At 52.0% G+C, this 115343-nt stretch carries 81 protein-coding genes, 1 tRNA gene and 1 pseudogene (1 of these 83 running past the window's edge); 56 read left to right on the top strand and 27 right to left on the bottom strand.

The features are described from left to right. A protein-coding gene (locus tag ACS5NO_RS19405; RefSeq protein WP_439416679.1) for a Pvc16 family protein crosses the window boundary here: on the bottom strand, positions 1-315 show its 5' portion. The gene continues 285 nt to the left of window position 1, outside the view; only the first 315 of its 600 coding nucleotides appear in the window; it begins with the start codon at positions 313-315; its stop codon lies beyond the left edge, outside the window. A 369-nt stretch (positions 316-684) separates the two neighbouring features. On the opposite strand from ACS5NO_RS19405, the gene ACS5NO_RS19400 reads away from it, so the two are divergent. From ACS5NO_RS19400 to ACS5NO_RS19390, 3 genes are all read left to right on the top strand, one after another. Continuing rightward, a complete protein-coding gene (locus ACS5NO_RS19400; RefSeq protein WP_439416678.1) occupies positions 685-4008 on the top strand; it encodes a SusC/RagA family TonB-linked outer membrane protein in 3324 nt (1107 codons plus the stop codon). Positions 4009-4150: 142 nt separating this feature from the next. Beyond that, positions 4151-5632: a SusD/RagB family nutrient-binding outer membrane lipoprotein gene (locus tag ACS5NO_RS19395; RefSeq protein WP_439416677.1), complete on the top strand. Its 1482-nt coding sequence runs from the start codon at positions 4151-4153 to the stop codon at positions 5630-5632. A 101-nt stretch (positions 5633-5733) separates the two neighbouring features. Further along, on the top strand, positions 5734-6297 hold the full coding sequence (locus ACS5NO_RS19390) for a phosphonate degradation HD-domain oxygenase (protein ID WP_439416676.1): 564 nt from the start codon (positions 5734-5736) through the stop codon (positions 6295-6297). A gap of 103 nt (positions 6298-6400) precedes the next feature. On the opposite strand, the gene ACS5NO_RS19385 is transcribed toward ACS5NO_RS19390, so the two are convergent. Continuing rightward, positions 6401-7453, bottom strand: a complete 1053-nt coding sequence (locus tag ACS5NO_RS19385; RefSeq protein ID WP_225309627.1) for a hypothetical protein — start codon at positions 7451-7453, stop codon at positions 6401-6403. A 309-nt stretch (positions 7454-7762) separates the two neighbouring features. Here ACS5NO_RS19385 and ACS5NO_RS19380 point away from each other — a divergent pair, with 309 nt between their 5' ends. Both ACS5NO_RS19380 and ACS5NO_RS19375 read left to right on the top strand, forming a co-directional pair. Continuing rightward, positions 7763-8149, top strand: a complete 387-nt coding sequence (locus ACS5NO_RS19380) for a BlaI/MecI/CopY family transcriptional regulator (protein WP_439416675.1) — start codon at positions 7763-7765, stop codon at positions 8147-8149. Then, a complete protein-coding gene (locus tag ACS5NO_RS19375; protein WP_439416674.1) occupies positions 8139-9575 on the top strand; it encodes a POTRA domain-containing protein in 1437 nt (478 codons plus the stop codon). The genes ACS5NO_RS19380 and ACS5NO_RS19375 overlap by 11 nt, the downstream gene beginning before the upstream one ends. Positions 9576-9609: 34 nt before the next feature. Here the strand turns inward: ACS5NO_RS19375 and ACS5NO_RS19370 are convergent, their stop codons facing one another. The 6 genes from ACS5NO_RS19370 to ACS5NO_RS19345 all read right to left on the bottom strand — a co-directional run bounded on the left by ACS5NO_RS19370 (position 9610) and on the right by ACS5NO_RS19345 (position 16861). Next, the gene (locus tag ACS5NO_RS19370) at positions 9610-10476 is read right to left on the bottom strand and encodes a DMT family transporter (RefSeq protein ID WP_439416673.1); all 867 of its coding nucleotides are present in this window, start codon (positions 10474-10476) and stop codon (positions 9610-9612) included. An 82-nt stretch (positions 10477-10558) separates the two neighbouring features. Next, positions 10559-11557: an L-histidine N(alpha)-methyltransferase gene (gene egtD / locus ACS5NO_RS19365; protein WP_439416672.1), complete on the bottom strand. Its 999-nt coding sequence runs from the start codon at positions 11555-11557 to the stop codon at positions 10559-10561. Between the two features lie 14 nt (positions 11558-11571). Further along, complete coding sequence (gene egtB, locus ACS5NO_RS19360; RefSeq protein ID WP_439416671.1) at positions 11572-12774, bottom strand: ergothioneine biosynthesis protein EgtB; 1203 nt, start codon at positions 12772-12774, stop codon at positions 11572-11574. A gap of 3 nt (positions 12775-12777) precedes the next feature. After that, entirely contained in the window at positions 12778-14175 is a 1398-nt protein-coding gene (locus ACS5NO_RS19355) for a mercuric reductase (RefSeq protein ID WP_439416670.1), read from the bottom strand. A gap of 175 nt (positions 14176-14350) precedes the next feature. Continuing rightward, positions 14351-16375 carry an NAD(+) synthase gene (nadE, locus tag ACS5NO_RS19350; RefSeq protein WP_439416669.1) on the bottom strand — a complete coding sequence of 675 codons (2025 nt, stop codon included), beginning with the start codon at positions 16373-16375 and terminating at the stop codon, positions 14351-14353. A 318-nt stretch (positions 16376-16693) separates the two neighbouring features. Next, positions 16694-16861 carry a hypothetical protein gene (locus ACS5NO_RS19345; RefSeq protein WP_439416668.1) on the bottom strand — a complete coding sequence of 56 codons (168 nt, stop codon included), beginning with the start codon at positions 16859-16861 and terminating at the stop codon, positions 16694-16696. Positions 16862-17298: 437 nt separating this feature from the next. On the opposite strand from ACS5NO_RS19345, the gene ACS5NO_RS19340 reads away from it, so the two are divergent. After that, the gene (locus ACS5NO_RS19340; RefSeq protein ID WP_439416667.1) at positions 17299-19749 is read left to right on the top strand and encodes a TonB-dependent receptor; all 2451 of its coding nucleotides are present in this window, start codon (positions 17299-17301) and stop codon (positions 19747-19749) included. Positions 19750-20054: 305 nt separating this feature from the next. Here the strand turns inward: ACS5NO_RS19340 and ACS5NO_RS19335 are convergent, their stop codons facing one another. Beyond that, positions 20055-21242 (bottom strand): phosphoglycerate kinase, encoded by a 1188-nt coding sequence (locus ACS5NO_RS19335; RefSeq protein ID WP_439416666.1) that lies wholly within the window; start codon positions 21240-21242, stop codon positions 20055-20057. A gap of 451 nt (positions 21243-21693) precedes the next feature. Then, positions 21694-23694, bottom strand: a complete 2001-nt coding sequence (locus ACS5NO_RS19330; protein ID WP_439416665.1) for a S9 family peptidase — start codon at positions 23692-23694, stop codon at positions 21694-21696. Between the two features lie 111 nt (positions 23695-23805). On the opposite strand from ACS5NO_RS19330, the gene ACS5NO_RS19325 reads away from it, so the two are divergent. Continuing rightward, positions 23806-24630: an alpha/beta hydrolase gene (locus tag ACS5NO_RS19325; protein ID WP_439416664.1), complete on the top strand. Its 825-nt coding sequence runs from the start codon at positions 23806-23808 to the stop codon at positions 24628-24630. A gap of 156 nt (positions 24631-24786) precedes the next feature. Here the strand turns inward: ACS5NO_RS19325 and ACS5NO_RS19320 are convergent, their stop codons facing one another. Further along, a complete protein-coding gene (locus tag ACS5NO_RS19320; protein ID WP_439416663.1) occupies positions 24787-25554 on the bottom strand; it encodes a MerR family transcriptional regulator in 768 nt (255 codons plus the stop codon). Between the two features lie 115 nt (positions 25555-25669). On the opposite strand from ACS5NO_RS19320, the gene ACS5NO_RS19315 reads away from it, so the two are divergent. Next, complete coding sequence (locus tag ACS5NO_RS19315) at positions 25670-26143, top strand: GNAT family N-acetyltransferase (protein ID WP_439416662.1); 474 nt, start codon at positions 25670-25672, stop codon at positions 26141-26143. 104 nt (positions 26144-26247) lie between these two features. Then, positions 26248-26568 carry a hypothetical protein gene (locus ACS5NO_RS19310; RefSeq protein ID WP_439416661.1) on the top strand — a complete coding sequence of 107 codons (321 nt, stop codon included), beginning with the start codon at positions 26248-26250 and terminating at the stop codon, positions 26566-26568. A 41-nt stretch (positions 26569-26609) separates the two neighbouring features. On the opposite strand, the gene ACS5NO_RS19305 is transcribed toward ACS5NO_RS19310, so the two are convergent. Beyond that, positions 26610-27329, bottom strand: coding sequence for a hypothetical protein (locus ACS5NO_RS19305; RefSeq protein WP_439416660.1), 720 nt, complete (start codon positions 27327-27329; stop codon positions 26610-26612). Positions 27330-27587: 258 nt separating this feature from the next. Here ACS5NO_RS19305 and ACS5NO_RS19300 point away from each other — a divergent pair, with 258 nt between their 5' ends. The 3 genes from ACS5NO_RS19300 (at position 27588) to ACS5NO_RS19290 (ending at position 32903) form a co-directional block, all read left to right on the top strand. Continuing rightward, complete coding sequence (locus ACS5NO_RS19300) at positions 27588-27944, top strand: hypothetical protein (protein ID WP_439416659.1); 357 nt, start codon at positions 27588-27590, stop codon at positions 27942-27944. 181 nt (positions 27945-28125) lie between these two features. Then, the gene (locus ACS5NO_RS19295; protein WP_439416658.1) at positions 28126-29325 is read left to right on the top strand and encodes an MFS transporter; all 1200 of its coding nucleotides are present in this window, start codon (positions 28126-28128) and stop codon (positions 29323-29325) included. A gap of 26 nt (positions 29326-29351) precedes the next feature. Continuing rightward, positions 29352-32903 carry a carboxypeptidase regulatory-like domain-containing protein gene (locus tag ACS5NO_RS19290; protein WP_439416657.1) on the top strand — a complete coding sequence of 1184 codons (3552 nt, stop codon included), beginning with the start codon at positions 29352-29354 and terminating at the stop codon, positions 32901-32903. Between the two features lie 84 nt (positions 32904-32987). Here ACS5NO_RS19290 and ACS5NO_RS19285 read toward each other — a convergent pair whose 3' ends face one another. From ACS5NO_RS19285 to ACS5NO_RS19270, 4 genes are all read right to left on the bottom strand, one after another. Further along, positions 32988-33983: a hypothetical protein gene (locus ACS5NO_RS19285; RefSeq protein WP_439416656.1), complete on the bottom strand. Its 996-nt coding sequence runs from the start codon at positions 33981-33983 to the stop codon at positions 32988-32990. 14 nt (positions 33984-33997) lie between these two features. Next, positions 33998-35893 carry a hypothetical protein gene (locus ACS5NO_RS19280; protein WP_439416655.1) on the bottom strand — a complete coding sequence of 632 codons (1896 nt, stop codon included), beginning with the start codon at positions 35891-35893 and terminating at the stop codon, positions 33998-34000. Positions 35894-36516: 623 nt separating this feature from the next. After that, positions 36517-37380, bottom strand: a complete 864-nt coding sequence (locus ACS5NO_RS19275; RefSeq protein WP_439416654.1) for a leishmanolysin-related zinc metalloendopeptidase — start codon at positions 37378-37380, stop codon at positions 36517-36519. 53 nt (positions 37381-37433) lie between these two features. Then, entirely contained in the window at positions 37434-39377 is a 1944-nt protein-coding gene (locus ACS5NO_RS19270) for a S41 family peptidase (RefSeq protein ID WP_439416653.1), read from the bottom strand. Positions 39378-39592: 215 nt separating this feature from the next. Between ACS5NO_RS19270 and ACS5NO_RS19265 the strand changes: the two genes are divergently transcribed. Next, complete coding sequence (locus ACS5NO_RS19265) at positions 39593-40045, top strand: hypothetical protein (RefSeq protein ID WP_439416652.1); 453 nt, start codon at positions 39593-39595, stop codon at positions 40043-40045. A 126-nt stretch (positions 40046-40171) separates the two neighbouring features. On the opposite strand, the gene ACS5NO_RS19260 is transcribed toward ACS5NO_RS19265, so the two are convergent. Next, a tRNA-Arg gene (locus ACS5NO_RS19260) sits at positions 40172-40243 on the bottom strand. Positions 40244-40370: 127 nt separating this feature from the next. Beyond that, positions 40371-41045: an NUDIX hydrolase gene (locus ACS5NO_RS19255; RefSeq protein ID WP_439416651.1), complete on the bottom strand. Its 675-nt coding sequence runs from the start codon at positions 41043-41045 to the stop codon at positions 40371-40373. A 252-nt stretch (positions 41046-41297) separates the two neighbouring features. Between ACS5NO_RS19255 and ACS5NO_RS19250 the strand changes: the two genes are divergently transcribed. The 5 genes from ACS5NO_RS19250 (at position 41298) to ACS5NO_RS19230 (ending at position 46864) form a co-directional block, all read left to right on the top strand. Next, positions 41298-42023 carry a proteasome-type protease gene (locus ACS5NO_RS19250; protein ID WP_114406081.1) on the top strand — a complete coding sequence of 242 codons (726 nt, stop codon included), beginning with the start codon at positions 41298-41300 and terminating at the stop codon, positions 42021-42023. Positions 42024-42059: 36 nt separating this feature from the next. Further along, positions 42060-42902 (top strand): transglutaminase family protein, encoded by an 843-nt coding sequence (locus ACS5NO_RS19245; RefSeq protein WP_439416650.1) that lies wholly within the window; start codon positions 42060-42062, stop codon positions 42900-42902. Positions 42903-43079: 177 nt separating this feature from the next. Beyond that, positions 43080-44489: a phosphoglucosamine mutase gene (gene glmM / locus ACS5NO_RS19240; protein WP_439416649.1), complete on the top strand. Its 1410-nt coding sequence runs from the start codon at positions 43080-43082 to the stop codon at positions 44487-44489. A 159-nt stretch (positions 44490-44648) separates the two neighbouring features. Then, positions 44649-45818 carry a cysteine desulfurase family protein gene (locus tag ACS5NO_RS19235; RefSeq protein ID WP_439416648.1) on the top strand — a complete coding sequence of 390 codons (1170 nt, stop codon included), beginning with the start codon at positions 44649-44651 and terminating at the stop codon, positions 45816-45818. A gap of 185 nt (positions 45819-46003) precedes the next feature. Next, the gene (locus ACS5NO_RS19230; protein ID WP_439416647.1) at positions 46004-46864 is read left to right on the top strand and encodes an SDR family oxidoreductase; all 861 of its coding nucleotides are present in this window, start codon (positions 46004-46006) and stop codon (positions 46862-46864) included. On the opposite strand, the gene ACS5NO_RS19225 is transcribed toward ACS5NO_RS19230, so the two are convergent. Further along, positions 46861-47988 carry a trans-sulfuration enzyme family protein gene (locus tag ACS5NO_RS19225; protein ID WP_439416646.1) on the bottom strand — a complete coding sequence of 376 codons (1128 nt, stop codon included), beginning with the start codon at positions 47986-47988 and terminating at the stop codon, positions 46861-46863. The genes ACS5NO_RS19230 and ACS5NO_RS19225 overlap by 4 nt on opposite strands. Before the next feature lie 132 nt (positions 47989-48120). Here ACS5NO_RS19225 and ACS5NO_RS19220 point away from each other — a divergent pair, with 132 nt between their 5' ends. After that, complete coding sequence (locus ACS5NO_RS19220) at positions 48121-49005, top strand: SDR family oxidoreductase (protein WP_439416645.1); 885 nt, start codon at positions 48121-48123, stop codon at positions 49003-49005. A 58-nt stretch (positions 49006-49063) separates the two neighbouring features. On the opposite strand, the gene ACS5NO_RS19215 is transcribed toward ACS5NO_RS19220, so the two are convergent. Next, complete coding sequence (locus tag ACS5NO_RS19215) at positions 49064-49831, bottom strand: class I SAM-dependent methyltransferase (RefSeq protein ID WP_439416644.1); 768 nt, start codon at positions 49829-49831, stop codon at positions 49064-49066. A gap of 209 nt (positions 49832-50040) precedes the next feature. On the opposite strand from ACS5NO_RS19215, the gene ACS5NO_RS19210 reads away from it, so the two are divergent. Both ACS5NO_RS19210 and rlmB read left to right on the top strand, forming a co-directional pair. Then, positions 50041-51381: a GWxTD domain-containing protein gene (locus ACS5NO_RS19210; protein ID WP_439416643.1), complete on the top strand. Its 1341-nt coding sequence runs from the start codon at positions 50041-50043 to the stop codon at positions 51379-51381. Then, positions 51354-52172: a 23S rRNA (guanosine(2251)-2'-O)-methyltransferase RlmB gene (gene rlmB / locus ACS5NO_RS19205; RefSeq protein WP_150880353.1), complete on the top strand. Its 819-nt coding sequence runs from the start codon at positions 51354-51356 to the stop codon at positions 52170-52172. The genes ACS5NO_RS19210 and rlmB overlap by 28 nt, the downstream gene beginning before the upstream one ends. 104 nt (positions 52173-52276) lie before the next feature. Here the strand turns inward: rlmB and ACS5NO_RS19200 are convergent, their stop codons facing one another. Continuing rightward, positions 52277-52657 (bottom strand): c-type cytochrome, encoded by a 381-nt coding sequence (locus tag ACS5NO_RS19200; RefSeq protein WP_114406071.1) that lies wholly within the window; start codon positions 52655-52657, stop codon positions 52277-52279. Between the two features lie 216 nt (positions 52658-52873). Here ACS5NO_RS19200 and ACS5NO_RS19195 point away from each other — a divergent pair, with 216 nt between their 5' ends. Continuing rightward, a complete protein-coding gene (locus ACS5NO_RS19195) occupies positions 52874-53611 on the top strand; it encodes a class I SAM-dependent methyltransferase (RefSeq protein ID WP_439416642.1) in 738 nt (245 codons plus the stop codon). A 123-nt stretch (positions 53612-53734) separates the two neighbouring features. On the opposite strand, the gene ACS5NO_RS19190 is transcribed toward ACS5NO_RS19195, so the two are convergent. Beyond that, positions 53735-55426, bottom strand: a complete 1692-nt coding sequence (locus ACS5NO_RS19190) for a VRR-NUC domain-containing protein (RefSeq protein WP_439416641.1) — start codon at positions 55424-55426, stop codon at positions 53735-53737. 59 nt (positions 55427-55485) lie between these two features. Between ACS5NO_RS19190 and ACS5NO_RS19185 the strand changes: the two genes are divergently transcribed. Both ACS5NO_RS19185 and ACS5NO_RS19180 read left to right on the top strand, forming a co-directional pair. After that, positions 55486-56436 (top strand): DUF2157 domain-containing protein, encoded by a 951-nt coding sequence (locus ACS5NO_RS19185; RefSeq protein ID WP_439416640.1) that lies wholly within the window; start codon positions 55486-55488, stop codon positions 56434-56436. 40 nt (positions 56437-56476) lie between these two features. After that, positions 56477-57646, top strand: coding sequence for a hypothetical protein (locus ACS5NO_RS19180; RefSeq protein WP_439416639.1), 1170 nt, complete (start codon positions 56477-56479; stop codon positions 57644-57646). 4 nt (positions 57647-57650) lie between these two features. Here ACS5NO_RS19180 and ACS5NO_RS19175 read toward each other — a convergent pair whose 3' ends face one another. The 3 genes from ACS5NO_RS19175 to ade all read right to left on the bottom strand — a co-directional run bounded on the left by ACS5NO_RS19175 (position 57651) and on the right by ade (position 61424). After that, positions 57651-58922 carry a replication-associated recombination protein A gene (locus ACS5NO_RS19175; RefSeq protein WP_439416638.1) on the bottom strand — a complete coding sequence of 424 codons (1272 nt, stop codon included), beginning with the start codon at positions 58920-58922 and terminating at the stop codon, positions 57651-57653. A 113-nt stretch (positions 58923-59035) separates the two neighbouring features. After that, positions 59036-59626, bottom strand: a complete 591-nt coding sequence (locus ACS5NO_RS19170; protein ID WP_124873068.1) for an RNA polymerase sigma factor — start codon at positions 59624-59626, stop codon at positions 59036-59038. Between the two features lie 151 nt (positions 59627-59777). Further along, positions 59778-61424: an adenine deaminase gene (gene ade / locus ACS5NO_RS19165; protein WP_439416637.1), complete on the bottom strand. Its 1647-nt coding sequence runs from the start codon at positions 61422-61424 to the stop codon at positions 59778-59780. Positions 61425-61546: 122 nt separating this feature from the next. On the opposite strand from ade, the gene ACS5NO_RS19160 reads away from it, so the two are divergent. From ACS5NO_RS19160 to ACS5NO_RS19145, 4 genes are all read left to right on the top strand, one after another. Next, the gene (locus ACS5NO_RS19160) at positions 61547-63214 is read left to right on the top strand and encodes a UxaA family hydrolase (protein ID WP_439416636.1); all 1668 of its coding nucleotides are present in this window, start codon (positions 61547-61549) and stop codon (positions 63212-63214) included. Between the two features lie 97 nt (positions 63215-63311). After that, entirely contained in the window at positions 63312-64085 is a 774-nt protein-coding gene (locus tag ACS5NO_RS19155; protein ID WP_138992047.1) for an SDR family NAD(P)-dependent oxidoreductase, read from the top strand. Positions 64086-64429: 344 nt separating this feature from the next. After that, positions 64430-67753 (top strand): SusC/RagA family TonB-linked outer membrane protein, encoded by a 3324-nt coding sequence (locus ACS5NO_RS19150; protein ID WP_439416635.1) that lies wholly within the window; start codon positions 64430-64432, stop codon positions 67751-67753. Positions 67754-67773: 20 nt separating this feature from the next. Further along, on the top strand, positions 67774-69372 hold the full coding sequence (locus tag ACS5NO_RS19145; RefSeq protein WP_439416634.1) for a SusD/RagB family nutrient-binding outer membrane lipoprotein: 1599 nt from the start codon (positions 67774-67776) through the stop codon (positions 69370-69372). A gap of 81 nt (positions 69373-69453) precedes the next feature. Here ACS5NO_RS19145 and ACS5NO_RS19140 read toward each other — a convergent pair whose 3' ends face one another. Next, complete coding sequence (locus ACS5NO_RS19140) at positions 69454-71028, bottom strand: FG-GAP repeat domain-containing protein (RefSeq protein ID WP_439416633.1); 1575 nt, start codon at positions 71026-71028, stop codon at positions 69454-69456. A 579-nt stretch (positions 71029-71607) separates the two neighbouring features. On the opposite strand from ACS5NO_RS19140, the gene ACS5NO_RS19135 reads away from it, so the two are divergent. The 11 genes from ACS5NO_RS19135 (at position 71608) to ACS5NO_RS19085 (ending at position 97301) form a co-directional block, all read left to right on the top strand. Beyond that, positions 71608-74712 (top strand): SusC/RagA family TonB-linked outer membrane protein, encoded by a 3105-nt coding sequence (locus tag ACS5NO_RS19135; RefSeq protein ID WP_439416632.1) that lies wholly within the window; start codon positions 71608-71610, stop codon positions 74710-74712. A gap of 10 nt (positions 74713-74722) precedes the next feature. Then, complete coding sequence (locus ACS5NO_RS19130; RefSeq protein WP_439416631.1) at positions 74723-76309, top strand: SusD/RagB family nutrient-binding outer membrane lipoprotein; 1587 nt, start codon at positions 74723-74725, stop codon at positions 76307-76309. Between the two features lie 108 nt (positions 76310-76417). After that, positions 76418-79762: a VCBS repeat-containing protein gene (locus ACS5NO_RS19125; RefSeq protein WP_439416630.1), complete on the top strand. Its 3345-nt coding sequence runs from the start codon at positions 76418-76420 to the stop codon at positions 79760-79762. A gap of 5 nt (positions 79763-79767) precedes the next feature. Next, the gene (locus tag ACS5NO_RS19120) at positions 79768-81084 is read left to right on the top strand and encodes a vanadium-dependent haloperoxidase (RefSeq protein ID WP_439416629.1); all 1317 of its coding nucleotides are present in this window, start codon (positions 79768-79770) and stop codon (positions 81082-81084) included. Positions 81085-81561: 477 nt separating this feature from the next. Next, entirely contained in the window at positions 81562-84651 is a 3090-nt protein-coding gene (locus ACS5NO_RS19115; RefSeq protein ID WP_439416628.1) for a SusC/RagA family TonB-linked outer membrane protein, read from the top strand. A gap of 28 nt (positions 84652-84679) precedes the next feature. Further along, positions 84680-86263, top strand: a complete 1584-nt coding sequence (locus tag ACS5NO_RS19110) for a SusD/RagB family nutrient-binding outer membrane lipoprotein (RefSeq protein WP_439416627.1) — start codon at positions 84680-84682, stop codon at positions 86261-86263. A 76-nt stretch (positions 86264-86339) separates the two neighbouring features. Further along, positions 86340-89669 (top strand): VCBS repeat-containing protein, encoded by a 3330-nt coding sequence (locus ACS5NO_RS19105; protein WP_439416626.1) that lies wholly within the window; start codon positions 86340-86342, stop codon positions 89667-89669. 2 nt (positions 89670-89671) lie between these two features. Further along, complete coding sequence (locus tag ACS5NO_RS19100) at positions 89672-90988, top strand: vanadium-dependent haloperoxidase (protein ID WP_439416625.1); 1317 nt, start codon at positions 89672-89674, stop codon at positions 90986-90988. A 61-nt stretch (positions 90989-91049) separates the two neighbouring features. Next, positions 91050-93332, top strand: a complete 2283-nt coding sequence (locus ACS5NO_RS19095; protein WP_439416624.1) for a family 20 glycosylhydrolase — start codon at positions 91050-91052, stop codon at positions 93330-93332. A 54-nt stretch (positions 93333-93386) separates the two neighbouring features. Then, positions 93387-94826, top strand: coding sequence for an alpha-L-fucosidase (locus tag ACS5NO_RS19090; protein WP_439416623.1), 1440 nt, complete (start codon positions 93387-93389; stop codon positions 94824-94826). A gap of 18 nt (positions 94827-94844) precedes the next feature. After that, the gene (locus tag ACS5NO_RS19085) at positions 94845-97301 is read left to right on the top strand and encodes a carboxylesterase family protein (RefSeq protein WP_439416622.1); all 2457 of its coding nucleotides are present in this window, start codon (positions 94845-94847) and stop codon (positions 97299-97301) included. 3 nt (positions 97302-97304) lie between these two features. Here the strand turns inward: ACS5NO_RS19085 and ACS5NO_RS19080 are convergent. Beyond that, positions 97305-97805 (bottom strand): annotated as a pseudogene (locus ACS5NO_RS19080) (Uma2 family endonuclease). 241 nt (positions 97806-98046) lie between these two features. Here ACS5NO_RS19080 and ACS5NO_RS19075 point away from each other — a divergent pair. The 17 genes from ACS5NO_RS19075 to ACS5NO_RS18995 all read left to right on the top strand — a co-directional run. After that, the gene (locus ACS5NO_RS19075; protein WP_138992033.1) at positions 98047-98901 is read left to right on the top strand and encodes a fumarylacetoacetate hydrolase family protein; all 855 of its coding nucleotides are present in this window, start codon (positions 98047-98049) and stop codon (positions 98899-98901) included. Between the two features lie 28 nt (positions 98902-98929). Further along, a complete protein-coding gene (locus ACS5NO_RS19070) occupies positions 98930-99334 on the top strand; it encodes a four helix bundle protein (RefSeq protein WP_439416621.1) in 405 nt (134 codons plus the stop codon). 19 nt (positions 99335-99353) lie between these two features. Next, entirely contained in the window at positions 99354-100178 is an 825-nt protein-coding gene (locus ACS5NO_RS19065) for an amidohydrolase family protein (protein ID WP_439416620.1), read from the top strand. A 67-nt stretch (positions 100179-100245) separates the two neighbouring features. Further along, a complete protein-coding gene (locus ACS5NO_RS19060; RefSeq protein ID WP_439416619.1) occupies positions 100246-101028 on the top strand; it encodes an L-fucose dehydrogenase in 783 nt (260 codons plus the stop codon). 85 nt (positions 101029-101113) lie between these two features. Further along, complete coding sequence (gene fucP, locus ACS5NO_RS19055) at positions 101114-102406, top strand: L-fucose:H+ symporter permease (protein ID WP_439416618.1); 1293 nt, start codon at positions 101114-101116, stop codon at positions 102404-102406. Positions 102407-102464: 58 nt separating this feature from the next. Then, entirely contained in the window at positions 102465-102791 is a 327-nt protein-coding gene (locus ACS5NO_RS19050) for an L-rhamnose mutarotase (RefSeq protein ID WP_150880326.1), read from the top strand. 75 nt (positions 102792-102866) lie between these two features. Then, complete coding sequence (locus ACS5NO_RS19045) at positions 102867-103640, top strand: endonuclease/exonuclease/phosphatase family protein (RefSeq protein ID WP_439416617.1); 774 nt, start codon at positions 102867-102869, stop codon at positions 103638-103640. 72 nt (positions 103641-103712) lie between these two features. Further along, a complete protein-coding gene (locus ACS5NO_RS19040) occupies positions 103713-104450 on the top strand; it encodes a (Fe-S)-binding protein (protein WP_439416616.1) in 738 nt (245 codons plus the stop codon). Positions 104451-104470: 20 nt separating this feature from the next. Next, positions 104471-104746: an ATPase gene (locus tag ACS5NO_RS19035; RefSeq protein WP_439416615.1), complete on the top strand. Its 276-nt coding sequence runs from the start codon at positions 104471-104473 to the stop codon at positions 104744-104746. A 286-nt stretch (positions 104747-105032) separates the two neighbouring features. Then, on the top strand, positions 105033-105188 hold the full coding sequence (locus ACS5NO_RS19030) for a DUF8506 family protein (RefSeq protein WP_171062843.1): 156 nt from the start codon (positions 105033-105035) through the stop codon (positions 105186-105188). A 4-nt stretch (positions 105189-105192) separates the two neighbouring features. Continuing rightward, positions 105193-106554 (top strand): lactate utilization protein B, encoded by a 1362-nt coding sequence (locus tag ACS5NO_RS19025; protein ID WP_439416614.1) that lies wholly within the window; start codon positions 105193-105195, stop codon positions 106552-106554. Beyond that, positions 106554-107144 carry a LutC/YkgG family protein gene (locus ACS5NO_RS19020; RefSeq protein WP_439416613.1) on the top strand — a complete coding sequence of 197 codons (591 nt, stop codon included), beginning with the start codon at positions 106554-106556 and terminating at the stop codon, positions 107142-107144. The genes ACS5NO_RS19025 and ACS5NO_RS19020 overlap by 1 nt, the downstream gene beginning before the upstream one ends. 58 nt (positions 107145-107202) lie before the next feature. Further along, positions 107203-107766: a GNAT family N-acetyltransferase gene (locus ACS5NO_RS19015; protein ID WP_150880320.1), complete on the top strand. Its 564-nt coding sequence runs from the start codon at positions 107203-107205 to the stop codon at positions 107764-107766. A 30-nt stretch (positions 107767-107796) separates the two neighbouring features. Further along, complete coding sequence (gene cmk / locus ACS5NO_RS19010) at positions 107797-108513, top strand: (d)CMP kinase (protein WP_439416612.1); 717 nt, start codon at positions 107797-107799, stop codon at positions 108511-108513. Beyond that, complete coding sequence (locus tag ACS5NO_RS19005) at positions 108510-109586, top strand: NAD(P)/FAD-dependent oxidoreductase (protein ID WP_439416611.1); 1077 nt, start codon at positions 108510-108512, stop codon at positions 109584-109586. The genes cmk and ACS5NO_RS19005 overlap by 4 nt, the downstream gene beginning before the upstream one ends. 68 nt (positions 109587-109654) lie before the next feature. Continuing rightward, positions 109655-112867 (top strand): hypothetical protein, encoded by a 3213-nt coding sequence (locus ACS5NO_RS19000; protein ID WP_439416610.1) that lies wholly within the window; start codon positions 109655-109657, stop codon positions 112865-112867. 505 nt (positions 112868-113372) lie between these two features. Then, the coding region (locus ACS5NO_RS18995) for a DUF11 domain-containing protein (protein WP_500684149.1) at positions 113373-115343 on the top strand (1971 nt) is incomplete at its 3' end.

The following is a 115343-nucleotide window of genomic DNA, read 5'->3' as shown; positions in this document are numbered from 1 at the left end:
CGTTCGCGAGAGCAGTTTCAGGGCGGTTTCGTAGTCACCAATTCCCGAATAATTGGCACTGATCAACACGTAGAGATTCAGGAAAACGGGCGGGTTCCGGACGTCGAAACCGCCGGTGGTGCTGTTGCGCTGGTAGGGGCTGGTATTTTTGAGCGTTGCTTCTTCTTCGAGATGGACCAAACCAATCAGAATTGTGTTGGCCTGCGTGCCGGCAACCGCGGCAATGCTGCCCAGATTGACCGTTATGCCATCCGCGAGCGGTTTTACATACGTCTCCAGTTCGGAGCGGATCAGTTCCAGCGCTTCATAGATCATAGCACGACAGAGGTTTAGGACCGGGCAGAAAGGTATTCATCCTGCCGCTCAGAACCCATGAAGCATTTATTTAACGGCAAACCGTTAATTAAGCGGTCATTTTGTGCCAAAGGCTATTCCGAATTATTCAAATATTTTTTTAAGTAATTCGATATACTATTTTTAATTTTAAAACAGAACTACTTATTTATGCTGCTAATCAGGGTATAAGGCAAATTTTGTATTATTCTTTCTCCTGGTAGTATAAAGTTCATAATTCGGTAATAATTCCGACACAAGTGCCGGGTACTTTTGCGGTTTCGTAAAAGCATCCATCGTTTCGTATCCATCGTTCAACTTTCCGTAAAACCGGAACATCCAAACTACACTATGACACAAAAGCTACCTTCTTCGATTCGGTCAGGAAGGGTCAGTTATCGTCGGGCTGTCCTGACTCTGGCTATTTTATTGATGGGCTTGCCTTTGCTGGCCCAGACCATCACTGGCAAGGTTGTATCGTCGGAAGGCGGGCAGGCGCTGCCGGGCGTTTCGATTCTGGTGAAAGGCACCACGTCCGGTACGACCACCCGCACCGACGGAACGTATACACTGAACGTTCCGAATCCGTCATCGGTTTTAATTTATTCTTTTATCGGTTTTGAAGCGCAGGAAGTGCCGGTCGGTTCCAAAACGACGATCAATGTTACGCTGACGGTTTCCACACAAGCCCTGAACGAAGTGGTTGTGACGGCCCTGGGGATTTCCAAACAGCAACGCAACCTCGGCTACGTGACCCAGAAAATCGACAATTCGGCGCTTTCACAAGCCCGCGAAACCAACCTGGTCAGCCAGTTGGCGGGAAAGATTGCGGGGGTGACCGTCGTCAATAGCCCATCCGGGATCGGCGGCTCGTCACGGATCACGATCCGGGGCGAAAAGTCGCTGAACATCAACGCCAACCAGCCGCTATTTGTGATTGACGGTTTGCCGATCAACAACAACTTTGTCGGTTCATCGGGGCGTAATAACCAGGATGCCGATTACGGAAACGGGGCCGGTTTTATCAATCCGGACGACGTCGAAACGATGACGGTTTTAAAAGGAGCCAGCGCCACGGCGCTCTACGGTTCGCGGGCGGCCAACGGTGTGGTGGTGATCACGACCAAAACCGGCAAGGGAACCAAGGGCATTGGCGTCAGTGTCAACTCCAACGTGACGTTTGAATCTGTGCTACGACTACCTGATTATCAGAACGTTTACGGTCAGGGGTTAAATGGCGAATTTTCGTTCAAAGACGGTTCCGGTGGTGGTTTGCGCGATGGCGTCGACGAAAGCTGGGGGCCCAAAATGGACGGTCGGCTGATCGTTCAGCACGATTCGCCCACCGACAAAGGCTATCGCGCCGGTGATACCAAAGTGCCGGGTGGCCCCGGTGTGGCAACACCTACGCCGTTCATTGCCCACCCGAACAGCATCCGCGATTTCTTCGAAACCGGTCGCATCGTAACGAATAACGTTGCCGTAACGGGCAGCAATGACAAGGGCGATTTCCGGATGTCGTTTACCAACCTGGATCAGAAAGGCTTTGTTCCGAATACGGATTTGACGCGGAACACCTTCAACGTCAATGCCGGTTACAAACTCACCGACCGCTTTACGGCGCGGACGAATGTGAGTTACATCCGCAACCACAGCGACAACCGCCCGAACCTGAGCTACGGAACGGAAAACATCATGTATCTGCTCAACTGCTGGTGGGGCCGTCACATCGACATGGCTTCGATGCGGAATTACTGGCAACCGGGTCTGGAAGGTATTCAGCAGTTCAACTTCAACTACAACTACCACGATAACCCGTACTTTAACATGTACGAAAATACCAACGGTCAGGACATCAACCGGGTGATTGGGAACGTCACGCTGTCGTATCAACTGACGGACTGGTTGTCGGTGCAGGGCCGGACGCAGGTCGATTATCAGGATGAACTGCGGGTGCGGCAGCGGGCATTCAGCACGCAGCGGTATCCGTATGGTTCGTACCGGCGCGAAGCCGTGAAAACGATGGAGCGCAACACCGACCTGTTGTTTCTGGTAGACAAACGACTCAACGATGCCTTTACGCTCAGCGGCACATTGGGGGGGAATCAACGGCTGAACAAGTACGATTACATCGACAATTTTGCGCCCCAGTTGACGGTTCCGGGCGTGTATAGCCTGAACAACAGCCGGGTTCCGCTCGAATACTCGCAAAACCGCTCCGATCGCCGGATCAACAGTATGTTTGCGTCGGCGCAATTGACGTACCTCGATAAATTAACGCTGGAAATGACGGGCCGGAACGACTGGTCGAGCACGCTGACGCTGCCGCAGGGCGTGGTCGGTATGGCCGATAATTCGTATTTCTACTGGTCGGGAACGCTCAGTGCGGTGGTGAGCGACTGGGTGAAAATGCCGGAATGGGTATCGTTCGCCAAAGTTCGGGCGGGCTATGCGCAGGTTGGAAATGACACCGAACCGTACCAGTTTTCGCAGCCCTTCAATCCGGGAACACCCTGGGGAACGACGCCGACCTTCAGCGAATCGACGCGGATTCCGAACCTGAGCCTGAAACCGGAAATCAGCAGTTCACAGGAATACGGTTTTGATCTGCGGTTCCTGAAAAACCGGGTGGGTCTGGACTTCACGTATTACAACACGATCAGTAAAAACCAGATCATCTTCCTGCCGCTTTCGGGCACCACGGGCTACAGCCAGATTGTGCAGAACGCGGGCCGGATTCAGAACAACGGGATTGAGGTGATGCTGAACCTGACGCCGATCCGGATGGACAACATTGGTTTCCGCTGGGATATGAACGTCAATTTCTCGCGAAACCGCAGCAAAGTCCTCGAACTGGCCAACGGCGTTTCGACCTATGAACTGGCCAGCCGGTATTTCTCGGTGCAGGCCCGCGTCAACGAGCGCATGGGCGACATGTACGGATACGCCTACGAGCGCGTCAGCAGCGATCCGAAGAGCCCGTATTACGACCCAACCGGCCAGAATGTAGGCCAGATGGTGATCACCGCCGACGGTCGGCCGATTTCGACAACCTCATTGCAAAAACTGGGCAATTACAACCCGGACTGGCTGGCGGGGATCAACAACTCGTTCAAATACAAAGGCTTCAACCTGAGCTTCCTGTTCGACATTCGCAAAGGCGGAGAGGTCTATTCCCACACGTACGTGGTAGGGCGTGAAGCGGGTCAGTTGGTCGAAACCTTGCAGGGACGCGAAAATGGTTATTACGACAACTCGGTTGACAAGACGTTTACCAATGCGCCGGCCGGGACGTATTATGTGGTGCCGGGTGTGGTGAAAACCGGTGAAGGTCAGTTTGCCGCCAATGCCCGCCGGATTTCGGCCCGCGAGTGGCATTCGGCTTTTACACTGGGTCGCCGGGTGCTGGAAGACGCCATTTTCGATGCGTCGTTCACCAAGTTGCGTGAAGTGAAACTGGGCTATTCGCTGCCGAACTCGATTATGGGCAAAAAACTGCCGTTCCGGAACGTGACGGTTTCGCTGGTGGGCCGCAACCTGTTTTTGTGGACCAAAGTACCGCACATCGATCCGGAGACCGCTTCGGTATCGGGCGGAACCATCATTCCGGGTTCGGAATCGGTCGCCATTCCGTCGGCGCGTAACTACGGTGTAAACTTATCTTTCAATCTGTAAGCTGTTCAAGGTTAAATGGTTAAGATGGTTATTATGGCTGGATGGTTAAATGGTTACCGGAATACCAAGCCATCCAACCATTTTTAACCATTAAAACCATCTTAGCCATCTAACCCTCCAGCCATTCAACCATAACATTCTTATGAAAAAAACATATCTAAAATTAGTCGCCTGCCTGACGCTGCTGATTGCTGTCGGCACGTCCTGCGACAACGAGTTTGAAGAGATCAATACCAACCCCAACGTTCCGAATACCGTCACGGCGGATCTGCTCCTGCCGAACATCATCCGGTCGACGGTCAACGAGAACATGGGAACCGCCTGGGGCATCGGCAACAGCGTGATGCAGTATACGGCCAAAATTCAGTTTGTAAACGAAGACCGGTATCTGTGGGGTGAACAGAATGGGATCTGGAACACGACATACTCGACGCTTCGGGAAGTTCAGAATATGTACAACATCGCGTCCAGTACGACGCCGGTTCAGAAAAACTACCAGGGCATTGCGCTGGTGATGAAGTCGTGGATGATGTCACTGGTGACGGATGCCTACGGAGATGCGCCCTATACGGAAGCCACCAAAGGCAAAGACGCAGCTTATTTCCCGAAATACGACACCCAGGAAACGATTTACAACGGGATTCTGAAAGACCTGGCCGATGCCAGTGCGTTGCTGGCCCCGGAAAATGGCGTTGTCAACGGGGATATTCTGTTTGGGGGTGATGTGACGAAATGGAAAAAAATGGCCAACTCGCTCCGGGTGCGGTATCTGATGCGGATTTCAAACAAACGCGACATCAAGGCGGATTTGCAGGCGATTGTGAGCAACCCGACGACGACGCCGGTTTTTACGAGCAACACGGACAATGCGGCTTTGCGGTATCTGCCGACGGTTCCAAACCAGTTTCCGCTTTACACCGCGCGGGTGGGTTCGTTCGATGAGTTTCGGCTGAGCAAAACGCTGGGTGACAGACTGACCCAGTTGAATGACTCGCGTCTGGCGGTTTTTGCCCGCCCGACGGTGGCGTCGGTAGCCGCCGGAAAGCCAGCCTATGTCGGTGTGCCGAATGGTCTGGACGATAACTCGGCGCTGACCTATAATGGTGGTGCTCAGAACGTTTCGCGGGTTGGCGCCACGTATTACATCGACGGTTTTGGTACGCCGACTGAGGCTAACCTGAACATTGCCAAAGGGATTATCATGACCTACGCGGAATTGCAGTTTATTCTGGCGGAGGCTGCCCAGAAAAAACTGATTACCGGCGATGCCAAAAGCTATTACGAAAAAGGCATTGCAGCGTCCTTCGGCTATTATGGTCTTGACGTTCCGGCGGGTTATCTGGCTCAGACGGGTGTGGCTTTCACCGACGCAAAAGCCCTCGAATTGATTGGAACTCAGAAATGGATTGCGTTATTTTACAGCGGTCTGGAAGGATGGTTCGACTGGCGCCGGACGGGTTATCCCGCCATTACGCCGGGTCCATCGAATCTGAACGGCAATAAGGTTCCGGTTCGGTTTCCGTATCCGAGTTCGGAACTGAACCTGAACAAAACCTCCGTCGAAGAAGCCATCGCCCGCCAGGGAGTCAATGATATCAACACCGCCGTGTGGTGGGACAAATAACCAATTTTGAATGAGTGATTGGGCGATTGAGTGAATAACCTGCCGGATTCCTGGCACCCTATTCACTCAATCGCTCAATCACTCATTCACTCATTCAAAAAATGAACACCGAGCAGACGATTACTGAAATCACCGAACTGTTTGATCAGCATGGGTCGGATGATTATTACGGGGAGCCCGTTTCGCAACTGGAACACATGCTGCAATCGGCGATGCTGGCCGAGCGGGCCGGTGCCGATGATGAAACGATCATTGCGGCTTTTCTGCATGATATCGGTCATCTGCTGCCGTCGGATCTGGCGGAAGATCATATGGATGATTACGGTCGCGTCGATCATGAAAAGCTGGGTGCGGACTGGCTGCGGGAACGCGGTTTTTCGGAAAAAGTCGCCCAACTGATTGAGCACCACGTCAATGCGAAGCGGTATCTGACGTATAAAAATCCTGCCTACTTCAACAAACTCTCGGAAGCCAGCCTGAAAACGCTGGAATTTCAGGGCGGGCCGATGTCGGCAGAAGAAGCCCAGGCGTTTGAAGCCAATCCGTATTTCCGGGGCATTTTGCAGGTTCGCGGCTGGGATGAACTGGCCAAGGAAACGGAAGTGGAAATGCCGCCCGTTGGTCAGTATCTGGAGAAATGCCGATTGTATCTGGAAGGGAAATAAAAGAAAGCAATCATAAATGTAAAATGATGAATGATAAATGTAAAAGTATTCCCAAATCGGGCACTTTTACATTTATCATTCATCATTTTACATTTATAATTGCTTACGCTGCAATGCGCAGTTCCTGCTGTTCAGGGCGCAGCATCGGTTCGATAACCGTGTTCAGCCGATCGCGCAGGAATCCTTCCTGAAGGTAGGAGGGCAGTTTGGCAATCAGGTTTTTATACCCCTGAATACCGAGTGCTTTGGCAATGTAGGCTTCGTGAACGGCATTGATATGCGACACGATGTTGACCAGGCTTTCGTGAAACAACCGAACATCGATTTCCGATTCGACAAACCGCTCGATTTCGCGGTTGCTCGACGAAATCCGCAGCCGGCTCAATGCATCGAAATAGGTCGTGTAGCCAATCTGTTTTCCCAACTGCTTGTATTGGTCAACGCCAAATTTTTGCAGAACCTTGCCCGTCCGCGCACTCCGCAGCGCGGTTTTGGGATTGTTTTGAATCGCCTGCCGCAGGGCTTTGATGCGCCGGTCGCGGGAGGTTTTCAGAAACTGGGCAATCTCGATCTGGGCGGCCGACTCGCGCGAAGGCAGGGTCAGGTCCGGTTTCGCAATGTCGAATTTTGCCAATGGCAACCGCATCGTCCGGTAACCATTCAAGGGACCGGATGCGTAGAAACCCACCGAAGCCGGATAATAACCCCGTACAACCATGTTTCCGATGCGTCGGCGAATGATCTCCTCATTGCTGACCGGTTCTCCCATCGTGTGCAGGAAAGCCCTTACGCTGAACAAAACGCTGTAATAGGCCTGCGGGAACGTCCAGTGCAGCGAGCTTTGCAGATACTGGTTGTCATTAACCACCGGCGTAATCCGGAGGGCATATTCGGCACTCCAGCTATTGAGTAGCAACTTTTCCAAAGCCTTGCGCTGTTCGTCGGAAACGGCGGGTGCAAAGTCCTGAAAGAGCGGAAAACGACGCAGATCGAATAGATCGTTTTGTCGTTGAATGTGAAAATCAATCGCGAAGAAGTGGTTTAGAAACACCTGCGCCGGAATGGATTTCCGCCAGGTTTCGTCCACGGGCTGGGCTGGCACAAACGACACCAGTTTGCCCTCTTGAGTTGTCAATTTTTCTGTGTTCTCGTTCATACAATAAGAACATAAAATCTGCTGGCAATGTTCACAAAAGCAGAATTATTTTATGGATTCAAGTATTTGACAATCAGGTATTTGTAATATATTTTTTGGCTCCTAGAACGAGCGTTGAATAGCGGCCCGAAAAGTCGGTTTTCGCTGGCAAAAAACACTTCTTAGCGATCCTTTTTTCGGGGCTGTCCGCCCCGGTTTTCCTTTGTTTTCCACCCTGTAACGCCCGGTTTTGAGGCTGTTAACGTATTTTGACGTTATATAACTGAAAAATACGTTGTATAACTGAAAAATACGTTTTAGTTTTGGTGCATGGAACAACTGACCAAAACGGAAGAAAAGGTGATGCAGATTCTGTGGGCCATCAAAAAAGGATTTGTCAAGGATGTCATCGATGGCATGCCCGACCCCAAACCGCCTTACAACACCATCTCTTCGCTCATCCGCATTCTGGAGAAAAAAGGCTTTGTGGGCCACAAAGCTTACGGCAAAACCCACGAATATTTTCCGACGGTGTCGAAACTCGCGTACCGGAAATTTACCTTCCGGAATTTCCTGATGAATTATTTTGAAGGCTCGCCGGAGAAAGTCGTGTCGTTTATGGTAAACGAAGAAAAGCTGAGTTCGGAAGAGGTTCAGCGTATTGTGGAAATGCTTGATAAAGAAACCGACCCAACCCAACCGGATCATGGCAACTGATGTATGGAGTTATCTGTCTCGGGGATCGGTTTCGCTGGCAGTTTTTGCGTTGGGTTACCGATTTTTTTTCAGCCGCCTGACCTACTTTCAGTGGAACCGGGTCTATTTGCTCGGTTGCGCGGGGCTGAGCCTCCTGATTCCGCTCTTGCCACTACCGGGGCAGTTCGGGATCAATACCGTCACTGAAGCGGTTTTTCGGCTTCAGTTGCCATCGATCCGTTCATCGGGCGGAGCGTTTCATCCGGCAGAAGTCCCAAGGTCGGCGTTTTTTTCGGCTGCGTTGATCGAGAGGATTCTGCTGACGGTGTATCTCGCGGGCTGTTTGTATAAAACCATTTGTTTTTATCGAAACCTGCACGCCATTTTCCGGTTAAGGCAATCGGCCGAAAAGGTAGAATTGGGGCGTTATTGCACCATTTATCGGCAATCGGCGTTGCCTACGTTCTCATTTTTGACCTGCATCTTTCTCAATTCCGATGATCATTCGCTAACCGAAGACGAACGGGCTCAGGTGTTGCAACATGAACAACTGCATGTCACACAGTGGCATACAATTGATCTGCTGCTGTTTGAAATCGTTGGCATCGTATTCTGGTTCAATCCCGTTGTCATTTATTTCAATCATTCAATCCGGCAGATTCACGAATATTTCGTCGATTCGCAGGTGACCCGTGCCATCGGAAATGTCCGGTCTTACGGGTATTTATTGCTGAAACTGACAACGCAGCCTTCTTCCAACGCATTAGTAAATTCGTTTTCAACCAAGCCGGTTTTTCTTCGTATTCAAATGCTCACCCAATCTCCATCCAAACCCATGCAAAAGCTAAAATTCCTCCTTATTGTACCTATCCTGGCACTCACGACGGTTTTGTGTTCTTTTTTACAACCCGCCGAAAACCGGCTAACCGTTCAACCCCAGTCGGAAAAGCCGGGAAAAGGGACGCCCATTGGTCGCATTAGCTGGAAAGGCAATACAGTTTATTCGACGGCAGAATTGACGAAAACGCTGGATTTAAAGCCGGGCGACCGGTATGATAAAGCCGATTTTAACAATCGTCTTTTTAACCTCGTCGGGACGGATGTTTCATCGCTGTATATGGACAAAGGCTATTTGTATTTCGGCGTCGATGTTCAGGAAAACCGGGTGGGCAACGTGGTAAATCTGGTTCTGACGGTTTTTGAAGGTTCCCCGACAACGATTGGGAAAATCATCATCAAAGGGAATAAGGACATCACGGATGCACAGATTCGTGATTGGATTGCGATCCAGCCGGGCGAGTTGTTTAATCGTTCAAAACTGATAAAATCGCAGCAAAAACTGGCGAAATCGGGCTATTTTAATCCGAAAAAGATCGATATCAATCCCATTCCTAATCCTGAAATGAAAACCGTTGATCTGGCGTATGTGCTTGATCGGAAACCCTGACCGGGGCCTGCGGCCGTACGACGGCCCGGCGCTGTCAGGGCCGCTTGAATTTGTCGCGCTGCCCCAGATACAAGCCTACTAATACCAGCACCGTGCCAATTAAGGTGTAAATCGAGAGGGGTTCGTCCAGCAGAACGGCGGCATAACCGAAACCGAAAATCGGGCAAAGGAACAGCCAGAGCGATGCCTGAACGGCATCCTGCCGGACCAGATAGAACCAGAGTTGCAGGGCAACGACGGAAACCGGAATGATCAGCCAGAAAATGGACCACCAAAACCGGGCGTCGAAATGCGACTGGCCGAAATCGGCAAAAAGAAGCGTAAAAGGCAGCAGTAATAGACCGCCAATCAGCACCTGCCAGCCATTGATGACCAGACTCGGGAGCGTCCACCTAAAGCGGGCATAATAGACGGTTGCCGCCGACACCGAAACCATACCCCCCAGCAGAATCAATAAACCCGGAATGGTGGCAAAACTGTTCTGGAGAAGCGGGTAAGTGACCACCCAGACTCCTGCCATGCCGAACACAATGCCCGCGGCTTCGTACCAGCGAATGGGGCGCCGGAGCCAGGCCGCAGAAAGCAGCGTGATGAACAGCGGGCTGGTGGCCGTCGACAGGCTCCCAATGCCGGCAGAAACCTGTTTGATGGCCAAAACGAATGCGCCAAGGTAGATTGTGGTGTTCATCAGAGCAAAGATCGTCAAACGCCCGAATTCGGTGCGGTTGGGGAGCGATTTGCGTTGAAAACCGTGGGCTACGAGTAACATCAGCGGTCCGGCAATCAGGAATCGGACGTTGGCCAGAATGAGCGGGTCGGCCGACAGGACACCAAATTTAGTGGCCGCAGAAGCGGAGGCCCACAAAGCGGCAAACAGCAGGCCGGGCAGGAGAAATTTCATGCCGCAAAGGTAAGGCGAAGCATTCGCTTGTGCCAGCTAACGTTGGAAAACCCCCGAAGGTTTCGTTGATTCCGGGAGTGTATTATTTCCTGAAAATGACATCGGCAAAGTAGTGTTTGCAATCCGTAAACCAGTTGGTCAGTTCAAAACCGCTTTGTTCGGCCAGTTGCGCAATGCCCTCCCGGGTAAATTTGCGTGAAATTTCGGTGTGAATGATCTCGCCGTATCCAAACGGCACGGTCAGGTTCAGATCCCGAATCGCTACGGTTTGTTCTTTCTGGCTGACGAGATAGCTCCGGGCCTCACCGGTTTCGGGATGATACATTTCGTAGTGATCGAAGGCGGAGAGGTCGAAATTGGCGTTCAGTTCGCGGTTGATTCGCCGAAGCAGATTCAGGTTGAAGGCCCTCGTTAAACCCTGCCGGTCGTTGTAAGCTGCATGAATGACCGCCGGATGTTTTTGCAGATCAAACCCCGTCAGCACCAGATCACCCGGTTGCAGCGACTGGCTGATTTGCCGGAAAAAATCGCGGGCTTCGGTGGGAGAGAAGTTGCCGATGTTCGATCCCAGAAAGAGCACCACCAGCCGGGGACGGTTCTGGACAGTTTCTGAGCGGTTCGATAACTGTTCGATGGCGTTAAAATAATCGTCGTGCCGGGGCTTAATCGGCATTTGAGGCCACTTTTTCCGAATATCCGCCGTCAGGTTATCGATGGCAGCCTGGGAAATGTCGACGGGAACGTACGTGAAATCCGCCTGTTCTGACCAGAAATGATTCAACAGGATTTTGGTTTTCAGGCCATCGCCAGCTCCCAGTTCAATCAACTCGAAAGGCCGACCGTCGGCGGCAAAGAGCCGGAGCAGTTCCGCCTGGTTCGTATCCAGAATCTCGTATTCGGAGCGGGTCAGGTAGTATTCGGGCAGGTGCATGATTTCCGCAAACAGGCGGCTTCCTTCGTCATCGTAAAAGAAACGTGACGGCAACCGTTTCGGCGTTTTGGTCAGGCCGGTGCCCACTTCATTCGCAAGGTCACTTTGCAGCACCAGCGAGTCATTCAACGATGAATCTATCTTTGTCATGGAGTGGTCAGCATTCAGAGGGCTCCCAGCCGAATGCCGGTGAATTGCCATCGTTTGTCGGGTTGGAAAAAATTTCGGTACGTGGGGCGGCTGTGTCCTTCCGGCGTAGCAATGGACCCTCCGCGCAAGACCATCTGGCCGCTCATGAATTTGCCATTGTACTCACCCACAGCGCCTTTGGCGGTTTTAAAACCAGGATAAGGTAGGTAGGCCGATCCCGTCCATTCCCAGCGCAGGCCCCAGGCCAGGCGGTGATCGGCAGGCAAAAGGGCGGCAGTTTCCCATTCCGCTTCGGTCGGCAAACGCCGACCGCGCCAGCGGGCGTACGCATCGGCTTCGTAATAACTGACGTGGCAAACCGGCAAAGTCAGATCGACGGGTTGAAGGCCGGAAAACGTGTAGGTATTCCATTGGTCTTCAACTCGGTGCCAATACAGAGGTGCTTCGATCCCGTTGGCCTTCACCCAGGCCCAGCCATCCGACAACCAGTGCTGAAACTGACGGTAGCCGCCCGCTTCGATAAATTCCAGGTAGTCGGCGTTGGTAACCAATTGGCCGTCGAGGGTGGTTTCATGCAGGTAAACCCGGTGAGACCCTAGCTCATTATCAAAACAAAAACCGCCCGATTCCGGCTGAAAACCAATGGGATAGATTCCTTTCGGTAGGTTCACCGCCGGAATTGGCAAATCTGCAAGCTGCTCATTGACCGGCATGTCGATGGCCGGGAAGAGCGGATTGTGTCCCAGAATGTATTTGATGTCGGTGATCAACAATTCCTGGTGTTGCTGCTCATGGTTCAGTCCCAGTTCGATCAGTTTTTCGAGTTCAGCGCTTGCAGAACGCTCAGCTAAAAACCGGGTCATGGCTTCATCGACGTAGGCCCGGTAGCGATAAACTTCGGCCACCGTTGGGCGACTCAGGTTCCCGCGCTGGGTCCGCAGCACCCGCCGACCCACCGATTCGTAGTAGCTATTGAAAACAAAGCTAAAATCATCGTGAAAAATGCGGTAACCGGGGGCGTGTGGTGTCAGGATGAAATGCTCCCAAAACCAGGTGGTATGGCCCAGATGCCACTTGGGCGGACTGACATCGGCCGTGGGCTGCACGACATAATCCTCCGTTTCCAGCGAAGCGCAGATCTGCTCTGTCCAGCTTCGGACGCGCTGGTAGGCTTCAGTCAGGGTAACGGTTTGGGGTAAAACAGGTTCCTGTAACATCATTTAGTCCATCCTCGTGAATAACGTATTGAGTCCTTCGGCCAGCGTTGGGTGGGCAAAAATGGCATCCCGAAGTTGTTGATAGGGTAGGTGACCCATCATGGCAACCTGGAGAATGGTCATGATTTCACCGCCTTCCGAACCTAGAATGGCCGCACCGAGGATCTGGCCGGTGGGAGCGTCGATGACAACTTTCATCAGACCTTCACTCTGGCTCATTTGCTGGGCGCGGGCCACCAGAGACATCGGGATTTTGGCAACTTTAATCGTTTTTCCCTGCCGCCGGGCTTCTTTTTCGCTCAAACCGATGCGTCCCAGTTGCGGGTCGGTAAAAACCGTATACGGAACCGGGCGGTCGGCCTTGCTGGCGTTGCCTTTCTCCAGCAAATTTTGTTTCACGATCCGGTAATCGTCATACGAAATGTGGGTGAATTCCGGCCCGCCTTTGATGTCGCCCAGCGCATAAATACCGGGTTGGCTGGTTTCCAGCCGGTCATTTACCCGGATAAACCCTTTTTCGTCCGTTTCAATTCCAGCCACCTCCAGTTGGAGTGCTTTGGTATTGGGCGTTCGGCCGACGGCCACCAGCAGGTGCGTGCCCCGGAGTCGGCTGGCCAGTTTATTGGTCGATACCTGCAATTCGATGGTGCTGCCCTCCGCCCGACTTACCTGGTGAACTTCCGTGTCCAGAAAAACTGTAATGCCTTCTTTTCCCAGCATTTTGGCCATTTCGTCGGACACATCGGCGTCTTCGCGGCTCAGCAGTTGCGGGCCATGTTCGATGATCGTGACCTCACTGCCAAACCGCCGGAACATCTGCCCAAATTCCAGACTGATGTAACCACCACCGAGGATCAGCAGGTGTTCAGGCACCTCCTCCAATTCCATGATCGAAGTCGAGGTCAGCCACGAAACCGTATCCAGACCCGCCAGATCCGGTTTTGTTGGGCTGCAACCGGCATTGATAAAAATAGTGTCGGCCGTCAGGGTCTGTTGAGTTCCGTCGGGCCGCAGAACGTCAATCTGTTTCTTACCGCCAAACCGGGCCTCTCCAAACAGCAGCGTCAGGTTTTCCGTCTCCTCAAAATTCGTTTCGATGTTTTTGCGGGAAGTTTCCACCATGCGGTTTTTGCGCGCCATCACCTTTTTCAGATCAACCCGAACGTCGTCGGTTTCGATCCCGAATTCGGCCGAACGTCGGGCTTGGTAGGCCACCTGGGCGGAAGCAATCAGGGTTTTGGTGGGTGTGCAACCGTCGTTGACGCAGGTGCCGCCCACGTGTTTCCGTTCAATGACAGCGGTTTTCCAGCCTTTTTCGGCCAGGGCCGTAGCCAGCGGGTTTCCGGCTTGGCCTACACCAATCACAATCGCATCAAAATGCTCAATTGTATCTGAATTCATACCAACGTCTTAAATGAAGCGCTCCTGTGCGGACCGTGACCGATCCTTACCGCTGAACAAGTAACACGGTTGATCCAGCTATTTGTTTTACATTCTGTTTAAATGGATTGTTTGTGGGGTTGGCATCGATAAAAAAGATCGGTTTAAACTCATGATGGACTCCAGATAGTGGCTCCTAAAACCCAATTTTCCCCTTCCGTCCCCGGCCTTCGTTGCCCTCTACGTATTCCTTCAACTCGGCCAGTTCTTTCTCGAAACCGCTGCTCAGGATCGGGAAGCGGCACCAAGTTTTGGGGTCTACGTTTTCGTCGTCGACGTGGAACGAGGGGGCATACCGTTCGCGTTTCCACTGGTTGCGGCTCCAGAGCCGGAAAAACCGGTCGACGGAGGTGTAGAGTTTGTCGCGGTCATACTGGCCTTCGAACACCACTTCCACCTGCTGCATCACTTCTTTCGGCGACAATTTATCCCGAATTCCGAATTTCTCGATGGCGTTCAGCACGTCGTACGGCATCAAATCTTCCTCGTCGGTTTGCTTCTTGTCCAGCGGGCGAAGTTCGGCCGTAGGTTGCAGGTTGTTCACTTTCTGCAAGCCTTCTACCTTGATTTTGCCGCCCACACCGGTGGTTTCGAGCCAGCGCAGCCAGCCGCGGAGGTAATGTTTGTCGATGCCGGCGATGGGGGAGATGCTCCCCGCCGTGTCGCCGTCCATCGTGGCGTAACCCACCGACGCTTCCGAGCGGTTGGAAGTCGAGAGCAGCAGCGCGTTCTGGATGTTGGCGAGCAGCCACGCACTCGGAGCGCGCACCCGTGCCTGAATGTTTTGCAGGGCCACATCGTCGGTTTCCCAGGTCAGCGGACGGCCCAACTGGTCTTCAATCAGCTTCGTATACGTTTCGACCAGCCCGTTGATGTTGATGTTGTAGAACGTGGCACCCACCGATTTTGCCAGCGATTCCGCCGACTCATAGGTATCTGTCGAGCTGTTTTGGGTTCCCTGATATATGGTCGTCAGCAAGGCTCCGCAGATTTCCTCGACGGTTTTTAGCTTCTGGATGCTTTTGATGTAACCCAGTTTCTTTTTAAAAGCGTCCAAACCGATGCTTTCGTCGGCCATCCGGATCATGAGCGACACCAGGGCCGCAATGGCCGACGAATCGGCCCCTCCGCTGAGCGACAGCACAAAACCGTGGGAGCGGCTTTTGCGCAAATAATCAAACAGCGCCAGTGCCACGGCCCGCGCAAATTCTTCTTCTTTCAAATGATTGCCGTGCTCCCAGTATTCCAGTTCGGCTTTCTGAACCACCGGTTTTACGAACGGAAAATCGAACTGAGCCGCCACCCGCAGGTTGGGAAACAGATAAGCCAGGTTGACCTTGTTCTGGGCCTGGCTCAGCCGCGTGTCGTCCACGTCGATGACGGCGGTAACGATCAGGTGGTCGGCATAGCTGAAACGCGTTCCCGACACCAGCAACTGGCCGTTGGAGGCAATCATGGAGTCGCCGTCGAAAATGGCGCGGCCCGATTCGTTGCCCACCAGATTGCAGTAAATATAACTGACGCCAAACGCCCGTGATCCGTCGATTACAAACCGTTCACGGACGTGTGATTTGTAGAAGGCAAAGTGGCTCGCGCTGGGATTCAGGATGATATCGACGCCCCGTTCGTGGAGGCTGCGGCCCGGCCGGTTCGAAATCCAGGCATCTTCGCAAATTTCAAAGCCGATTTTTACGCCCGAAACGTCGAATAGCAGGTCGCCCACCGGATACGAAAATTCGCCGATCTGAATTTCGTCGCGTACGCCGGGCGTCCAGGGCTGAAACCAGCGGGTTTCGTAGTGAATGCCGTTGTTGGCCAGCACCTGCTTGCAGACGAAGCCCAAAATACGCTTGTTGGCGATCAGGCAGGCCGTGTTGTAGGTGCGGTTATTGGGCAGACGCAATGGTAGACTGACGGCCACGATGATCCCGTCGGTATGCGGCACAATTTCCAGCAAACTTTGTTTGGCCTGTTCGAGCAGTTCGTGGGAAAAGAACATGTCTTCACAGCCATAGCCCGTGATGCACAACTCAGGGAGGCATAAAATGCTTACTTTCTGAATTTTCGCTTCTTCGATGGCGTCAATGATGTTCCGGCGGTTGTGTTCCCAAGCCATTGGGATCTGGTTGACAACACCAGCAGCAACTTTTATCAGTTTCATGAATGGGGCTTTCTGTTGAACGAATCGGATGGTATACGGTAACCCACGACTTTTAGCTTCTTGTTACGGGCTACTGAATGAACACGTTGCGGTGTACTTAAGTTGTCGTGATTTTAGCGTAGAACCGCAAAGTAAAGGGAATGGCGCAATTCAACAAAGCAGGGTGAGCGCTTTCCGGATCGGATGAGGGTAACCATACTCGGTAATCCGGCTGCTCTGGGCCGATGAAGCACTTCGGTCGGCCAGTTTGGGAAGAAATAAGGCACTGAAAGGGGCGCAACCACCGGTGTGATCGCCCTGAGACGGAGGAAAGGGGTTTTACCGCCGTAGAGAATCCGCTTCTAATTTCGGTCGGTTCAGCTCTTTTTGAACCTGCGCTTTCTGCTGGACATAATTGAAGAACATCGAACCAACGAAGGCAAGAAAGGCTACGACTGCCGATACGCCCAGGGGGTGCATTTTGTTTTGGGAACTGTTAAGTGCCATATCAATAGGCGCCGGTAGGACGCATGTAACCATTTGTTCCATTTTGACGCAGAACCCGTCGTCAGGTCACTCTCAGTCTTTGATTTTTAAGAACGTTTGCATGACAGGACAAAACCACACCCTGATCTGGATTGGAGGAACGGGCTAAGCCCAGACCGGAGTGGCGGAATACACCCGTTTAAACCATAATACCGCCCGTTGACACCTTTTTGATTGGGGAATGCAACCTTCCGGCTCATCTTTGCATCAGTCAATCATAGCCGGTAACATACAAGGACTCTCTTAACCAGTCATCATCAAAAAATAACCATCTATGTAAGATAAGGTTCTATGTAATACCTACTACTTAACTTTGCCACGTACCCCGGATCTGATCCGAACAGTAAACAACACTTTTGAAGCGTACTACGTAAACAACAACCTACTAATACATCACTATGAAAACGTTTATCACCGCTGTGTGTGCGTGGCTGGTTATGACGGCGGCAATCGCCCAGACTCCGACGAAAGGCAAAGTTCGCGGGCTCGTTATTGACCCCACTCAAAAACCGTCCGAATTCGTCACCATCCTGCTGGTAAAGGCCAAAGACTCGACGCTGGTGAAAGGCGTGATTACCAACGACAAAGGTCAATACGATTTCGACAATGTGGCCGATGGCGGCTACCGGGTGGCCACGTCACTGGTCGGTTTCAAGAAAGTATATTCAGAACCGTTCGTGATCGATGCCGCCAATCCGGAGGTGCAGGTGAAGACGCTGACGATGGTGGAAGAAGCCAAAAGCCTGAACGAAGTGAAGGTTGTAGCCAAGAAACCGTTCATCGAGCAGGAGATCGACCGGACGGTGGTCAATGTGGAAAACAGCATTGTGGCCAGTGGCAGCACGGCCCTGGAAGTGTTGGAAAAAGCACCGGGTGTCACCATCGACCGCCAGAATGACAACATCCAGTTAAAAGGCAAAGCAGGCGTTATCGTCATGATCGACGGCAAACAGACGTATTTGTCGGGCCAGGAAGTGGCCAATTTGCTGAAAAATACGCCGAGCGATAACATCGAAAAAATCGAGATCATTACCAATCCTTCTTCCAAATACGATGCCGCCGGCAACGTGGGGATCATCAACATCCGGATGAAGAAAAACAAGAATTTCGGCACCAACGGAACGGCTACCGCCGGGCTGGGCTACGGTCGGTATGAGAAGGCCAACGCCAGCCTGAACCTAAATCACCGAGTCGGCAAAATCAACGCCTTTGGCAATTACAGCTACTTTCACAACCGGCGGTTTCAGGAAAACAGCCTGGACCGGGTTATTCCTTACAACGGCAAAATTACCTATTTCGACCAGTCTTCCTTCCGCCCCAACCGTTTCGACGGGCATACATTCCGGACGGGCGTCGATTATTTCATCAATAAGAAAAGTACGATTGGCGTGCTGGCGACCGGTTTTATCAACGACTGGCGGCAGGACAACGGGATCAATAACTCGATTATTCGGAATGAACTGGGTCAGATCACGCTGAAACCGACTACCGATGTTTCGGTAAAAAACAAGTGGTCGAACCTGACGGGCAACCTGAACTACAAGTACGATTTCGACGGCAAAGGCCGCGAATTGACGACCGACCTCGACTATTCGCGTTTCAACGGTGATTCGTATAACAACCTCAGCACGACCTACACCAACGCCAGCGACAGCATTGTTCAGCCCACGGCCAAGGTTCGCAACGACATGCCGTCGACCATCGAAATCTGGGCGTTCAAGTCGGATTACGTGCATCCTTCCAAAATCGGAAAGTGGGAAACCGGGGTGAAAACCAGCTTTGTCAACTCGGACAACAACCTGACGTACGAAGATTATGTCGACGGTCGCTGGGTGTTCAATCCCAATCAAAGCAACCAGTTCAAATACACCGAAAACATCAACGCGGCTTACGTCAATTTCGCGGGTAAACTGAATAGCAAAACCAGCATTCAGGCGGGTTTACGGCTGGAAAACACACACTCCCGGGGCAATTCCGTTACACTGAATAAAATTGTCGACCGGAATTACACGAATTTGTTTCCAACGATGTTTATTTCCCGACAGATCGATACCAACAACGTGCTGAATCTTTCGTTCAGCCGCCGGATCGACCGTCCGAATTACCAGAATCTGAACCCGTTCCGGTTCTACCTGGACCCGTACACGTACCAGCAGGGGAATCCGTATCTGAAACCACAGTTCACGAATTCGTTCCAGTTGACGCACGTTTACAAGGGCAAGTTTTCGACGACGCTGGGCTATAGCCGGACAACGGACGTGATTGTCAATGAAGTACCGGGTCAGATTGCCGAAGAAAACATTACGTACGTGACGACCGACAACCTGGCCACGCAGAACAACGTCAACCTGACGGCGAGCTTCCCGGTGGCGGTGACCAAGTGGTGGAACATGCAGAACAACATTGGCGTGATTTACAACCAGTATGATTCACCTTACCTGGGAGCGCAGTACAACGTGAGTTTTGTGTCGTATAACCTCTACACGTCCCAGAACTTTGTGATGCCGAAGGGGTTCAGCGCCGAAATTGCCGGCTGGTATAACTCGAAAAATCTGTACGGTTTTTACGAGGCTAAACAAATGGGAGCCTTCAGCATCGGGGTGCAGAAAACGATGATGAACCGGAAGGCCACGCTGAAACTGAACGTGAACGACCCGTTCTGGCTGAATAAATTTGAAGGGAGAGCGGTTTATCAGGATATCAATTTCCGGGTGCGGGCCCGTTGGGAAAGCCGTATTGCCCGTCTGACGTTTACGTACCGGTTTGGCAACCAGAATGTGAAAGCGGCCCGCCAGCGCAGCACCAGCACGGAGGCCGAACGCAACCGGGCCGGTGGGGGAAATAATTAAATAAAAGTTAAATAAAGCAAACGGCGGACGGTATTTGGTCCGTCCGCCGTTACTTTAATAGATAATTAGTTTAGGTTAAGAAAGCAGAAAGCCACTCCCACCTTGAGGAGTGGCTTTTTTGATTTTTAAAAGTACGGTAACCTTCGCCCATTTCAAAATATCATTTGGTCACATGATGTATATACATTTAATAAATTTGCATCAAATTCGGTTTTGTGGTTTGAAAGTCATAAAAAAAGGTCACTTTCGATGACCTTTTTTGTGATTTTCTAAATGATAATTACTATTCAATTAATTGCGCTTTCTCAGTCCAGAGCGGCCACACCCGGCAATACTTTGCCTTCCATATACTCCAGCAAGGCTCCCCCGCCCGTAGAAACGTAGCTCACCCGGTCGCCATACCCGGCGTTGTTGACGGCTGAAGCCGAGTCACCACCGCCGATGAGCGAGAACGCGCCGTTGTCTTCCGTGGCTTTTACGACCACATCCGCAATGGCGTTGGTGCCGATGGCGAAGTTGGGGAATTCGAACACGCCCATCGGGCCGTTCCAAAGGATGGTTTTTGACTTGGACAAGATATCGCTGAAGAGGGCAATGGTGTCAGGGCCGATGTCCAAACCTTCCCAATCATCCGGGATTTCGCCGGTTGCAACGATTTGGCGGTTGGCATCGTTCGAAAAACCGTCGGCAATGACATTATCGACGGGTAAATACACCTGAACACCTTTTGCTTTTGCTTTTTCAAGCAGTTCCAGCGCCAGTTCCTGCTTATCAGCTTCGAGCAGTGATTTACCGATTTTGCCACCCTGGGCTTTGGTAAAGGTGTAAGACATGCCACCCCCGATGATCAGGTTGTCGACACTGTCGAGAAGTTTCTCGATGATCAGGATTTTATCCGAAATCTTGGCTCCTCCCATGATGGCCGTGAAGGGCCGTTCGGCGTTGTCGAGCACCCGCTGGGCATTGTCGAGTTCGGCCTGCATGACATAACCGCAGACTTTGTCCGTGAAAAACTGGGCAATTACCGCCGTGGAAGCGTGGGCGCGGTGGGCCGTTCCGAAGGCATCGTTTACATACACATCCCCCAGTTTCGATAGTTTCTCGGCAAAAGCGACGTCTCCTTTTTCTTCTTCCTTGTAAAACCGCAGATTTTCCAGCAGCAGCACCTCACCGGGTTGCAGCGAATCCGCCATTTCTTTGGCCGAATCACCGATGCAATCGTCGGCAAATTTTACGGAAACGCCCAGCATGATGGACAGAGGTCCCACGAGGTGTTTCAGCGAATATTTATCTTCAGGACCGCCTTTGGGCCGGCCTAAGTGCGACATCAGCACGCACGAACCGCCGTCTTTCAGGATTTTAGAGATGGTCGGCAACGTAGCCTTCATCCGGGTATCGTCCGTAATTTCAAATTTACTGTTCAGCGGAACGTTAAAATCAACCCGAATCAGGGCGCGTTTACCGGAAAAATTGTAAGAGTCTAAAGTTTTCATACGACAGATTTCCTGTTAGTTGGCAAAATCCGCCCGAACTTAGGGGTTTTTGCTTAAACGTAGCAATTTGGAGAGTAGCTTATTTGATTTGTTCTAATTTTAAAGGTTAAGTTGCAATTGCAAGTGTGAACTTTTGGATTTTGCGGGTAATATTCTTTGGTAATTTTTAGTGCAGGTTGACACAGAAATGACCCATTTTCTGCCCCGTCAGGGGCAATACAGCGCAGCGTCGGTAGCCCAGCCGAGCTCTTTTCCAGCAGCGTGCCGTCAGGCACGCGACGATTCCCCGCACTGTTGCGTACCGAAAGGCACGCAACAGTGCGGGGAATGATTATTTTTGGCTACCGTCGCTACGCTGTGATGTCCCTAACGGGGCAAAAACAACACTTATACAAATTACTTGACGTGCTTATAAATCGAATTCGGGGTAAAGGAACAACACCTGTACCCATCATTTGCCGGTTCCTAAAACCGCTACCGACGTCTTCAGATACTGGTCGAACCACTTCAAATACCGGTCGAAACGGTCAGTTTGGTAGCTCGGAACCGAGAGGCCGTGGAACTGGCCGGGATAAATAATGAGCTGTGTCGGTACGCCCAACGACTTGAGGGCCTGGTACATCTGCTCGCTGCCGGCAATCGGCACGTTGAAATCTTTTTCACCCCCCATAAACTGCGTCGGCGTTTTGATGCGGTCGGCTTTCAGGAACGGGTAGGAGACTTTTAGCCACTTGTCGGTATTTTTCCAGGGCGTTCCCAATTCGTTTTCGTACTGGTTGACGTACTGGTCGGAACCGTACATCGTCATCTGCAACGAACTCCCGGCTCCGCTGGCGGCTGCCTTGAACCGTTGGTCGGTGGCGATGGTGTAGTTGGTCAGAATACCACCGTAGCTCCAACCGCCAATGCCCAGTTTAGCCGGATCGGCGATGCCTTTGGCAACGAGGTAATCGGTGGCGCCCAGAATATCTGCTACTTCTTTGTTGCCCCAGTCGCCGTAAATGGCTTTGCAAAACGCCAGTCCGCGTCCGCTGCTGCCCCGGTAATTGACCCCCGCGACCACGTAACCGCCCCCCGCCAGAATTTGACGCGAAAGGTCGAAACCGAAATTGTCCTGACCCACCGGGCCGCCGTGAATGAAGAGAATCGTCGGCATTTTCTGACCCGCCGACGCGTTGGTGGGCTTGAAAAGCATGTTTTCGACCTGGGTTCCGTCTTTGCTGCGCGATGTAAATCCCTCAACCGTAGCCAGTTGGAGCGGAGCAACAAACGCATCCTGGATGGTGGTGAGCCGCCGGACGTTTCCGTTCTCAACGGCGTAGAGTTCGGCTGGCAATTGCGGTTTGCTCATCAGTGTTGCCCAGCCGCCTTTCGGATTTTGCTCCAGATCGGCGTAGGCGCAATCGTCGTGGGCCACGCGGCTGAGTTTGCCGGACGCCAGTTCATAGGCGCCGACGTAGGTTCGGCGGTCGTCGTCTACCAAAACAGCGATGGATTTGCCATCGACCGACCAGCGCGGATTGCGAACCGGGCGATCCAGGGCCGCAGAAATCAGTTTGGGTTCTCCGCCGTCGGCCGAAATGACCGCTAAAACCGGCTGATCATACATGATAAAATTGGTCGAAGCCGTCGAGCGCAGGTACGCAATTTGCCCCCCGTCGGGGCTCCAGACCGGGCTGTTGTCTACTCCGGGCCAGTTCGTCAGTTGCTTCATCGGGGCTTTGGTCCGGGCTTCGATTACGAACAGGTCGGTATTTTCGTTTTTGTCAGGATCGGCGGTCCGGTTGCTGACGAAGGCGATCTGCTTGCTGTCGGGCGACCAAACCGGGGCGGTTTCGTCGTAGGTGCCTGCCGTCAACGTATCGAGTTTTTTGGATTCGACATCAAACAAAAAGAGATGAGCGGCACGGCGGTCGAGGTAACCCTTCCGATCTTCTTTGAAATGATGGCGGTCGATGACGTATGGGGTACGGATTTTGGTCTTCGCCGAATCCGAATAGTCCTTGTCGCGAATGACCAGCGCAACGGTTTTGCCGTTGGGAGCCCATTCGTATTCTTCCAGTTCTCCTTTCAGGTCGGTGAGTTTTTTGCCTTCACCACCCCGGCGGTCGAGGAGCCACAACTGGCTGTCTTTGTCGCCGTTGCGGGTAGCGACAAACGAAAGAAACCGCCCGTCGGGGCTCCAGCGGGGAGACGATTCGCCGTCGGGGCTGCTCGTCAGTTGGACCGACTGTTTGCCGTCCCAGCTAATCATCCAGATGTCCGAATTGCGTTTGTCTTTATCCTTGTCCACCGACGACAGGGAATAAGCCACCCACTGGCCGTCGGGCGAAACCTGCGGGTCGGTGATGTTCTGCAATCTCAGAATGTCGGAAGGAACAATGGGACGTTTGGCGGGCGACTGCGCCAGAACCGTGCCGGTTAGCAGGCAAAGAAAGAAAATGGACTTCATGCGTTTGTTTTGAAGAGGAATCAGCCCATGAAGATACAAAAAGTTTGGAAATGGTTTTATTTTGCAGCCTTTTAACAAATGAAACTACTCCCATATTGAACCAGCTACAACATGACCGTTTCCCGTTTTTTGTTCTTTCTGACCAGTTTACTTTGTCTCCAACAATCGGCTTGGGCAACCAAAATCGATACCGTCGAAACCTACAGCCCTTCCATGAAGAAAACCATCAAAGCGGTGGTGCTTACGCCGGATTCGTACGCGGCTGGCAAGGAATTTCCGGTGGTGTATCTGCTGCATGGACACGGCGGTTTTTACGGCGATTGGGTCAAAAAAGCACCGGCCACCCGCAATCTGGCCGACACTTATCAGGCTATTATCGTTTGCCCCGATGGCAACGCATCCAGTTGGTATTTTGACAGCCCGGTCGATCCTTCTTCCAAATACGAAACCTACGTTGCCAAAGAATTGGTGGCCTGGGTAGACAGTCATTACAAAACCATCAAAAACCGCACGGGCCGGGCCATCACGGGGCTGAGCATGGGCGGACACGGCGCTTTATACCTCGCGTTCAAACACCAGGATGTGTTTGGCGCTGCGGGCAGCATGAGCGGTGGTGTGGACATCCGGCCGTTTCCGAACAACTGGGATATGGCGAAGTGGCTGGGAACCTACGCCCAAAACCCGGAACGCTGGGAGCAACATACCGTCATCAACCTGCTCCATCTACTCACCCCCGGCTCGCAGGCTTTGATTATCGACTGCGGAACCGACGACTTTTTCTTTCGGGTCAATACCAACCTGCACCAGAAAATGCTGGACATGAACATCGCCCACGACTACATCACCCGCCCCGGCGCACACAACTGGAATTACTGGAACAACGCCGTTCATTACCAGTTTCTGTTCATGCGGATGTATTTTGATCGGAAGGGATAGTTTACGGTTTACGGTATACAGTTTACGGTATACGGTTTACGGTATTCGGTTTACGGTAGCTGACGCATTATCCTTCGCAAGCTAGCTAATACGTCGGCCACTGAAAACCAAATACCGTAAACTGTATACCGTAAACTGTATACTGAAAACTGTTAACTACCTCCCGTCTACAAAATGCGTCATCGCTTTGCTTATAAACTGGGCGTAGTCGGGGTTGGAGACGCCGTTGTGGCTGGTGTAACGGAGGTCATCGACATACAATTGGGCGAGACCGCGGTAAGCCGCCAGCCTGTCGCCGTTGCAAACCGAATCGCCCCACATCCGTTGGATGAAGGCATAATGGCGGGCGACTTGTTGCTGAACCTCCGCATCCGCCGGGTCTTTGTGCATGAGCTCGCCCAACTTTCGGGCAATTTCCTCGCCCTCGGCTTTGGCAGTGGCCCATTCGGCTTTGCTGAGTTGACGGATTTTGTTCTCCGATTCGTCCACGACTTTGGCACCGTAGGTGTCGACGGCTTCCTGTCGGTAGGCTTCCGCTTTTTCTTTCGGAAAGCCTTCGTATAATTCTTTGTCTGTTAGCATGATGGATTCTCCTTTTAGTTTAGAAATGGTTTTGTCAATCGTACTCAGCAAGGTCGTGAGTCGGTCACGTCGGTCTTTCAGCGCGTTTTGGTGACTTTTTAACGCGGTGACGAGATCGAAGTCGGGGTCTTCCAGCACCTGCCGGATTTCCAGCAACGGAAAATCCAGCTCCTTGTAAAAGAGAATCTGCTGCAGCCGGATGAGCTCTTTTTCGCCGTAAAGCCGGTACCGGGCTTCCGTGCGAACGGACGGTTTGAGAAGGCCCAGGCGATCGTAATGGTGGAGCGTGCGCACGCTGACCCCCGCCAGATTCGCCAGTTTTTTGACCGAATACGTTTTCATTTTCAGGACGTTGCCGATGTTGACGTTGTAAAGGTAGGCTATGACGCAAGGGGAGAGTCAAGAAAAAAATGAAGTATTTTTAAACTTTACCGTATTTTACCGAAGTTATCGACCCTTGGAAACCCATACGCACATTCCCGACCTGATCCGAATCGCCCGAACACCCGCCGACGCCGATGCCGTTCTGCGGATGATGGAAACGTTTTGCGGGCTTTTCAATTACCCGTTCGACCGGGCGCTTCGCCAGACGCTCATCCGCCAAGTCCTGGAAAATCCATCACTGGGCTCGCTCTGGCTGGTTGAGTTGGAGAGTAAACCGGTGGGCTACGCGGCCCTGACCTACGGTTTTGCTTACGAATTTGGCGGAAAAACCGCCCTGATCGACGAACTGTTTATTGAAGAAGGCCACCGGGGTGTGGGGCTGGGCCGACGGGTTTTACTAAGCCTGCAAAAAGCCGCCGACGAATTCGGCGTGTCAGTCATTCATTTACAAACCGAGAAATACAATCCCCGCGCCAAGCAGTTGTACGAATCCGCCGGTTTTGTTGACCAGGAGCGCAGTACGCTGATGTGGAAGAAACCTGATTAAGGTTTACGGTTTTCAGTATACGGTTTTCGGTGGCTGACGCGTTAGCCCTCGTGCGCCAGCCTACCGAAAACCGTATACTGAAAACCGTAAACTTATTTCAAACAATGAAATTTTTTGTTCCCGCTACCAAGAATACCGAAGAAGCTGAGAAAGTGCATGGCATTTTGCGGAAAGCCATGCTGAAACACCGCTACGAAACCACCGATTTACGCATCTACTCCATCACCTTCGATGATAATGGGATGCGAATTACGGAAACCGTGGGCAAACCGTCCGAGACTTCCGGCGAAACGATCGTGGCCATTTTTCAATCCGGTGATCTCTATCTAATCTGTACGAATAACCGGGGGGTTCTGCGCGGAATGCCCATGATTGCGGGCGAATGGGCGGTGAACAAGGTAGAGTTGTTTGAAGAAGCGGAGTGAAATCAATCTCCGGCTTTTATGCCTCGTCTCACCTCTTTTATCTATTCCTGAAACCCGTCATAATACGCGACTGCATTGACGAGTTGTAAGACATCCAGTTTCCGTTGGGTGAGGTACTGATCGAGCCGACTGGTCGGATCGTCCAGCACACTCAGAACGGATTTTCGGGACAAGCTCACCGTCCGGGGCCTGTCATTACTCCGTTGAATAAAATAGGTTTTCTGGCGCCGGAACGTCCCATCGAACGGATCATCGAGGGTATACGCTTCTTTTTTCGGCACAATCAGGTTGCAGCGAAGCTGTTTCAGCACCCGGGTTTTACCCGCGTACAAAACCTTATAGTAGACCCGGCTGGTCTGGCCGCCCTTCTCGCTGACCTGGCTGATAAACTTCATGCCATTGACCGTAAACGCATCCGGCTGAACCTCGTATTCCTGCTCATCGCCCTCAAACCGGCACTTGACCACGTTGTTGGCGATGTTAAAGGCGATCAGGCAGGGGATGGGCTTTTTCGAATCACCGGTTTCCAGCGTACCGGGTTGCCAGACGGGAAAGGTCAAATACTCGCTGCCCAGGTAGGTTACCTGCGTCATGCTCTGACTGCGATCCGGCCGGTTCATGAGCAATCCGCCTTTGGAGTCGTAATACCGGCAGGTGGTGATTACCCGCTTTTGCGCGTCCAGCGTAACGATACACTGGCTATGGACACAATCCGACAGCATGCCCAGCAAGCCAATCAGGAACAGAGAACGATACAGCATAATCACAGCCGAAAAGGAACACAGGAATAATCGGAGCGGTTTTAATTCCAGCCTTAAGATACTCAAAATGCGGGAAAAATTTTCAGTGAAGAGGGCGGATTCGTTGAAGTAGAAAGGAAGGAAACCGATTTAGTGGGCTTATCCATTTTATTTGTTACAAGCTAAGTTACCGTATTTAGTAATTTATATATAAAAATAAGTACTTTAGTGGCTAATCCCCGGTTTGAATTATACAACTAAACTCCCCCTTCTTTACAGATGAAAAAAACATTTACGCGTGTCGCCTGTGCCAGCCTCAGTGTTGTATTTTTGACTGGTTTGTTTGGAAGCTGTTCGCGACCCGACCACCGGCCGGATAATTGCCTGGCGGTAAGTTCGCTGATCGAAGGATGTCCGAACGGCTTTACTCTATTTGCCGAAATTGTTAAATCCACCGGCAATGCCACTCCCGCTACGGGTACTCCGCTGGTGATTGCGCCGGGTGATATCATGAGTGGAGAAGACGGTTGTTATTACAAGGGAAACCTGATCGAACCCTTTGAAAATAACAGCAGTTTGCGGATTACGACGGCAATCCACTGGCAACAGTATAAATGTGCTGATACGTCCCGATAGAAAGGGGCAACGGTCTTGGTAGTGAAACCGCTTCGAAAATGGTCAACATTTTTGGAGCGGTTTTTTGCTGTATTTTCTTCCCGGCCGGCCTTCCATCCGTGTTCTGAGTAAAAATCTGCTCAAAATGACTTTATAATTCGATTGAACAATAACCGATGAAGTCCTTATTTCCCGTTGTTCCATGAATGTAGCCCTACCATCAGGGCAGGTGTTGAAAGCCCGTCTGGCCACTCAATTGATTTTTCTGGTTTGCGGTTTGGGCATGTCCAGTTGGGCTCCGATGGTTCCCTTTGCCAAAGATCGCTTGGCTTTGAATGACGCCAACCTGGGCTTTTTACTGCTGATGTTGGGCGGTGGGTCTATGCTGATGATGCCCATATCCGGCTGGCTGGTGGGACGCTTTGGCAGCCGCATCGTTATGGCCGTTTCAGCGCTGGTTATGGCACTGGCTTTGCCGCTGCTGGTCATTCTGCCCTCCACATCGGCGATGGCCATAACGCTATTTATATTCGGGGCCAGCATTGGCACCATTGACGTTGCGATGAATGCGCATGGTGTTCAGGTGCAGAACCTCTACGGAAGGCCCATCATGTCGTCCCTACACGGCCTTTTCAGCGTGGGGGGCCTGCTGGGGTCACTCGGCCTGGGCTTTTTGATCAAACTGGGACTCAACCCCGTTTATGCCGCCATCAGTATTGCCACTTTGATGATCCTGATCACGGTCACTCAATTCCAATCCTTATTTCCTTTAGCGGTAGAGCAACAGGCGATCGCCCACTTTTCGGCGACCGATGAGAAACCAACGGCGGTTAACCAGCGGTTTAGTTGGTTAGACGGTAGGGTCATTTTTCTGGGGCTGATGTGCTTCGCTATTTTTCTGGCCGAAGGGGCCGTTCTGGATTGGAGTGCCATCTTTCTGCGGGATGACAAAGGAATTGAAGCGGAGTTTGCGGGTGTAGGGTATTCGGCGTTTTCGATTGCCATGGCGACGATGCGGTTGGTGGGGGATAAGCTCGTGGCCCGTTTGAACGAAAAAACAGTCGTGGTGGGAGGCAGCTTGCTCGGGGCCGTGGGTCTGGGCATCGCCGTCCTGAGTCCCTGGGTCATGGGGGCGCTAATCGGCTTCGTCCTGTTAGGCCTGGGAGCCGCCAATATTGTACCCGTGTTTTTCAGCCAGGCGGGAAGGCTGCCGGGCATTTCGCCGACGGTGAGCTTACCGGCCATCACGACCATGGGCTATACCGGCATGCTGGCTGGTCCGGCTTTATTGGGTTTTATCGCGCAACATTCTTCGTTGCGTGTTGCTTTGGGCTGCCTGGCCGTGCTGTTGTTGGTAGTGGCAGTGAGTTATGGTATGAAACGAAAAACCGCAGGGCTATAATTGATAGACAGGATAATTTAGTAACTATGCGTAGCTCTTTCTTCATTGGCTGGATCACTGCCGTTCTGCTTCTGGGATCGACCCGGCTGGCTCATGGACAAACGACGGCTGTACTGACCGGCTATGTAACGGATGCTACATCGGGAAAACCCATGCCGTTAGCCAACGTCTACGTCAATGGATCAATGCGGGGGGTAGTCACCGACGAAAAGGGCTTTTACACGTTGGCTGGTGTTCCGCTGGGTACGGTTGAAATAGCCGTTTCCTTCGTTGGTTACCAGCCTGTTGCCCAAAAAATCCGATTTGATAATGCATCCCCACAAAAAGCCAGTTTTCGGTTGGAACCCAGTGTGCAAATGCTGGATGCCGTCACCATACGGGGTAATCCAAAGGGCTGGGAGCGGCACCTGCGTCAGTTTAAAAAGCTACTCTTCGGCGAACCGTTTGGCGGACAGTGTGTGCTGGTAAACGGCGAGGTTCTCGATTTTAAAGAAGATAAAGGTCATTTGCATGCAACAGCGAATGAACCGTTGATTGTTGAAAATCAGGCGTTAGGATATCGGTTGATTTACGCATTGCAACATTTCGATGCCACTCCGTCAGGAAATGTTTTTTCGGCGGGTACGGCCCGTTTTGAAGAAGTAAAACCTGAGAACGAACGGCAGGCCAACCGGTTTCGGCGGAACCGGCTGATTGCTTACCAGGGGTCGATCAGGCACTTGATGGCCAGCCTGATTGATAATACGTTCGAGCAGGCCGGCTTTAAGGTTTATCAGGAAGATGTCACCCGGCTGATCCCCCCCGAACGCCGGACCATTACACTGGCCGCTGCGGTTGGCGACTACAAGCGTCTGATTCCCGTTCAGGTTTCTGCGTTGATTCAACCCGGCCGATTAGCGAACGAACGCCGGTTGGTTTCTCCCATGAAACTGATCGTATTCTATACAAATGCGGTTTCGAATTTCTCGCCCTATCCCGATGCCCGTTACGCTTATACGGAAATGAAACTACCGGGCGGTCAACTGCAAATGACCGTCAATGGGGTGATTACGATGCCGGAAGGGATGGAAGCGAAAGGATCGATGGGGAATGACCGGTTATCGACTATGTTGCCCGCCGACTGGAAACCCGAAGAGAATGAGAAGGAGTCTCTTCCAAACGGGCCCTTGGCTATGCAGGGGAAACTGGCCCCACCCGACTCCTGTCTGGGAGGAATCACGGCGGCTTTCAACGAGCGATTCAAGCTATTGGCTCCCAGCGTATTTGTACACATCGATAAACCCTTTTACGCTACGGGCGATCGGCTCTGGATGAGTACGTACTTACTCGACGCGGCTAGTCACCAGCGAGCCGGTGGCGAAACGGCCCTACAGGTCGACCTGCTTACGTCAACCGGCCAACTCGTGCAGCACCAGTGGGTACGGATCGTGGACGGTCGTGGCCAGGGGAATTTTCGCCTGTCGGATACACTCACGACGGGAACGTATCACCTGCGCGCCTATACCGATGAAGATGGTGCCCAGCGACGCCCCGCTTTCGAGCGATCTGTGGCTGTCTATAATCTGGTTCGGAACGGGGAATCTATCCGTAGTGATTCGGTTCCTCAGTCATTAGACGTTCAGATTTTGCCGGAAGGGGGGCGCTGGATTGCGGGATTGCCAGCGCGTCTGGGCGTAAAAATGGTTCAGCCCAATGGGCACGGTTCGTCCATCGTGGGACGGATTGTGGATGATTTGGGCGTAGAAGTCGTTCGTTTCAAGACCAACCAGCAGGGCATGACCAGTGTGTCGATGGAGCCAAAACCGCATCGGACGTATTACGCCGAAGTAGTGTATAACCACCAGCCGCAACGCGTGCCCCTGTCCAAACCTGAAACGGAAGGGCTGTTGCTTTCGGCCGATGCCGTTAGCGATACCACCCAACTGGCGTTGACCATCAGGAATTCTAACCGGGCCGTTAGCGACTCCGCGTATGTGCTGATTCAGCAGCATGGCCGGGTGGTCGATCAGCGAAAAATTCTCTTGCAAAATGGGGTGGCGAAGGTAAATTTACCCATGATGACCTGGTTGCCGGGCCTGGCGCAAATCACCCTTTACGATGCCAAGGCCAGGCCGCAAGCCGAGCGATTGGTTTTTGTGCCTGAGGTTATTGCGCCGGTTCGGGTGCGGATGGGTTTCAACAAAAACCGGTATCAACCCCGCGAACCGGTTACCCTGAGCATTACGCTGAACGATAATGGATCACCGGCCTCAGGTGCTTTGTCGGCGTCGATTACCGATGCCGGCCAGGTGCCTGATGATACCGCCGACGCAACGTTGCAGGCACACTTGTTGCTAACGGGAGAGCTTCGGGGACGGATCGAAAATCCCAATCGCTACGTTGAGAATCACTCGGCCGAAACCCGCCAGGCGCTGGACGACCTGCTGCTGACACAGGGCTGGCGCCGGGTGAGTGGCACGCCCGCTACGGATTCGCTGGGCGGAGTATCGCTCAGGGGCCGCATTTTGAATGCGAAAAATCAGCCCATTTCCGGCGCGCAGATTACTGTAGCGACGACAGGAACCGGGAAATCGTTCGTAAAATCGACGGGTGCTGACGAACAGGGGCGGTTTCGATTGGCAGAGCTGGCCATTACGGATACCATTCAGTTGATGACGCAACTCGCTGATCGTAAGAGAAATATTCTTTCTTCCAAGGAAGCTTTTCTGGTTCAGGAAAGGCCCGGCCAACAATGGGAAGCCAGTCAACTAACGAGTGCGCCCAACGGGTCGATGTTGCGCACACACCTCGAAGCAGTTCGAATCCGGCAGGGAGCAAATGCCGCTTTTTACCGGGATAAAACGACGAAAGTGCTGGAAGAAGTAACGGTTCGGGCGCGAAAAAACGAGGAGAGACCCGAGGACATTCAACGGCGTAGTTTGCACAACGAGGCTGATGCTGTTCTGGTGTTCGACGATAAATCGCCAACCTATTCGAATCTGTACGAAATGATTCAGGGTCGGTTGGCAGGTGTGACGATTACCCGGGAGGGAGCCGCGCAAGCGCATAGCTACAAGGTCTTTATCCGGGGTGTAAATAGTTTCAAAAGTGGAATGCAGCCCTTGTATTTGATCGATGGTATTCCCATTCAGGACCCTGATGGAACCGCTTTGATGCAATTCAATCCCGGCGATATTGAACGGGTCGAATTGCTGAAAAATGGGGGTATAGCCGGTATCTACGGGGTTCGGGGCGGGAATGGCGTGATTGCTTTTTACTCCAAAAGCAAACGTTCGATGCAGGGAAAAGCCAAACCCCAGGCGGGCATGACACCGATTCAATTCATTGGGTATCCGTCGGTGCAGCGCGAATTTTATGTTCCCCGCTATGATGCGGACGCAGCGACCGGCACTGTTTCTGGCCCCGCCGATTACCGGGACGTCTTGTACTGGAAACCCATGATGCAAACCGACGGTCAGGGGCAGAGCCAGCTCCGGTTTCCGTTATCGGATGTCGTCCGAACGGTACGCGTGGTGATACAAGGCGTTACGGCTGATGGTCGTCCGGTTTTGGGTGTTCAGTTGGTTCGGGTGCAATGAGGTGGCCGCTTGCTTGACCAGGCAGGAATGGGTTGATTGGTTTAATCGGGTAAAGCCTACTTTATCGTAAGCTACCGTTCATCTTCACAACGTAAGCGATACGGGCTGAGAGCGGGTTGCAGAGACAGGGCCGGTACTGTTGGTTCGTTCCTGAGCCGTATTATTGACCGTAAATGTCGCTTTGGCATCAATGTAATACGTTGTACCGGCGGTTAGTCCACTGATCTTTGCCTCTCCCTTTTTATCGGTGATTTTGCTCCCAATGGCAGCGGGCGAAGTGGTTGTGATGGAAGCTGCCTGCGTACGGCTGCTGAAAACGTAAACCGTTGCACCAGCCACCGGGTCAGAATTAAGATCCCTGACGGTGACGGTTAATTCCGTCGGAATGGTAAGCGTTAGGGATGCCGGTGTTGTTTGAACGGTTGTGAAGCTATTTACATTGGATTGACTGACGGTCACAGCCGTTGGGCTGGTAACCAGAAGGTCTTTTTTTCCGGCAAGGTAATAGTCACCCGCTGGAAGATCATAGAAAAAAACGTTTCCTTTTTCGTTGGTCGTCTTTTGCCGGATTTGCCCGGCGGGGGCGGTTCCGGCAATTGATTCGGCTTGTTCCTGGTTGATAAAGAGCAGGATATCGGCTCCGAAGATTGGCTGATTCGCAGAATTGACGGCCCTTACCTTGATTTTTCCGCCGGGGTATTGAGGCTCCAGCAGTAATTTAGGATCATTTTTGAAATCAGTATACGACATGACTTTTTCAAACTGGATGCCCTCTTTATTTTTGAACCGACCGACCACGTAAAAATTTTCGGTGGCAGGCTGATGGGAAAAGGTAAACTTGCCGTCTGAAACCGCGGTTGTGCTGATTAGGTAGGTGGTGGCACTGCCGGTCGCCGTCAGGTAAATGGTTGCTTCCGGTGCAATGACAATTGGCGCGTCTGTAAACGTATCATTGAGGTAAACGGTGCCATTGATTTCCCCGTCTTTATAAACGCTGTCTATGACGTCTTCAAAGTTAGATTCACACCCCAAAGTAAGACCCAATAATAAGCAGAAAATGAGGTAGATGCCGGTACGCATGGCCTTTGAATGGATTAAAAGATTGAAATCAATTTGGTAACTACATTCGGATCAATGGCCAACCCAAAAAACCAGCGGCCTGTCGGTACATCATATTCGCGACTGATCTGGCCATTCCTCAGGTCGTATCCTTTTCGAAAGAACAGATTGCCGCCACCCTGCACGCTTAATCCCGGTACGATGTCAATGCCCGCACCCAGAAAATAGTTTTTTAGGAACTTGTGGGTGACCCCTAGTCCGCCGGTCAGAAAGAGCTTACCCAACACACTGTTTCCCCGGGGGAAATTATACTCTTTATCGGCGGTATTTTTGATAAACCGGGTTCGGGTAGCGGTTCGGGTCAGATTACTTGGCCCCAGGTACCATTTTACCCCCACCACCGCTTCAAAATTGTCGATGCCGGTGTCCGTGCGGAACTGCCCGGTGGCGTTGTCGAAAACAGATACAGTCCGTGATCCGAACACGTAATTAATGCTGACCGATGGCCAGAAACGAACCGTGTGATAGGTTTTATAACTGCCGGTAGCGACGGGTTTTTCTTTTCCGGCTTCAAAAATGTCGTAGCTTATGTCATTGGTGCCTTTTGCGGTCCGGCTCTCATTAATAAGCACATCTTCCGATCGTAAAACCGGCTCCTGATTGGCTTTTTTCCGGGCGAATTCAGTATAAGCGATCTGTAGATCGTCAATTGGGGGTTCGGTTTGTTCCATCAACCAGCGGATTAATGAGCTGGAAGAATCGAATATGGCCAGTTGATCAGTACAACTATTTTTCGCTTCTTCAGCCACTCTTAGTTTGTCTTTCCGTTCATTTATCAGCATTTGTAACGCTTCATTAAATTCGGCGTCCGAAACGGGCTTTGCTTTATTGTTTTCGAGTCGGATGGCCGCATTTAACTTATTCTTATACTCTAGCGGATATTTCAGGATACACGACAGTTCGTCCAGTTGCTGTGCGTCCGACTTTCCATCCAGCAAGGGAGCCAGCAGTTCCCGTAACTTTTCGACGATTAGCGCCTGGCGGGCATTTTCCACTGGTGCTCTGACCCCAGCCTGGTCATCAACTTTTAGAGAGCTGTCGCCCAGGTTTCCGACCGTGCGGATCGTATTTAAAATACCGCTGAGCTGATTGAACAGCGCGGAAATCGCGTTGCTGTTGACGAGTGCCTGGGTGAATGCACCGGCAAATTCATCCGTCTGCACGTCGATCTCGGTGCGAAGCTTCGCTTCTTTCACGACTTCTTTGGCCGATACCTTTCTTCCCGAAGGGATATTGTGTACCAGGCCACGCAGCGCATCTTTTTCAAAAACCAGATCGGGTAGTAAACCATCCGGTTGCATGGTGGCGTAGTTGCTTTGGGCGTCATAATGCGTCATCCAGTTGATTTGTGGACAGTCGGACGCATACAGTACGATTTCGTTCAACACGGTTTCGGTCTGAGCGGTTGATTTTAACCAGTCTTCGTACGCTTTCTGTCGCACGGGCGCTTTTTCTTTCTCCTGGCGCAATTTTACCAGAACCAGCGTCAGTTCGGAAATAGCCGGTTTCAGGGTGTCCAACATGTCCTTGATCACGGTTGATTCACAGCATTTGTCCATGAGGGCCTGATAAAGCCGGAGGGTGGCTTCGGCCGAAGCCAGTTGCCGATCAATTTCAGCATTGGCTTCCGTGGGCGAGGTGACGCCGAACGGATTCAGGACTGGATTTCCACCCGTGTACCAAAGCCAGTGATTTATCCACTTTTCGTTTGATTTGATCACCTGATACGCGATCGAACAGAGTTGGATCTGGGTCCGCTGAATCGAATCAAGGTACTGACAGCGTTCATTTTTTAACTTTTCAAGTAACCCGGTATTTTCGGGGCCGCAACATTTCTTCTTTTCCTTCAGTGCCTCGATCGTTACATTCAACTGGCGGATACGGGCTTCGTACCGGGCGTAAATGGGGTAAAGTTCATTGACGATAGGTTTATATCGGCTCCAATCCGCATACTTGTTTTTGCTGCTGTCGTATTGCTCCTTAAAAAAAGTATTGTCAACGTGCTTCTTAACTATTTTAATGGCGGTTTTTCCGGCTTTTGAAAACTTGATTTCACTCTGGTTATTGTCTGGCTTCGGTAGGTTAAATGACGGTCCATTTCCGACCTTAATCGCGTAGGTAGTCTCCTTTTCCTGATCAATAACCTTATTAAAATTAGTTATATCTGTGTTGATACTATTTGACTTTTCTAGGAATAGCTCTTTTAAACAAGCAGGTATTTCTGCCAGCTTGTTTTCTTTCAATTTGGTTTGTAGCTGCGTCTTCTGTTTTATTTTGTCATCCTGAATAACGAGGATTAAAGCTGAGTCGCGGGCTATGAAAGTAGGCAAGGGCGAAAGGAGCAATCCCCCACTGCTGACGGTTAGCGTGTCAGGTTGCTTTGCTTTATCAGAATTTTTACACCCTATGCATTGGGAAAAAAGCGGTTGGGCGTGATGAAGAAAGAGGGTAAGTAGCAGGCAGGCATAGCGTATCATGGCAATAGGCGGTTTTGTTACTGTAAACTGTCTTCAGGTAATACCGTAGGAATAATAGACAGCATGGTGCCTAACTCGAGGGAATCTTCCGCAGAAATCAATTCACCACTTTCGGCCAGTTGGAGTAGGTTCGGAAGCGTGTATGCTTCGGCGGCATTCATATCCACGACATACCCCATATCTTTTAGGCTGCCTACGGTGACCCGGCTAAGCGGGTTGTTACCCATGTCAATGAATCCGGTCATCAACTCATTCCGGAAGATAGGCTCGCGCCAGTGGGAGTCTTGTGTACCGGGACCATGTTGATTTTCGACCGGAACGGGAGCGGGGCCGGTGCCTTTCAGTTGGCCGTACTCAAACATGGCCAGGGTACCGGTAAAGGTTGGATTCGTGGTTCCAGCTCCTTTCAGAAGCCCTTTTCTAGTCCAGATGGTACCGATTCCGAGGACGTGCCCCATCTCATGCGTAATTACGTGAGTCAAGCTGCCGTTATTTTCCATATTTTCCAGGTCGGCCTTATCAAAGGTCATTCTGCCTTTAGCCGGTAGAAAAGCAGCAACCCCCGCATTGGCCGGGCGTAAGTGGGTTGGGCCTGCCTGTCCCAGAATGCCACCTGATCCGTCAATATCAGAGCCTTCTGCCAAAATCAATACATCATCGATGTTCTCGCCGTCCACCTTAATCGTCGGTAAATCACCGACGATGACACTGCTCCAGCGGTCGGCTGCGGCTTTAAAGGCGTTTTTCTGGTTTTCGGTCAGCCCACCTAAAAACCGTACTTCAATGGTAAAAGGGGAGGTTGAATTGGCTAATGCCTGCGCTAAGTTCACATCTGCTTTTGCAAAATAGGATTCGATCACAGTGGCTTTCTGCTTTTTCATGGGATAGCGTTTTTAGGATTAATGAGGATTAATAAGATCAGGAATTCTGAAAATCAGATTTCTGCCCGATAACGGCCTACTAGGTCACTGCCATCATACGCCCTGATTTCCAACGGTCGGCGCGTTTCTGCGGCCGTTGACAGCGTAAATGCCGTTTGATTTAGCTTGATGTCGATCGATTCAATCGGGCGTTCTGCCACGTAGACATCAATCCGTGTGATTCCCTGAACTTCGACGGTGAAACCGACCTGGTTTGTGGCAAGCTTCTCGGATCTGGTTTTCAGTTTTCGCACCGGCAGGGTAGACAGGATTGCCCCGGCCCGATTGATGAGATCCTGGTTTTTATTGAGTAAGTCATTCCTGGTCAGAAAGTGACGTTCGTCCGGTATGACACCGAAATCTTCCACCGGTGTTCCAGCCCGCCGACCTACACGTAAGGTTCGACGAACCGCTACCCGCAGGCTGGTGCCTTTCGGCAATGGCTTATAGGGAGAGTCTGCCCCCGTCAGAAGCTGCGAAAAAATAGTGTGGGTCCAGACATTCGCTCCACCTGCCCCCGTAGTTCCGTCTGTCCCGAGCACCGGGCCAATATTGTGGTCTTGAAACCCGGCCGCAAAAATGTCAGTCGTACTGTAGCAGAGTGAATCGACGATGAGCACCACCGGGCCAAAATACCGCTGTCCTATTTGGTTACAGGCCCTGGTTTCGGAGATGGGAAAACCGGCCGAAAAGGAAGCTCCCGATTGAAGCGCTTGCTTTAAAGACTCAATCCAGGGGTCTAATGCCACTTCGCGGGGCGCGTTTCTGCAAATCATGAGATTCAGGGGAGTATTAATGAATTGCACGGGTTCAGGCTCGATCGGGCGGGGCGTCAGTAACTGAAGAAGAAATTCTCCATTCATAATGATACCTCCACCATTGCTCCGGACATCCAGCATCAGACCCTCTTCCGGCAATAGCGTAATCAGCCGCATAAACTCGTTAATAAATCCCGGTACGTCCTGGTGACTAAACGTGAAGATTCTCAGGTAACCGAAAGTGCCGGATGGTGTCGTTACCGTTCGTGCCTGGAATATATGGGGAAGTGTACTATCAAGATCCGAAAGAGTCTCTCCGCTGGCCAGTTTAACGGCAACCTGCTTTTGGGCCTTTATAACTTGTGGTGCAAATAGGGCTTTTCGCATTTGCTGAATGAGATCCTGTTCCAGATCCAGCCCCGTTGTCATCATGTGCGCCAGATCTTGCTGGCGACTGTCTACTTCGGTTGCAGTCGGTAATGGAGGATTCACCATCCAGTCGAATCGGATTTCCTTAAGTTCACCATCGACTGTCCGGTAGCCGACAATAACCCATTCCTCACTCGGTGCAGCGGCAATAATCAGTGCCCTGGTCGTCAGAGTTTGCACCCCTCTGGCCAGACGTGCTTCCCGGTTGCTGCCTGCATAGCGGGCTGCATTGTTCAAAACCGCTTTTTCAATGGGCATTCCATTCCAGTAGACCACCTCTACCCCCGGACCGAAGGTTGGATGGCTAAACCCTGGAGAGACGTGCGAGACAAGGTAACGTCGCTCTTTGCCCTCAAAATAATCTTCCACCATAAACGGAAGAAACGCTGTCATATTCCTGAACGGATCCGGTAAAAGGTAATTGGTGTGGAGATCCCGGAGCGACATAAATATGTCGGTCATTTCGTGGTGAAATTCGGTTTCGGGCGGCATGCTCGTTTCTTCACCGAACTCAAGGGTCTGTAGAAGTAGTTTAAGTCGTTGGACGGGATCAATTGCGTGCATTGCCCTTTTCAGGGGCAGGTGAGCGTAGTTTTGTTCAATAAGCAGGAGAGCCTGCCGGACAACCGTCTTACGATCTTCCAGATTGAGCGTGCTTGAAGAGGAGAGAAAAACCGGGAGGCTGGTTGCTCTTTCAAAATGAGTGCGTACCGACGAGTTCATTTTTTGAAGATAAGCCGGCCGTTTAAATGGAATGGTTTCTCTTTTCATTGTAAACACAAGTAGCTATTTATGGATCAAAATTGCCACTTGAGTCGCACGCATTCAAGGTGAAAATACTCCTATTAATCAGGGGAATTTCCCGGATTTATACGAACTTCGGGATACTTAAAGTGAAAATTGTATTCTGAAGAATTCGACGTCCCTATTCATGAGGAGTCAGTTTGATGGTAAATGGAAATTGATCATGTAAAACCTGAAACGGTATGAGACGAATTACCTCGACATTCCTGACTTTAGCTTTTTGCTCATGGTTACAAGCTTGTGACAAACCCGGCTGTGGTTGTGCCCCTCCCTTAAGCTCAGAGTTAATGGGGAAATGGGAGTGGATTAAAACCGTGACACCAACTCAAGTAATTACTCCCCAAACCATGGGATACCGCCGTATTCTTCAACATGAAAATGATGGAAATGTCGATTATGTTGCTTTCTATCAAAATGACTCTTTGTATTTGAAGCTGGTTCGATCCCGCAATTTTAATCAGGAAGACAAAGACCGACGGACCATTTTAGAAAACTTTGGGACCCATCAAATGAAGTATTTTCTAATTGGAAGGGATTATCGTGTGACCCGGGAAATGCAAACCAGTGATCTCATGAAGACGTACACCGAACAAGCAGATACCGTCCGGCATTTTTACAAATATGCTGGACGGTGATGTGGCTTTTTTATCAACTCAACCTTTTATCGCTGGGAAGACTGATTTTAAAAAATAATTGGGAGAGGGCTTAGAAAACGAAAAACCCCCTCTACGCTACGTAGAGGGGGTTTTTGCACTAGTTCGTGAACCCGAAGGGATTCGAACCCCTATCGTCGGTACCGGAAACCGAAATTCTATCCATTGAACTACGGGTCCATTCGCGGGCTACTGCCCGTTTCGGGTTGCAAATATAGTGATTGTTACGCCTTTTTCGCAAGCCCGGCTTTTTCTTTTTTATTCATTTGCCCCTTTTTTCGGGTGCGTTGGCACCTTTCTCCCTCACTTACAGCAACTTCATGGTGTCGTAATCGCCCACCGCGTGGAGGTATAAAAAGTGAATCAGCAACCCGTTGATGTTGGTGATGAGCTTGTGGGCTTCGGGCAAGGTCGTCACGGCGGTGGTGATGCGTTCGAATTCGGAGGCTACGCCCATGTCCTTGTGGTGAAAATCCATGATTTGCTGGCGCGGCAGTTCGCGTTCGACAAAGAAATAATGCATGGCTTCGTCGCTGGTGCCCGTGCTCGGAAACCAGAGCCGGTTGTTGAGTTTGGTCAACTCCTCCGGTTTGACGTCCAGACCAATTTCTTCGCCCACCTCGCGGGCGGCCACCTCCTGCGGGTCATCGGCCGCGTCGACCATACCCGCCGGGTGTTCGTAGGTGTGGGAGCCGTCGCAGATCCGCCGTTGGCGCACCAGCACCACGTATTTGTCTTTCGTTTCCTGGTCGATCAGGCACACCAGCACCGACGCTGCGTGGCCTTTCAGAAACAGCGCGGGCGGTATTTTGTCGCCTTCCGGTGTGTTGGCATCCACTTCCAGCATGGCGAAAAGCACCTCGCCGTTGTGGCGTCGGCGGATGTAAAACTCGTCTATTTTATTGATAATCAGTCCATTGGTTTCGGCCTGTTGTTTCCAGAACCGGTATTTGGGCGCATCAGCCAGCGATTCTTTTTTCATATTTATTCGTTTTGGAGGGATTGTTTTCGGTTATTGCGACCCGGCAAAGTGTCCGTACCGCATCCGATATGCAAGTAACAAACCCTTTTTTAAAGTCCGGCAAATTTTAATTCAGACCAGATCTTTTGCTGTTTTCTACCGCCTTGCCAAAACAAAAACGAGTTGTTTTTGTAAAAACCGGTTTAAATCGGGGGTCAAATTTCGGAAACGTGTATATTTGCCATTCGCCATAGCTTGTAGTTTACAGATTCAATGACGTATTGTTTAGGTATCAAAGTAGCCTCCGGCTTAGTCGCCATTGCCGACACCCGACTTACCTCCGGCTCCGAAGTTTCGAGTAATCGTAAGATTTCGGTTCACGAACTGGAAAATCACTCTCTGTTCATCATGACCTCCGGTCTGCGCTCCGTCCGCGACAAGGCCATCACCTACTTTCGGGAAGTGATAGGGGAGAAAGACCGGTCCTTCAACAAACTGTATAAGGCAGTGAATGCCTTCGGTGAGCAGGTCAGGCGCGTGGCCATTGAAGATAAAGCCGCGCTGGAAGCGTCCGGCATGCACTTTAACCTGAACGCCATCGTAGGCGGGCAACTGGAGGACGACGAAGAACACAAACTTTTTCTGCTCTATCCGGAAGGAAACTGGGTGGAAGTGGACCACGGTTCTCCGTTCAAGATCATTGGCAATTCGGGCTACGGAAAACCGCTTTTGTACCGGAATCTGACCTACGAATCCTCCCTGCAGGATGCCCTGAAAATGGGCTTTCTGGCCTTCGATGCCACGCGGGTCAGCGCCAACGACGTGGATTATCCACTCGATGTGGTAGTATACGCGAAAGATAGTTTTCACCTGACCGAGCACCGACTCGAAAAAGAAGATATGGAAGGCGTGTCGAACCAGTGGAGCGCGTTACTGAATAATTCAGTTCGTAAACTCCCAACGGCCTGGATGAATCCCATATTTGACAAAATACTCTAATTCGGAAAGCCACGCGTTAACCACCTCTACGCACCAATGAAACTTCGGGTAAGGCACGAACTCCGGTATGATTACTCCGCAGCGGTATCCCTGGAACCGCACACGCTGTATTTATACCCCAAAATTTACCCGCACCAACGGTTAAATAGCTACAAATTACACATTGACCCGCTGCCCAGCAAGCTGGTCAGTAATGTCGATATCGAAGGCAACACGCAGCAGGTGATTTATTTCACCAGCCAGACCAATTCGCTGGTTGTCAGGGCCGAAACAGAAATTGAATCGGACCTGTATAACGCCTACGACTTTTTTCTGTTTCCGTTCGAAACGCAGCGCATCCCGTTTAATTATTCGGACGCCGACCGGAAAATGCTGGAACCGTATCTCGAACGAACCGCCGTCACCACGCTGGTGGAGCAATACGCGCGGCAGATCGCGTCGGAAGCCAAATGGCAAACCGTACCGTTTCTGTCGCACCTCTGCACGACGATCTGCAATAATTTTGTGTACGAAACCCGCGATGAAGGACCGGCAACGTCCGCCGAGATGACGCTGATTTCACGCAAAGGCTCCTGCCGCGATTATGCCGTGCTGTACATTGCGGCCTGCCGGAGCATTGGACTGGCCGCCCGGTTCGTGAGTGGGTATCTGTACGGAAATCCGCAGCAGGACCACGAACTCCACGCCTGGGCTGAGGTGTATTTGCCCGGTGCGGGCTGGCGCGGTTTCGATCCGACGGAAGGCTCGGTGGTCATCAATCACCATGTTTTTCTGGCAGCTTCCTTTTTTCATGATCGCCTGGCCCCTTTAGCCGGTGCGTTTCGGGGGCAGGCCCGCTCGACCATGACGACGACCGTTTCGATAACCGGAACGGAATAGACCGAGGATCGGAAAAAGAAGTTATCTTTGTTTCAATGGCTGCGTGGTTGGAAATGGGTGGATGGTTAAATGGATTATGCATTCGTTTGTACTTAGTAATCATTTAATAATCAAGCCGTTCAATAAATAAAACCATTTATACGTAAACCATTCAGTATATTCATTATTTCTTTCAACGTGGCATTAATAAAGTCGATTTCCGGAATTCGTGGAACCATTGGTGGGCGTAGTGGCGATGGCCTTACACCCCTGGATGTAGTGAAGTTTGCAGCAGCGTACGGACAGTGGGTACGGCAACGCCATCCCGATAACCGTACGGTCGTGATTGGGCGGGACGGTCGGTTGTCGGGTGAAATGGTTTCAAAACTGGTAGCTGCCACCCTCCAGGGGCTGGGGCTGAATGTGATTGATCTGGGTTTATCGACTACGCCAACGGTTGAACTGGCCGTGACGGGCGAGAAAGCCGCCGGGGGGATTATCCTGACGGCCAGCCACAATCCGATTCAGTGGAATGCACTCAAGTTGCTAAACGAGAAAGGTGAATTTATTTCCGAAGAAAACGGCACCGATGTGCTGGCAATGGCCGAATCGGAAGCGTTCGACTTTGTGGACGTCAAGAAGTTAGGTTCTTACCGAACCGACGACACCTGGCTTCAGAAGCACATCGATGCCATTCTGGCCCTGCCGCTGGTGGACAAAGAAGCCATTGCGGCCCGAAAATTCAGGCTCATCGTCGACGCCGTCAATTCAACCGGCGGTATTGTCGTTCCGATGTTGCTGGAAGCCCTGGGCGTGGAATCGATTCAGCGGCTGCACTGCGAACCCACGGGTCAATTTGCCCACAATCCGGAACCGCTGCCCGAAAATCTGCGCGACATCATTGTCGAAATAGAGAAAAACGAATACGATCTCGGCATTGTTGTTGATCCCGATGTCGACCGGCTGGCGCTCATCTGCGAAGACGGTTCTCCGTTTGGCGAAGAATATACGCTGGTAGCCGTGGCGGATTATGTGCTGAAAAACCGGTCGGCGGATCAAAAACCGGGCAATACGGTTTCGAACCTGTCGTCGACGGTGGCCCTGCGCGACGTGACGCAGAAATACGGTGGAAAGCATTCGGCTTCGGCGGTTGGCGAAGTCAATGTGGTGGAAATGATGAAGGAAGTCGATGCGGCCATCGGTGGTGAAGGCAACGGCGGTATTATCTATCCGGATCTGCATCTGGGCCGTGATGCGCTCGTGGGGATTGCTCTTTTCCTGACGCACCTGGCCAAATTTGGCAAATCGGCATCGATGCTGCGCCGGACGTACCCGAATTATTACATTTCCAAAAACAAAATTGAATTGACGCCCGACATCAACGTCGACGCGGTGCTGGACCGGATTAAGGCCAAATATGCCAAAAATCCCATCAATACCATCGACGGCGTCAAGATCGAATTCGACAAAGAGTGGGTGCACCTGCGCAAATCCAATACCGAACCCATCATCCGGATTTACTCTGAATCCGATACGCTTTCAACGGCGGATTACCTGGCCAATAAAATCATTTCGGATATTAAAGAAGTGATTGCCGCCAAGTTATAATCGAAACTTCCCTCAACCTTTAGAAATTGTCCCCAACCCCCTAAAGGGGGCTTTACAATACGGGCTTCCAAAGCCCCCTCTAGGGGGTTGGGGGCAATTTCTAAAGGTTGGGGGCAATTTCTAATTTCGTACCTTTGTGGTGTATTACACAACATCACAATGCGCGCCTACTTTGACAATGCCGCCACCACCCGACTCGACCCGGAGGTGCTGGAAGCCATGCTTCCGCTCATGACTGAGGAATTCGGCAATCCTTCTTCGATTCATTCCCACGGACGGAAAGTCCGGACGGCCATCGAGCGGGCCCGGAAAACTGTCGCTACGCTGCTCAACACGTCCCCGGCCGAAATTTTCTTTACCTCCGGCGGAACCGAAGCCGATAACACCGCCATCCGCAGTTCCATCGAAACCTACGGCCTGACGCACGCCATCACGTCTCCGCTCGAACACCATGCCGTGTTGCACACGCTCGAACACCTTCATAAGCAGGGCGCGGTTACGCTGAATCTGGTGGAAGTGGATGAGGAGGGGCGCATCAATCTGGCGCATCTGGAAGAATTGCTCCGGGCGAATCCCGGCACCCTCGTATCGCTGATGCACGGCAACAACGAGATCGGCAACCTGCTCGATCTGGAAACCGTGGGCCGTCTCTGTCAGGAACACAAAGCGGTTTTTCACTCCGATACGGTACAGACGATGGGCCATTATCGGCATGATTTACAGCAGCTTCCGGTCGATTTTGTCGTCGGTGCTGCCCATAAATTCCACGGCCCCAAAGGCGTCGGTTTTCTGTACGTCAATGCGCATACCAAATCCGGTCGCGGCCCGATTCATCCGTTTATTCACGGCGGTTCGCAGGAGCGCAACATGCGGGGCGGAACCGAAAATGTCTATGGAATTGTGGGCCTGGCCAAAGCGCTGGAAATAGCGTATGCCCAGATGGAAAGCCACCGGCAGTACATCGAAAGTTTGAAAAGCCGGATGATCAGTCAACTGCGCGAACGGCTGGATGGCGTATCGTTCAACGGGCTGTCGGCTAATCTCTCCGAAAGTTTGTATACGGTTTTGAACGTCGGTCTGCCGTCGTCCGAAATGAGCGACATGCTTTTGTTCAACCTCGACATTGCGGGCATCTCCGCTTCGGGTGGCAGCGCCTGCACCAGTGGGTCTAACCTCGGCTCCCACGTGCTTTCGGCTCTGCCCCACAACGATGCCGAGCGGGGCGCCATCCGGTTTTCATTCAGCAAATACAATACTGTCGAAGAAGTGGATTACGCCGTCGATACGCTGGTCGAGCTGTTCAAACGCGAACAAGCGGCTGTGAAATAAGAAGTTATTAATTATAAATGAAAAATGATGAATGCTAAATGTAAAAGTGGTTGGCCTATTCAACTTTTACATTTAGCATTCATCATTTTTCATTTATAATTAATGTGAATATTCGTTATTACTCCATTCCCAAAACTTCTTCCTTCCTCAGCGGGTTACTATTCCTGTAACCTAAAAAAACCACCATGCAGTCCCGAACGTGTCTGATTACTGGTGCCAATTCCGGCATCGGGAGAATAACCGCATTAGAATTAGCTAAAAAAGGTTTCAATATCATCATGCTTTGCCGAAATCTGGAAAAGGCCCGGCCCGTTCGTCAGGAGATCAAGAGCGTCAGCAAAACCGGCTATGTCGATCTGCTCTGGTGCGATCTGGCCAGCCAGTCGTCGGTGATTCAAGCCGCCCGGGAAGTCATTGACCGCTTCGACCGACTGGATGTTTTGATTAACAACGCCGGTTTATATATTGAAAAAGAACAATATACATCTGAAGGCATTGAGCTAACCTTTGCCACCAACCACCTGGGGCCGTTTCTGCTGACCAATCTGTTGATCGACCTGCTTCGGAAAGGAACCAATTCCCGCGTCATTACGGTCTCCTCCGAAGCGCATCGCTGGGATCGGGGTTTCAAAATCGATGAACTGGCCCAACCTCGGCATTACGAAGGCATGAAAGCCTACGGAGCCTCGAAGCTGTGTAATATTCTGTTTGCCAACGAATTAGCTGAACGTCTGGCCGATGACGGCATCACGTCCAACAGCCTGCACCCCGGCGTGGTGAAGACCAATTTTGCCCAGAATTACAGCAACCTCAAAGGTTTACTTTTTAACTTGGCACGGCCTTTTTTCATCAGCCCGGAAGAAGGCGCCACAACCGGTATTTACCTGGCCTCGTCGCCCGAAGTAGACAAAGTGACGGGTTTGTATTTTGCCAAAAACCGCCCCAAACCGCCCAGCGAAGCCGCCCAGAGCCGGTTCAATGCCACGAAGCTCTGGACGCTGAGTGAGCAGTTAACCCACCTGAAAAAACACCAGGTAACGGTTTAAGTCAGCGCATTCAACGCTTGTTCCAGATCGGCGATCAGATCGTCGGCGTGTTCAAGTCCAACCGAAATCCGCAGTAAGTTCTGGGGTGTCGTCGTGTTCGGGCCTTCTACCGACGCCCGGTGTTCGATCAGGCTTTCGATTCCGCCGAGACTGGTGGCCCGGGTAAAAAGCTGGACACGACCTGCCACCGTCATGGCTGCGTCGGAACCGCCTTTGATCTGAACCGACAGCATGGCCCCAAACCGGGTCATCTGCTTTTGTGCGATGGCATGGCCCGGATGGCTTTCCAGACCCGGATAATGAACCGCTTCAACGGCAGGATGCTGGTGCAGGAATTGTGCCAGTTGCAAAGCCGTCGCCGATTGTGCCTTCACCCGGGTGGTCAGGGTTTTGATGCCGCGCAACAGCATCCAGCAATCGAACGGAGCCGCAACGGCACCGCCCAGGGTTTGATACCGCCGAACGCGCTGGTAGAAATCACCGTCTTCCCTGAAAATCAACGCGCCACTCAACACGTCGCTGTGGCCGCCGATGTACTTGGTCGTGGAGTGCATCACCACATCGCAGCCGAGATCGAGTGGGCGTTGCAGAATCGGCGTTGCCCACGTATTGTCGCAGGCACACCACGCCCCGGCCTGGTGCGCCAGATCGGCAATGGCCTGAATATCGGCTATTTTCAACAGCGGATTGGACGGCGTTTCAATCCAGATCAGGCTGGTGTTTTCGTGGATGGAACTGCGAATGGTCTCCAGATCCGTAAAATCGACGCGGGTGTAGGTCAGCCCCCAGGGATGAAAAAGCTCTTCGAGCAGGGCCGGGGTTCCGTGGTAAGCATCATCGCCGAGAATGACATGGTCGCCCGGTCGCAGGGCCAGCAGCAGGGTCATCGTGGCAGCTTGACCGGAGCTAAAGGCCAGTCCGGCATAACCGCCTTCCAGTTGAGCCAGGGCAGTTTCGAGCAAATCGCGGTTTGGGTTGCTGGCCCGGCTATAAATGTGTCCGTGTGGGAACGAGCCATCGGCTTCCCGTTCGAAGGTGGTGCTGAGCGAAATAGGGGGGACGACAGCTCCGGCGTTAGCGTCGGCCATACGACTTTGGTAGATGGCGAGTGTTTCAGGATGCATGGGATTTCTAGTTGTGTACGAAAATAATTTAGCGAAAAGCCTTCCCGATTTTTTTATACAAAAGATGGCTTTTGTACTTTACCGCAAGTTTCCATCGGCCAATAACTGGCGGAAATATAACTAACCCGAATTATGATCAAAGCTGAGGGCATGCTTCGCGAAGGCGCGTTGAAAGATAAAACAATTATTGTTACGGGTGGGGGTACGGGGTTGGGGAAATCGATGTCCCGGTACTTTCTGCAACTGGGTGCCAATGTGGTCATTTGCAGCCGAAAATTACCCGTTCTGGAAGCCGCTGCCGCTGAGTTGATGGACGAAACGGGCGGACAGGTGTTGCCGCTGGCCTGTGATGTGCGTAAACCGCTGGAAATCGAGCAGGTGATTGCCCAAACCGTCGAACGATTTGGCCGGATCGACGCGCTGCTAAATAACTCCGCCGGAAATTTTATCAGCCCAACCGAGCGGTTATCCTACAAAGCGTTCGACGTGGTGGTCGATATCGTGTTGCGCGGGACGTACTATTTCACGCTTGCGGTCGGGAAATATTGGATTGAAAATAAGATTCCGGGAACGGTATTGAACATCTCAACGACCTATGCCACAACGGGTTCCGGTTACGTTGTTCCTTCCGCCGTCGCCAAAGGTGGAGCGTTGATCCTGGTCAAATCACTGGCGGCCGAGTGGGCGAAATACGGTATTCGCCTGAATGCGATTGCGCCCGGCCCTTTTCCAACCAAGGGTGCCTGGGACCGGCTTTTCCCCGAACCGCTGGTGAAGATGATGGACCCCATTAGCCGTATTCCGCTCAAACGGGCTGGCGAACACCAGGAACTGGCGAACGTGGCTGCTTATTTACTGTCCGATTACTCCGCATACATCACCGGCGAGTGCATTACCATCGACGGCGGGGAAGTGCTGTCGGCGGGGGAGTTCAATCACCTGGAAAGCGTGACCCCGGAACAATGGGATGAAATCGGACAGGCGATCAAGGAGTCTAATAGGGCTGGGAAGGAGTAGTTCTTGTGTGAAACCCTGACAGCGATAAAGCCCTGTCAGCGGTTTCACACAAGCGAGTTTATTTCCGGGCCAGATAAAAGAAATCCAGACTTCCGGCGGGCGTGTTGGTCAGTACATAATCCGTGTACTGAATCTCGGCCGCCAAACTGTCCTGTTCCAGTAATTTATTGCGGTTCAGGCGGTTCAATAGATCGTAAGGCACCTGAAGCATCCAGCGGGGCAGGCGGTGTTGTAGGTTGAGCACATCGTAGCGCGTAATTTTCTCGACCGATTTCTTGTTCTGCTCGTAGTACGTCATCACTTTCCCGTTGCCGTGAATGCCTTGGGTGTCGACTTTTGGAAAATACCGCAGCATCAATTTATTCAGTTCGTCGGCGGTATACTCACGCACGTGCCACGGGTTGCGGGTGAGCGAAAACAGGCGGTTGACGGTGGTCAGCAGCAGCGTTCCACCGGGTTTCAGAACCCGAAACGCTTCTTTAATGAACAGTTCATCATTCTGAATGTGTTCGATGACCTGAAATGTGACGATATAATCGAAGCTGTTGTCGGCTAACCCGCTCAGTGGAGGAATATTGGCCTGAATAAACGTAGATTGTGGGTATTCCTGACGAAGCGATTGAATCAACTCCTCATTTTTGTCAATGCCGGTATAGTGATCAGCCGCTTTGGTTAGCAATTCGAGTCCGCGTCCCCAGCCGCAACCGATTTCCAGTACCTTGCCGCGCACGATTTTGGCGGCTTCGACGTACGGAAACAACAGCCGTTGGTGAACAGGATTGTCGGATGCAATTTCGGCGGAGGTAATTTCGGTGGTTTTATACATAGGATGCCTGAGCGGTGACTCGGGTAGTTGGAAGAAGGATTCGGCTAAAACGAATGCGTGCTTAAAGCCACAGCTTTCGAATAAACCGGGTCCCCATTGTTCTTTTTTTCGGTAAAGTTACTTGATTTGCGGTAGCTTTGAAAAAACGAATTGGAATTGATGGGATTGGGCGTTTTGTTCGTTTTAGGTATGAATAGAATTTAAGCCATATGAGAATAGCCATTATCATACTCTGTGCGGCCTTACTGGGAGCCTGTGCTTCCGGCAAGCGTACCAAAAATCCGGAAAGCAGCACTAGCCAGACCGAACGACCGGCGGACCGGTCGGCACCGAGGTCGGCACCGGTTAGTGCTTCGGCTCCGGCCAGACCGACGGAAACCAGTTGGCGGGTAGTTTCGACCAAAGGCCGGTTTCTGGGGAAAGATTCGTCATCGATTCGGGTGTACATGAATCTGATGGTTCGGAAGGGCAGTGAACATGCCACGGTCGAGGATTTTACGTCCCGGTTTATGCTCAACTACGTCGTTTATCCGGACTACAACAGCCGCGAACGACTGGCTTACGGTAACGTTCCGCTGACGGCCGAGTCGGTGATTCGGGAAGCCACGCCCGAAGCGGGCGATGTGCTGACGGTTGCGTTTGATGTGAAGAAACCGGCCAACACCGCCAACGGAGTCATGTTGCTCGAAATTACCGAAATCAGTACGGGTCGCAAGGTATTGAACGATTTACCCATCCGGTTTAAGACCGTCAAGCTGAGTGACCGGTTTGCTTTTTTTGATCCGAAAACCAATCTGCCGCAGCAGCACCATTTTGTCAATGCCGGCGATACGGTGGTGGTACGGGATGTATTGGGGGCGGTTTCGAAACCGCTGCATTTATTCCGGTATCGGCACGATTTCGATCCGGCGCAGTCGCCGATGAATACCACACCGCGTCCGCCGACCAAAGTGATGGGCGTGGATTCGACCATGACAGTGATGACGAACCAGCCGTTTTCGCTACCGGACGAAGGCCTGTATTATTTTGTGGAAGATACCGCCGATGCCTTCGGTCTGGGGCTGGTCGTGGCCGACAACCGCTTCCCGAAAATGACTCGCCCCGAAAAACTGATCAAGCCCATTTTATACGTTAGCACCAACACCGAAATCAACAGCCTGAATACGGCTGCGGATTATAAAAAAGCACTCGACCGGTATTGGCTGACGCTGATGGCCGGTGATCAGAGTCTGGCAAAAGGAGCCATTCGGGCGTATTATGGCCGCGTAGAAGAAGCCAACCGCCTTTTTACCACGTATAAGGAAGGCTGGAAAACCGACAAAGGGATGATCTACATTGTGCTGGGGCCACCCGACCGGGTTCAGCGTAGCCGCGACCGGGAGGTGTGGGTATATAACCAACGTGCGAATGTCTCGGAAATTAACTTTACCTTTAATCGAAAACCTAATCAATTTGTTGAGGATCACTATGAACTGGTGCGATATGTCGAATATCAACCCGTCTGGTATCCCGTAGTCGAAGCATGGAGAACCGGAGCAATTCGCGAGTAAATACGTTTCATACCAAAAAGCCCAAACAGTACTCCAGCGATGAGATGGTGTTTGGCATTCAATCCGTTACCGAAATTCTGCGTTCCGGGAAAGACATCGACCGGCTGTATCTGGTCAAGGAAGGCAGCTTTCCCGAAATTCAGCAACTCGCGTTTGAGCGCCGGGTGACCATTCAGCGCGTGCCGGTTGAGAAACTGGAACGCATTACGCGGAAAAATCACCAGGGAGCGATCTGCTTTGTGTCGTCGATTTTTTACGCCAAACTCTCGAACGTGATTGTGGGCGTTTACGAAAAAGGGCAGGTGCCGCTGTTGCTGGTGCTCGACCGGATTACGGACGTGCGCAACTTTGGGGCCATCGCCCGGACGGCGGAGTGTGCGGGTGCCCAGGGGATTGTGATTCCGGCGCGTGGGGCTGCGCTCATCAATTCCGACGCCATGAAAACCTCTTCGGGCGCCTTGAGTCACCTGCCGGTTTGCCGCGAAGTCAATCTCGAGGAGACGTTGAAATACATGAAAGAGTCAGGCATTAAGGTCGTGGCCTGTACCGAAAAAACCGATAACTACCTGTACGACATTGACATGTCCGGCCCGACAGCCATTGTCATGGGTTCGGAAGACGACGGTATTTCGGATGAACTGCTGCGCCTGGCCGACCACCATGCCCGCATTCCGCTGGTGGGGCAAGTCGAGTCGCTGAACGTGTCGGTGGCCACGGGTGTGGTCTTGTACGAAGCGGTCCGGCAACGGATTTTCAGTGACAACGAGCCGCCGGTTGATGAAGGGGTTTAAGCATAATTCGCGATTTACAAATCGCGAATTATAAATAATTTCATCCGTGTAAAAAAATAGTCCTGCTTTTTTGGCAGGACTATTTTTTTACGTATTAGCGAATATTACGCCTTTTTCTTCGCAGCCGGTTTTTTAGCCGGGGCCTTTTTCGCGCCACCATCCAAAGAATTAATCCAGGCGGCAATTTTCAGTGCTTCGTCTTTCGGAACGTTTTTCAACGCAGCCATCGGGGGGTAACCTGGCCAGTGTTCCGGCTTTGGTTCGTAAATCAATTCGACAATCTGCGCATCGGTATATTTCTTCTTTGCAACCTCTTTATAAGGAGGGCCCACCAGACGGGTGTCCGGGTTATGGCAAGCCAGACAGATGTTTTTCTGAAGTAAAGCTTTAATGTCGTCGGGTATTACGGTCTGAGCTTGCGCTTTGCTGACGGAAATAAGGGCGGTCAGGGCAACCGCAATGAGCATTCCAAACGTTTTTTTCATGTAAATTCGATTAAAAGCTTAATGAGTTAAGACTAAAAACTGTGATCGGGCCAACAAAGTTATACGGCAATGCTAATATACGCCAACACTCTACCGGCTTTTTCCATAAATATCTTGCCCGTTTGACAAGGTAGAAAACCGAAAGTTTAATGGCTACCGTCGAAATGGAAGAAAAAGAAGAAAAAAAATGAGAATCCTGTTTTCCTGAATTTAACTATGGCCACCATCGACCTTTTTTCGGGCCACGCCGATCTCTATGCGCAATACCGGATCGATTATCCGCCCGAACTCTATGATTTTCTCTTATCCATAACCGGCGGCCGTCAACAAGCGTGGGATTGCGCCACGGGCAACGGACAGGTTGCCAGCGTGTTGTCGGCCCATTTTGACCAGGTGGATGCCACGGACATCAGCGCACAGCAACTGGAAAAAGCCGTTCAGAAAGCCAATATTACCTATACGGTCTGTCCGGCTGAGCAAACGCCTTTTTCGGACCAGTCTTTCGATTTGATAACCGTCGCCCAAGCCCTGCACTGGTTCGATACCGGCGCGTTTCACCGGGAGGTTCGGCGGGTCGCAAAACCGGGTGCGGTTCTGGCCGAGTGGGGGTACGGAAACGCGCAAATCGACCCGGTTATCGATCCGGTTTTCTACCATTTCTACGAGGTCATCATCGGGCCGTATTGGGACAGCAAGCGAAAACACGTTGATGAAGGGTATGCCAGCATCCCGTTTCCGTTCGATGAGGTCGTTCATCAGAACTTTACCATCCGGCGAAACTGGGATTTGGATCGCTTTCTGAACTACCTACGAACGTGGTCAAGTGTGCAGAAATACATCCGCCAGCACGGAAACGACCCGGTTCTCTGGATGTCCGATCAACTGAAAACCGTTTGGGGAAACAGCGAACGGGAAGTCCGGTTTCCGGTGTTTCTCCGCGCGGGGAGATTGTGAGTGCATATTTAAGAATTAAGAGTTAAGAATTAAGAGTTAAAAGTTAAAAGATTGGCATTGAGTAGTTGAAATAGTGTTCCTGCTGAAATTCAACTCTTAATTTTTAACTCTTCACTCTTCACTCTATATAGTCCAAATCACCCGCAACACCCGCGACCGGACGCCGATGAGCTGGAAAAACTCCAGCCAGTGCAGTTGCTGCGCACCGAGATGATCGGTTGGGGATTTTACTTCCACAAACTCATAATCTCCCTGTTCGTTCCAGATCAGGAGGTCGGGAAAACCGCGGGTGTTTTCACGGAGATTGCGCGAGATTTCGAGCATGATCAGACCCAGTTGCGCCGGTTCCAGCAAAGCGACCATCTGGAGATTCAGGCTCAACAGTTCCTCGTTCCAGTCGACCAGCACATTCGTAATTCCGTATTTTTCGAAGAAAACCGTCTCAATGTGTTTCTTCCAATCGTCACGGGTTTTGAGGTCGGCCAGGCGTTTTTTGAGCAACTCTTCGCGTTTGACGTAAAAATCGGGGAGGTAAAAATCCGAAGGCGTCCGTTGCAGCGGGTGGTGAATGGCCTGCACGTTGGCGTCGTAAATGATGTCCCAGAACACCAGCCCGAACAGACCGCGCCAGGGATAGTTTTCCGTAAAGGATGCTTCCCAGCCGGTTTCCAGAAAGTGATTCATGACCCCGGCTTCGACGTGGTGCCGGTAAATAGCCGGAATGCCGACGCTCTCGGCATCGGACAAAAACCGGGTGGTGGCTTTTCGGCTGCGCTTTTTCTCCCCGGCACTCAGGATTTTTTCCCGGAAATCGTTGGCAAAATACCGTTCATCGGCGTTCTGCGGATTCAGCGCGATTTCGTCGCAGAGGGCCAGCGCTTCCTCCGTCAGCCCCGACCGGAACAGCAGCCGCGCGCGCCGTTCGCGGGCCGGAACCCGTTCGGTCAGGGAATAGACTTGCATGGCCTGTTCCGGCATTTTCTGCCGTTCCAGATAACCGCCGACGTGGGCTACCAGTTTGGCATAACCCGGTTTGGCAATCTCACTGAGTTCAGGCCGGGTTTCGTCCCAGTTCATAAACCAGTTGAACACGTCTTCCGGTGGCGTTACGGAATCGCGCAATTCGTGAAATTCTTCGTTCGTGAGTGAAATCAGCAGCTTGTCTTCCACCTCTTTGCGGTTCACAAACCGGGCCGTCAGCTTCGATTCGTCGTAGCGTTCGAAGGTCACCATGCCCAGATCGCGAATCACAAACTCGGTCATGTCGCCGGAACGGTTTCCGAAAAACAGGTATTTCAGCATCATGACCTCTGCGTCGAAATGCGGTTTCACCACCGTTTCAAACCGGGTCAGGCTTTCGACAATCCGGGCAAAATCCAGCTCGTGCAGGGCATACCGGACAATGTTTTCCTTTTTCGCTTTTCCTAGCGGTTTGACTTCCTCTGGTTCCAGCGGCAACAGTTCCAGCAACTCCGGTTTGGTAAAGGTGTTTAAGACCTCGTCGCCCAGCACTTCGTGGTGCGGGTTCAGCCGTTCGATAAAACCGTTGATGAGGAGTTCACCCACGGCCGCCGGGAGGTCGTCAATTTCCTTGTATTGCAGCTTCTGCACCCGAAAAAACGTTCCCCGCCGGTTGCTGAACCGCACATAGAGGCACTGCGCATCTTCGGTCAGCTCGTCGAACCGGCGAATGAATCCCTGCTCCGCTTCATTCAGCAAATGGCCGTACATGCGACGGACAAAACCGGTCAGGTAGCGAAAATAATCGAGGTAGTATTTTGGTGGAAGTTCGATCTGTTGCGGTCTGGTTGCCATTTTTTCAATCCATTTGCCCATCTTTACCGTTATTACTATTAACACTATTTTTCGCTAATATGTCCCCGAAAAGGGTATTGCAGGAACTTGCCGATCAGCACTTGCTTGATGAGAAACAACGCGTTGTGATCCAGTCGGTTGAAGACCAGAGACTGTTTTCGGTACATTGGGAATTACGGTCGTTGCTCTATGCCGGTATTCTGCTTTTTACGACGGGAACGGGCTGGCTGATTTACAGATACATCGACCAGATCGGCCACAACCTGCTGATTCTGGCGCTCGCGGTGGTTTGTGCGGCCTGTTTTGCGTTTGCCATTCGTTTCAAAGGGCCACTCACCATCGCTCACTCACCCAGTCGTTCGCCGTTTGGCGATTACGCCCTGTTGCTGGGTTGCCTGCTTTTTTTGACCTTGGAAGGATACCTGCAATACCAATATAACCTGTTTGGTACCCGCTACGGTTTGGTAACTTTTTTGCCCGCCATCCTGTTTCTGACGCTGGCGTATCTGTTCGACCACCGGGGTGTGCTGGCGATGGGACTTACGGCTTTGATTTCGTGGATTGGGGTGACGGTTCGTCCGCTGGAGTTTTACTTCAAGGGCAACCTGCGAGATATGACGGTTTTGCTTTCGGCCATCGTGCTGAGTCTGGTGCTCATGGCGGGGGCACTGGTGCTGGATCGGCAACGGATCAAACGGCATTTCACCCTAACCACCTTAACATTTGCGGGCAACCTGTTGCTGGTGGCGCTTGTGGCCGGGCTGTTCAATTTTAAAGAACAGGATCTGCTGTTTGCCGTCGCACTGGCCGTTGCCTGTGTTGCGTTCGACTGGTACGCCCGAAAAGAGCATTCGTTTCTGTTCCTGCTGATGAGTACATTTTATGGGTACATTGGCGTAACCTATCTGGTGTTCCATTATTTGCACCTGCGCGACGAAGCGACGTACCTCTACTGGATTATTACTGGTATTGGCATTACGGCCTATTTATCAAGAAGCCGGAAAGTTTGACTGTGACCGTTTCCGCACGTATTCCACACCCTTTGTCAAGATGAAAGCCTACAACGAAAACTGGGTTCGCAACAAACACATCACCGAACAGGCCGCCCGCTGGCAACGCCAGGGTCTGTTTGATGAAGCAAAAATGCAGCAGATCCGGGAAAACTATCCGGTCGGTTTTCACGAATCCAACGGTTTTATTGAAATCGGCCTGTTTGTGTTTTCCATTGTCGCCGTCAGTGGCGGGTACTTCCTGCTGGCAACACTCCTGTCAAAACTCTTTGAAATCGATCTGTTTTACCATTTCTTCAACATCGGTTTCGGCACCGCCATTGGATTTCTGGCGGGTCACCTGATCAACAGCCGGAAACACTACCGATCCGGTACTGACAATGCACTGATTATTGCGGCTGTAGCACTCGTCATTGTGGGGGTAATCGGTCTGTTTCCCGACAATATGCCGCTCTGGCAATACTGTTTCATCAGCTTACCACTGATTCTGCTCGGCGTCTGGTACTACAGCGATCTGCTTCTGACGTTAGCGGCTTTTGTAACACTGGCCGTAGCCCTTTTCGATTTTATACTGGAATTTTCGTTTGGGAAACAGATCCTGCCGTTTGTGCTGATGGGCGTTTCGGCGGGACTGTATGTACTGGCCCGGCTGTATGAAGACCGGGACGAAATGGTGTACTGGCGGGATAATTTTATTCTGCTGGAGTGGCTGTCCCTGAGTCTGTTACTGATCAGTTGTAACTACTATGCCGTTCGTGAACTGAACTACTGGATGATGGACCGACGACCCGCCGAAGCCCCCGAAATTGCCTGGGCGGGCCTTTTCTGGACCCTGACCATCGCGGTTCCGATTGCCTTGTTTTACCTGGGTTTCCGTCAGAAAGAACGCCCGTTACTGATCATGAGTGCCATCGGCTGGGGACTGGCCCTGGCCACCTGGCGGTATTTTCACCCGCTGTTTTCGCTGGAAGTTTATCTGGCGGTCAACGGATTGTCGCTCATTCTGGTGGCGGTTTTCCTGATTCGGTATCTGCGCGTACCCCGCGCAAACTTTACGGATCGGCCCGATGAAGATTCACCCAACCAATTCCTGATCAATGCCGAACTGCTGGCGAGTGTTCAGGCCACTTCGGAGCATCCGGGTTCCAAAGATGATATGCGGTTTGGCGGTGGTGATTTTGGCGGTGGCGGCAGCGGGGACCGGTATTGACCGATCAATAGTCGTACCACTCACCCCACCAACGCTGCAACTGCTTCCGGATTTCATTCTCCCGCGCATTCTGACCCGGCTGATACAACTTCGTTCCCTTCAACTCGTCGGGTAAAAAGTTCTGCTGGACAAAATTTCCTTCAAAATCGTGCGCGTACTGGTAGTTTTTGCCGTAACCAATCTGCTTCATGAGTTTGGTCGGCGCGTTGCGCAAGTGCAGTGGCACGGGTTGATCGGACGTCCGCTCGGCCAGCGCCATCGCTTCATTGATCGCTACATAACTGGCGTTGCTTTTTGGCGACGTCGCTAAATACACCGCCACCTGCGAGAGTACAATCCGGCATTCGGGAAAGCCGATAACTTTCACGGCCTGCATGGCGTTTGTAGCCATAATAATCGCCGTCGGGTTGGCGTTGCCAATGTCTTCCGAGGCCAGAATCAACATCCGGCGGGCAATGAATTCAGGATCTTCACCCGCCACCAGCATCCGGGCCATCCAGTATAACGCGCCGTTGGGGTCGCTGCCGCGCAGGGATTTGATGAAGGCCGAAATGATGTCGTAGTGTTGTTCGCCCGATTTATCATACCGCGCAATCTGGTGTTGGGCAACGGTCGTCACCAGTTCGTCATCGATCGTCATCTCCTGATTGTCCGGGCGGGACGTTACGACCATCTCCAGCAGGTTCAGGAGCTTCCGGCCGTCACCCCCCGAAATCCGCATGAGCGCATCGTAGGACGCAACGGTGATGTTTTTTTCTTTGAGGTAGCTGTCTTTCAAAACGGCGTTGTCGACCAGTTGTTTCAGCTCGTCGACACCGAGCGATTCCAGAATATACACCTGACAACGCGACAGCAAAGCCGAGTTGACCTCGAACGACGGGTTTTCGGTGGTGGCCCCGATCAGCGTAATGGTCCCTTTTTCGACCGCACCGAGCAGCGCGTCCTGCTGGTTTTTGTTAAACCGGTGAATTTCGTCAATGAAAACGATGGGAGGGAACAAACCCGAAGGGCGGCTGAGCACGTCGCGGACTTCTTTGACACCCGCGCTGATGGCGCTTAAACTGAAAAAAGGGCGTTTGGTGGCTTCCGCGATCAACTGGGCGAGTGTCGTTTTTCCGACGCCCGGCGGTCCCCACAAAATCATCGACGGAATGCGGTTGGCTTCGACGGCCCGGCGTAAGGCGCTTCCCCGGCCAATTAGTTTTTGTTGGCCTATAACGTCATCCAGGGTGCGGGGGCGCATCCGTTCGGGAAGGGGTGTGGTAATCGGGTTCATGCAGAATTTGCCGTTTGAAGTATACCGGTTTGGGTTACAAAGGTAAGTAACCGTATTGGGTAAACTTCAAACGACAAGCAATAGTTAGAACCGCAGGGCCAGGATGCTGTCCGTTACAGAACCACTTTTTCGGGCGAGATGTATTTTTTCAGATTGGTCAACGCGCCGAAAATCAGGTTGTAAACCGACTGGATGTTGATCTGCATCAGCGACGAAATTTCTTCGTTGCTCAAATTCTGATAATAGCGCAGATAAACGGCTTCGCGTTGACGGCGGGGGAGTTTTTCGATGGCTTTGGCCACACAGGAGTTGACGTGGTCGTCTTCTTCGTACGAAATCAGTGTCGATTCGTAGGACGGCGCACAGCCGGGGAGCCATTCGCGGTCGTTTTCCACATCGTCCTGGCTACTGAATTTCATCTCGGCGTTCAGATGGCGAACCAGTTTTCGCTTGATCGAAGCCATCAGATAAAACCGGACTGAGGTGGTCTGACCGATGGTTTGCCGGTGTTTCCACAATTCGACAAACAGGTCGTGAATACAGTCTTTGATCAATGCCCGGTCGGCGGTGAAGTGGGCGCAGTAGTGATACAGCACCTGCACATATTCCTTATAAAGCCGGGCAAAAGCCACTTCATCGCCACTCCGGAACTGATCCCAGAGTTGCTCTTCGTCTATACCGGATGGGGTGCGGTAGCGAGGCATAGTAGAGGTTTAGGATGGGTCAACAGAAAGTACTCTTTCTACAGAATGTAAACTTATTAACAAAACTTGTTAATAAAAACAGTTCGGGCTTTTTTTTACAAAAACTTGTATAAATAGGATTTTTTTTATTTTAGTATGCGTGCATACGGTTTTACGACCGCTTAATCATAATGGGAGTGAACCGGAAGTTTTGTCCATCAAATAAGCCGCGATCACTCAGTTTGAGGGAGGGAATGACGAGCAAAGCCATGAACGACAAGGTCATGAACGGTGAAGCCAGCGTGCTTCCCAGTTCATCCTTCACAAAGCGGTCGATGGCCGTGTACGTAGCCGCAACGGCATAGCCGTCGGTATCAGTCATCAAACCGGCAATGGGGAGGGGGAGAAGGTGGTGATGGGTTGCCTCCGCAACGGCACTCAACCCGCCCCGGGCTTCGATAACCAGGTTAACGGCCTGACTAATGCTGTGGTCGTCGCAGCCCACGGCGATGATGTTGTGGGAATCATGCCCGACGGTAGAAGCAATCGCGCCTTTTTTAAGGCCGAAATTTTTGATGAAAGCCACGGCCGGGGCCGCGTCCTGGTAGCGGTTCACGACGGTTATTTTTAGAATATCCCGCGTCACATCGGCCACCACCCGGTTGTCCAGAAGCGTAGGAGCGAGAAGAAGGTTGTTGGTAATTAACTGCCCATCGAGTGCTTCAATAACTTGTAAGTGACCCGGTTGCTGATCCAACGACACTTCAAAATCAAGCGGTTTTTTCGGCAGGCAGTTAAACCGGTTAACGTGTTCACTCCGCAAATCCGGCAATAGTGAAATTCCATTTTCGGCTACCACAACGCCATTGCTATACGTTTTGAGAATCGTAAACGCCTGTAAGTCGCTGGCAACGATCAAATCGGCCGGATCACCTTCCCGTAGCAGGCCCACCGGCAGGCGGTAATGCAACACCGGATTGAGACAGGCCGCCCGCAGAACGTTGAATAAATCGTGTCCTTTTGCCAACGCCCGTTTAACCAGTTGGTTGATGTGGCCTTCCACCAGGCTGTCGGGATGCTTGTCGTCGGAGCAGAACATGATTTTGTCCGGGAAATCGGCGAGCAGCGGAATCAGCGCTTCGAAATTTTTGGCCGCGCTTCCCTCGCGAATCAGAATAGCCATGCCCCGCTGCACTTTGTCCAGCCCTTCTTCGTACGTAAAACACTCGTGGTCGGTGGTCATACCGGCGTCGATGTAACGTTGGGCATCGTCGCCCCGCAAACCGGGTGCGTGGCCGTCGATGGGCTTGTTGAAGGCATTCGCCAGCGCAATTTTGGCCATCACGTCCGGGTCCTGGTGCAGAACGCCCGGAAAATTCATCATCTCAGCCAGATAGCCAATTTCTTTCAGTCCCAGCAGCCGCCGGACGTCCCGAACGCCAATGGTGGCCCCCGCGGTTTCGAACGGGGTGGCCGGTACACAGGAGGGAGCACCAAAACAGAATTTGAACGGCACGCGTTTGCCGTCGGCAATCATATATTCCACGCCTTCGACACCCAGAACGTTTCCAATCTCGTGCGGGTCCGACACCGTGGCGATGGTGCCGTGAACCACCGCCAGCCGGGCAAACTGGGCGGGCGTGAGCAGTGAGCTTTCAATGTGAACGTGGGCATCGACAAAACCGGGCAGGAGATACGGTTCCCCGGGACGTTCGGGGCCCAGTTCGTCGATTTGGTGAATCCGGCCCTGCTCAATGGTCAACTGGCTGAAACGGATGGTGCGGTCGAAAAGATTAAGGAGATTGCCGGAAACTTGCATGAATAGGGAAGAATCTTGATTTTTTTATTTCAATATTAGTGATAATTCACAGACTTTTGTCTCTTGAAATAAACCGGGATTCTGATGGATCAGCCCCGGATGTTATTCCTACTCTTATAACTATGCAGCATAAACTTCTGAAAGTACACCCCGCCGATAACGTAATTGTGGCCCTGCAAAATTTTCAGTCGGGCGAACAGGTTGATTTTGAGGGACAAACGTATACCCTACCGGTTGGGGTCGGGGTGAAACACAAATTTGTAACCGAAGATCTGCAAACCGGTGACTCGGTGATTATGTACGGCGTGTTGGTTGGAAAAGCCACACAACCTATCAAACGGGGCGAACCCATCACGACGTTCAACCTCAAACACGACGCTGATCAGTACGGAATCGACAAAAAACAGCCCTACACCTGGCAACAACCCGACGTGTCGGCCTGGCACAACCGGACGTTCATGGGCTACCACCGCGCCGACGGTATGGTGGGAACCGCCAACTACTGGCTTGTGGTGCCGCTCGTTTTTTGCGAAAACCGCAACATCCTGATTCTGAAAGATGCTTTCGAGCGGGAGTTGGGCTATGCCCAATCGGAGATTTACCGGGAGCAGGTACATGAATTGCTGCAGCTCTATAAAGTGGGCGATATGGACCGGATTCATAAAATGGAAGCTTTTCTCGATCCGTCGCAGGTGCGCACGCTGGATGAACCCGTTGTCAAGCGGCCTTTTAAAAACATCGACGGCATCAAGTTTCTGACGCACGAAATGGGTTGTGGCGGCACACGCCAGGATTCCGAAGCCCTGTGTGGCCTGTTTGCCGGTTTTATCAACAACCCCAACGTGGCCGGTGTCACGGTGTTGAGTCTGGGTTGCCAGCATACGCAAACCTCGATGCTGGTAGACGAGGTACGGAAACGCAATCCGAAGTTTAACAAGCCCATGCTGATTTTTGAACAGCAGGACGGCACCGAATACGCCATGCTGACCAACGCGATCCGCGAAACGTTCCTGGGACTGGTTGAAGCCAACAAACTGGAACGGCAGCCAGCTCCTTTGAGCAGCCTGACCGTTGGTCTGAAATGTGGCGGTTCCGACGGTTTCTCGGGCCTTTCGGCCAACCCGGCCATCGGGCATCTGTCGGATATTCTGGTCACTTTGGGTGCCAAAACCGTGCTGGCGGAATTCCCGGAACTGAACGGGGTGGAACAGGAACTGATCAATCGTGCGACTTCAGAAGAGAAAGCACTGAAATTCATTCACCTGATGCAGGACTATTCGGCGAAAGCGGAGGCCGTTGGTTCTGGTTTCGATATGAACCCCTCGCCGGGCAACATCCGCGATGGGTTGATTACCGACGCCATCAAATCGGCGGGAGCGGCCAAAAAAGGGGGGACGTCACCCGTTGCTGATGTTCTGAATTACACCGAACCCGCCACCGAACCCGGTTTGAACCTCCTCTGTACGCCCGGAAACGACGTGGAAGCCACGACGGGTATGGCTGGTTCCGGCACCAACATCATTCTGTTTACGACCGGTTTGGGAACGCCAACGGGTAATCCGATCTGCCCCGTAGTGAAAATTTCGACCAACACCGCCTTGCTCCGGCGCATGCCTGACGTCATCGACTTCGACAGCGGCCCGATCATCGAAGGCGAAGAAACCATCGAGCAAAATGCCGAAGAACTGCTCGAATACGTAATCCGGCTCGCCAGTGGCGAAGTCAAAACCAAAGCCCAGCAACTGGGTCAGGACGATTTTATCCCCTGGAAGCGGGGCGTTTCCCTTTAATTTTGAATGAGTGAATGATAGAATGAGTGAATAGTGTGTCAGGAACCCGGCTATTTATCATTCACTCATTCGCTCATTCACTCATTCACAATTAACTATGTTTAGTCTAAAAGATAAAGTTGCCATCATCACAGGTGGGGCCAGCGGAATTGGGCTGGCGATTTCGCAGACCTTCGCGCAGGCGGGTGCGCTGGTTCATATTCTGGAGTTGAATGCGGACCTGGCCCGGCAGGTCGCTGAGGAGATCAATGCCAACGGTGGACGGGCGCACGCGCATGCTGTCGATGTGTCCAATCAGGCGCAGGTTGTCGAGGTGATTGACCGGATTGCCGCTGGTGGAGCCATCAGCATTCTGGTCAACAACGCCGGTATTTCGCACATCGGAACCGTTGAAACCACGACGGAAGCCGATTTTGACCGGGTGTTTACGGTCAATGTCAAAGGGGCTTACAATTGCCTGTATGCCACCATTCCGCACCTGAAAGCCAATGGCGGGGGCGTCGTGCTGAACATGGCGTCGATTGCTGCCACGGTCGGGATTCCGGATCGGTTTGCCTATTCGATGACCAAGGGCGCGGTGGTATCGATGACCCTTTCGGTGGCCAAAGATTACCTGAAACACAACATTCGCTGCAATTGCATTTCGCCGGCCCGGGTACATACGCCGTTTGTTGACGGTTTTATTGCCCGTACGTACCCCGGACAGGAAGCCGAGATGTTTGCCAAACTGGCGGCTACCCAGCCCATTGGCCGGATGGCCAAACCGGTGGAAATTGCCGCGCTGGCCTTATACCTGTGTTCGGACGAAGCCGGTTTTAACACCGGTTGCGATTACCCCATCGACGGCGGTTTTGTGCGGTTGAATAATTGAGGGGAGCGTAAAGAGTTGAGAATAAAGACAAGAGACGAAAGACGGGGGAGCCGGGACGAGGTAGAGAGGACGATGTTACCGGTAGTAGCTGGTGATTTCCTCTCTGCCTCGTCCTGGCTTTTTGGTCTTCATATAATTTGTCAGGCTCATTTTTTTGCTATATTTTTATTGCTTGTCGTATCAATCAATGCAGGCTCAGGACGATAGCACCCGATTGTCAGATCAGCCAAAACCAATCCGGCTGAGACTTAATAATATTTTTTAATATAATGGGCTTTTATATTTAAAAAAATTATTAATCTTGTGTTAAATTTCTTCTACTTCCATCTTACTACATCTCCTTTATGTCAAAAAATCTACTCAGGCTTATCGTCATGCTTTTGATGGTAAGTTCACCCGTCTTCGCCCAGACGATTACGGGGAAGGTTACGGCAAGCACCGATGGCCAGCCTTTGCCGGGCGTATCCATTGTAGTGAAAGGTACGTCTCAAGGGACTACGACCGATGCCAGCGGCCAGTACAGTCTTTCCGCCAGTAAAAACGGAACGCTGGTTTTCTCCTTCATCGGCTACAAAACGCAGGAAGTCGCCATCGCCAACCGGTCGGTAGTTGACCTCGCACTGACTGAAGACGCGACCATGATCAATGAAGTGGTCGTGACGGCTTTGGGTGTTACGAAAGAACAACGGGCGCTGGGGTATGCGACGACGGTGGTCAAGAACGACGCGCTGGTCAAAGCCGCTTCTCCGAACTTTGCTACCGCTCTGTACGGAAAAGCCCCGGGTGTTGTCATCAACGCAACACCGGGTGGTGCCACCAGTGCGGTCAGCATCAGCGTTCGCGGGTTTGCTTCCATTACCGGCAATACCCAGCCTTTGATCGTGATGGACGGTATTCCCATCCGGAATGGCGAAGTCCGGAACACGGATTATTGGGGAGACCAACGGATTCGGGGGAACGGTTTGCTGGATTTGAACCCGGCGGATATTGAAAACATCTCGATTCTGAAAGGTGCTTCGGCGGCTGCCCTCTACGGTTCGGAAGCCGTGAACGGGGTGGTGCTGGTGACGACCAAAACCGGAAAAGGGAAAAAAGGATTAGGCGTTGATTTTAACGCCAGTTATAGCGTCGATAAAATTGCTTATCTGCCCCGGTATCAGGATGTTCGGGGTCCGGGCTACATGCTGAATTACCTTAACGGCGGCCAGGATGCCAACGGTTTCATCTCCTACGACACCAACGGCGATGGCGTGGGTGACACCCGGGGTCTGCTGAATGCCACGGTCAATTTCGGACCCAAGTTCGATGGACAACCGGTGATGGCGTTCGACGGTGTGATCCGGCCGTATTCGCCTTCCAAAAACAGCTACGCGGACTTGTTCCAGAACGCCAGCAGCTCCAACATCAACCTGTCGATTTCCAAGGCAACGGACAATTCCAACCTGCGGTTTTCCTACACCCGCCAGGATAACGGGATGATCAGCTACGGCGCGAAGAACAGCAAGAACATCATGAACCTGAACACGACCTTTAGCCTGAACAAAAAGCTTCGGACGGATTTGATGGTGAATTATGTCAACCAGTATACGCACAACCGCCCGTTTAAAGTGGATCGCATGATCAATAACTTTACGGGGATGATGAACCGTTTCGAATCGGCCGACTGGTATTTTAATAAATACCAAACCAGCCAGGGCTACAAATTCGTAACCGGTACCAACCAGAGTCTGACGCCGAGTGAGAACATCATCCGGAACGGTTTCAAGTCGGATATCGGGGATTACGTGTGGAGCACCCGTGCCAATACCTACGACGAGTATAGCAACCGCGTGATCGCTGCCGTGACGCAGCACTACGACATTCTGGACAACCTGAAGCTGCGGGGCCGGATCGGAACCGACATTACCTCAGAACGGCTGGAAGACAAACAACGCAGCTCCGTTCCGCTGGCCTTCGGGTATTCGGGATCGTTCTCCATGGAAAACAGACTGTATAACAACGTCTACGGGGACCTGCTGCTGACCTATACGCAAAAGCTGAACCAAGACATGAACCTGACCGCCATGGCGGGGTATACGGCCAACAAGCAGTTGAATACGTTTATCAGCCGTTCGACCAACGGCGGGTTGAGTACGGAAAATTTCTTCGATGTTTCAGCTTCGGTAAACACCCCCAACGGCAGCAACACCCGCGACCGCTACGTTCGGGATGCCTACCTGGGAACGCTGAATTTTGATTACAAAGGCTTCTTCTTTGTGGAAGGCACGATTCGCCGGGACCGTACCTCCACGCTGATCACCGGCAACAATGCCTTTACCTATCCTTCCGTTAACTCCGGTTTGGTTTTCAGCGACTTCCTGAAGTTGCCTACGGTGGTTAGCTACGGGAAACTGCGGGCGTCGTTCGGGATTGTGGGGAACTACCCGCCGATTTACAGCGCCAACAATGCCTATAGCCAGGGGAACCTGAGCCTCCAGCAAACCGGCGGAAGCTCCGTTCTTTACACGACGATCAACAGTTCCTACGGGAACGACAAAATCCGTCCCGAGCAGAAGCGTGAATTTGAATTTGGTCTGGAAGCCCGGTTCCTGAAAGACCGGATCGGATTTGACCTGTCCTATTACAACGCCCAGATCGTCGATCAGATTCTGCCGTTGACGATTGCCGCCAGCTCAGGTGCCCGGTCGGTTCTGGCCAACATCGGTACGCTGCGGAACCAGGGGCTGGAACTCGCCCTGAATGCAACGCCGATCAAAGGATTAGGCTACAATGCTTTCAACTGGGACATTACGCTGAACCTGGCGAAGAACAGCAACAAGGTTGAAAAACTGGCCAACAGCTCGACAGAACTGATTCATGCGGATTACGATGGCAATGCGGCCCAGTTGCGGTCGGTGGTCGGACAACCGATGGGGGATATTTATGCCCACGGGATCCTGAAAAATGCGAACGGACAGGGTATTGTTGGCCCGAATGGGCTGTACCAACTGGATGGTGCCAACTGGATCAAGGTCGGAAACGCCATGCCGAAACTGACGGGTGGTTTGATCAATAGCCTGAACTACAAAGGATTCAATCTGGATCTGGTGGCTGATTTCCGGTTTGGCGGTCACATCATGCCGACGGGGATCAACTGGTTGACCTCACGCGGTTTGACCGAAGAAAGCCTGACCGCCATGGATAAGGAACGCGGTGGACTGAGTTACTACAAAGATGCCAATGGCAAAGGGGTTCAGACTACGGCTGCTGCCGGCCCCAAAGGCGAGGTGGTTTATCACGACGGGATGCTGATGCAGGGCGTACTGGCCAATGGGGAAGCCAACACCAACGTGGTTTCGCAGGCGACCTATTACAATGCAACTTACAACTGGGGTGGCCCGCAATACGGCAATGCCCGGTACGAACTGTTCGTCAAGGAAAATTCCTACATCAAAATGCGGGAAATCTCCCTGGGCTACCGGATTCCGGCCAACATTACCCGCCGAATCGGAACCCAGAACCTGACGCTGTCGGTGTTTGGCCGCAACCTGTTCTTCTTCTACCGGACCATCAAAGACCTGGATGCCGAACAGACCAACGCCAGTACGAAATGGTCGGATAACATCAACAACGCCGGGAACAACCCATCGTTCCGGACCATGGGGGTCATGCTTCGCGCCAGTTTCTAATTCTTAACGCAACACTGAAAATGAAAAAAATAGCCATATTCGCTTTAGCCGGGCTTCTGCTGGGAACCGTATCCTGTAAGGAATCCGAGTTTGCCGAAGCCTATCCCGATCCGGCCAAAATTGCCGAGTCGACCGTTGAAAAACAATTTACCGGGGTACTGTATGCCAACCGCGAGTATGTTCTGCCGGGCTACACGCACTATTTTACAACCCTGCGGCTTTCGCTGAATCCGTATACCCAGGCGATTGGTCGGCTGAATCAGTCCGGTCTCTACGTTCCAGGTTCGGCAGGGGTCGAAAACGTGTGGTACAACTACTACAACATGCTCGCGCAGTACCGCGAATTGCAGAAAATCTACGCTTCCAGACCCGCCGATCAGCAGGCCGACCGGAAAATTTTCATGCTGGCGGCTGCGATTTACGTTTACGACCAAACGCAGCGCCTGGTGGATGTACACGGCGCGATTCCGTTCTCGGAAGCCGGCATGTTGAGCACGAACGGTGGTGAATACGCGTCTTCGCTGGCGAAATTCGATACGGCAGAAGGGATTTATGCTTTTCTGCTGGATGACCTGAAACGCATTGCCACCGAGTTGAACGGCATCACGCTGAATGCCGGGTATCAGAAGTCGTTTCAGACGCAGGATTTCCTGAACAAAGGCGACATCACGGCCTGGAAACGCTACGCCAACTCGCTGCGGCTGCGGTTGCTGAACCGAGTATCGGATGTGGAAAGCATGAAAACCCGCTCCAACACCGAGATCGCTGAAATTCTGGGCAACGCCACCACCTATCCGATTGTGGAAACCAACGCGCAGAACATACAGATCAATGTTTTCGACATCAACACCGACATCAACTCGAAAGGGTTTCAGGGCGGTTTGGCATCAGACGGCTGGTACGGAAACACCGCGGGCAAGGCGATGATCGACCACATGAACACCAACAAGGACCCGCGTCTGCCTATCCTATTTGAACCGGGTCTGAATGCCGCCGGGAAGTTTATTGGCATCGATCCCCTGGCGACCGAAGCGGTTCAGGCCGCTCAGTTCAATGCCGGTCAACTGGCGATTTACAACCGGTATACCACGAGCCACAACCAGTTTTTCCCCGGTGTGATCATCAACGCTGCGCAGATGAACCTGATCAAGGCAGAATATTACCTGCGGACGAACAATGATGCATCAGCCAAAACCGCATACGAAACGGCGATTACGCAGTCAGTGGAATTCTACAACAAGATTCTGTCGCTGACCAACGCCACCGGGATCACGGGTTCAACCATTCCGACGGCCGCAACGCCAGCTTCGGTTGCCGCCTACATTGCGGGTGATGGCGTAAGCTGGGCAAAAGCAACGACGAATGCTCAGAAACTGAGCCTGATCGCTACCCAGAAATGGTTGCATTACAACGTGGTTCAACCCTATGAAAACTGGGCCGATCTGCGTCGGTTAGACCTGCCGGTTCTGAGCTTCCAGGTTGATAACGCCAATAACCAGACGCTGCCGCCAGTGAAATGGACCATTCCGGGCAACGAAATCACCTACAATGCGGTGAACTATGCGGCCATAAAAGCAGCGGATAATCTGAAAACCAAGCTTTTCTGGGATGTGAAATAAGTTCCGGTAGCTTGACTTAGTACTTACAAAAGAGGCAGACCCACGGGTTTGCCTCTCTTTGTTTATGGAGAGACGGTTTTATTACTTCCGGTTTTCCAGCACCAGCAGTTGTGGAAACGATAGAATACCCTTAAAAATCAACTGGGTCATTTCGCCAACCGTGTGGAAATACGAACCCAGCACGAGATCAACATCACCGTCTTTGTCGAAATCGGCGGCTTCCATCGTGAGCCATTTGCCATGAGCACCTTCCGGGGTAGTAAACGGTTTGAAGTTCAGCCGGCCTTCGTTGGACAAATAGACAAAGCCCTGATCGGGCTGGGCCAGATTGGAATAGAAAGAAGTAGCCGCAATGTCGAGGTCGCCGTCCTGGTCAAAATCCCGGGCGATGGCTTTGCTGGCTCCGTAGAGCGGATAAAACCAGGCTTCTCTGAAGTTATCCTTCCGGTCGTTCAGGTAAATCCGCACGCCGTGGTAATTTTTGTTGACGGATGAATAATCCCAGTTGTCGCCGTTGGTGAGCAGAATATCCTGAAAACCGTCCCGGTTAAAATCCGCGAGTTCAAAGTAGCTGGCACCGAACAGGGGCGAAAACTGCAACACGGTTTTTTCCTTAAACCGCCCGTTTCCCTGGTTATAAAAAATAACGACTTCTTCGCGGGCCTGGGCCATCACAACCATGATGTCGGGCTTTTTGTCGCGGTTAAAATCGGCAATCTCCACTTTTCGGGCGCCGGGTAATGCTTTCAGAACGTGTTCTTTGGTCGGCTCGAAACCGTCGTACCAGAACAGCTTTCCCGCGTTGTTCCCAAAACCGCAGACGACCACATCCTCTTTTCCATCGGCATTCAGGTCGCCGGAAGCAAACTGCACCGGACGGGGCAGGTCCCGGATGTTGATGGGGGAGGAGCCCGGTTTGGACGCCCGTTCCAGCGTCATGAGTCGCCCGAGGTGCTGGTCGGACGGACTGAAAATGCCGATGGTGAGCAGACGGGGAGCGGCATTTTTGGGAAAGTCAATATCCGTTGGGGCGGTATCGATCCACCAGGTATCATTCAGGAACGCATCGCCAGCTTGCAGCGGATTGCCGAGCACATACAGGGCGTTCTGGGCATCGCCCACATAAAGCTGGCTGGTATTTTTGTCATACTTCAGCAAGGTCGTTTGCGGAACCGGCTTATCGCCCAATGCAATTTCCCGCGCTTTGAACAACGGAAGCTGATTGGTAACGGATTGGTAAGACTTTTGGGGCAACGGTTCGGCGGGCGCGAGACGTTCGTAATACCGCACAATTTCCGCCCACTCGTCTGCCGAAAGCAGGGCGGTTTCGGGGTAAATAGTCAGATGGGCGACGGCTTTTTCCTCCTCGGGCGAGAGCGGTTTTAGCGTATCCTGACCTGGCAGTTTGATCCCCAGCCGCATCGCCATGTTGGGAAGTACCCCCGTGACCCAGGTCTTTTTGTCCAGCAAAGCCGGTTCCGGAAACAGGTGGCAGCTTCCGCAATGGCGCTGGGCCAGTTGTTTGCCAACGGAAATGGAATCGGCTCCGCCTGCAGTTCTGCGTTGAAAACTTGTCTCAGGCTTTTTTTCAACGAAAGAAAATGACGATACCCAGAGAGCAATGAAAAAAAACAGACCGGTTTGAAGGAAAGGCATTCGGTAGTGGTTTGCGGAATGAAAGTGGCAAATGCGGCAGGAAGATAGTCTAATCCGGGTTTTGTAAGGTTCACACTGCAAAAATTTAGGTTGTTAATTATTTTTTTTGACTTGTGAATGGCAGAACCAGAACATGAAAATTCCGGGACTCTTCAACCATTCCGAAAAATCCCGGCTATAAACGTCAGAGAGACTGGAAATTTCTAAAGTACCAATGGGGAACGAGTTGAAGGGCAAAATTGCTGCATTTTTGTTATTAAAGTGCAATAGTGTGCATGTTGAGACGGACATGATGCGTTCCGGGTAATTTCAACGGTGAACTGTATAATATCAACATTAATTTAAAATTAATGGCGGTATTATTAAATTTTTTAAAAAAGGAATATCTTTGCAGTTAATCACCCATCGTACAGAATCTTCTGCCTGTTTTTTTATCATTTTCAGTAATTTCTAGAAGTCGAGTCGCTTTTTCGGGGCTATAATGGCCTGAAAATCGGCACGTTAACCTCCTGTTTTCCTACTTGAATCGTATGCGCTTTTTACTTATATTCACCTAAAACAATCCTAATAATGAAGTTTATGAAACAAAAACTACTTAAAACCTGCTTAAAGGTTTTTGTCTTTGCCGGAGCCTGGCTACTTTTTGCGGCTTCACCTTCATTGGCTGTAGATAAAGCAGTTACCGGAAAGGTGTCGGATGAGAAAGGGAACGGGCTGGCTGGCGCAACGGTCACCATCAAGGGAACGACACGAGGCACCAACACCGATGGAAATGGAAGCTTCCGCATTGTGGTTCCCGACGATAACGCCATTCTGGTGTTTTCCTATATTGGTTACGCAAAACAGGAAATTGCGGTCGGAAACCGCTCAAACATCGAGGTTCAGTTGCAACCCGGCGATGCTTCGCTGGAGGAAGTCGTCGTAACGGCTTTGGGGATCAAGCGGGACACGCGTTCGCTGGGGTATTCCGTAACGACCATCGATGCTTCTTCGGTCAACCAGGCGCGGGAAACCAACGTTATCAACTCCCTGCAGGGGCGGGTGGCTGGTTTGAGCATCACGCCCGGAACCGGTGGTCCTGGTTCGTCATCCCGGATCAACCTCCGGGGGGTGAGCAACTTCAGCGGTGGTAGTCCTCTGTTTGTCATCAATGGGGTCCCGATGGACAACTCCTCGCGCGGAAACGCCGGTGAGTGGGGCGGAAACAACAACGGTGACGGGATTGCCAACATCAACCCGGACGATATTGAAACCATGACGGTTTTGAAAGGAGCAACGGCTGCGGCCCTGTATGGTACACGGGCGGCCAACGGGGTTATTCTGATTACGACCAAAGGCGGCAGCAAAAACTCCGGTCTTTCGGTGGAATACAACGGAAACATGCAATTCGATCAGGTGATCGATTTCTCGGACTTCCAGTATGTGTATGGGCAGGGTACCCAGGGCAAACGGCCAACTGATGTCAACAGCGCCCGCAACTCCGGGATTTATAGCTGGGGCGAGAAAATGGACGGCGCGCCCTACACCCAGTTCGATGGCAAACAGTATCCGTATTCGCCGGTAAAAGACAACATTGAGAACTTCTACCGGACAGCCGCCACATTGACGAACACCGTGGCGATGTCGGGCGGGAATGAGCAGACGAGTTTCCGCTTGTCCCTGTCGTCGATGGATGCCGAAGCAACGGTTCGGAACAGTGGCATGAAACGGAAAACCATCAACCTGAGCGTTAATCAGAAAGTGACGGAGAAATTCGATGTGAGCGTGATGGCCAACTACATCGATCAGCAGGACAACAACCGCCCCGGTTTGAGTGACGCCCCCCAGAATCCGAACTACGGGATTATTCTGCTGGCCACGAGCTTCAACCAGAACGCGCTGAAACCCGGCTACGATCCGGTTACCGGCAATGAGTTGACGTTCAGCGATGATACCTACAAAACCAACCCCTGGTTTGTGGTCAATCAGTTCAGAAGTAAACTGGAACGGAAACGCCTGATTTCGGCCATCACCGGTAAATATCAGTTTAACGACTGGATCTATCTGCAGGGCCGGGTGGGGTATGACCTGATCAACGACGGCGGCTTTGGCGTTACGCCGTACGGAACGGCTTATTCGCGGCTGGGGAGTGTCAGCAACAGCAAAGAACAGCGGAATGAAATGAACGTCGACGGTCTGTTGGGTATCAACCGGAAAATTACGCCGGATTTGGGCCTGAATGTGGCACTCGGGGCCAACCTTCGTAAAAACAAGTTTGAAAGTGTGGGCGTTTCGGGTGGTAGCCTGAGCATTCCGTACCTGTATACGCTGTCGAACACCCTGACGAAAGGGCAGTCGTACGGTTTCAACGAACGGCAGGTACAGTCGGCGTATTACACGGCGGATCTGGACTACAAAAACTTCCTGACGCTGTCGACGACGGGCCGCTACGACGTGTACTCCACGCTGCCTGCCGCCAACCGGGGTATCTTTGCGCCCTCGGTATCGGCCAGCTTTGTGTTCTCGGAATTACTCAAAGTGCGTTCGATGGATTTTGGTAAGCTGAGAGCTTCGTATGCCCAAACGAGCGGTGAAGCCTTCGATGCCTATTTGACCAGCCAGTATTATTCCCTGGGCAATACCATCAACGGCATCCCGCAGGGTGGGTTTAGCTCCCAGTTGCCGAATCTCGACCTGAAACCGTTCCGGTTGACGGAGTTTGAACTCGGTTTTGAAACCAAGTTCTTACAGAACCGCCTGGGAATCGACTTTGCCTACTTCAACCGGGTGACCAAAGATGAGATCGTGAGTGGTCCGCTGTCGCCAACCACCGGGTTTTCGTCGCGGGTGCTGAACCTGGGTTCGACCAAAAATACCGGGATCGAGTTGTTGATTACCGGTACGCCCATCGTGAACAAATCGTTTAAATGGGATGTGTCGTTCAACATCACGAATGTGAAAAACACGATTGTAGACATCGACGGTGACGGCGGAACCCAGCAACTCGGTCTGGGAACCTACCGGCCTTTGAACGGGAACATTGCCCACGTTAAAGGCATGGCGGCTGCGCAGGTGATGGCGTATGACTACAAATACAACGCCAACGGTCAGGTCATCATCGGTGCCAATGGCGTTCCGGAACGGGGCGCACTAACGCCCATGGGCTCGGCTATTCCGAAAGTATATGGCGGTTTAAACAACAGCTTCAACTACGGAAATTTTGGGCTGTCGTTCCTGTTCGACTACAAATTCGGGGCGAAAGTACTGTCGGCCACCAATCACTATTCCATCGTGGACGGTTTGCACAAGATGACCCTCGAAGGTCGTGAAACCGGCGTGGTAGCCTCGGGCGTATTGGCAACCGGTGAAACCAATACGCTGAACGTACCGGCGTACACCTACTACCCGGCGCTGGTGACCAACATCTCGAAACTGAATGTGTTTAACGCCGATTTCATCAAACTGCGTCAGGTTGTTTTGAGCTATCACCTGCCGGAAAAATGGTTTACGGGAAGCAAACTGCCGTTTGAAGACATTTCTTTGTCGCTGGTGGGCCGTAACCTGGCTACGCTGCTGAGACACACGGAAAATTTTGATCCGGAAGCAGGTTTCTCGTCCGACCTGCGCTATGCCGGAACGGAAGGTGCCCAGTTGCCCTCGACCAGAACGTTTGGTTTCACCCTCAATGCCCGGTTCAAAAAATAATTGAAAAACCATGAAGAAAACTTCAATCTATATAGCGGCTCTGTTGCTGGTTTGTGCGACAAGCTGTACCGATAAATTTGACGAAATCAACACCGACCCGACCCGGTCGAGTGAGTCAACCTGGGATCCGAACTTCTTTTTGCCCAACGCCCAGATGTCGTACATCAATTTGGGTTACGATGGGATTTTGTACCAAAGCACCTCGATGCAGGTTCTGGCGTCGACCTTTACCTACTACGGGAATGGTGACAAGTATGTAAACACCCAGAACTCGACCAGCTACCAAGGCAGTCTGTTCAGCCGGGCTTACAGCATCGGTACGGTTTTGGCCGAAATGATCAACCTGACGAAGGGGAAGGAACAATATACCAACCTCTATAACGTCGGCCGGATCATGCAGGCCATGAACATGCAGCGGGCCACCGACGTCTATGGCGATATTCCGTATACCGAAGCCTTCAAGGTAAAAGAAGGAATCGCGAATCCGAAATACGACACGCAGCAGTCGATTTATACGGCCATTCTGACCGAACTGGAACAGGCAACGGCGGCTCTGGATGCCACGAAGCTGAAACCAACCGGTGATTTGTACTACGCGGGTGACATCGCCAAGTGGAAAAAACTGGGTTATTCGCTGATGTTGCGCGCGGCCATGCGCCTGACCAAAGTCGATCCGGCCACGGCGAAAACCTGGGCTGAAAAAGCCGCTACCGGGGGCGTTTTTACTTCCAATGAAGACAACGCCAGAATCGTATCGGATGCTAATAATGCGACGTCCGGGATTTTCAACGTGTACCAGGTTGCGGATGATTTCCGGGAATTGCGGTGGTCGAAAACCTTCATCGACGCCCTGAAAACGACCAATGATCCGCGTTTGAGTGCCATTGCCGAAGTGCCACAGCCGGGTCTGGCCAACAACGCGCTTCAGACGCTGGTAGGGGTCAACGATCCCGCTGTTCAGATTGGACTGCCCAATGGCTACGACCTGAGCGGGGGTGCCCGTGACATCAGAACCTCGGCGGGTTATCCGGGAGCGACCGGCACCGGCAACGACGTGGCACCCCTCGGGAAATACTCCCGGCCACGCATTTCGGTTTATCTGAAACGGAACGGCACGCTCGAAACGATGACCTATGCGCAGACCGAACTGTTGCTGGCCGAAGCTAAAGTACGCGGCTGGAACGTGCCGGGAACGGCCGCCGAGCATTATGCCAATGGTGTAACGGCCGCCATGACGTCGCTCTCGCAACTGGATGCCACGGCCGCCATCACGCCCGCAGCCGCAGCCGCTTACGTAGCCGCGAATCCGCTGAACGTGACGTCGACGGAAGCCTCGCTGAATGCCATCAACACGCAGTACTGGCTGGCAACGGGCACGTACATGGACTTCGTTGAAACCTGGATCAACTGGCGCCGGTCGGGTTATCCGACGCTGACGCCGGTCAATTATCCGGGGAATGTGACGAATGCCACCATTCCAAGACGCATGATTTACCTCTCAACGGAAATCATCAACAACAAAGCCAGTTATACCGAAGCGGTTGGCCGCCTGACGGGTGGTGATTTGCTCACCGGCCGGGTATGGTGGGATAAGTAAGTTGAAGAAAAGGGAAGGCTACCGGGTGGTACCTTCCCTTTTTTTATTTGTTTCAGAAATTACCTTAACTTCAACCTCTCCTGTTGAAGTTTTTCGTTTTAAGCTACCATGATTGTCCTCGGCTCGGAATACAAAAGGTGCGCATCCGGTTTTAAAATAGTATGGGTGGTAGGGCTACTGTTGTTGTGTATCCCGGTAACCTTATTGCAAGCCCAAACGACCCTGTTTCAACTTCTTACTCCGAAGCAAACCGCCATTGATTTTAGCAACGACATCGACGAAAACGAAAGCCTGAACGTCTTATCCTACGAGTATTTTTACAACGGGGGCGGTGTCGCCGTCGGCGATCTGAACGGCGATGGCCTGGATGATCTGTTTTTTACGGCCAACCTGAAACCCAACAAACTCTACCTGAATCTTGGTGGACTGAAATTTAAAGACATCACCAAAACCGCTGCGCCGGGCTTGGGTGGCCGGTCGGGCGGCTGGAAAACCGGCGTCAGCATGGCCGACGTAAACGGCGATGGTCTGCTGGATATCTATGTCTGTTATTCCGGGAAAGGAGAGGATGATAAACGCCGGAACCAATTGTTTATCAACCAGGGTGTTTCGTCCGATGGATCGGTGCGGTTTGCCGAACAGGCCAGGCAATACGGTCTCGATGATCCGGGTTACAGCACCCAGTCGGCTTTTTTCGATTTTGATAATGACGGCGACCTGGACATGATGCTGTTGAATCACAATGTGAAGAAATACGACAACATGGAACTGGCCAAACTGCGGAATGAAGTGGATGAACTGGCCGGGAATAAACTCTACGAAAACCGGGATAACCATTTTGTCGATGTCACCAAAAAAGCCGGTATTCACCAGTATCCGCTCACGTTTGGGTTGGGTATGGCCATTGCCGATGTGAACCAGGATGGCTGGCCCGATATTTACGTCACCAACGATTACAACGAATCGGATTACCTCTACATCAACCAGAAAAACGGTACGTTCAAAGACGAAACCCAGCACTATTTCCGGCATCTGGCGCAGTTTTCGATGGGCATCGACATTGCCGATTACAACAACGACGGTCTGCCGGATATTATGTCACTGGACATGTTACCCGAAGACAACCGGCGGCAGAAACTGCTGCAACTTCAGGAAAATTACGAGTCGTTTGAACTCATGGTCCAGCAAAAACTCTACAAGCAATACATGCGCAACATGTTGCAGTTGAACAACGGCGACGGAACCTTCAGCGAAATTGCACAGGCCGCCGGTGTTTCGAATACGGATTGGAGCTGGGCGCCTTTGCTGGCTGATTTTGACAACGACGGTTACAAAGATCTGTTTATCACCAACGGGTATTTGCGCGATTATACCAACAAGGATTTTCTAAAATATTGGGGTGATTACAAAGTGCAGAAAGCGATCAAACGCGAATCGATTCAGCTCATGGATTTGATCCGGGCCATGCCATCGACCAAACTGCCTAATTATATCTTCAAGAATAACCGGGATCTGACTTTTGCGAATAAACAAACTGACTGGGGGTTTCAAACCGCTTCGATTTCAAACGGGGCGGTGTATGCAGATCTGGATAACGACGGCGATTTGGAACTGATCGTCAACAACATCAACGAACCCGCTTTTGTATACCAGAACTTGGGCCGGGAGCAACTAAAAACGTCTTACATTCAGCTCAAACTGGTTTCGGCGGGCAAGAATAAACAGGCGGTAGGAGCCAAAGTAACGGTCTATACCCAAGGCGGGTTGCAGTATCAGGAGCAACAGCCGGTTCGGGGTTACCTGTCTTCGCAATCGGCCCGGCTGCATTTTGGTCTCGATCAGGCCACGATGGTTGATTCCATCAAGGTGATCTGGCCCGATCAAACCGAACAAAGATTGTCACAAGTGGCTGCAAATCAAATTCTCACGGTCACGCAGCCCCCGAACGCTATAAAGTCGAAAGGAGTGGCGGCTCAGAAAAACAAACCCGGTATTTTTCAAAAGACCGAGAAGATCATTTCCTTTCTTCACGAAGGCTATAACGAAAATGATTTCAAACGCCAGCCGCTGATGCTGTTTATGTATTCGCAGGTCGGGCCGGTCTTGGCGAAAGGCGATGTGAATAAAGACGGATTGGACGATCTTTTCATTGGCGGGGATAAAAATACCAACGGCAGAATCTGGTTGCAGCAAACGGACGGAACGTTTCAGAAAATCGAAGAATTAACCATTGGAGACGAGAACGTTTCGGCGCTTTCGGCGGCTGTTTTTTTCGATGCCAATGGCGATGGTTACGATGATTTATACGTTGCCAAAGGCGGTTATTCGCTGTTTGAACCCAACACGCCGTCATTGCAGGATGTCCTGTATATCAACGATGGCAAAGGCAATTTAAAATTGATTACGACAGCTTTACCGGTGCTGACGGCCAGCAGTAAATCCTGTGTGCGGGTGGTGGATTACGACGGCGATGGCGATCTCGATCTCTTTGTCGCCGGGCGGGTTATTCCGGGGCGGTATCCGGAACCGCCCGCTTCCTATTTGCTGGAAAACAATGGGAAAGGGCAGTTTAAAACCGTAAAAACGCCGTTCTCGACCATCGGCATGGTTACTGATGCCCAATGGGAAGATCTGGATGGCGATGGACGCAAGGATCTGATTCTGTGTGGGGAATTGATGCCGATTAAAGTGTTTGCCAATACCAAAGACGGTTTCGTGGATAAAACCGCTCACTACTTCCCGGAAGAAGAGAACGGTTTCTGGTTTTCGATCACTGTTGCCGATGTAAACGGTGATGGTATAAAAGACATTATCGCCGGCAATCTGGGCATCAATTCGCAGCTTAAATACTCGAAAAAAGAACCCGCCGAGCTGGTGTATGCCGACTTTGATAACAACGGTTCCATTGATCCGTTCTTCAGTTTTTATGTGCAGGGAACGTCCTATCCGTTTGTCAGCCGCGATGAACTGAACGACCAAATCTTCCCCATGCGCCGGAAATTTGGGTACTACAAAGACTATTCGACGGCGACGATCAACGACATTTTCTCGGCGGATGACCTGGCGAAAGCCAAAAAAATGACGGTTACAGAATGCCGTTCCGTCTGTTTTCTGGCGAAAGATGGCCAGTTTGAGAAGCATATTCTGCCGCTGCCGGCCCAATTTTCTCCGGTGACCAAATCACTGGTCGAAGACTTCGATCACGACGGTTTTATGGATGTCCTGCTGCTGGGAAACAAATCCGATAATCGGCTGAAAATTGGCAGCCTGGATGCCAATTATGGTTGTTTGTTGAAAGGCGATGGGAAAGGCGGTTTTTCTTACGTGAGTCAACCAAAAGCCGGTTTATCGGTGATTGGGGATGTCAAAGCGGTGGTCGAATTGCAGGTAAAGCAGCAAAAATATCTGGTAATCGGGGCTTTCAACGAACCGGTTCAGGTTTACAAAAAATGATTGTCATGCGGTATTTATTCCTGCTTGGTTTCCTGGTTTGTCATTCGGTGCAGGGGCAAAAGACCAGGCCGGATCTGGGGCGTCATTTGCAGCCCACGATTTTCGCGGTGACGATGGTGATGATTCATGATGTGGCCAATCCGCCGGCTGCCAGCCGGTTTTATACCTACAGCTTACTGGGGGCGTATGAAATTATGGCGCAGCACAATACGGCTTTCACAGCCCCTGCGGCTTTGGTTCGTAGCCATAAAAAGATAGTCATTGAATCTAAAGGTGCTTACAACTACCGGATTGCTGCCCTTTTTTGCGTGCTGGAAACCGGTCGGCTGATGCTTCCCTCGGGCTATATGCTGGAAGATGAGCAGAAAAAGCTGATAGAAACGCTCCGGAAAGAAGGGTACGACCAGGCGGTTATCAACCCGTCGATTGCGGTTGCGCAGGAAGTGGCCAAAAAAGTAACGGCCTTTGCCGCTACCGATAATTACCTGAAATTAAGCACCCGCCTGCGCCACCGCCCCGCCAAAGGCGACCAATTCTGGTATCCAACCCCGCCGGGTTACATCGAAGCCATCGAACCCCACTGGCGAACCATCCGCCCGATGTTCATCGATTCCTGTACGCAGTTTACCCCCAAACCGCCCGTCGTTTTTAGCAAGGACTCCACCAGCGAATTCTACAAACTGGCTTACGAAGTGTACCGGGAAGGGAAAAATCTGGATGAAAAAAAGCGGTTTATTGCCTCGTACTGGGACTGCAACCCCTTCGCCATCAACACTTCCGGCCACATGTCGATTGGCTTTAAAAAAATCAGTCCGGGAGGCCATTGGATGAACATTACGAGCATTGCGACCCGGAAAGCCAAACTGGATTTCGACAAAACGCTCCAGGCCCACTGGCTGGTTGCCGCCACGTTGATGGACGCTTTTATCAGTTGCTGGGATGAAAAATACCGCAGCAACCGCGTACGACCCGAAACCGTCATCAACCGCTCCATCGATGCGCGCTGGCAACCGTTGTTGCAGACGCCACCCTTTCCGGAATACACCAGCGGTCACAGCGTCATTTCGACCGCCGTGGCCGAAGTGCTGACGTACCTGATCGGCGATAACTTTTCGTTTACGGACGATACCGAAGTCCTGTTTGAACTGCCCACCCGCGATTTTAAGTCATTCCGGCAAGCCGCCGAGGAAGCGGCCATCTCGCGGCTCTACGGCGGAATTCATTTCCGCGATGCGATTGAGAATGGACAAACGCAGGGAAAAGCCATCGGCAATTTCGTAGTATCGAAAATCAAAAAAGCCGGTATTAAACCTCTGCTCTGAAGCCCCTTCCCGCCTTATCGCTGGTTTGTATCCCTCTGTTTTGCCTCAATTACCCGCCTGCGGGCTGATCGCGTCGGCTTGTTCCAAAATATTCGCTGTATTTTTTAGAGAACTTTTTTGACTTTGGAAAATCGGGGTTATTCCGGTTATCGCAATAATAATATTCTGAACCTGGAAATATAGATTTCGTAAAACTTGACCTTTGGAAAGTAATAAAACGTATTTATTTATTATCTATACTGTATTTTTTAAAAAAATTAACAAATAGTATATTTGCTTGCTAATTCAGTAGAAAGCCAAATATTATTAAAGCCTACACGCCATTTGTTTCCTATAAAGAAAGTAATTCATCATAATAAGTATTCTGTGTGTTCTATCACCAATCCCCTAATCTGCTTATTTCCACTTTCTTACTGTACTGTTTCCCGTAATGCTATTTCGCTTATTTCTTAACATCAACCAACCTACAGAAAACCAATGAAGCTATGTAAAGAGCGGTTTACTCTCCTTTTTTTCGTACTGCTCCTGAGTTGCAGCGTGTCGTGGGCGCAACTCCTGAACGTACAGGGAAAAGTGACGGATGCAAGCCAGAGCGCCATTCCGGGTGCCAACGTTTTGATTAAAGGAACCAACAAAGGAACAATCACGGATTCAGACGGCCGGTATTCCATCAGCGTCGGCAAAGGCAGTGTGCTGGTGATCCAGTCACTCGGGTTTGTGGCCCAGAACATTACCGTGGGCGACCAGACGACCATTGATGTGGCCCTGGTTGAAGATGACAAGACGCTGGATGAGGTCGTCGTAACGGCTTTGGGGATTGCCAAAGACAAAAAAGCCCTGGGCTATTCGGTGACGGAAGTGAAAGGGTCGGATTTTACGCAGGCCCGCGAAATCAACCTTGGCAACGCCCTGTCGGGGAAAGTCGCCGGGGTGAACGCAACCGCAACGGCAACGGGACCAGGCGGATCGAGCCGGGTCATTATCCGGGGGAACGGTTCGCTGAGTGGTAACAACCAGCCCCTGTACGTTGTCAACGGTGTGCCCATCGACAACACAAACGTCAACTCCGCCGGTATGTGGGGTGGAACGGACACGGGCGACGGTTTGAACAGTATCAACCCCGACGATATCGAAACCATTTCGGTGCTGAAAGGGGGAACGGCTGCAGCTCTCTACGGTTCACGCGCTTCGAACGGGGTCATTCTGATTACGACCAAAACCGGGAAAGGCCAGAAAGGAATCGGGGTCGAATACAACGGAACCTATACGAGCGATCGTCCTTTTACGCTAACCGACTGGCAGTATGACTACGGTCAGGGAATCCGGCAGGCCAAACCGCTGACCCAGCAGGAAGCCATCAACACGGGAGCGCAATCGTGGGGTGCCCGGATCGACGGTTCGCCGGTGATTCAGTTCGACGGCGTAACCCGGCCGTATTCAGCCCAGAAAGATAACGTCAAGAATTTCTACAACGCTGGCAGTACCTTCACCAACACCGTGGCGGTGGCCGGTGGAAACGAAGCCGCCAGCTTCCGTTTTTCAGCCTCGAACCTCGACTCGAAAAGCAGCATTCCGAACTCCGGGTTCAACCGGAAATCGTTCAATCTGAGCGCCAATGCCAACCTGTCGAAAAAAGTGCTTTTCGAGGGTGTTGCCCAGTATAATGTTGAAACCGGAACCAACCGGACCTTCCTGTCGGATACGCCCAAAAACCCGAACTACGGGGTGCAGATGATTGCCAATACGGTCGACATCCGTTCGCTGGATCCGGGTTACGACTCCCGTGGGTACGAGGCCCTCTGGAACAGCAGCGTGTATGCCCAGAACCCGTATTTCGTGGTGAACAAAGTGAAAAATGAAGACATCCGGAACCGCTTTCTGGGATCGTTTTCGATGCGCTACAACATTACTGACTTCCTCTACATCCGGGGCCGGGTGGGTACCGACAACAACATGATGAAATACCTGAGCATCGAACCGACCGGTTTGGCGTATTCGACGCTGGGGAGCATGAACCGCCGTCAGGTGCAGATTCAGGAAACCAACGCCGAAGTGCTGCTTGGGTTTGACAAAGAGTTCGGGGCTTTCTCGGTCAATGCCCTGGCGGGTGGAAACCGGATGCGTCGCTCGACGGAAGAAATGAGCTACAACGGCAGCCAGTTCAACGTGCCGTTCAACTACTTTCTCGACAACACGATCAATAAATCATCGGGCTACGGCTACAGCGGTTTTGGTATCAATTCCCTATTTGCTTCGGCGGATGTGGGTTACCAGAATGTGCTGTTCCTGACCCTGACCGGTCGCCAGGACTGGTTCTCAACGCTGGCGAAGGCCAACAACAGCCTGTTCTATCCGTCGGCCGGTCTGAGCTTTGTGTTCTCCGACGTGCTGCCTAACAAAGGCAACTGGCTGAATTACGGAAAAATCCGCGCGTCGCTGGCGCAGGTAGGGGGTGGTTATCCGAACCCATACGCCCTGAACCTGACCTACGCCCTGGAAGGCAATTCCTACGTCGGCAGTGTCCCGCTGATGCGCATCAACGGCGGAACCATACCGAACGCCCTGCTGCAACCCAACACCTCGACAACGACGGAAATTGGTCTGGAAACCAAGCTGTTCAACAACAAACTGGGACTTGACCTGACGTATTATAACCGGGTGACGAAAAATGATCCGGTGACGGCGTCAACCTCGTCGGCTTCCGGCTATGGCAACGTGTTGCTGAACGTGGGTGAAGTGGTGAACAAAGGGATCGAGGTTTTGCTGACCGGTACGCCCGTTAAAGCGGCCAGCGGTCTGACGTGGAATGTGGCCTACAACATGGCGTATAACGATAACAAAGTCGTAAAAATCGCCGATGGTCTGAAACGCCTGGAACTTGACCAGTCGCGGACACAAAGTGCGTACGTCTATCACTTTGAGGGTGAGCCTTATGGGATGCTGGCGGGGTATAGAGCCCTGAAAGATGCCAATGGCAACACGGTTTATAACACGGCTACCGGCGTTCCGATGCGCAGCGAATTTACGATGCTGGGTCGTGGTGTGCCGCCGTTGACGATGGGGTTGACCAACACGTTCAGCTACCGGAACTTCTCGATGAGTTTCCTGATCGATGCGAAATTTGGGGCCAAACTGTACAGTGCGACCAACTATTTCGCCTACGCCAGAGGGTTGGCCAAAGAGACGCTGGTGGGTCGCGAAGGCGGTTTGACCGTAACCGGTGTTTCGCCGACCGGCGATGCGTTCACGAAAACGTTTGCGGGCAAAGACGTTCAGGACTACTACAGCGGTCTGACGACGATCACCGACCAGTTCATCTATAGCTCGGATTTCGCCAAGCTGCGCCAGTTGACGTTTGGCTACACACTGCCGAAGTCGTTCCTGGCAAAAACGCCCATTCAGTCGGTTAGCTTGTCGTTCGTCGCCCGGAACCTGCTGTTATTGTACAGCAAAGTGCCAAATGTCGATCCGGAATCGACCTACAACAGCGGAAATGCACAGGGACTCGAAATGTTCGGCGTACCACCGGCCCGCAGCTTTGGTCTGAACCTGATGGTTCGTTTCTAGGAACTACTGATCTTAACACTACAGCATCATGTTACAAACAATAAAAAGAAGACGACTGCCGATCCTGACGAGTCTCCTGAGCGCCAGTCTCCTGTTTTCCTCTTGCGACAACGGTTTTGAGGAACTCAACACCAACCCGAACGCCCTCACAACGCCGGTGATTCCCAACCTGTTTTCTTACAGCGTGGTGAAAACCGCCGGAACAGGCTACGAAAACCACCGGGGGAATCTGATTTATGCCGGTGCCATTATCCAGCATTTTGCCGCCCTGAACACCTACTGGTCGGGGGATAAGTACCTGTACAACGGTCCGTATTCCGATGCGTTTTTCGAGACGGCCTACGGTTCGCACATCAAGGAACTGGAACAGATCATTGCCCTGACGAAAGACGATCCGGCGCAGTCGAACCTCTACAACGTGGCCCGGATTTTCCGGGTGTTTGCCTACCACCGCGTAACGGATCTGTACGGCGACATTCCGTATTCCGAAGCCGCAAAAGGGTATCTGAACAATACGTACTCACCGAAATACGACAAGCAGGCCGACATTTATGCCGATATGCTCAATGAACTGGATCTGGCGGCTCCGGCCCTCGATGCCACCAAAACCGGCTACGGTGCGGGCGATATCATCTTCGCGGGGGATCTGACCAAATGGAAGAAGTTTGCCTATTCGTTGATGCTTCGCCTGGGTATGCGGCTCACGAAAGTGGACCCGGCCAAAGCGGAAACGTACGTAAAAAAAGCAATTGCCGGGGGCGTCATGCAAAGCAATGACGACATTGCCAAAGTGAACCATGCCGAGGGGGACGACAACAAACGGAACCTCGACAGCAACACGCTGCGGACGCAGGAATACGACGCGGCCAACCTGAAAGGCAATGCCAACAGCAAGTTGAGCCAGACGTTTGTCAACTTCCTGAAAAACAACAACGACCCGCGTCTGCCGTTTATCGCAACCCTGTGGGAAGGAAATGCCGACCCGACCAAAGAAGCAGCAGCAACGGCTCCGGCTTTGCAGAAAGGTTTGCCAAACGGGTATGACGTGACGACGATCAAAACGCTTATTCCAACCTGGACCGACCAGTCGATGGCGACGTATTCGGAAGCCAACCTGAACAAAATCGCCAGCAACTCGGCCCCGACGGTTTTCCAGAGCTATGCCGAAGTGGAATACCTGCTTGCGGAAGCTGCCGTTCGCGGCTGGGGTGACGGTCAGGCGGCTGCACACTACAACAAAGGCGTGACAGCGGCCATGAGCATGATGTCGTTGTACGGCGGAACCATTCCGGCGGCTTCCATCACGGCTTACCTGACGGCGCATCCCTACCTGGCAACCGGTACGACGGCACAACAAATGGAGCAAATTGGCACGCAATACTGGGCGGTGAACTTCCTGAATTCCTACGAAGCCTACGCCAACTGGCGCCGGACGGGCTACCCGGTTTTGACCCCTACCAACTACGCGGGCAACGAAACCGGTGGCACGATCATGCGCCGGTTGCGGTATCCCTCGTCGGAAGCCAGCCGGAACGCGGCCCAATACAATGCCGCCATTGCGGTGCAGGGCCCTGATCTGTTTACGACCCGGATCTGGTGGGATAAACAATAAGTAACTTGTATAATTTCGTAACTTACGGGTTAATAGGCTATCGCTATGTGGGCTTGTTAACCCGTAAGTCTTTTTAATGATTACTACCGTACACTTTCTTCGAATCGGACGGCTTTCGGGCCTGATACGCTGCCTCATCGGTCTGCTGACCGCCCAACCTACTTTGGCCCAGTTTACCCTGCTCAACCCCCAGCAAACCGGTGTGAAATTTGTCAACAAACTGGTCGAGACCGAAAAAAACAACGTGCTGGCCTACGAGTATTTCTACAACGGCGGGGGCGTGGCAGTCGGTGATCTGAACAACGACGGTTTGCCGGATTTGTACTTCACCGGGAACATGGTGGCCGATCGGCTGTACGTCAACCAGGGCAGTTTGAAGTTCAGGGATATTTCGTCTTCGGCGGGAATCGGCAAAGGGCTGGGCTGGAAAACCGGGGTGACGCTGGTCGACATCAACCGCGATGGCTGGCTGGATATTTACGTCTGTTACTCCGGCAGCGGCCGACCGGAACAACGGCGCAACCGGCTCTACATCAACAACAAAAATCTAACGTTCACGGATCAGGCCGCGCAATACGGACTGGATCTGCCAACCCACAGCACCCAGGCGGCTTTCTTTGATTACGACAAGGATGGCGATCTGGACTGTTTCCTGCTCAACCACAACATCAAGGATTTCAAGCGGTTCGATGCGGCTGCCGTAAAAGCCATGCGCGACGAGTTTGCGGGTGACCGCTTGCTCCGCAACGACAATGGAAAGTTCGTGGATGTCAGCGAAGCCGCCGGGATCAAAGGCAATCCGATCGGTTTTGGACTGGGCGTTGCCATTGCGGACATAAACCTCGATGGCTGGCCCGATATTTACGTTTCCAACGACTACATCGAACAGGATTACCTTTATCTCAACGACGGAAAGGGCCACTTTTACGATTCACTGGAAAAGTCGGTCGGGCATTTGAGCTACTTTTCGATGGGCAACGAGGTGACGGACATCAACAACGACGGCTGGCCGGATATTTTTACGCTCGATATGCTGCCCGAAGACAACCGGCGGCAAAAACTGCTCTATGGCCCGGAGAATTACGAAACCTACCAGAACATGCTCCGCAACGGATTTGACCACCAGTTGATGCGGAATATGTTGCAGTTAAACACCGGCGTTCAAAAAGAGAACGGTTTTCTGGTGCCCAAATTCAGCGAAATCGGGCAACTGGCGGGCATCTCCAATACCGACTGGAGCTGGTGTCCGCTATTTGCGGATTTTGACAACGACGGCTGGAAGGATCTGTACGTCACCAACGGCTACCTGCGGGATTACACCAACATGGATTTCATGAAGTTCTACGCCGACCAGCAGTTGAAAATTGCGCGGGGCGATTCGACGGCCATGATGGACATTCTCAGACAAATGCCGTCGACCACAACCCAGCATTATATTTTTCGGAATACCGGTCAGTTAACGTTCGAAAACAAGGTGAAAGCCTGGGGACTGGATCAGAAAGCGCTTTCGAACGGGGCGGTTTATGCCGATCTGGACAACGACGGTGATTTGGAAATCATCACCAACAACATCAATGTTCCGCCCTCGATTTACCGCAACGACAGCCGGGTTTCGGAGCAGCATTATGTGCAGGTTCAGATTGGAGGCAGTCCGGCTACACTCGCTGCCGGAACCAAAGTTTGGGTGTATAGCCAGGGAATGACGCAGTATCAGGAGTTTAACCCCTCGCGCGGTTTTCAGTCCGGTCTGTACACGCCCCTGCATTTTGGTTTGGGCAAAGCGACAACCGTCGATAGCCTGCGGATTGTCTGGCCGAATGACCAGACTCAGGTGTTGCGGGGGGTAAAAGCCAACCAAAAGCTGGTTTTGAAACCGGAGGACGCAGCCGGGAAATACGACTGGAATAAAACCGTCTTGGAGAAACCGGTTTTTACGGAAGTTCTGACCGATTCGCTCCCGTACCGGCATACGGAGGACGCTTATAATGATTTCAAGCGGCAGTTGTTGATTCCCAATATGTTATCATTTCAGGGGCCGCACCTGGCGAAGGCCGATGTCAACGGAGACGGTCTGGTCGATTTGTATGCCGCCGGTGCGAAAGGCCAGCCGGGAAGCTTGCTTTTGCAGCAAAAGAATGGAAGCTGGCAAGTAAGCCCGCAACTGGCTTTCGATGCGGACAAAATGCACGAAGACACAGACGCGCTGTTTTTCGATGCCGACGGTGATGGTGATCCGGACTTGTACGTAGCCAGTGGCGGTTTTGCCTATTTGCCCGATGATCTGCTGTTGCAGGACCGGTTGTACCTCAACGACGGGAAAGGGAATTTTACGCGGCAAACCGGGGCACTTCCCGACGAAACCATCAGTGATGGCTGTGTCGTTTCCCTGGATTTTGACAAAGACGGTGACCTCGATTTGTTCGTAGGGGGCCGGGTCATTCCGGGCCGGTATCCCGAACCCACCAGCAGCCGCATTCTCATAAACGATGGCAAAGGCATTTTTACCGATCAAACCGCTCAGCTTGCGCCCTTTCTAACCAAAATCGGTCTGGTCACCGACGCCGTCGCGCTCGACCTTGACCAAGATGGCTGGCAAGACCTCGTCCTCGTCGGTGAATGGATGCCCATCACGGTGTTGAAAAACAACGCTGGCAAACTATTCACTCATTCGCTCATTCAGTCATTCACTCATTCCTCCGGCTGGTGGAACCGCATCGAAACCGCTGACCTTGACAACGACGGCGACCTGGATCTGATGGTCGGCAATTTTGGCCGCAACAGCCAGATGAAACCGACCGAAACCGAGCCGGTGACGATGGTGTACGGCGATTTTGACCAGAATGAAGCCATCGACCCGTTCCTGTGTTATTACAACCAGGGTCGTTCGTATCCCTTGGTGAGCCGCGACGAAGCCCTCAACCAGCTTTTCCCGCTTCGCCGAAAATTTCCGACCTATCAGTCCTTCGCCGACGCCACCCTGAAAGAGATCCTGACGCCGGAACAACTGACCCGGGCCGACACACTTCAGGCGACCACGTTCAGTTCTATCCTCCTGGAAAACAAGGGCGACGGCACCTTTGCCAAACACGACCTGCCCGTTGAAGCCCAGTTTGCGCCCATCTACGCTCTTGCGCTGGTTGACTACGATGGCGACGGGTTGAAGGATTTGCTGGTCGGAGGAAACCAGTCGTTTACCCGCATCAAGATTGGCAAGATGGATGCCAACTACGGTTCGCTGTTTAAAAACAACGGAACGTTCCGGTTTTCGTACGTGCCGCAGTCAAAGGCCGGTTTTCGGGTTGAGGGCGACGTGCGGGACATCGTCACTCTGGAACAGAATAACACCCTGACCATCTTGTTTAGCCGTAATAATGATAGCATCCGGGTTTACCAAAAGACCCGTTGAGTATGAAAAAAAGACTCCTATTTCTGTTGCTGCTGGCTTGCAGCCTTACCCTCCGGGCCGAACCGCCTGTGGTGGAAACGGAAGCTGCTGCCTACGCGAAAACCTTGAAAAAACTGACCGATGTCATGGTCAACGACGTCACCGGCCCCTGCGCATCGGCCCGGTATTATGCATATGCGAACCTGGCGGCCTATGAATTGCTATTCCAGCAAAAACGCCCGGCCAATTATGTTCCTTTTGGCGGTTTGCTTCGCAGTTATCCGGCATTTGCCGGACAGTCGGACACCCAAATTGACGCCCGGTTTGGTAGTTTATACGCCCTCCTGCGCATGGGTGAGGAGTTGTTGCCGTCGGGCTATACGCTTGAAAAAGACCGGCTGGCGTTGGTGAAAGAGGCCAAAAACCGGTTCCGGCTGACGGATGCCCGTATTCAGGCCACGCGGGCCTACGCCGACACGCTGGTAAAAAAACTCGTCCGGTATGCGGCTCAGGATGGCTACATCAAAACGAGCGGTTATCTGCGTTTCACGCCCACGAACGAACCGGGTTACTGGCAACCGACGCCCCCGGCCTACTCGGAAGCGTATGAACCCCATTGGCCCAAATTGCGTCCTTTTCTGCTCGATAGTGCGTCGCAGTTCCGGCCTTTGCCGATGGTGAAGTACGACGAAAAAACCGGATCGCCGTTTTTTCAACTGGCGAAAGAGGTATACGACACCACCCGCGCACTCACCGATCAGCAACGACACATCGCCAATTTCTGGGACTGCAATCCTTTTTTCCTGAACCAGAAGGGCCACGTTAGTTTCGGGACCAAGAAAATCACACCGGGCGGACATTGGATGGGCATCACCAGCATCGTTTGCCTCCAGCGAAACCTGTCGCTGGCTGAAACCGTACGCTGGCACACACTGGTGGGGTTGACGATGGCCGATGCGTTTATCTCATGCTGGGAAGAAAAATACCACAGCAACCGGATTCGTCCGGAAACCTTTATCAATCAGCACCTTGATCGGGATTGGCGACCGATGTTGCAAACGCCCCCGTTTCCGGAATACACCAGTGGCCACAGCGTGATGTCGGCAGCCATCGCCACGGTTTTGACGACGCTGGCTGGTGGGCCGGTCACGTATACCGACACGGTGGAACTGGAGTTTGGGATTCCGGCCCGATCGTTCCGGTCGTTTGAACAAGCCGCCAGCGAAGCCGCCGTTTCCCGTTTGTACGGCGGGATTCACTTCCGGGATTCCATTGAAAACGGCGTGGCGCAGGGCAAGCAGATCGGACGGTTTTTTATTCAAAAAATGGGAATCAAGTAGGCCATTTTTAAGACACCATGAACAGCGTGTAAGTATGTATAGGAAAAGTAGAATAGTGGTTTTGTTAGTAATACTCAGCGTCTGGAATCGGTCAACGCTTCACGCGCAGGCCGTCGCCGAAAGGTACGCCATCATCCCGTATCCGACGTCGCTGACCCCCAAACCGGGCCAGGTTATTTTGACGCCGGAAACCGGCATCGTCATCCCAAAATCAGCCGCCCTTTTTCGGCGGGAAGCGGACTTTTTGCGCACCATGCTGGAAACCGGATTTGGAAAACCGCTGGCGAAGGCCGTCAAACCGACGGCGACACAAATCATTTTTCAGTATGACGCCGGATTGACGGCACCGGAAGGCTACCGCCTGACCATTACGCCCAAAACCGTAGCGTTGACGGCAAAGGAACCGGCGGGGATGTTCCGGGCCATTCAAACGCTGCGGCAGTTGATGCCGGTAACCCTGGAAAACCGGTCAAATTTCCCGATCCAATCGCTGGCGGTTCCGGCGATGCAGATTGAAGACCAACCGGCGTATGCCTGGCGGGGAATGCACCTAGACGTCTCGCGGCATTTCTTTTCGATGGATTACCTTCGAAAGTTCATCGACCTGTTGGCACTGTACAAATTCAATAAATTTCATCTGCACTTGACTGACGATCAGGGCTGGCGGATCGAAATCAAAAAATACCCGAAACTGACCGAAGTAGGGGCCTGGCGGATGTTCAACAACCAGGATTCGGTGGTGCTGGAGCGGGCGAAAACCAACCCGGATTTCGCCTTGCCGTCGAAGCACCTGATTCAGAAAGACGGGAAAACGATGTACGGCGGTTTTTACACCCAGGCTGAGATGAAGCAACTCATCGCCTACGCGGCCGACCGGCACATCGACATTGTTCCCGAAATCGACATGCCGGGCCACTTGGCGGCTGCCATCAAAGCGTATCCGTTTCTAAGTTGCACCGGCAAAGAGGGGTGGGGCAAGGATTTCTCGGTGCCGATTTGCCCCTGCAATGAAACCACCTACGAATTTACGCAAGCGGTGCTGGATGAGATCATGGCCTTATTTCCAAGCCGGTATGTTCATTTGGGAGCCGATGAGGTCGAAAAAACAACCTGGGCGCAGTCGGATGCGTGTAAGGTGCTGATGCAGCGGGAAGGGCTGAAGGATGTCAACCAATTGCAGAGTTATTTTGTCCATCGCATGGAAAAATACGTTCAGTCGAAGGGTAAAAAATTGCTGGTTTGGGACGATGCGCTGGAAGGGGGGATCAATGCTTCGGCGACGATCATGTACTGGCGGAGTTGGGTGAAAGATGCGCCGGTGAAGGCGGTCAAAAACGGCAATCCAGTCGTGATGACACCCGTCAATACGTTGTATTTCGATGTCTTGCCCAATAAGAATTCCCTTGACAACGTCTATCATTTCAATCCGATACCGGCTGGCCTGACCGAGTCCGAAGCCACGGCGATTCAGGGGGCGCAGGCGAATATCTGGACGGAATACATTCCCTCCGAAAACCGGGTCGACTACATGGCCATGCCCCGGATGACGGCTCTGGCCGAAGCGATCTGGACGAAAGAAAACCGGTATGAGGACTATTTGCAGCGGCTGAAAAGCCACTATCCCCGGCTGGATGCGTTGAATGTCCACTATCGTCTTCCCGATTTATCCGGGTTTACGGACGAAAACGTGTATGTCGACAAGGCACTCTTTACGGTTCAGAAACCGGCTAATCACCTGGTTATTCGCTACCGAACCGACGGTTTGCCACCCGATTCGACATCAACGGTTTTACCTGAAGCCCTACCCATTGTGAAGCCGACCACGTTGACGTTTGCGGCTTTTACACCCGGTGGTCTGAAAGGCGATACCTATACCGCCCGGTTTCGGCAACAGGCGTTGGCGGAGCCCATAATCGCCCGAACGACGCAACCGGGCTTGCAAATCCATTACTACGCCGGTTCGTTCAAAAACTCCAAAGGAATGGCCTCGGCGACGGTTACAGACAGTCTGACAACCCGCGCCATTCAAGTGCCGGTCCAGGCCACGGCTCCCAGTTTTGGACTCCGGTTTCGGGGGTATCTGGCCATTCCAGAAACCGGTGTTTACAGTTTTTTTCTGACCTGCGATGACGGTGGCGTCCTGCGCATCGCCAACCGCGAGGTGGTTGACAACGACGGACAACACGGCCCGATTGAGAAAAGCGGGCAGGTCGCGTTGAAGGCGGGTCTGCACCCGGTCGAACTGGACTTTATCGAAGGCGGAGGAGGGTATACCCTCAAACTGACATACAGCAAAGGCAACGAAGAGCCCCGGGAGGTGCCTTCGAGCTGGCTACTGCATTGATTGTGAAAAGCAAAGTCTATATTCGTTTCATTTAACCCCTTGTTGATTTACCCCATGAAATCCATCCTCATCGGTTTACTCACCGGACTCGTTTTTGCCGGATCGGCCGTTGCCCAGCAACATTCCGAGCAAAACCACGACAAGTATGTCTGGCCAAAAGACAGTCTTGTGAAGAAGAAATTGAATCAGTGGCAGGATATTAAATTCGGACTGCTCATGCACTGGGGAACTTACAGCCAGTGGGGTGTGGTCGAGTCGTGGTCGCTTTGCCCGGAGGACGAAGGCTGGTGTGTGCGCCGGGGACCGGAGTCTGGTAATTGGTATGGGTACAAGAAGGCGTATGAAAATCTGCAAACCACTTTCAACCCCACCCGCTTCAATCCGGAACGCTGGGCCACGGCCGCCAAAGCCGCCGGGATGAAGTACATGATCTTCACGACCAAGCACCACGACGGTTTTTGCATGTTCGATTCGAAGCAAACCGACTACAAAATCACCAGTACCAAATCGCCGTTTTCGTCAAATCCGCGCAGCAACGTGACCAAGGAAATTCTGGGAGCGTTTCGGAATGAAGGGTTTATGGTCGGCACCTATTTTTCCAAACCCGACTGGAATACTGAGTCGTACTGGTGGCCGTATTTTCCGCCGAAAGACCGCAACGTCAGCTACGACCCGAAGAAATACCCCGAACTCTGGAAGAAATTCAGCGATTTTTCCTACAACCAGATCCAGGAATTGATGACCGGGTACGGGAAAGTGGACATTCTGTGGCTGGATGGCGGTTGGGTGCGCCCGGCCAGCACCATCGACTCAACCGTGAGCTGGCAGCGCACGATTCCCTACAGCCAGGACATCGACATGGGACGCATCGCCGGGATGGGTCGCCAAAACCAGCCCGGTTTGCTCGTCGTCGACCGGACAGTTTCGGGCGAGTTCGAAAACTACGTGACGCCCGAGCAGCAAATCCCGGATCACTACATGCCGATTCCGTGGGAAAGCTGTCTGACCATGGGCGATAGCTGGTCGTACATTCCGAAAGAAAACTTCAAACCGGCTCGTAAACTGGTGCAAATGCTGGTGGATATTGTGGCCAAAAACGGCAATCTGCTGCTGAACATCGCTCCCGGTCCCGATGGCGAATGGCACGAGGAAGCGTACACGCGGCTGGCGGAAATTGGCGAGTGGATCAAGGTCAACGGCGAGTCGGTGTATGGCACCAAACCGCTGGCTCCGTATCGCCAGAACCAGTGGGCTTTTACCGCCAACGGCAAAGTTCAGTATGCGTCGTATTTACCGAAAGAGACTGAAACCGTATTACCGGCTACTTTAACACTCCCGATTGTACCGACTCAGCCCAAAGCTACGCTGACTATTCTGGGCAGCAAACAGGCCTTGAAATGGAAAAAAGTGGGAAGTGGTGTGGAGGTGAGTGTTCCGGAAAAACTGCGGCAGCAACTGGCCGGCAAACCGGTTTGGGTTGTCAAAATTGAGTAATGGATTAACGAACTTCCGATGAAAAACCGCATTCTTTTTTCTGCGTTTCTGGTCATGGCTACGGTTTTGACGGTTCAGGCGCAACGCATTTATAACTTCCCCCAGGGTCTGGCAATCGGGCCGTGTCACCAGTACGGGCGTGAGGCTTTGTATACTGATCAACTGGCGTATCATCTATACCGGGGGGATTTGAAAAAACCGGCTGAGGGGCAGGGCCTGTCAATTAGTAGCACCGATTCGCTCCGCTGGCAAGCCGTAACACCCGATAAAGAGGGTAAATTCCGGGGGCGTTCGTTCAACAACGGATACCTCTACCTGACGTACCAGGCCGACCGCGATCAGGTGGCCGTGTTGCAGGCCACCGGGCATAACATGGTGTATGTCAACGGCGCACCCCACGCGGGCGATCCGTATGCGCTCGGCTGGCTGGCCGTTCCGGTCGCCCTGAAAAAGGGACTAAATGAAATTTACCTGCGGACCTCGCAGTTTTCGCGTTTTCAGGGTCTCATGGCAAAACTTGTTTTTCCCGAAAAACCGGTGTTCCTGAAAATTGAAGATCCAACCTTGCCGAGTGTGGTGTTGGGCAACCAGTCCGAGCAGCTCTGGGGCGCCGTCGTGCTGGTCAACACAACCAACAAACCGCTGGCGGGTCTGAAAATGAAAAGCCGCCTGTCTGGCAAAGAGGTGGTGACGGATTTACCAACGGTTCCGGCTCTGAGTACGCGCAAGGTAGGGTTTCGGATGGACGCGTCGGGCGTTTCCAAAAAAGAAGCGGGAGCGGTTTTGATTAGTTTGGTGCAATCCGGAAAAGCGATTGACGAAAAAGAACTGACGCTGTCCGTCGCTGCGCCGGGCGAGCATTACAGCCAGACCTTCATCAGTGGCATCGACGGCAGTGTTCAGTATTTCGGGGTGGCTCCCCAGACCAAACCGGATGGACAGGCACCGGCCTTGTTTCTGTCGGTCCACGGGGCCGGGGTCGAGGCCATTGGGCAGGCGCGGGCCTATCAGCCGAAAGACTGGGGTGTTCTGGTGGCACCGACCAACCGGCGGCCCCGGGGCTTTAACTGGGAAGACTGGGGGCGACTGGATGCACTGGAAGTGTTGGACATTGCCAAAAAACAATTCAAACCCGATCCGCAGCGCATTTACCTGACCGGCCACTCAATGGGCGGACACGGTACTTGGTATCTGGGGGCGACGTTTCCGGGCAATTGGGCCGCCATTGCACCCTGCGCCGGGTATCCAACGCTGGCCGGTTACGGTTCGCACGACGGGAAAATTCCCGAAGAGGGCGGAACGGCTTTGGAAAAAATGCTCTTGCGAACCAGCAATCCCAGCAACGTGCTGGCCCTCGCGTCCAATTACAAACCGTTGGGCGTCTACATCCTGCACGGCGACGCCGACCGCACGGTTTCGGTGGAATATGCCCGTCAGATGCGCAAACTGCTCGGTACGTTTCATCCCGATTTCACGCACTACGAATATCCGGGCGGGTCGCACTGGTACGGCAATGAGAGCGTCGACTGGAAGCCGGTTTTCGACTATTTCAAATGGCACCGCATTGCCGCCGACAGCGCCGTCAACGTCATTGATTTCACGACCGCCAACCCCGCCATTTCTCCGACAATGCGTTGGGTATCAGTCGAGCAGCAGGAGCATCCGTTGCAGTATAGCCGGGTTCAGTTGAAACGTGATAAAAAAGCCAAAACGATTACCGGGAAAACCGATAATGTCGCCTTGCTGTCGTTGAATCTGGCGGATTTTGCCGTTGGAGAAACCGTAACGATTACGCTGGATAGTCTGAAAGCGATTGCGTATCAGGTCAAAAATCCGGCTGAAAAACTGTTTCTTGTCAAAAATGCGGTATGGGAAGTTGGTAGCAAACCGGCCTTGACAGCGAAAGGCTCCCACCGCAATGGCACGTTTAAAGAACCGTTCAATCATCGGATGGTATTTGTCTACGGCACGACGGGGACGGCGGCCGAAAACGAATGGGCGTTCAACAAAGCGCGGTATGATGCCGAAACCTGGTATTACCGGGGCAATGGCGCCGTGGACATGGTATCAGACAAGGAATTTAATCCGGCGCAATTTGCCGATCGGGGCGTCGTGCTTTTTGGTAATGCAACGACCAACGGAGCGTGGAACAAGCTGTTGAAAGACTGCCCGATTCAAGTCAGCCGGGGGGCGTTACGAATTGGAGATGAGCAGTATACCGGCGAAGACGTCAGTGCCTACTTTAGCTGGCCCCGCGCCGACAGCCCGGTGGCATCGGTGGCGGTGGTAACCGGAACCGGTTTGGCAGGCCTGAAAGCTGCCGATGCTAACCAGTATTTTGCGGCTGGCAGCGGTTTTCCGGATTACATGATTTTCGGCCTGGACATGGCCAAAGAGGGCATCAAGGGCGTTCGGAAAGCCGGATTTTTCGACAATACTTGGAAACTGGAGAGTCGGGAAGCGGTAGGGAAGTAGGGCTCAGGACTCGGTAAAGATTTCTTTGATACGCATTCGAAAACCGCTGATCACTTCGGATTCCAGAACACCATCTTTCAATTTTTGCGCCAGTTGAAACGCGTTTCCGTCGAGCAGATATTGTTCGACGGTTTCGTGTTCGACATCCACAATCCAGTATTCCTGCACGCCGTGGAGGGCATAATCGGTCATTTTGATACCATAGTCTCTTTCGCGGGTGCTATCGGACAAGATTTCGACCACAAAATCGGGCGGGGGAAAGGCCGATTGCTTTGGTTCAAATTGAACGGATTAAAAGCAAATGTCGGGTTCGTAATCGTTCCGGGTGAGACGAACCATTACTTTTTCGACGCCAACTCTTCCTAAACGGTTTTCTCTAACATGGGGGATGAGATAGCCGAGTATATTCGTAGAGGCCATCCAATGCCGCCCATAAACTGGTGAATGGTAGATGATTTCACCCAAAATAAACTCGGCTTTTTCCCTTCGTCGACCTCGGCCCAGGATTGATGACGACGGCGTTGTTCATCCTGCCAGGCCTTCTCAAGTTCTTCCCAGTATTTCTCGTAAATTTGGCGCTTTCAGGAAGTCGTCAATAATCGTCAGGCGTCTAGAAAAAGCTTTTTACAAGTATAATAAGATTTCTTCGGGGCTGTTACAATCCGGTTCCGACACTTTATTTTTGCACGCAAGGTTATAAGCCCCCGGTTTTTCTCTTTATTGTCAAAAAAGTAAACCCTCCATAATGAAACTATTTCGCTTTGGCTCACCGGACAACGAACGCCCCGGTGTCATGCTGCCTTCGGGTGCCAGTCTGGATGTAACCGCTTTCGGACACGATTACGACGAAACTTTTTTTGCCACCAACGGTCTCGAAAAGCTGGCTACCTGGCTGGAAACCAACGCATCAAGCTGCCCCAGTGTGTCGGGAAGTGTTCGCCGGGCGTCGTGCATCAAACGGCCGTCCAAGATCGTCTGCGTGGGTCTGAACTACGCCAAACATGCCGCCGAAACCAACGCCCCGGTTCCTGCCGAACCCATTTTGTTTTTCAAATCCACCACGGCTTTGGTTGGTCCGGATGACAATGTGATGATTCCGAAAGCGTCTGAAAAAACGGACTGGGAAGTGGAACTGGCCATTGTCATTGGCAAAAAAGCCACGTACGTTTCCAAAGAAGACGCTTTCGACTACATTGCGGGCTACGCCGTTCACAATGACTACAGCGAACGGGCGTTCCAGTTGGAGCGCGGTGGGCAGTGGGTAAAGGGCAAAAGTGCCGACACCTTTGCGCCCCTCGGGCCGTTTATGGTGACGAAAGACGAAGTGCCGAATCCGAATAAGCTGGGTCTCTGGCTGCGCGTCAACGGCGAGTCGTTGCAGGATTCCAACACCGACGACATGATTTTCGACGTTCCCACGCTCGTTAGCTACATCAGTCAGTTCATGACGCTGCTCCCCGGCGATGTCATTTCGACCGGAACGCCATCCGGCGTCGGCATGGGCCTCAAACCGCAACGCTTCCTCAAACCCGGCGACGTGGTAGAACTCGGCATCGAAGGCTTGGGAACCCAAAAGCAGACGGCTGTTGCTTACAGTTAAAAGTTAAGAATTATGAGTTAAGAGTTTTATGGAGCGCAAGGAAAGTATTATTCAGGGAAAGAGTTTTTCGTTTGGCGTGCGAACGGTAAACCTTTACAAATGGCTGATCGACAATAAAGTGCCATACAAAGTTTCGGAGCAATTGCTGAAAAGTGGCACATCAATTGGCGCAAATGTAGAAGAAGCGACTGGTGGGTACAGTCGCAAAGATTTCACGGCTAAAATGAGTATTGCTTACAAAGAAGCGCGTGAAACACGATATTGGCTTCGATTACTTCAGGCAACTGGTTATCTGAATGAACGAATGGCAACCTCCATGTTGAGTGATTGTGAGGAATTACTAAAGATTCTTAGTTCAATTTTATTGACAGCTCAAGAAAATACCGGATTAGTCCGAGAAGACGAACCCGAGTATTTAACTCATAATTCTTAACTCATAACTCTTAACTTCAATGCAAATTGACGCGCACCAGCATTTCTGGTTCTATGATCCGGAACGGGATGGTTGGATTACGGAAGATATGCAGCGCATTCGGCGGGATTTTTTGCCCGCCGATCTGGAGCCGGTTTTGAAACAGAACGGCATGGATGGCTGTGTAGCCGTGCAGGCCGATCAGTCGGAATCGGAAACGCTGTTTTTGCTGCAACTGGCCGAAGCGTATGATTTTATCAAAGGCGTAGTGGGCTGGGTCGATTTGCGGGCCAAAAATCTGTACGAACGGTTGGAATTCTTCTCACAGTTTGAAGAACTGAAAGGATTTCGGCACGTCGTCCAGGGCGAACCGGACGATTTTATGATGCGCCCGGAATTCATTCGCGGTGTCCGGCAATTGGCGGCATTTGATCTGACATACGACATCCTGATTTACCCCACGCAACTGAAGGCCGCGCTGAATCTGGTGCGGACGGTTCCGGAGGTTTCGTTCATCATCGACCACATCGCCAAACCGTATATCAAGGACCAGAAAATTAACACTTGGTCGAACTACATGGCCGAGATTGCCAAAAGTCCGAACGTGTATTGCAAAGTGTCGGGGATGGTGACGGAAGCCGATTGGCAAACCTGGAAACCGGACGATTTTCGTCCGTATCTCGATGTGGTTTTCGAACATTTCGGTCCCAACCGGCTGGCTTTCGGCTCCGACTGGCCGGTTTGCCTCGTGGCTGCGGAGTATGAAGCAATGAAAAGCATTGTGGAGGAGTACGTGAAGCCTTGGGGGGAAGATGTCCGACAAAAGGTGTTTGGCGATAATGCCGTGAAGTTTTATAATCTGTAAAGGCGAAAGCCTGATTTTCAACCATTCCTACCAGAAACTACGCGGATTTTCGTCCGTGCGTATGTGTATGAACCTGAACCTACAAGACAAAATAATCATCGTCACGGGCGGGGCGAAGGGCATCGGCGAGGGCATCTCGACCGTGCTGGCTGCCGAAGGGGCAACCCCGGTGATCATCGGACGCAACGCAGCCGACAACCAGAAAACCGTTGATGCCATCACGGCGACGGGGCGCAAAGCGTTTCAGATTGCCGCCGAACTGACCCGGCCGGAAGAATGTAAAAAAGCCGTCGAGCAAACCCTCGCGCAATTTGGCCGCATCGATGGCCTGGTGAACAACGCGGGCGTCAATGACGGCGTCGGGTTGGAAAGTGGTGACTACGAGCGGTTTATGCAATCGTTGCACAAGAACATGGTCCATTATTACCTGATGGCTCACTATGCGCTACCCGCTCTGAAAGAATCCAAAGGGGCGATTGTGAACATCACCTCCAAAACCGCCGAAACCGGGCAAGGGAACACCTCGGCGTATGCCGCAGCCAACGGCGGTCGCAATGCGCTGACGCGGGAATGGGCGGTGGAACTGTTGCCGTACAGCATCCGGGTCAATGCCGTGGTGGTGGCCGAATCGTGGACGCCCCTGTACGAAAACTGGATCAAAACGTTTGACAATCCGCAGGAGAAGCTGGACAGCATCGTATCGAAAATACCGCTCGAAAAGCGCATGACGACCCCGGAGGAGATTGCCAATATGGTGGTCTTTCTGCTGTCCGACAAATCCAGCCATACGACGGGGCAACTCATCTACGTAGATGGGGGCTATGTGCATCTGGACCGGGCTTTGACCTGATCAATTGTGAATTGTTATTGAGCGATTGAGTGCCGCCGTGCGGTGAATCGTTAATAAATCCTACATCCTAATTTTCGGACTTTTCATGGCCTCCGTTCCCTCTTCCACCACCGCCAAATCCGCCGGTTCAATGCGCGGCTATACGCTGGCGTTTGCGCTGGTAACCAGTTTGTTTTTTCTCTGGGCCTTCGTCCATAATCTGGAACCCATTCTGATTCCGCACTTAAAGAAAGCGTGTCAATTGACGGATTTACAGTCGGCCTTGATTGACTCGGCGGTTTATCTGGGGTATTTCATCATGGCCTTACCGGCCGGTTTTGTGATGAAAAAATACGGCTACCAGCGTGGTATCATTGCCGGTTTATTGATGTATGCCGCGGGAGCCTTTCTGTTTGTTCCGGCTGCCGACACCCGGATGTACGGTTTTTTTCTGGGGGCTTTGTTCATCATTGCATCGGGCTGTGCGTTTCTGGAAACGGCTGCCAATCCGTACGTAACCATTCTGGGCGATCCGGCCACGGCCACGACCCGGCTGAATTTCAGTCAGTCGTTCAACGGTTTGGGGGCTTTTCTGGCACCGGTGGTAGGCGGTAGGGTGATCCTGAGCGGCATTGAACATTCGGAAGCTGAGTTGACGGCGATGTCGGCAGAACAGCTCAATACCTATTTGCAATACGAAGCCGATCAGGTCAAAATGCCGTATGTCGTCATTGGGGTTGTGGTGGTTGCTGTGGCCGCTTTGTTCATGTTCACCAAATTGCCGGACATCAGTGAAAGCGAGAAGAAAGCACCTTCGACCCTGGGTTCGGTGTTTCGGCACCGGCATTTGCGCTGGGGCGTCATTGCGCAGTTTTTCTACGTGGGTGCGCAGGTGTGCGTCACCAGTTTCTTCATCCGGTTTGCCAAATTTTCCAGCGATGTTCCTGAAAAAACCGCTGCCGAATGGCTGGGTTGGGCCATGCTGGGCTTTTTAATTGGCCGGTTTATTGGTACGTATCTCATGCGGTTTGTGTCGGCCAACCGCCTGTTAACCATCTATTCCCTGATCAGCGTGCTGCTGCTGGTGGTAGCCATGACCATGCGCTCCCAAATCGCGGTTTGGGCCATCTTTGCCGTACCGTTTTTTGAATCAATCATGTTTGCCACGATCTTCTCGCTGGGCATTAACAAACTGGAAGAAGATACCGAACTGGGGTCATCCCTGCTCGTGATGGCCATTGCCGGGGGCGCGTTATTCCCGGTTTTGATGGGCTACATTTCCGATCAAAGCAACATCAAAGTCGCCTACATCGTCCCCCTGCTGTGTTTTCTGGTGGTGGCGTATTACGGCTGGCGGGGATATAGAGTTGAGAGTGAAGAGTTAAGAATGAAGAGTTAAAAAAAATAGAATCTTGTTGTTAACTCTTCACTCATAACTCTTAATTCCTCACTCCCTTATGCGCTACTGCTTCGCCCTCGACCTCATCGATGATCCGGCTTCGATTGCCGAATACGAGAAATACCACGAGAAACTGCGTCCCGAAATCGAAGAGAGCATTCGCTCGGCGGGAATTACGGAAATGGAGATTTACCGGATTGGCAACCGGTTGTTCATGATCATGGAAACGGATGATTCCTTTTCGTTTGAAAAAAAGGCCGCTATGGATGCCGCGAACCCGGAAGTGCAGGAATGGGAAGCGCTGATGTGGACCTACCAGCAGGCCTTGCCGATGGCAAAACCGGGCGAAAAATGGATGTTGCTGGATAACATTTTCACGCTTTAATACGGCCTGCCGGAGAGGAAGCTGTCAGAAACGGGATTTGTGCGTAATTTTGGCAGAAACCAACTGTGTGACTGTATGCGAATCTGTTTATTGATTGTGGTGCTGGTCTGTGGCTCTTTTCTGAAAACAACGGCGCAACCGACTATAACCGTTCTGACTTTCAACATCCATCACGGAGCCAATTCCCAGGAACACAATAGCATTGTGCAGATCGGACGGTTGATCCGGGAATATAAGCCTGACATCATTGCTTTGCAGGAAGTGGACAGTGTGACCACCCGAAGCCGGGGGCAGGACCATCTGGGGCAGTTGTCACGGCTAACATCGATGTATCCATTGTATGGAAGTGCCATCGATTTTCAGGGCGGTAAGTACGGGACAGCTATCTTGTCGAAGTACCCTATCATTGCAAATCAGAAGATGATGTTACCAAACCCGGATAAAACCGAGCAGCGGATTTTGCAGTGTGCGTACGTTGAATTATCAGAAAAGACAACGATCCGTTTTTGCAATTCACACCTCGACCATCAATCCCCGCTAAACCGGAGTCTGCAATTGGCGTTCATTGATAAAACCCTGGAAAACAGCATTCAACCCGTTATCTGGTGTGGAGATTTGAACACTGATCCCGATGATCCGGAAATTGAAAAGCTGCTGGACCGCTGGTCGGATGCCGGAAGGGATTCGCATACCTCGACGCTGGTTGGCACCGGAGCGCGGATCGATTACATCCTGAGTCTGAAACAAAGCGAACTGGAGTTGATTCGATACCGGGTTTTGGATGTGCCGAAGTTGTCGGATCACCTGCCGGTTTTGGCAACGTATCGCTTCCGAAAACCCAAAAAATAAGAGACCGTTGGCTAAACGGGTTTAAAACCGCTGGTAACGCTGAACGGTCTGACGTAAACTGCTCACTAAACGATGAAAGTTGCCCTTTTTTTGCCGTGTTACGTCGATCAGTTTTACCCGAAAGTTGGCATCGCCACGCTGCAACTGCTGGAAAAACTGGGTTGCACGGTTACCTATCCGCTAAACCAGACCTGCTGCGGACAGCCGATGGCCAATTCGGGTTTTGAGAACCTGGCTCACGATTGCAACGAATTGTTTGTCGAAAACTTCGGGGATCATTACGACGCGATTGTCTGTCCGTCAGGGAGTTGTGCGCTTCACATTAAACAGCACCTGCATTCGGACAAACGGGAAAGCGACGCGCTGCAAATCCGCAGTCACATGTATGAACTGACCGAATTTTTGACGGATGTGCTGAAAGTAGATCACCTTTCAGCCCGGTTTCCGCACAAGGTCGGTCTGCACCAGAGTTGCCACGGACAGCGTGGTTTGCATCTTTCCCAGATGTCGGAACTGGTTGCCGCGCCCTATTCCAAACCGGAAAAGCTGCTGAATATGGTGGATGACCTGGAGTTGATCAGCCTTGACCGGAAAGACGAATGCTGCGGTTTTGGCGGGACGTTTTGCGTTTTTGAGGAAGCGGTTTCGGCGCGAATGGGAATCGACCGCGTGGAAGACCACATCCGCAACGGGGCTGAAGTGCTGACCGGGGGTGATATGTCGTGTCTGATGCATCTGGAAGGCATTGTCCGCCGGAATAAGCTGCCGGTGAAGGTGATGCACATCGCCGAAATACTGAATCAGGGGTAACTGATGGGAAAATAAACCCGATGCCAAATCTGTATATCCTTGCGGGTTGTAACGGGGCCGGAAAAACAACGGCGGCTTACACCATATTGCCGGAAGTACTGAATTGTCGGGAATTTGTGAACGCTGATGAAATAGCAAAAGGCTTGTCACCTTTCCAGCCGGAAACGGTAGCGTTTGAAGCCGGAAGAATTATGCTCCACCGTATCAACCATTTGCTTGAACAAAACGTTGACTTTGCATTGGAGACGACGCTTTCGACACGGTCGTACGTTCAGACCATTAAACGCGCGAAATAGGCCGGTTATTCGGTTACTTTGTTCTATGTGTGGCTTGAATCCGTTGAGCTGGCGAAAGAGCGGGTGGGCATTCGGGTTGCAAAAGGTGGGCACTCGATTCCACCGGATGTAATTGAGCGACGGTACAGTCGGAGTATTGAAAATTTACTGACTTTATACGTCCCCATAAGTGATCGATTTTTAGTCATAAATAATTCCGGGACAGTTCCTGAATTTATTGCACAAGGTGGAATCGCTGCCACGCTTGATTTGTTTAATGTGAAAATCTGGGAGAAGATTAACCAAAATGGGCGAGATTAAAATCACTCCAGAAAACGAAAAAATTCTGGAAGGAATGCGCCGGGCTGTTCAGCGCGTTATTGAACAGGCAAAACGAAACGACGAAGAACTGGTGATTGCCCGGAATGGAAAACCCGTTCGGGTTAAAGCCCGTGACCTCTAACATGATGAATCACTCCGAAGCCGCCGAAGTATTTACGGAAGACGTCGACCGAACCACCTGGCACGACAAGACGCTGTGGTTTGTGCGCGAAAAACGCGACAAAGCTGTTTTTCAAATTCCGGAATGGGAAGCCCTGCGCGAAGCCGGTTCCCGAATCAAGCACAACGCCTTGTCCAATCTCGATGAGTACCTGCTCGAGTTTGAGCAGAACGCTATCAAAAACGGGGTTAAGATTCACTGGGCTGCGGATGGGCACGAGCACAACGAAATCGTATTGCAGATTCTGAAGGAAACCGGGGCGACCCAGATGGTGAAAAGCAAGTCGATGCTGACGGAAGAGTGTCACCTGAACGACTTCCTGATTGAAAAAGGGGTTGATGTGGTCGATACGGATTTGGGCGAACGCGTTGTCCAACTCGCCGGTGAACCGCCCAGTCACATTGTGATGCCCTGTATTCACAAGAAAAAAGAAGAAATCGGGGAGCTTTTTCATGAACATTTAGGCACGGAAAAAGGCGCATCGGATCCGAAATACCTGGCCGAAGCGGCCCGTCAGCATTTGCGGGAGAAATTCCTGACGCGCCGGGCAGCCCTTACCGGCGTCAACTTTGCCATTGCCGAAACCGGCGGTTTTGTGGTCTGTACGAACGAAGGCAATGCGGATATGGGCGCCCACCTGGCTGATGTTCACATTGCCAGCATGGGCATCGAAAAAATTATTCCGAAGGCACAACATCTCGGGGTCTTTCTGCGGCTTTTGGCCCGGAGCGCCACCGGTCAACCCATCACGACCTATTCCAGCCATTTTCATCGGCCCCGCCAAGGGCAGACGATGCACATCATCATTGTCGACAACGGCCGGACCACGCAGCTCGGTCGACCGGATTTCCGGAATTCGCTCAAGTGCATCCGCTGCGGAGCCTGCATGAACACCTGCCCGGTCTATCGCCGGAGTGGCGGACACAGTTACCACAATGCCGTAGCGGGTCCCATCGGCTCCATTCTGGCGCCAAATCTGGACATGCGGAAAAACGCCGACTTGCCCTTTGCCTCGACCCTTTGCGGTTCCTGCTCGAACGTCTGCCCGGTTAAGATTGACATCCACGATCAGCTTTACAAGTGGCGGCAGGTGCTGGTGGCCGAGGGCTACGTCGACAGTACCAAAAAACAGGGCATGAAGCTGATGGCGAGTGTCTTATCCAGTCCGAAACTGTTCCGGTTTTCCGGGAAAGCCGGTCGGACGATGATGCGGTTATTGCCTTATTCGGTCTCCAATCCCCTCAATCCCTGGTTTAAGCAGCGCGAAATGCCGGAGCCGCCCAAAGAGAGTTTCCGGGAGTGGTATGTGAACAGAGAAACTAAATAATGAACAGTCGCGAAAGAATTCTTTCTGCTGTGAAGCAGAACAAGCCCGAATTTCAACCGTTGCCGGAAACGGCCCGGTTTCAGTCCGATTACCCGGATTTAGTTGCCAAGTTTTCAGAAATCCTTCGGTTTATCGGCGGAACGCCGGTGCTGGTGGCGAACTACGAGGAAGCGGAGACCTATATCCGGCAGACGTACAGTGACTTGCCCAGTGTGGTGAGCAAAATGCCGGCTTTACAGCATCTGGCCACCACAGACTGGGACGTCCTGGATCCGCACCAACTGGAAACCGTCGATCTGGCCATTATTCAGGGCGTTTTCGGCGTGGCTGAAAACTCGGCTATCTGGGTGCCGGAAGAGCGGGGTGGTCACCGCGTTTTGCCCTTCATCTGCCAACATTTGGTTTTACTGCTCAACACGGCTGATCTGGTGCCGAACATGCACGACGCCTACGAACGGCTGAGCATAAGCGAATCTGGCTTCGGGGTATTCATCGCCGGGCCGTCGAAAACCGCTGATATTGAGCAGGCATTGGTCATTGGTGCCCACGGCGCGCGGAGCCTTTCCGTGGTTTTGTTGCAAAATTCATAACTAAAAAGTGAAAGGCCATATTGTAAAAACCGTATATTGGCCAAAAACGGGCAGCAACGTGGCAACCATTTATCTAGATACCTGCACTCTGCGGTCCTGGCGTGATGGCGATGAATTTTCGTTATCTGAACAGGCCAACAACCGAAAAATCTGGGACCGTGTCCGGGATTTTTTTCCGCATCCTTACACCGTCCGCGATGCCAGTTCCTGGATCCGGATGAACCGGTCGTATCAGCAACCGGTCAATCTGGCGATCGATATTGGCGGCAAAGCCGTTGGCAACGTGGGGTTTACTATCAAAGAGGACATTTACCGGCACAATGCAGAAATTGGTTATTGGCTCGGTGAAGCCCACTGGGGACAGGGCATCATGACCGAAGTGTTGCCGGCCATGGTCAACTACATTTTTGTTAATTTCCAGGTAAACCGGCTTTTTGGCTGCGTTCTGGAGGGAAACAAAGTGTCGATGCGGGTGTTGGAGCAGGCGGGTTTTCGGGCTGAAGCCGTTCTGAAAAAAGCCGCCATCAAGAACAATCAATACCTCGACGAACACATATTTGCCTTGCTCCGTGAAGAATTTGTAACCCGGCAGGAGCGTATTTCCCTGGCCGGAAAGCAGTAGGGTTCCCCGGAAAGTTGTTTCTTTGCACTCATGCCAAAAATAGTCATTGCCATCGACGGCTATTCCAGTTGTGGAAAAAGTACGACGGCCAAACAGGTGGCTGCCCGGATGGGTTATGCCTACATCGATACGGGTGCCATGTATCGTTCCGTGAGTTTGTATTTTATCCAGAATCACGTTACCCTTACGAACCCCAAAGCCGTTCAGGATGCGCTTCAACTCATTCAGATTACCTTCAATTTTAATCCCAGAAATGGCCGGAACGAAACTTGCCTGAACGGTTTGAATGTTGAGGAGGAAATTCGGAAAATGTACATATCCAATATCGTCAGTGAAGTCAGTGCGATTCCCGAAGTGCGGTATGCCATGGTCGCCCAGCAACAAAAGCTGGGGCGCAGACGGGGTGTGGTGATGGATGGGCGGGACATCGGAACGAAGGTATTTCCAGACGCGGAACTGAAAATCTTTATGACGGCCGACGCCACCATTCGGGCGCAGCGCCGACAGATTGAGTTGCTTCAAAAGGGCGAAATGGTTGGTTTGGATGTTATTCTGGAGAACCTCAAAAAGCGGGATTTTATCGACAGCAATCGCAGTGAAGGCCCGCTTCGGAAAGCCGAGGATGCCATTGAACTGGATACTTCCTTCATCACCATCGACGAACAAATTGACTGGGTGATTCAACTGGCCGATGAGAAAATCTCCAAACTTCACCGCAGAGGGCATTTCAAACCCATTGATGCATGACCGCCGATTATTTGATTGTCGGGCAAGGCATTGCCGGTTCGGTGTTAGCCTGGACGCTCCATCGGCGGGGTAAAAAAGTCGTCCTCGTCAACTCGTCCCAACTTCCCTCGGCGTCGCTGGCGGCAGCGGGAATTTTCAATCCACTAACGGGTAAAAAGCTCGTCCGCACCTGGAAAGCCGATCAGTTGTTTCCGTTTCTGAATACTTTTTATGGCGAAGTCGAGCAGGAACTGAAGATTCCTTTGCTCCATTTTTCCAACATTTACCGCCCCTTCCGTTCGGTTGAAGAACAAAATAATTACCTGTCCCAGACGTCCGATTCTTCCATCAGTCGCTACGTGGCCGAATCCGTTGACAACCAGCAGTATCAGCCCTATATTAATAACCCCTTCGGTGGTCTGGAAGTAACCCGGTCCGGCTGGGTGGATGTGCCGGTTTTTTTGAACGCCATCCGGCTTTTTTTTCAGGATCAAAACCGGTATGTCGAAACAGATTTTGACGCTAAGGAAATAGAAATCAGGGAGAATGGGATTTTATGGCAGGAAGGCGTCTACGGCAAAATTATTTTCTGTGAAGGCCCCCATGCGTATCGAAATCCGTTGTTCGACTGGTTGCCCTACAATCCCGTGAAAGGGCAGGTTCTGGATGTTACGATGGACAATTATCCAATTACCAGCATCGTCAATCAGGGCGTCTTTATAATGCCCGTTGAATCAAATCGTTACCGGATCGGGGCAACCTATACCTGGCACGACATCGACTGGCAAACAACCGAGGACGGAAAAGCGTTTCTACAGCAGAAAGTGCAGGGCCTGTTGAAGGTTCCGTACCGGATTGTCGGGCAGCGGGTTGGCATTCGTCCGGCGACGAAAGACCGGCGGCCGTTGATTGGCTTGCATCCGGCCCATCCGGCGGTGGGGATTTTCAATGGGTTGGGTACCAAGGGCGTATCACTGGCCCCGTATTTTGCCGACCAGTTCGCCGACTTTCTGGAAGGTCGGAAAGAATTAGACCCGGAGGTTAATATTGAGCGTAGCTTTTCGTTATATTACAGTGGAAAAAATGTTGGATAAGGTTTGAGGCCGCATGTTCAATCCGGAAGCCATCAGATCTGAAACCATTTCTAAAAGTAGCGTTACTTATGAGTAAGCAATTTATACTCTGCCTGGCCGGACTGTTGCTGGTAATAAATGAAGTGGTGGCACAAAACTATCCTTCGCAGGAACAGTTTGGGAGAAACCGTATCCAATACCGGAAGTTTGATTGGAAGGTGATCAAGACCTCCAACTTTGAAATCTATTTTTATCAGGAAGGCAACCAGATTGCCAATTTGACGGCGCAGTATGCCGAAACGGATTTTGACCGGATCACCGAAATCCTGGGCTATACGCCCTATAACCGCATCAAGGTCTTTATCTACAACTCACCCCAGGAGCTTTCCCAAAGTAACATTGGTCTGAGTGCGCCCAGCGGTACCAATTACAAGGAGTTAAGTCTGGCTAAATCACGGTTGGAACTGGCTTTCACGGGCGACCAGATTAGCTTTCGCAAGCAATTGATTAAAGAAGTCTCTTTGCTTTTTGTCTACGACATGCTCTATGGCGGCAGTTTGAAAGATGCTCTGCAAAGCTCACTACTGCTTTCGTTGCCGGAATGGTATATGCCGGGCATTGCGTCCTACATTGCCGATGGCTGGAGTGTTGACCTGGACGATTACATGCGCGACGTCGCACTGACGCGCCCCGTTCGTAAACCGTCTACGCTGGTGGGGGAGGAGGCTATGTACGTAGGCCATTCTATCTGGAATTACATTGCGGAACGTTACGGGAAAGATAATATTTCCAACATTCTGAACCTGACTCGCATCATCCGGAACGAGCAGAACAGCATTGCCAGCACGCTTGGAGTTCCGTATTCCCGGTTTTTGCGGGAATGGCGGGAGTATTATTCGTCAATGGCAAAACCGGTTGTCGATGCCTACAAACCAGGCGAAGACGGTTTTCAGGTAACGGTTTCCAGTGCCAAAGAGCCTGCCCAACTGACCAGTCTGAAACTGAGTCCCGACCAGAGCCAGTATGCCTATGCGACGGCCTGGCGCGGAAAGTTTGAAGTAACCGTGGTCAACACCCAGACGCAGAAAAAGCAGGTGGTTCGGAAAGGAGGCTACAAGCAGGACGAATCTCCCGTAAAACCGGCTTCTCCACTTGTTACCTGGCAGCGCGACAACCTGCTGGTGTTGACCGAAGAGCGGGGACAGACTTACTTATATGTATACAACAACCTCGATAAAAAAGCGAAGCTCAAGCAACGGATGGTCGTTCGGGGCGTTAGTCAGGTGATCGATATGGATGCTTCCGACGACGGAGCGAGTGTCGTGTTCAGTGCAGATCGCCGGGGCCAAAATGATTTATATCTCTTCAGTATGGGTCGGGGAACCGTGCAGCAACTGACGAATGATTTGTACGACGATTTGTATCCACAGTTTGTGGGCCGAACCCGGCAAATCGTATTTTCTTCAAACCGACGCATCGACTCGCTGAGCCTCGACAAAGGAAACTACAAATCCATTCGCAACCAGCTCAGTCTGTTTTTGCACGACGGAACGCCCCGCGTCGAGGTGGTGAGCCGCCTGACCGACTCGCTGAGTATCGCCATGCGTCCGGTGGCTTCTTCCGAAAATATTATCTATTATCTCGATGATGCAACTGGTGTGCGGAATCTCGCCAAAATGGATGTCGAAACCAAAACGAGGGAATTTATTACCGGTTTTAGCCAGAATATTCGTCGCTACGACCTGAACCCTACGTCGGGCGCGATGGTCTACAGTCAGTTGAAAAATGGGAGTGAGGTCATTGGGTTTCGGCCCCGGGTCAACCTGAACCAGACGCGTCAGTTGCCGCTTACCCGTCGGGCTACCGTTCAGGAAGTGCCCAAGGCCGTGGCTACCCCCACGACGGCGCCCAGTACGAGTGCTGTGACGGCGGCCAAAACCATCGATTCTACAGCAGTAACTGCGCTAAAGCTGGAGCCGGGCGAGGTCGATACGGACAACTACCAGTTTGACAGCGATGTGGCCAAAACCATTGAATTCAAACAACGCCGGAGTACAAACACGTCGGCGTCGGTGGCCATCCCGCGCACCCGCCGACGGGAGAACGTAACGATCCGGGGACCTTACAAATACCAGGGCTTGTTCGTCGCGAGTGATGCCAGTTCCGATTGGCGGATCGATCCAATCCGAGGTTTTGGCTATTTTCAGTCGCTCACCATGAATGACCTGCTGGAAAACCACATCATCCGGGCCGGTTTGTTCATCACCACCAACCTCCGGAACAGCGACCTGTTTACCGAGTACCACAAACTGGTAAACCGGATTGATTATAGCGCCCGGTTTGACCGGAAGACGATTTTCTCCGATGCGGGTCAATACCAAAAATACCGGTTCAACAAAGTAACCCTGTCGGCTTCCTATCCCATTTCGGTGAACAGCCGGTTTACGGTAGCACCTTTCTACATCGTAACCCGCTACCTGGACTTGTTGCAGGTGGGCGGCAGTTCGTCGGACTACACCGGTGCGAAAGCGGAATACGTTTTTGATAATACGACTCTCAACGGAATGAATATGATTGAGGGAACCCGTTTCAAGCTCCGGTACGAGAACTACATTGGGTTGACGGAAAAAGTGGAAAGTGGTGTTCGGCGGGGTGCGGGCAGTTTCGACCGGATTACGGTTGACCTGAGGCATTACCAAAAAATTCACCGGGACATCATTCTGGCTCTGCGGTTGTCGGGTAGCCATTCGGCCGGTGCGGCACCCAAGAAGAGTACGTTGGGGGGGATGGAAAACTGGATCGGTATCTCAGAAGGCATCAAAGAAGACAAACCAAACAACCCTTTATTGCTGTCACCCAACCGGGATAACCGGGATGTGTTCTTTCTGGACCTGGCGGCTCCCCTGCGTGGATTCCGCTTGGGTAAGCTGACGGGCAACAGCCACATGCTTGCCAACGCCGAACTGCGTCTGCCCGTCATCCGGTATTTGCATCGGGGACCGGTGACATCCAATTTCCTCCGGAATTTTCAGTTGGTTGCTTTTAGTGACATTGGTACGGCCTGGGCCGGAAAAGGTCCTTTCAGCCGACAGAATAGCCTGAACACCGAGATCGTGGGAGGAGCGGGCGATCCGTTCCAGGCCACCGTCACCAATTTTAAAAATCCCTTTTTACTGGGGTACGGTGCCGGTGCCCGAACGATGCTCTTTGGTTACTACGTTAAGTTTGATTATGCCTGGGGTGTTGAAAATAATGTGGTTGGGAAACCGGTGGCTTATTTAACCCTGGGCTACGATTTTTAATCATCCTCGTCCTTTCTGTTAAAAAACCTGCCACATGGCAGGTTTTTTGCGTTTTAGCTTCATTTGTTTTGTTTATGTAATCACCTATGGCATAATTTTAGCTATTAATTGTGTGTACAAAAACAAATTGTAATTGGCTTTTTCAGGGAGCGATGTGGTGGTATGCCCGGGAATGTAAAGCATACTTTAAACAGTCGGTTTAGCAATGTTTTAGTTATCAGGAGACTATACGATTTTGACGGAAATCCTTTGGATTGGAAGTGACTTTTATCGTCAAGTTAAGTCTGAAATAAAGGTACACGCTGTTTACTGGCGAAGTCTGTCGGAAACAGAACTAAAAGGTCATCAGATGAAAAGAACATCTACTTTGCGTGCAGACAGAAATGGGCAGATAAACACGAAGTGCAACCAATACACGATTCCGGTCGTCATGCGTGCTTCATTTGCCCTGGAAGCAACTCGCCGTCATACATTAGTGGTTAATAATTGCTTGTCAAAACAATGTATGATATTGTTCTATGAGCAAGCGATCACGGCATCCCATCGTCTGTGGCAAACGATACTTGTATTGTTGTTTAGCGTCGGAATGGCGGTTGCTCAGAACCCCAATGTATATGTTCACAAGAAAATCGATAATGCTCACCCGGCATTAAATGAGATCGTTTCGTACACCGTTGTAGTGGGAAATGACGGAAGTGCACCGGCGAACGGCGTTGTGGTAAAAGACGACCTTTCAACCGGTGCTCAATATAGTACGCACACGGTTTTTCGGGGTTCCGGGTTGTTTACGCCGGCCAATGGTAACTGGAATATCGGCGTTCTGGCTGCGGGTGATTCGGTTATACTGGAATTAAAAGCGAAAGTACTGGAGCGGGGCGTTTGGTTTAATACCGCCGAGGTAACGGAAATGCAGGGCACGGATCCCAACTCGGAGCCCAATAATCACGATTTATCGGAAGACGACATTGCACTGACCTGTTTTTCCGTACCAATTCAATGGTACGCCGGAGATGAATATACGGTTTCCATTCCAATACCGCTAACGAATGTTCAATGGACCCGAAATGGGCTAAGCCAGTTTTCGGCAGATCAGGCCGTGGCGACGGGGAGTACATTGGTCATCAAATCGATTGGTACCTATTCTTTTACGGGAATGTTCGGAAGCTGCCCGGTGGGCGGCTGTTGTGCTATAGAAGTCATCCCGGGGCCGGAGTGCCAGATTCTTGCCACGGCCAGCGCCAATCCAACGTGTGAAGCCAGCCCATTGTTGTTGAGTGCAACCGCCCAGGGAGGCACTGCCCCGTACCAATATGCCTGGACTGGGCCAAATGGATTTTCGAAAACCGGTCAAAACCAGACCATTCCTGTGGCGACGACCGCCAATGCGGGGGTCTATATGGTGAAAATAACCGATGCAACCGGTTGTACGGCCTTGTCCAGTACAACCGCTTTGATTGGCACTTTACCGATTGCCATTTGTAACTCTCCGGTTTGCGAAGGAGGGACCATTACCTTATCGGCAACCGATGGAGGAACAACCTACAAATGGTACGGTCCCAACGGTTTTACAAGTTCTCTGCAAAGCCCGACGATTCCCAACGCAACGACCGCCAACACCGGCAGTTATACGGTTGTGATTACGGGGACATCCGTTTGTTCAGGAACCGCCATTACCAGCCTGAAGATTTTGCCGAAACCTACGGTTACTGCATCGGTAAGCGCGAGCACCTGTTTGGGCGGGAGTTTTAGTCTGTCAGCAACCGCGAGTGGGGGAACGCAACCTTACCAATATATTTGGACGGGGCCCAATGGTTTTTATGAGACCGGGCAAACGGTGATGGTGAACAACGCGCAGTTAAGCCATTCCGGTAGTTATACGCTGGCAGTGTTTAGCCAAAACGGTTGCAGTAATCAGGCCGTAACACAACCGGTAACCGTCAAAGCCTGTATTTGTAATCCATTGGCGGGGGCTTTACCTGCTACCGTTTGTGTGGGAGATATGGTCAGTCTGACGGCAACGAGTGGCTTCAATTCGTATAGTTGGAAAGGTCCAAACGGCTTTAGTTCGTCCGTACAAAATCCGGTGATTACCAACGCACAATTGACCCATAACGGCAGTTACACGCTGACCGTAGCGGGTTCTAATTGTACAGGTACCGCTACTGTCAATGTGACTGTGCAAGGCTTGCCATTCCCGCAGGTGTCTTCGTCTACAGCCTGCGTAGGCACGACGATGTTGATTATGTTGACATCTGCTGGGGGTGTTTCTTACGTATGGAAAGGCCCCAACGGCTATTCGAGCAATCAGCAGAATCCGGTGATCAATAATGCGACCACGGCCAACAATGGCACTTACAGTGTGACGGTGACCAGCGGCAGTGGTTGTACGGCGGTTTCGAGTACACCGGTTGTAGTGGGTACGTGTGTGACTCCGTGTACTATATCGGGCACCTTGACGGCCTCGCAGACGGCGGTA

Origin of the sequence: Larkinella fluvii (genome assembly GCF_051857545.1) — a bacterium.
Classification (GTDB): domain Bacteria; phylum Bacteroidota; class Bacteroidia; order Cytophagales; family Spirosomataceae; genus Larkinella.
This window is presented reverse-complemented; position numbering and strand designations above follow the sequence as displayed.

What these genes read in the sequence shown, in the direction of transcription:
- ACS5NO_RS19225 (WP_439416646.1), bottom strand. Translation starts at nt 47,988, where the DNA reads ATGCATCCTGAAACACTCGCCATCTACCAAAGTCGTATGGCCGACGCT.
- ACS5NO_RS19075 (WP_138992033.1), top strand. Translation starts at nt 98,047, where the DNA reads ATGAAACTATTTCGCTTTGGCTCACCGGACAACGAACGCCCCGGTGTC.
- ACS5NO_RS19195 (WP_439416642.1), top strand. Translation starts at nt 52,874, where the DNA reads ATGGCCACCATCGACCTTTTTTCGGGCCACGCCGATCTCTATGCGCAA.
- ACS5NO_RS19145 (WP_439416634.1), top strand. Translation starts at nt 67,774, where the DNA reads ATGAAAAAAATAGCCATATTCGCTTTAGCCGGGCTTCTGCTGGGAACC.
- ACS5NO_RS19170 (WP_124873068.1), bottom strand. Translation starts at nt 59,626, where the DNA reads ATGCCTCGCTACCGCACCCCATCCGGTATAGACGAAGAGCAACTCTGG.
- ACS5NO_RS19180 (WP_439416639.1), top strand. Translation starts at nt 56,477, where the DNA reads ATGAAAGCCTACAACGAAAACTGGGTTCGCAACAAACACATCACCGAA.
- ACS5NO_RS19210 (WP_439416643.1), top strand. Translation starts at nt 50,041, where the DNA reads ATGAGAATAGCCATTATCATACTCTGTGCGGCCTTACTGGGAGCCTGT.
- egtB (WP_439416671.1), bottom strand. Translation starts at nt 12,774, where the DNA reads ATGTTACAGGAACCTGTTTTACCCCAAACCGTTACCCTGACTGAAGCC.
- ACS5NO_RS19040 (WP_439416616.1), top strand. Translation starts at nt 103,713, where the DNA reads ATGAAAGTTGCCCTTTTTTTGCCGTGTTACGTCGATCAGTTTTACCCG.
- ACS5NO_RS19355 (WP_439416670.1), bottom strand. Translation starts at nt 14,175, where the DNA reads ATGAATTCAGATACAATTGAGCATTTTGATGCGATTGTGATTGGTGTA.
- ACS5NO_RS19265 (WP_439416652.1), top strand. Translation starts at nt 39,593, where the DNA reads ATGAGACGAATTACCTCGACATTCCTGACTTTAGCTTTTTGCTCATGG.
- ACS5NO_RS19270 (WP_439416653.1), bottom strand. Translation starts at nt 39,377, where the DNA reads ATGAAAAGAGAAACCATTCCATTTAAACGGCCGGCTTATCTTCAAAAA.
- ACS5NO_RS19385 (WP_225309627.1), bottom strand. Translation starts at nt 7,453, where the DNA reads ATGAACGAGAACACAGAAAAATTGACAACTCAAGAGGGCAAACTGGTG.
- ACS5NO_RS19390 (WP_439416676.1), top strand. Translation starts at nt 5,734, where the DNA reads ATGAACACCGAGCAGACGATTACTGAAATCACCGAACTGTTTGATCAG.
- ACS5NO_RS19375 (WP_439416674.1), top strand. Translation starts at nt 8,139, where the DNA reads ATGGCAACTGATGTATGGAGTTATCTGTCTCGGGGATCGGTTTCGCTG.
- ACS5NO_RS19125 (WP_439416630.1), top strand. Translation starts at nt 76,418, where the DNA reads ATGATTGTCCTCGGCTCGGAATACAAAAGGTGCGCATCCGGTTTTAAA.
- ACS5NO_RS19045 (WP_439416617.1), top strand. Translation starts at nt 102,867, where the DNA reads ATGCGAATCTGTTTATTGATTGTGGTGCTGGTCTGTGGCTCTTTTCTG.
- ACS5NO_RS19140 (WP_439416633.1), bottom strand. Translation starts at nt 71,028, where the DNA reads ATGCCTTTCCTTCAAACCGGTCTGTTTTTTTTCATTGCTCTCTGGGTA.
- ACS5NO_RS19035 (WP_439416615.1), top strand. Translation starts at nt 104,471, where the DNA reads ATGCCAAATCTGTATATCCTTGCGGGTTGTAACGGGGCCGGAAAAACA.
- fucP (WP_439416618.1), top strand. Translation starts at nt 101,114, where the DNA reads ATGGCCTCCGTTCCCTCTTCCACCACCGCCAAATCCGCCGGTTCAATG.
- ACS5NO_RS19345 (WP_439416668.1), bottom strand. Translation starts at nt 16,861, where the DNA reads ATGGCACTTAACAGTTCCCAAAACAAAATGCACCCCCTGGGCGTATCG.
- ACS5NO_RS19150 (WP_439416635.1), top strand. Translation starts at nt 64,430, where the DNA reads ATGTCAAAAAATCTACTCAGGCTTATCGTCATGCTTTTGATGGTAAGT.
- ACS5NO_RS19325 (WP_439416664.1), top strand. Translation starts at nt 23,806, where the DNA reads ATGACCGTTTCCCGTTTTTTGTTCTTTCTGACCAGTTTACTTTGTCTC.
- ACS5NO_RS19000 (WP_439416610.1), top strand. Translation starts at nt 109,655, where the DNA reads ATGAGTAAGCAATTTATACTCTGCCTGGCCGGACTGTTGCTGGTAATA.
- ACS5NO_RS19235 (WP_439416648.1), top strand. Translation starts at nt 44,649, where the DNA reads ATGCGCGCCTACTTTGACAATGCCGCCACCACCCGACTCGACCCGGAG.
- ACS5NO_RS19030 (WP_171062843.1), top strand. Translation starts at nt 105,033, where the DNA reads ATGGGCGAGATTAAAATCACTCCAGAAAACGAAAAAATTCTGGAAGGA.
- ACS5NO_RS19255 (WP_439416651.1), bottom strand. Translation starts at nt 41,045, where the DNA reads ATGAAAAAAGAATCGCTGGCTGATGCGCCCAAATACCGGTTCTGGAAA.
- nadE (WP_439416669.1), bottom strand. Translation starts at nt 16,375, where the DNA reads ATGAAACTGATAAAAGTTGCTGCTGGTGTTGTCAACCAGATCCCAATG.
- ACS5NO_RS19380 (WP_439416675.1), top strand. Translation starts at nt 7,763, where the DNA reads ATGGAACAACTGACCAAAACGGAAGAAAAGGTGATGCAGATTCTGTGG.
- ACS5NO_RS19320 (WP_439416663.1), bottom strand. Translation starts at nt 25,554, where the DNA reads ATGAAAACGTATTCGGTCAAAAAACTGGCGAATCTGGCGGGGGTCAGC.
- ACS5NO_RS19070 (WP_439416621.1), top strand. Translation starts at nt 98,930, where the DNA reads ATGGAGCGCAAGGAAAGTATTATTCAGGGAAAGAGTTTTTCGTTTGGC.
- ACS5NO_RS19130 (WP_439416631.1), top strand. Translation starts at nt 74,723, where the DNA reads ATGAAGAAAACTTCAATCTATATAGCGGCTCTGTTGCTGGTTTGTGCG.
- ACS5NO_RS19190 (WP_439416641.1), bottom strand. Translation starts at nt 55,426, where the DNA reads ATGGCAACCAGACCGCAACAGATCGAACTTCCACCAAAATACTACCTC.
- ACS5NO_RS19400 (WP_439416678.1), top strand. Translation starts at nt 685, where the DNA reads ATGACACAAAAGCTACCTTCTTCGATTCGGTCAGGAAGGGTCAGTTAT.
- ACS5NO_RS19185 (WP_439416640.1), top strand. Translation starts at nt 55,486, where the DNA reads ATGTCCCCGAAAAGGGTATTGCAGGAACTTGCCGATCAGCACTTGCTT.
- ACS5NO_RS19310 (WP_439416661.1), top strand. Translation starts at nt 26,248, where the DNA reads ATGAAATTTTTTGTTCCCGCTACCAAGAATACCGAAGAAGCTGAGAAA.
- ACS5NO_RS19370 (WP_439416673.1), bottom strand. Translation starts at nt 10,476, where the DNA reads ATGAAATTTCTCCTGCCCGGCCTGCTGTTTGCCGCTTTGTGGGCCTCC.
- ACS5NO_RS19285 (WP_439416656.1), bottom strand. Translation starts at nt 33,983, where the DNA reads ATGCGTACCGGCATCTACCTCATTTTCTGCTTATTATTGGGTCTTACT.
- ACS5NO_RS19110 (WP_439416627.1), top strand. Translation starts at nt 84,680, where the DNA reads ATGTTACAAACAATAAAAAGAAGACGACTGCCGATCCTGACGAGTCTC.
- ACS5NO_RS19155 (WP_138992047.1), top strand. Translation starts at nt 63,312, where the DNA reads ATGTTTAGTCTAAAAGATAAAGTTGCCATCATCACAGGTGGGGCCAGC.
- ACS5NO_RS19060 (WP_439416619.1), top strand. Translation starts at nt 100,246, where the DNA reads ATGAACCTGAACCTACAAGACAAAATAATCATCGTCACGGGCGGGGCG.
- ACS5NO_RS19245 (WP_439416650.1), top strand. Translation starts at nt 42,060, where the DNA reads ATGAAACTTCGGGTAAGGCACGAACTCCGGTATGATTACTCCGCAGCG.
- ACS5NO_RS19065 (WP_439416620.1), top strand. Translation starts at nt 99,354, where the DNA reads ATGCAAATTGACGCGCACCAGCATTTCTGGTTCTATGATCCGGAACGG.
- ACS5NO_RS19305 (WP_439416660.1), bottom strand. Translation starts at nt 27,329, where the DNA reads ATGCTGTATCGTTCTCTGTTCCTGATTGGCTTGCTGGGCATGCTGTCG.
- ACS5NO_RS19275 (WP_439416654.1), bottom strand. Translation starts at nt 37,380, where the DNA reads ATGAAAAAGCAGAAAGCCACTGTGATCGAATCCTATTTTGCAAAAGCA.
- ACS5NO_RS19250 (WP_114406081.1), top strand. Translation starts at nt 41,298, where the DNA reads ATGACGTATTGTTTAGGTATCAAAGTAGCCTCCGGCTTAGTCGCCATT.
- egtD (WP_439416672.1), bottom strand. Translation starts at nt 11,557, where the DNA reads ATGACAAAGATAGATTCATCGTTGAATGACTCGCTGGTGCTGCAAAGT.
- ACS5NO_RS19050 (WP_150880326.1), top strand. Translation starts at nt 102,465, where the DNA reads ATGCGCTACTGCTTCGCCCTCGACCTCATCGATGATCCGGCTTCGATT.
- ACS5NO_RS19160 (WP_439416636.1), top strand. Translation starts at nt 61,547, where the DNA reads ATGCAGCATAAACTTCTGAAAGTACACCCCGCCGATAACGTAATTGTG.
- cmk (WP_439416612.1), top strand. Translation starts at nt 107,797, where the DNA reads ATGCCAAAAATAGTCATTGCCATCGACGGCTATTCCAGTTGTGGAAAA.
- ade (WP_439416637.1), bottom strand. Translation starts at nt 61,424, where the DNA reads ATGCAAGTTTCCGGCAATCTCCTTAATCTTTTCGACCGCACCATCCGT.
- ACS5NO_RS19330 (WP_439416665.1), bottom strand. Translation starts at nt 23,694, where the DNA reads ATGAAGTCCATTTTCTTTCTTTGCCTGCTAACCGGCACGGTTCTGGCG.
- ACS5NO_RS19005 (WP_439416611.1), top strand. Translation starts at nt 108,510, where the DNA reads ATGACCGCCGATTATTTGATTGTCGGGCAAGGCATTGCCGGTTCGGTG.
- ACS5NO_RS19090 (WP_439416623.1), top strand. Translation starts at nt 93,387, where the DNA reads ATGAAATCCATCCTCATCGGTTTACTCACCGGACTCGTTTTTGCCGGA.
- ACS5NO_RS19215 (WP_439416644.1), bottom strand. Translation starts at nt 49,831, where the DNA reads ATGTATAAAACCACCGAAATTACCTCCGCCGAAATTGCATCCGACAAT.
- ACS5NO_RS19290 (WP_439416657.1), top strand. Translation starts at nt 29,352, where the DNA reads ATGCGTAGCTCTTTCTTCATTGGCTGGATCACTGCCGTTCTGCTTCTG.
- ACS5NO_RS19395 (WP_439416677.1), top strand. Translation starts at nt 4,151, where the DNA reads ATGAAAAAAACATATCTAAAATTAGTCGCCTGCCTGACGCTGCTGATT.
- rlmB (WP_150880353.1), top strand. Translation starts at nt 51,354, where the DNA reads ATGGAGAACCGGAGCAATTCGCGAGTAAATACGTTTCATACCAAAAAG.
- ACS5NO_RS19120 (WP_439416629.1), top strand. Translation starts at nt 79,768, where the DNA reads ATGCGGTATTTATTCCTGCTTGGTTTCCTGGTTTGTCATTCGGTGCAG.
- ACS5NO_RS19200 (WP_114406071.1), bottom strand. Translation starts at nt 52,657, where the DNA reads ATGAAAAAAACGTTTGGAATGCTCATTGCGGTTGCCCTGACCGCCCTT.
- ACS5NO_RS19230 (WP_439416647.1), top strand. Translation starts at nt 46,004, where the DNA reads ATGCAGTCCCGAACGTGTCTGATTACTGGTGCCAATTCCGGCATCGGG.
- ACS5NO_RS19105 (WP_439416626.1), top strand. Translation starts at nt 86,340, where the DNA reads ATGATTACTACCGTACACTTTCTTCGAATCGGACGGCTTTCGGGCCTG.
- ACS5NO_RS19340 (WP_439416667.1), top strand. Translation starts at nt 17,299, where the DNA reads ATGAAAACGTTTATCACCGCTGTGTGTGCGTGGCTGGTTATGACGGCG.
- ACS5NO_RS19135 (WP_439416632.1), top strand. Translation starts at nt 71,608, where the DNA reads ATGAAACAAAAACTACTTAAAACCTGCTTAAAGGTTTTTGTCTTTGCC.
- ACS5NO_RS19295 (WP_439416658.1), top strand. Translation starts at nt 28,126, where the DNA reads ATGAATGTAGCCCTACCATCAGGGCAGGTGTTGAAAGCCCGTCTGGCC.
- ACS5NO_RS19085 (WP_439416622.1), top strand. Translation starts at nt 94,845, where the DNA reads ATGAAAAACCGCATTCTTTTTTCTGCGTTTCTGGTCATGGCTACGGTT.
- ACS5NO_RS19175 (WP_439416638.1), bottom strand. Translation starts at nt 58,922, where the DNA reads ATGAACCCGATTACCACACCCCTTCCCGAACGGATGCGCCCCCGCACC.
- ACS5NO_RS19025 (WP_439416614.1), top strand. Translation starts at nt 105,193, where the DNA reads ATGAATCACTCCGAAGCCGCCGAAGTATTTACGGAAGACGTCGACCGA.
- ACS5NO_RS19115 (WP_439416628.1), top strand. Translation starts at nt 81,562, where the DNA reads ATGAAGCTATGTAAAGAGCGGTTTACTCTCCTTTTTTTCGTACTGCTC.
- ACS5NO_RS19100 (WP_439416625.1), top strand. Translation starts at nt 89,672, where the DNA reads ATGAAAAAAAGACTCCTATTTCTGTTGCTGCTGGCTTGCAGCCTTACC.
- ACS5NO_RS19220 (WP_439416645.1), top strand. Translation starts at nt 48,121, where the DNA reads ATGATCAAAGCTGAGGGCATGCTTCGCGAAGGCGCGTTGAAAGATAAA.
- ACS5NO_RS19300 (WP_439416659.1), top strand. Translation starts at nt 27,588, where the DNA reads ATGAAAAAAACATTTACGCGTGTCGCCTGTGCCAGCCTCAGTGTTGTA.
- ACS5NO_RS19020 (WP_439416613.1), top strand. Translation starts at nt 106,554, where the DNA reads ATGAACAGTCGCGAAAGAATTCTTTCTGCTGTGAAGCAGAACAAGCCC.
- ACS5NO_RS19335 (WP_439416666.1), bottom strand. Translation starts at nt 21,242, where the DNA reads ATGAAAACTTTAGACTCTTACAATTTTTCCGGTAAACGCGCCCTGATT.